At 69.0% G+C, this 91,816-nt stretch carries 89 protein-coding genes and 4 tRNA genes; 19 read left to right on the top strand and 74 right to left on the bottom strand.

Annotation, left to right across the window (positions count from 1 at the left end; translation table 11 throughout):
• The 5 genes from IE246_RS27875 to eno form a co-directional block, all read right to left on the bottom strand.
• Window positions 1-123 (bottom strand): biotin/lipoyl-containing protein (locus IE246_RS27875; protein ID WP_229836819.1); only part of this gene is annotated, 123 nt, incomplete at its 3' end.
• A 62-nt stretch (window positions 124-185) separates the two neighbouring features.
• Complete coding sequence (gene pdhA / locus IE246_RS08875) at window positions 186-1,250, bottom strand: pyruvate dehydrogenase (acetyl-transferring) E1 component subunit alpha (RefSeq protein ID WP_189988585.1); 1,065 nt, start codon at window positions 1,248-1,250, stop codon at window positions 186-188.
• A gap of 162 nt (window positions 1,251-1,412) precedes the next feature.
• A complete protein-coding gene (locus IE246_RS08880; protein ID WP_189988586.1) occupies window positions 1,413-1,766 on the bottom strand; it encodes an FtsB family cell division protein in 354 nt (117 codons plus the stop codon).
• A 120-nt stretch (window positions 1,767-1,886) separates the two neighbouring features.
• The gene (locus IE246_RS08885) at window positions 1,887-2,465 is read right to left on the bottom strand and encodes a hypothetical protein (protein WP_189988587.1); all 579 of its coding nucleotides are present in this window, start codon (window positions 2,463-2,465) and stop codon (window positions 1,887-1,889) included.
• Complete coding sequence (gene eno / locus IE246_RS08890) at window positions 2,462-3,748, bottom strand: phosphopyruvate hydratase (RefSeq protein WP_189988588.1); 1,287 nt, start codon at window positions 3,746-3,748, stop codon at window positions 2,462-2,464. The genes IE246_RS08885 and eno overlap by 4 nt, the downstream gene beginning before the upstream one ends.
• 118 nt (window positions 3,749-3,866) lie before the next feature.
• Here eno and IE246_RS08895 point away from each other — a divergent pair, with 118 nt between their 5' ends.
• Entirely contained in the window at window positions 3,867-4,340 is a 474-nt protein-coding gene (locus IE246_RS08895; RefSeq protein ID WP_229836736.1) for a cupin domain-containing protein, read from the top strand.
• Here the strand turns inward: IE246_RS08895 and IE246_RS08900 are convergent.
• From IE246_RS08900 to tpiA, 6 genes are all read right to left on the bottom strand, one after another.
• Complete coding sequence (locus IE246_RS08900) at window positions 4,331-4,807, bottom strand: MarR family winged helix-turn-helix transcriptional regulator (RefSeq protein WP_189988589.1); 477 nt, start codon at window positions 4,805-4,807, stop codon at window positions 4,331-4,333. The genes IE246_RS08895 and IE246_RS08900 overlap by 10 nt on opposite strands.
• 88 nt (window positions 4,808-4,895) lie before the next feature.
• Entirely contained in the window at window positions 4,896-6,290 is a 1,395-nt protein-coding gene (locus IE246_RS08905) for a tetratricopeptide repeat protein (RefSeq protein ID WP_189988590.1), read from the bottom strand.
• Between the two features lie 159 nt (window positions 6,291-6,449).
• Window positions 6,450-7,292, bottom strand: a complete 843-nt coding sequence (gene kdsA / locus IE246_RS08910; protein WP_189988591.1) for a 3-deoxy-8-phosphooctulonate synthase — start codon at window positions 7,290-7,292, stop codon at window positions 6,450-6,452.
• A gap of 4 nt (window positions 7,293-7,296) precedes the next feature.
• Window positions 7,297-8,931, bottom strand: a complete 1,635-nt coding sequence (pyrG, locus tag IE246_RS08915) for a CTP synthase (protein ID WP_189988592.1) — start codon at window positions 8,929-8,931, stop codon at window positions 7,297-7,299.
• Window positions 8,932-9,043: 112 nt separating this feature from the next.
• The gene (gene secG / locus IE246_RS08920; protein WP_189988593.1) at window positions 9,044-9,355 is read right to left on the bottom strand and encodes a preprotein translocase subunit SecG; all 312 of its coding nucleotides are present in this window, start codon (window positions 9,353-9,355) and stop codon (window positions 9,044-9,046) included.
• An 88-nt stretch (window positions 9,356-9,443) separates the two neighbouring features.
• Window positions 9,444-10,187: a triose-phosphate isomerase gene (tpiA, locus tag IE246_RS08925; RefSeq protein ID WP_189988594.1), complete on the bottom strand. Its 744-nt coding sequence runs from the start codon at window positions 10,185-10,187 to the stop codon at window positions 9,444-9,446.
• A gap of 204 nt (window positions 10,188-10,391) precedes the next feature.
• Between tpiA and IE246_RS08930 the strand changes: the two genes are divergently transcribed.
• Together IE246_RS08930 and trpE are read left to right on the top strand one after the other, a co-directional pair.
• On the top strand, window positions 10,392-12,272 hold the full coding sequence (locus IE246_RS08930; RefSeq protein WP_189988595.1) for a peptidyl-prolyl cis-trans isomerase: 1,881 nt from the start codon (window positions 10,392-10,394) through the stop codon (window positions 12,270-12,272).
• Window positions 12,269-13,786 carry an anthranilate synthase component I gene (trpE, locus tag IE246_RS08935; RefSeq protein WP_189988596.1) on the top strand — a complete coding sequence of 506 codons (1,518 nt, stop codon included), beginning with the start codon at window positions 12,269-12,271 and terminating at the stop codon, window positions 13,784-13,786. The genes IE246_RS08930 and trpE overlap by 4 nt, the downstream gene beginning before the upstream one ends.
• 21 nt (window positions 13,787-13,807) lie before the next feature.
• On the opposite strand, the gene IE246_RS08940 is transcribed toward trpE, so the two are convergent.
• On the bottom strand, window positions 13,808-14,206 hold the full coding sequence (locus IE246_RS08940; protein ID WP_189988597.1) for a VOC family protein: 399 nt from the start codon (window positions 14,204-14,206) through the stop codon (window positions 13,808-13,810).
• A 13-nt stretch (window positions 14,207-14,219) separates the two neighbouring features.
• Window positions 14,220-15,425: an MFS transporter gene (locus tag IE246_RS08945; protein WP_189988598.1), complete on the bottom strand. Its 1,206-nt coding sequence runs from the start codon at window positions 15,423-15,425 to the stop codon at window positions 14,220-14,222.
• Window positions 15,426-15,542: 117 nt separating this feature from the next.
• Between IE246_RS08945 and IE246_RS08950 the strand changes: the two genes are divergently transcribed.
• Together IE246_RS08950 and IE246_RS08955 are read left to right on the top strand one after the other, a co-directional pair.
• Entirely contained in the window at window positions 15,543-15,821 is a 279-nt protein-coding gene (locus IE246_RS08950) for a hypothetical protein (RefSeq protein WP_229836756.1), read from the top strand.
• An 82-nt stretch (window positions 15,822-15,903) separates the two neighbouring features.
• Complete coding sequence (locus tag IE246_RS08955; RefSeq protein ID WP_189988599.1) at window positions 15,904-16,401, top strand: hypothetical protein; 498 nt, start codon at window positions 15,904-15,906, stop codon at window positions 16,399-16,401.
• A gap of 31 nt (window positions 16,402-16,432) precedes the next feature.
• Here the strand turns inward: IE246_RS08955 and IE246_RS08960 are convergent, their stop codons facing one another.
• Complete coding sequence (locus IE246_RS08960; protein WP_189988600.1) at window positions 16,433-17,203, bottom strand: aldolase; 771 nt, start codon at window positions 17,201-17,203, stop codon at window positions 16,433-16,435.
• Window positions 17,204-17,285: 82 nt separating this feature from the next.
• A tRNA-Pro gene (locus tag IE246_RS08965) sits at window positions 17,286-17,362 on the bottom strand.
• An 87-nt stretch (window positions 17,363-17,449) separates the two neighbouring features.
• Here IE246_RS08965 and IE246_RS08970 point away from each other — a divergent pair.
• Window positions 17,450-18,061: a PAS domain-containing protein gene (locus IE246_RS08970; protein WP_189988601.1), complete on the top strand. Its 612-nt coding sequence runs from the start codon at window positions 17,450-17,452 to the stop codon at window positions 18,059-18,061.
• Window positions 18,062-18,085: 24 nt separating this feature from the next.
• Here the strand turns inward: IE246_RS08970 and IE246_RS08975 are convergent, their stop codons facing one another.
• The 6 genes from IE246_RS08975 to IE246_RS09000 all read right to left on the bottom strand — a co-directional run bounded on the left by IE246_RS08975 (window position 18,086) and on the right by IE246_RS09000 (window position 22,330).
• Complete coding sequence (locus IE246_RS08975; protein ID WP_189988602.1) at window positions 18,086-18,568, bottom strand: MerR family transcriptional regulator; 483 nt, start codon at window positions 18,566-18,568, stop codon at window positions 18,086-18,088.
• Between the two features lie 19 nt (window positions 18,569-18,587).
• Window positions 18,588-18,896, bottom strand: coding sequence for an integration host factor subunit alpha (locus IE246_RS08980; protein ID WP_189988603.1), 309 nt, complete (start codon window positions 18,894-18,896; stop codon window positions 18,588-18,590).
• A 66-nt stretch (window positions 18,897-18,962) separates the two neighbouring features.
• Entirely contained in the window at window positions 18,963-20,006 is a 1,044-nt protein-coding gene (locus IE246_RS08985) for a beta-ketoacyl-ACP synthase III (RefSeq protein WP_308434481.1), read from the bottom strand.
• Window positions 20,003-21,064, bottom strand: coding sequence for a phosphate acyltransferase PlsX (gene plsX / locus IE246_RS08990; protein ID WP_189988604.1), 1,062 nt, complete (start codon window positions 21,062-21,064; stop codon window positions 20,003-20,005). The genes IE246_RS08985 and plsX overlap by 4 nt, the downstream gene beginning before the upstream one ends.
• 193 nt (window positions 21,065-21,257) lie before the next feature.
• Complete coding sequence (locus IE246_RS08995) at window positions 21,258-21,797, bottom strand: YceD family protein (RefSeq protein ID WP_189988605.1); 540 nt, start codon at window positions 21,795-21,797, stop codon at window positions 21,258-21,260.
• The gene (locus tag IE246_RS09000) at window positions 21,794-22,330 is read right to left on the bottom strand and encodes a ubiquinol-cytochrome C chaperone family protein (protein ID WP_189988606.1); all 537 of its coding nucleotides are present in this window, start codon (window positions 22,328-22,330) and stop codon (window positions 21,794-21,796) included. Before IE246_RS09000 ends, IE246_RS08995 begins: the two co-directional genes overlap by 4 nt.
• 97 nt (window positions 22,331-22,427) lie before the next feature.
• On the opposite strand from IE246_RS09000, the gene IE246_RS09005 reads away from it, so the two are divergent.
• Window positions 22,428-22,841 (top strand): outer membrane protein assembly factor BamE, encoded by a 414-nt coding sequence (locus tag IE246_RS09005; protein WP_189988607.1) that lies wholly within the window; start codon window positions 22,428-22,430, stop codon window positions 22,839-22,841.
• Window positions 22,842-22,939: 98 nt separating this feature from the next.
• Here the strand turns inward: IE246_RS09005 and IE246_RS09010 are convergent, their stop codons facing one another.
• The 12 genes from IE246_RS09010 to rpiB form a co-directional block, all read right to left on the bottom strand.
• Entirely contained in the window at window positions 22,940-25,033 is a 2,094-nt protein-coding gene (locus IE246_RS09010; RefSeq protein WP_189988608.1) for a sodium-translocating pyrophosphatase, read from the bottom strand.
• A gap of 189 nt (window positions 25,034-25,222) precedes the next feature.
• A complete protein-coding gene (locus tag IE246_RS09015; RefSeq protein WP_189988609.1) occupies window positions 25,223-26,413 on the bottom strand; it encodes an MFS transporter in 1,191 nt (396 codons plus the stop codon).
• Between the two features lie 53 nt (window positions 26,414-26,466).
• Entirely contained in the window at window positions 26,467-26,943 is a 477-nt protein-coding gene (locus IE246_RS09020; RefSeq protein WP_189988610.1) for a flagellar basal body-associated FliL family protein, read from the bottom strand.
• Between the two features lie 24 nt (window positions 26,944-26,967).
• Complete coding sequence (thiL, locus tag IE246_RS09025; protein WP_189988611.1) at window positions 26,968-27,966, bottom strand: thiamine-phosphate kinase; 999 nt, start codon at window positions 27,964-27,966, stop codon at window positions 26,968-26,970.
• A gap of 12 nt (window positions 27,967-27,978) precedes the next feature.
• Window positions 27,979-28,470, bottom strand: coding sequence for a transcription antitermination factor NusB (nusB, locus tag IE246_RS09030; protein ID WP_229836758.1), 492 nt, complete (start codon window positions 28,468-28,470; stop codon window positions 27,979-27,981).
• Between the two features lie 38 nt (window positions 28,471-28,508).
• The gene (locus tag IE246_RS09035) at window positions 28,509-28,952 is read right to left on the bottom strand and encodes a 6,7-dimethyl-8-ribityllumazine synthase (RefSeq protein ID WP_189988613.1); all 444 of its coding nucleotides are present in this window, start codon (window positions 28,950-28,952) and stop codon (window positions 28,509-28,511) included.
• 13 nt (window positions 28,953-28,965) lie between these two features.
• The gene (gene ribB / locus IE246_RS09040) at window positions 28,966-30,111 is read right to left on the bottom strand and encodes a 3,4-dihydroxy-2-butanone-4-phosphate synthase (protein ID WP_189988614.1); all 1,146 of its coding nucleotides are present in this window, start codon (window positions 30,109-30,111) and stop codon (window positions 28,966-28,968) included.
• Window positions 30,112-30,119: 8 nt separating this feature from the next.
• Window positions 30,120-30,752 carry a riboflavin synthase gene (locus IE246_RS09045; RefSeq protein ID WP_189988615.1) on the bottom strand — a complete coding sequence of 211 codons (633 nt, stop codon included), beginning with the start codon at window positions 30,750-30,752 and terminating at the stop codon, window positions 30,120-30,122.
• A gap of 10 nt (window positions 30,753-30,762) precedes the next feature.
• The gene (ribD, locus tag IE246_RS09050; RefSeq protein WP_308434482.1) at window positions 30,763-31,872 is read right to left on the bottom strand and encodes a bifunctional diaminohydroxyphosphoribosylaminopyrimidine deaminase/5-amino-6-(5-phosphoribosylamino)uracil reductase RibD; all 1,110 of its coding nucleotides are present in this window, start codon (window positions 31,870-31,872) and stop codon (window positions 30,763-30,765) included.
• 31 nt (window positions 31,873-31,903) lie between these two features.
• Complete coding sequence (nrdR, locus tag IE246_RS09055; RefSeq protein ID WP_189988616.1) at window positions 31,904-32,374, bottom strand: transcriptional regulator NrdR; 471 nt, start codon at window positions 32,372-32,374, stop codon at window positions 31,904-31,906.
• 31 nt (window positions 32,375-32,405) lie between these two features.
• Window positions 32,406-33,698: a serine hydroxymethyltransferase gene (glyA, locus tag IE246_RS09060; RefSeq protein ID WP_189988617.1), complete on the bottom strand. Its 1,293-nt coding sequence runs from the start codon at window positions 33,696-33,698 to the stop codon at window positions 32,406-32,408.
• Window positions 33,699-33,744: 46 nt separating this feature from the next.
• The gene (gene rpiB / locus IE246_RS09065; RefSeq protein ID WP_189988618.1) at window positions 33,745-34,206 is read right to left on the bottom strand and encodes a ribose 5-phosphate isomerase B; all 462 of its coding nucleotides are present in this window, start codon (window positions 34,204-34,206) and stop codon (window positions 33,745-33,747) included.
• Window positions 34,207-34,489: 283 nt separating this feature from the next.
• Between rpiB and IE246_RS09070 the strand changes: the two genes are divergently transcribed.
• Window positions 34,490-34,939, top strand: coding sequence for a Ros/MucR family transcriptional regulator (locus tag IE246_RS09070; RefSeq protein ID WP_189988619.1), 450 nt, complete (start codon window positions 34,490-34,492; stop codon window positions 34,937-34,939).
• Window positions 34,940-34,998: 59 nt separating this feature from the next.
• Here the strand turns inward: IE246_RS09070 and IE246_RS09075 are convergent, their stop codons facing one another.
• Entirely contained in the window at window positions 34,999-35,202 is a 204-nt protein-coding gene (locus IE246_RS09075; protein WP_189988620.1) for a DUF6898 family protein, read from the bottom strand.
• 82 nt (window positions 35,203-35,284) lie between these two features.
• Here IE246_RS09075 and IE246_RS09080 point away from each other — a divergent pair, with 82 nt between their 5' ends.
• Window positions 35,285-36,517 (top strand): acyl-CoA dehydrogenase, encoded by a 1,233-nt coding sequence (locus tag IE246_RS09080; RefSeq protein WP_189988621.1) that lies wholly within the window; start codon window positions 35,285-35,287, stop codon window positions 36,515-36,517.
• 45 nt (window positions 36,518-36,562) lie between these two features.
• On the opposite strand, the gene IE246_RS09085 is transcribed toward IE246_RS09080, so the two are convergent.
• The 21 genes from IE246_RS09085 to IE246_RS09185 form a co-directional block, all read right to left on the bottom strand.
• Window positions 36,563-36,994: a hypothetical protein gene (locus IE246_RS09085; RefSeq protein WP_189988622.1), complete on the bottom strand. Its 432-nt coding sequence runs from the start codon at window positions 36,992-36,994 to the stop codon at window positions 36,563-36,565.
• A gap of 380 nt (window positions 36,995-37,374) precedes the next feature.
• Window positions 37,375-37,629: a DUF1467 family protein gene (locus tag IE246_RS09090; protein ID WP_189988623.1), complete on the bottom strand. Its 255-nt coding sequence runs from the start codon at window positions 37,627-37,629 to the stop codon at window positions 37,375-37,377.
• Window positions 37,630-37,638: 9 nt separating this feature from the next.
• Window positions 37,639-38,043 (bottom strand): methylmalonyl-CoA epimerase, encoded by a 405-nt coding sequence (gene mce, locus IE246_RS09095; protein ID WP_189988624.1) that lies wholly within the window; start codon window positions 38,041-38,043, stop codon window positions 37,639-37,641.
• 28 nt (window positions 38,044-38,071) lie between these two features.
• A complete protein-coding gene (locus IE246_RS09100) occupies window positions 38,072-39,739 on the bottom strand; it encodes a ribonuclease J (RefSeq protein ID WP_189988625.1) in 1,668 nt (555 codons plus the stop codon).
• A gap of 1 nt (window position 39,740) precedes the next feature.
• Complete coding sequence (locus IE246_RS09105) at window positions 39,741-40,547, bottom strand: type III pantothenate kinase (RefSeq protein ID WP_189988626.1); 807 nt, start codon at window positions 40,545-40,547, stop codon at window positions 39,741-39,743.
• Between the two features lie 10 nt (window positions 40,548-40,557).
• On the bottom strand, window positions 40,558-41,307 hold the full coding sequence (locus IE246_RS09110; protein WP_189988627.1) for a biotin--[acetyl-CoA-carboxylase] ligase: 750 nt from the start codon (window positions 41,305-41,307) through the stop codon (window positions 40,558-40,560).
• Between the two features lie 10 nt (window positions 41,308-41,317).
• On the bottom strand, window positions 41,318-42,769 hold the full coding sequence (gene nuoN / locus IE246_RS09115; RefSeq protein WP_189988628.1) for an NADH-quinone oxidoreductase subunit NuoN: 1,452 nt from the start codon (window positions 42,767-42,769) through the stop codon (window positions 41,318-41,320).
• Between the two features lie 21 nt (window positions 42,770-42,790).
• Complete coding sequence (locus IE246_RS09120; RefSeq protein WP_189988714.1) at window positions 42,791-44,302, bottom strand: NADH-quinone oxidoreductase subunit M; 1,512 nt, start codon at window positions 44,300-44,302, stop codon at window positions 42,791-42,793.
• Window positions 44,303-44,309: 7 nt separating this feature from the next.
• Entirely contained in the window at window positions 44,310-46,238 is a 1,929-nt protein-coding gene (gene nuoL, locus IE246_RS09125) for an NADH-quinone oxidoreductase subunit L (protein WP_189988629.1), read from the bottom strand.
• 3 nt (window positions 46,239-46,241) lie between these two features.
• Entirely contained in the window at window positions 46,242-46,550 is a 309-nt protein-coding gene (gene nuoK, locus IE246_RS09130; protein WP_189988630.1) for an NADH-quinone oxidoreductase subunit NuoK, read from the bottom strand.
• 1 nt (window position 46,551) lies between these two features.
• The gene (locus IE246_RS09135; RefSeq protein WP_189988631.1) at window positions 46,552-47,166 is read right to left on the bottom strand and encodes an NADH-quinone oxidoreductase subunit J; all 615 of its coding nucleotides are present in this window, start codon (window positions 47,164-47,166) and stop codon (window positions 46,552-46,554) included.
• 99 nt (window positions 47,167-47,265) lie between these two features.
• Window positions 47,266-47,754, bottom strand: coding sequence for an NADH-quinone oxidoreductase subunit NuoI (gene nuoI / locus IE246_RS09140; RefSeq protein ID WP_189988632.1), 489 nt, complete (start codon window positions 47,752-47,754; stop codon window positions 47,266-47,268).
• A 25-nt stretch (window positions 47,755-47,779) separates the two neighbouring features.
• Entirely contained in the window at window positions 47,780-48,784 is a 1,005-nt protein-coding gene (nuoH, locus tag IE246_RS09145) for an NADH-quinone oxidoreductase subunit NuoH (RefSeq protein WP_189988633.1), read from the bottom strand.
• 30 nt (window positions 48,785-48,814) lie between these two features.
• Entirely contained in the window at window positions 48,815-50,914 is a 2,100-nt protein-coding gene (nuoG, locus tag IE246_RS09150) for an NADH-quinone oxidoreductase subunit NuoG (RefSeq protein WP_189988634.1), read from the bottom strand.
• A 55-nt stretch (window positions 50,915-50,969) separates the two neighbouring features.
• Entirely contained in the window at window positions 50,970-52,274 is a 1,305-nt protein-coding gene (nuoF, locus tag IE246_RS09155) for an NADH-quinone oxidoreductase subunit NuoF (RefSeq protein WP_189988635.1), read from the bottom strand.
• Window positions 52,274-52,942 carry an NADH-quinone oxidoreductase subunit NuoE gene (nuoE, locus tag IE246_RS09160; protein ID WP_189988636.1) on the bottom strand — a complete coding sequence of 223 codons (669 nt, stop codon included), beginning with the start codon at window positions 52,940-52,942 and terminating at the stop codon, window positions 52,274-52,276. The genes nuoF and nuoE overlap by 1 nt, the downstream gene beginning before the upstream one ends.
• On the bottom strand, window positions 52,939-54,117 hold the full coding sequence (locus tag IE246_RS09165) for an NADH-quinone oxidoreductase subunit D (protein WP_189988637.1): 1,179 nt from the start codon (window positions 54,115-54,117) through the stop codon (window positions 52,939-52,941). The genes nuoE and IE246_RS09165 overlap by 4 nt, the downstream gene beginning before the upstream one ends.
• Window positions 54,117-54,761: an NADH-quinone oxidoreductase subunit C gene (locus tag IE246_RS09170; RefSeq protein WP_189988638.1), complete on the bottom strand. Its 645-nt coding sequence runs from the start codon at window positions 54,759-54,761 to the stop codon at window positions 54,117-54,119. The genes IE246_RS09165 and IE246_RS09170 overlap by 1 nt, the downstream gene beginning before the upstream one ends.
• 41 nt (window positions 54,762-54,802) lie before the next feature.
• Complete coding sequence (locus IE246_RS09175) at window positions 54,803-55,342, bottom strand: NuoB/complex I 20 kDa subunit family protein (RefSeq protein WP_189988639.1); 540 nt, start codon at window positions 55,340-55,342, stop codon at window positions 54,803-54,805.
• Entirely contained in the window at window positions 55,333-55,698 is a 366-nt protein-coding gene (locus tag IE246_RS09180) for an NADH-quinone oxidoreductase subunit A (protein ID WP_189988640.1), read from the bottom strand. The genes IE246_RS09175 and IE246_RS09180 overlap by 10 nt, the downstream gene beginning before the upstream one ends.
• A 207-nt stretch (window positions 55,699-55,905) precedes the next feature.
• Window positions 55,906-55,982: transfer RNA gene (locus IE246_RS09185), tRNA-Asp, on the bottom strand.
• A gap of 160 nt (window positions 55,983-56,142) precedes the next feature.
• Here IE246_RS09185 and IE246_RS09190 point away from each other — a divergent pair.
• Window positions 56,143-56,565, top strand: a complete 423-nt coding sequence (locus IE246_RS09190; protein ID WP_189988641.1) for a hypothetical protein — start codon at window positions 56,143-56,145, stop codon at window positions 56,563-56,565.
• 54 nt (window positions 56,566-56,619) lie between these two features.
• Here the strand turns inward: IE246_RS09190 and IE246_RS09195 are convergent.
• From IE246_RS09195 to IE246_RS09235, 9 genes are all read right to left on the bottom strand, one after another.
• Window positions 56,620-56,695: transfer RNA gene (locus IE246_RS09195), tRNA-Val, on the bottom strand.
• Between the two features lie 118 nt (window positions 56,696-56,813).
• On the bottom strand, window positions 56,814-57,086 hold the full coding sequence (locus IE246_RS09200) for an HU family DNA-binding protein (protein ID WP_189988642.1): 273 nt from the start codon (window positions 57,084-57,086) through the stop codon (window positions 56,814-56,816).
• A gap of 233 nt (window positions 57,087-57,319) precedes the next feature.
• Window positions 57,320-59,734, bottom strand: coding sequence for an endopeptidase La (gene lon, locus IE246_RS09205; RefSeq protein WP_189988643.1), 2,415 nt, complete (start codon window positions 59,732-59,734; stop codon window positions 57,320-57,322).
• A gap of 129 nt (window positions 59,735-59,863) precedes the next feature.
• The gene (gene clpX / locus IE246_RS09210; protein ID WP_189988644.1) at window positions 59,864-61,138 is read right to left on the bottom strand and encodes an ATP-dependent Clp protease ATP-binding subunit ClpX; all 1,275 of its coding nucleotides are present in this window, start codon (window positions 61,136-61,138) and stop codon (window positions 59,864-59,866) included.
• Window positions 61,139-61,283: 145 nt separating this feature from the next.
• On the bottom strand, window positions 61,284-61,901 hold the full coding sequence (gene clpP / locus IE246_RS09215; RefSeq protein ID WP_373297866.1) for an ATP-dependent Clp endopeptidase proteolytic subunit ClpP: 618 nt from the start codon (window positions 61,899-61,901) through the stop codon (window positions 61,284-61,286).
• 140 nt (window positions 61,902-62,041) lie between these two features.
• Window positions 62,042-63,550 (bottom strand): trigger factor, encoded by a 1,509-nt coding sequence (tig, locus tag IE246_RS09220; RefSeq protein WP_189988646.1) that lies wholly within the window; start codon window positions 63,548-63,550, stop codon window positions 62,042-62,044.
• Window positions 63,551-63,602: 52 nt separating this feature from the next.
• Window positions 63,603-63,687 (bottom strand) — tRNA-Leu (locus IE246_RS09225).
• A 93-nt stretch (window positions 63,688-63,780) separates the two neighbouring features.
• The gene (locus IE246_RS09230; protein ID WP_189988647.1) at window positions 63,781-65,220 is read right to left on the bottom strand and encodes a malonyl-CoA decarboxylase; all 1,440 of its coding nucleotides are present in this window, start codon (window positions 65,218-65,220) and stop codon (window positions 63,781-63,783) included.
• A 76-nt stretch (window positions 65,221-65,296) separates the two neighbouring features.
• A complete protein-coding gene (locus tag IE246_RS09235) occupies window positions 65,297-66,886 on the bottom strand; it encodes a peptide chain release factor 3 (protein ID WP_189988648.1) in 1,590 nt (529 codons plus the stop codon).
• 273 nt (window positions 66,887-67,159) lie between these two features.
• Between IE246_RS09235 and IE246_RS09240 the strand changes: the two genes are divergently transcribed.
• Window positions 67,160-68,446, top strand: coding sequence for a cytosine deaminase (locus tag IE246_RS09240; RefSeq protein WP_189988649.1), 1,287 nt, complete (start codon window positions 67,160-67,162; stop codon window positions 68,444-68,446).
• A 13-nt stretch (window positions 68,447-68,459) separates the two neighbouring features.
• On the opposite strand, the gene IE246_RS09245 is transcribed toward IE246_RS09240, so the two are convergent.
• A complete protein-coding gene (locus IE246_RS09245) occupies window positions 68,460-70,085 on the bottom strand; it encodes an acyl-CoA synthetase (protein WP_189988650.1) in 1,626 nt (541 codons plus the stop codon).
• A 117-nt stretch (window positions 70,086-70,202) separates the two neighbouring features.
• On the opposite strand from IE246_RS09245, the gene IE246_RS09250 reads away from it, so the two are divergent.
• Window positions 70,203-70,862 (top strand): DsbA family oxidoreductase, encoded by a 660-nt coding sequence (locus tag IE246_RS09250; protein ID WP_189988651.1) that lies wholly within the window; start codon window positions 70,203-70,205, stop codon window positions 70,860-70,862.
• 132 nt (window positions 70,863-70,994) lie between these two features.
• On the opposite strand, the gene mfd is transcribed toward IE246_RS09250, so the two are convergent.
• On the bottom strand, window positions 70,995-74,474 hold the full coding sequence (mfd, locus tag IE246_RS09255; RefSeq protein ID WP_189988652.1) for a transcription-repair coupling factor: 3,480 nt from the start codon (window positions 74,472-74,474) through the stop codon (window positions 70,995-70,997).
• A 19-nt stretch (window positions 74,475-74,493) separates the two neighbouring features.
• A complete protein-coding gene (locus IE246_RS09260) occupies window positions 74,494-74,757 on the bottom strand; it encodes an FAD assembly factor SdhE (RefSeq protein WP_189988653.1) in 264 nt (87 codons plus the stop codon).
• Window positions 74,758-74,860: 103 nt separating this feature from the next.
• Between IE246_RS09260 and recG the strand changes: the two genes are divergently transcribed.
• Window positions 74,861-76,942 (top strand): ATP-dependent DNA helicase RecG, encoded by a 2,082-nt coding sequence (gene recG / locus IE246_RS09265; RefSeq protein WP_189988654.1) that lies wholly within the window; start codon window positions 74,861-74,863, stop codon window positions 76,940-76,942.
• Between the two features lie 7 nt (window positions 76,943-76,949).
• Here the strand turns inward: recG and IE246_RS09270 are convergent, their stop codons facing one another.
• The 3 genes from IE246_RS09270 to IE246_RS09280 all read right to left on the bottom strand — a co-directional run bounded on the left by IE246_RS09270 (window position 76,950) and on the right by IE246_RS09280 (window position 80,026).
• Entirely contained in the window at window positions 76,950-78,275 is a 1,326-nt protein-coding gene (locus tag IE246_RS09270; protein WP_189988655.1) for a sensor histidine kinase, read from the bottom strand.
• A 194-nt stretch (window positions 78,276-78,469) separates the two neighbouring features.
• Window positions 78,470-79,138, bottom strand: a complete 669-nt coding sequence (locus tag IE246_RS09275; protein WP_189988656.1) for a DUF502 domain-containing protein — start codon at window positions 79,136-79,138, stop codon at window positions 78,470-78,472.
• A gap of 9 nt (window positions 79,139-79,147) precedes the next feature.
• Entirely contained in the window at window positions 79,148-80,026 is an 879-nt protein-coding gene (locus IE246_RS09280; RefSeq protein WP_189988657.1) for an alpha/beta fold hydrolase, read from the bottom strand.
• Between the two features lie 157 nt (window positions 80,027-80,183).
• Here IE246_RS09280 and IE246_RS09285 point away from each other — a divergent pair, with 157 nt between their 5' ends.
• On the top strand, window positions 80,184-82,184 hold the full coding sequence (locus tag IE246_RS09285; protein WP_189988658.1) for a carbamoyltransferase C-terminal domain-containing protein: 2,001 nt from the start codon (window positions 80,184-80,186) through the stop codon (window positions 82,182-82,184).
• Between the two features lie 37 nt (window positions 82,185-82,221).
• A complete protein-coding gene (locus IE246_RS09290; protein WP_229836760.1) occupies window positions 82,222-83,391 on the top strand; it encodes an aminotransferase class V-fold PLP-dependent enzyme in 1,170 nt (389 codons plus the stop codon).
• A gap of 32 nt (window positions 83,392-83,423) precedes the next feature.
• On the opposite strand, the gene IE246_RS09295 is transcribed toward IE246_RS09290, so the two are convergent.
• Together IE246_RS09295 and IE246_RS09300 are read right to left on the bottom strand one after the other, a co-directional pair.
• Window positions 83,424-83,657 carry a hypothetical protein gene (locus IE246_RS09295; RefSeq protein WP_189988659.1) on the bottom strand — a complete coding sequence of 78 codons (234 nt, stop codon included), beginning with the start codon at window positions 83,655-83,657 and terminating at the stop codon, window positions 83,424-83,426.
• A gap of 63 nt (window positions 83,658-83,720) precedes the next feature.
• Window positions 83,721-84,032: a hypothetical protein gene (locus tag IE246_RS09300; protein ID WP_189988660.1), complete on the bottom strand. Its 312-nt coding sequence runs from the start codon at window positions 84,030-84,032 to the stop codon at window positions 83,721-83,723.
• A gap of 326 nt (window positions 84,033-84,358) precedes the next feature.
• On the opposite strand from IE246_RS09300, the gene IE246_RS09305 reads away from it, so the two are divergent.
• From IE246_RS09305 to IE246_RS09320, 4 genes are all read left to right on the top strand, one after another.
• Entirely contained in the window at window positions 84,359-85,033 is a 675-nt protein-coding gene (locus IE246_RS09305; RefSeq protein ID WP_189988661.1) for a sulfotransferase family protein, read from the top strand.
• Between the two features lie 18 nt (window positions 85,034-85,051).
• The gene (gene asnB, locus IE246_RS09310) at window positions 85,052-86,890 is read left to right on the top strand and encodes an asparagine synthase (glutamine-hydrolyzing) (protein ID WP_189988662.1); all 1,839 of its coding nucleotides are present in this window, start codon (window positions 85,052-85,054) and stop codon (window positions 86,888-86,890) included.
• Between the two features lie 73 nt (window positions 86,891-86,963).
• Window positions 86,964-87,794 carry an ABC transporter permease gene (locus tag IE246_RS09315; RefSeq protein ID WP_189988663.1) on the top strand — a complete coding sequence of 277 codons (831 nt, stop codon included), beginning with the start codon at window positions 86,964-86,966 and terminating at the stop codon, window positions 87,792-87,794.
• On the top strand, window positions 87,784-89,136 hold the full coding sequence (locus tag IE246_RS09320; RefSeq protein WP_189988664.1) for an ABC transporter ATP-binding protein: 1,353 nt from the start codon (window positions 87,784-87,786) through the stop codon (window positions 89,134-89,136). Before IE246_RS09315 ends, IE246_RS09320 begins: the two co-directional genes overlap by 11 nt.
• A 15-nt stretch (window positions 89,137-89,151) precedes the next feature.
• Here the strand turns inward: IE246_RS09320 and IE246_RS09325 are convergent, their stop codons facing one another.
• Both IE246_RS09325 and IE246_RS09330 read right to left on the bottom strand, forming a co-directional pair.
• Complete coding sequence (locus IE246_RS09325; protein ID WP_189988665.1) at window positions 89,152-89,958, bottom strand: class I SAM-dependent methyltransferase; 807 nt, start codon at window positions 89,956-89,958, stop codon at window positions 89,152-89,154.
• An 11-nt stretch (window positions 89,959-89,969) separates the two neighbouring features.
• Window positions 89,970-91,679 (bottom strand): glycosyltransferase family 4 protein, encoded by a 1,710-nt coding sequence (locus IE246_RS09330; RefSeq protein WP_189988666.1) that lies wholly within the window; start codon window positions 91,677-91,679, stop codon window positions 89,970-89,972.
• Between the last annotated feature and the right edge of the window lie 137 nt (window positions 91,680-91,816).

Here is a 91,816-nt window from a genome sequence, read left to right on the forward strand (position 1 = left end):
GGTCTCGATCTCGGCGATCACGTCGCCGGCGCTGACCGTGTCGCCTTCCTTGACGTGCCACTTGGCGAGGTTGCCCTCGGTCATGGTCGGCGACAGGGCCGGCATCAGTACGGATGTGGGCATGCGCTTTCCCCTCGTGCGGGCGCCGCGGACCGCGGCCGCCCAAACCACAGGCAGCCTTGGCGTCAGGCTTCTACGAGTACGTCGGTCCAGAGCTCCGACACGTCGGGCTCCGGGCTCTGCTGCGCGAAGTCGGCGGCGTCGGTCACGAGGTCCTTCACCTCGCGGTCGATCTTCTTCAACGCCTCCTCGTCGACCTTGCGCTCCAGCAGGACGCGGCGCAGGGAGTCGATCGGGTCGTGCTCCTGCCGCATCTTGTTGACCTCCTCCTTGGTCCGGTACTTGGCCGGGTCGGACATGGAGTGGCCGCGGTAGCGGTAGGTCTTCATCTCCAGGATGAACGGCCCCTTGCCGGCGCGGCAGTGGGCCACCGCCTTGTCGCCGGCCGCCTTCACCTTCATCACGTCCATGCCGTCGACCTCCTCGCCCGGAATCCCGTAGGCGTGGCCGCGCTCGGCGAGCGACGGGCCGGCGGCGGCGCGGGTCACCGAGGTCCCCATGCCGTACTTGTTGTTCTCGATGATGAAGATGACCGGCAGCTTCCACAGCGCCGCCATGTTGAAGCTCTCGTACACCTGGCCCTGGTTGACCGCGCCGTCGCCCATATAGGTCAGCGACACCCGGTCGGTGTCACGGTACTTGTGGTTGAACGCTAGGCCGGTGCCGATCGGCACCTGGGCGCCGACGATGCCGTGGCCGCCGAAGAAGTCCTTCTCGCGGCTGAACATGTGCATCGAGCCGCCCTTGCCCTTGGAGTACCCGCCGATGCGGCCGGTCAGCTCGGCCATCACGCCGCGGGCCTCCATGCCGCAGGCCAGCATGTGGCCGTGGTCGCGGTACGAGGTGACCACCGTGTCGCCTTCGCCGATCGCCGCCTGCATGCCGACGACCACCGCCTCCTGCCCGATGTACAGGTGGCAGAACCCACCGATCAGGCCCATGCCGTAGAGCTGGCCGGCCTTCTCCTCGAACCGCCGGATCACCAGCATGTCCTTGTAGTAGCCGAGCAGCTCGTCGATCGACGGCTCGGACTGCCTGGATGCCTTGCTGGAGCGGGTCGAGCGCGACGGCGCGGCCTTGGCCGGGCCGGACCGGCTCGTCGTCGACTTGGCTGTCGCCGCACGTGCCATGAAATCCCCCTGCGCGTCCTCTGCGGGCGGCACGAACCTCTGGCGTCGCGCCGACCCTGACAGAATTAGGGGAAGACCCGCGCGATTGCAAGGGCGCTAAATGTTTGCGCTGCAACGCAAAAACGGCGATTAACTCAATTTTAGTTAATCATCTGAAATCGCTCAGCGAACAACCGCGAGCCCGGCCAGTCGGGTGGTCGGAACCACCGGCTGCCCCACGATCACGCCGTCGGCCGGCACATAGCCGAGCACCAGACGGGCGCGTTCCTCGAGCAGGTCGGCGTCGAGGCTGTCGGGACGCAGCTTTGCGACCCGCCGGTCGAGGGCGGCCTGCTCCGCGACCAGGCGATCGCGGACTTCGCGGGCCTCGGCGATCTCGCCGTCCAGCCGCTGCCAGGCCCGGATGCCCCGGTCGCCCTCCATGGCGTGATAGGCGAAATAGGCCACGAGGAGCGACCCGACCAGCGGCCCGACGACGTGACGGGCACGACGCTTGAGCTCGGAAACCAGGGCCATGATGTCCTCCTCGACGGCGACATCCGGATTGAATCACGCGTCACCGGCCCCGACAACGTGAACGAATCGGGAATATCGGCAAGAGAACCGCCAATGGACTCAAAGTGTTGCCGAAATGACTCAGGGCACCTGGGGGGTCTTGGAGTCAAGCGCACGCTGGCGCCAGGCGTTCAAGGCGAGCGCCACCGTCACGGCATTCCCCGGCAGATCCACCGGCTCGATGCCGATCGGCAGCGAACGCCCCTTGCCGGTCAGGAACCGGTTGAATGCCACCAGCGCGCCGCGATCGCCCGACAGATCGAAGACCACGTAGGTCTGCCGCATGCCGCGTCCCGGCAGCAGCGACGCCAGGGAGAAATCGGACACCTCGGACCAGCGGTAGTGGCGGGTCGAGAACAGGCCGTGCACGGAGAAGCCCTCGTCGAACAGCTCGACGCGCTGGCGGCCACCGATCGTCGTCAGTGCCGGGACGACCAGCGCCATCGCCAACCCGGCCACGGCGATCGGCCAGCCGATCTCGGGTCTCGACGGCTGACCGAACACCATGGACAGCCCCAGGGCCGCGAGGGTGGCGAACAGCCCGAACTGGACGAGCGCCCGCCAAGCCGGAAGCCGGAAGCTGCGGAGGCCCAACAGGATGCGTTCGTCGACCTGCGGGGTCTCCGGCCCGTTCTGCGGCCCGTTCTGCGGCGCGCTCACCCGGCGAGCGGGGCCAGCGAGGACCGGCCAGCGAAACGCGCGGCATCGCCGAGCTGCTCCTCGATCCGCAGCAGCTGGTTGAACTTGGCGGTCCGGTCGGCGCGCGACAGCGAGCCGGTCTTGATCTGCCCGGCGTTGGTGGCGACCGCCAGATCGGCGATGGTGGCGTCCTCGGTCTCGCCCGAGCGGTGCGACATCACCGTGCCGAACCGGGCGCGCTGGGCCATCGACACGGTCTCCAGGGTCTCCGACAGGGTGCCGATCTGGTTGACCTTGACCAGGATGGCGTTGCCGGCGGTCTCGGCGATGCCGCGCTTCAGGCGCTTGGCGTTGGTGACGAACAGGTCGTCGCCGACGATCTGCACCTTGGAGCCGAGCTCGGCGGTGATCGCCTTGAAGCCGTCCCAGTCGTCCTCGCTCAGAGCGTCCTCGATCGAGACGATCGGGTAGCGGGCGGCGAGGTCGGCGTACAGCTTGATCATGCCGTCGGAGTCCATGGTCTTGCCCTCGCCCGCCAGCACATACTTGCCGTCCTTGAAGAACTCGGTGGAGGCCGGATCGAGGGCGATCATGACGTCGTCGCCCGGCTTGTAGCCGGCCGCCTCGATCGCCTTCATGATCACCGCCAGGGCCTCGTCGGCGCTCTTCAGGTCGGGCGCGAAGCCGCCCTCGTCGCCGACATTGGTGTTGTGGCCGCCGGCGACCAGCTGCTTCTTCAGCGCGTGGAAGATCTCGGAGCCGGCGCGCAGCGCTTCCCGGAAGCTCGGGAAGTTCACCGGCATGATCATGAACTCCTGGAAGTCGATCGGGTTGTCGGCATGCGCGCCGCCGTTGATGATGTTCATCATCGGGGTCGGCAGGACGTGGGCGTAGGCGCCGCCGATGTAGCGCCACAGCGGCAGCTCCATGTCGGCGGCCTGCGCCTTGGCGACCGCCAGCGACACGCCGAGCAGCGCGTTGGCGCCCAGCCGCGCCTTGTTCTCGGTGCCGTCGAGCTCGATCATCGCCCGGTCGATCAGCAGCTGCTCGGCGGCATCGCGGCCGGACAGCGCGTCGAAGATCTCGCCGTTGACCGCGTCGACCGCCTGCAGGACGCCCTTGCCGCCGTAGCGCTTGGGATCGCCGTCGCGCTTCTCGACCGCCTCGTAGGCGCCGGTCGAGGCGCCCGACGGCACCGCGGCGCGGCCGACGACGCCGGTCTCCAGGGTGACGTCGACCTCCACCGTCGGGTTGCCGCGACTGTCGAGGATCTCGCGGGCGGTGATGTCGATGATCGCACTCATGGGAAGGGCTCCTGGAGACCGGACGAATGGTGCGGGAGGAATAGCGCCCGGCCGCTGGGCGTTCAATCGCTTTGCCGTCTAGACTGCGCTGTCAGCATCCGAATTCGAGGAGAGCACCATGCCGAAGCCCCCGGCCTTCGATCCGATGACCGTCCCGACACGCATGGGGAGCACCTATCCGGCCGAGTTCGCCGCTTCCACGGCCAGCCGGACGAAGCGCCGCCTCGGCGACCACGGCGGCCTCAAGAATTTCGGCGTGAACCACGTCACGCTGCCGCCCGGCAGCACCTCGGCGCTGCGCCACTGGCACACGCTGCAGGACGAGTTCGTGATGGTGCTGACCGGCGAACTGACCCTGCTGACCGACGCCGGCGAGCAGGTCCTGGGGCCGGGCATGTGCGCAGCCTTCCCGGCGGGGAAGCCCGACGGCCACGCGCTGATCAACCGGACCGCCGACACGGCGACCTATCTGGAGGTCGGCGACCGCACCGACCCGGACGAGGTCGACTACCCCGACATCGACATGCAGGTGAAGTGGATCGACGGGGTCGAGCGGTTCGTGCGCCGGTCCGACGGGACGTTCTACGACTGAGAACCCTCGCCGGCGCGCTTCAGCGGCACCCGCGAATGCTCGTTGTTCAGTTCGACGAGGTCGGCCAACAGGCGCATCAGCGTCACCCGATCGGCTTCGGCGAGCGGTTCCAGGATCCGCTCCTGGGCGCGCCGGACATGCGGCTCGGCCCGGCGCAGCAGTTCGGCGCCGGCCACCGCCAGGTAAAGCAGCTTGACCCGGCGGTCGTCGGGGCTCGGGCGCCGCTCGATCCAGCCTTTCTCCTCCAGCCGCTCGATCACCCCGCCGAGCGTGGAGCGGTCGTTGGCGATCACCTCGGACAGCCGCGTAGCGTCGATGCCCGGCAGGTCGCGGATCGCGACCAGGGCGGCGTATTGCAGGGGCGTGAGGTCGAGGGGCCGGCACTCCTCCACGAAGATCGCCACGGCGATCTGCTGGGCCCGCCGGATCAGGTGCCCGGGCTTGCCGTAGACGTCGCTGAGGATCATCGGCTCCGCCGCCCGACGTGAATTGACAGCACACTGACCATAGGCAGGCTGCACATCGAGCTCAAGGCGGGCCCGCAAGGCGGGAACATCAGACCGCCGTCAGCAGCGCCTCGGCCCGCTTGTCGGCGGAGGCGGCGGCCTCGTCCCGGCCCTCGGCCCGCAGAGCCGCCGCGTATTGCCGCCAGCTCCACGCGCTCGCCGGCTTCGACGCCGTGCGCTCGGCCAGCAGCGCCCTCGCGAGATGCGGTCGCGCCTTGACCGCCGCCGACACCAGCATCTCCTCGAACAGGTCGCGCTGGGCGTGGCTGCCGCCCATGCACCAGATGTCGTAGCGGATCGGCAGCAGGGCATCGACAGCGGTCCCGGCGTCGCCGCGGGCGAGCGCCGTCATCGCCGCGACGGTGCCGACGCCGACCCGCGCCGACACCCGGCCCTGGGTGGCCGCCGAGTTGGCGAAGCTCTCCAGCTGCGCCGCCATCCGGGCCGCGGCCTCGGCCTCGCCGCCCTTCAGCAGCGCCATCAGGTAGTGCAGCGACACGAAGATCAGCTCGTGGTCGTCGACGTGGCGCAGCGACACCTCGGTCAGGTCCCGCCAGCGGCCGCCGACGTCGACCCCGTACATCTCCAGTCGCCACAGCATCGAGGCGGCGTTGCAGACGTCCAGGTACATGTCGCTCGCGATGTCCGAGGCGACGTGGTCGTCGTAGAGCTTCAGGACCTCGTCGAATTCATGTCTTTCAAGGTGATACAGGCCGCGGTGCCAGTAGAGGTGGAAGCGGAAGTTGTTGGTGGTCGACCACGCGGGCTCCAGGCCCCTCACCCATTCGATGCCCTCGGCGTGCCGGCCCTGCATCTCCATGACGTGGGCGACAGCGTGCACCGACCAGGCGTCCTTCGGGTTGCGCTCGACCGCCATGCGGCCGTAGCGCTCGCCCGCGGCGTAGTCGCCGGCCTCCTCCAGCGCGAAGCCGTACATGCCGTGGACGAAGCCGATGTCGGGATCGGCGTCGCTCCAGTCCGGCAGCACGCGGGCGACGCTGTCCCGCATCTTGCGGCCTTCGCCGGCATAGAAGTGGTTGAAATGGGCCAGGCGGAGCGCGAACGCGTCCTTCGGGTGGTCGATCAGGATCCGTTCCCAGAGCTCGGTCGTCCGGTCCAGGTCGTCGGCGCACCAGGCCCGCAGCGCCTCCAGGTGCAGCCGTTCGCGGTCGGTCGTCGCGACCGCGGCGAACCGCGCGTCGGCGTCCGCCAGGGCCTTGGCGGCGCGGGCCGACATGGCCGCACTGCCGAACAGCTTGAACAGATAGCCCTTGGCGACGTGCGCCAGCGGCATTTCCGGATCGTCGGTCAGGATCGCCTTGAGACGGTCGCCGATGTCGCGCCCGAAGCCGAGATAGGCGCCGACCAGGTCGTCGAACCGGGCGGCGGATTCCGGCTTGTCGGCGGTGTAGGCGAGACCGTAGCGGCCCTCGACTCGCGGCATGGCGGCACCTCCTCCTCGATACGACGCGGCGGGGTCCCGGCTCTCCGCTTCGCTGCGGCCGGGATGAGGGGGAAGATTACGTCCCTTCAGTCCTCATCCCGGCCGGAGCGGCAATGCCGCTCAGAGCCGGGACCCAACCGCCGCTTCAGCCGCGCCGGACTAGACCGCGACCGGGTTGGCCTTGGCGATCCTGTCGAAGGCGACGAAGGTGTCCAGGAGCGCCGGCAGGTCGGCCATCCGCACCATGTTCGGCCCGTCGGACGGGGCGGTGTCCGGGTCCGGGTGGCATTCCATGAACACGGCGGCCACGCCGACCGCCAGGGCGGCGCGCGCCAGCACCGGCACGTATTCGCGCTGGCCGCCGCTCGAGGAGCCCTGCCCGCCGGGCTGCTGCACCGAGTGGGTGGCGTCGAACACCACCGGCCATCCGGTCCTGGCCATCTCCGGCAGGCTGCGCATGTCGGAGACCAGGGTGTTGTAGCCGAAGCTGGCACCGCGCTCGGTCAGCATGATGCGGTCGTTGCCGGTCGACGCCACCTTGGCGGCGACGTTCTTCATGTCCCACGGCGCCAGGAACTGGCCCTTCTTGACGTTCACGACCCTGCCGGTCTCGCCGGCCGCCAGCAGCAGGTCGGTCTGCCGGCACAGGAAGGCCGGGATCTGCAGCACGTCGACGTACTCGGCGGCGACCGCGCATTGCGGCGGCTCGTGCACGTCGGTCAGCACCGGGCAGCCGAACCGCTCGCGCACCTCGGCCAGGGTCTTCAGCCCGGCCTCGATGCCGACCCCGCGGCCGGCCGACACGCTGGTCCGGTTCGCCTTGTCGTAGGACGACTTGTAGATCAGCGGTACCCCGGCCTTGCCGCAGATCGCCACCAGGGCGTCGGCGACCTCGATCGCGTGCTCGCGGCTCTCGATCGCACAGGGACCGGCGATCAGCACGAACGGCCGGTCGTTGGCGATATCGATCGAGCCGACGCGGACGGTGCGGGGGTCGGTCATGGCGTCACACCAGCCGCGATTGCTCGACGGCCGCCTCGATGAAGCTGGTGAACAGCGGGTGCGGATCGAACGGCTTCGACTTCAGCTCCGGGTGGAACTGCACGCCGACGAACCAGGGATGGCTCGGCAGCTCGACGATCTCCGGCAGCACGCCGTCCGGCGACATGCCGCTGAACACCAGCCCGGCGCCCTGCAGCGCGTCGCGGTAGTTGATGTTGACCTCGTAGCGGTGGCGGTGGCGCTCGAAGATCCGCTCCTCGCCGTAGATCTGCCGGACCCGGGTGCCCGCTTCGAGGTGACACTCGTAGGCGCCGAGCCGCATGGTGCCGCCGAGGTCGCCTTCGGCGCTACGGGTCTCGCGCATGTTGCCGCGGCTCCACTCGGTCAGCAGGCCGACCACCGGTTCGGCGCAGGGACCGAACTCGGTCGACCCGGCGCCCTTGATCTCCGCCATGTTGCGCGCGACCTCGATGCAGGCCATCTGCATGCCGAAGCAGATCCCGAAATACGGGATCTTGTGCTCGCGGGCGAAGGTCACCGCGGCGATCTTGCCCTCCGAACCGCGCTCGCCGAAGCCGCCCGGCACCAGGATGCCGTGGACGTCCTCCAGGCGCATCAGCGCTTCGGTCTCGGTCTCGAAGATCTCGGAATCGATCCAGTCGAGCTCGACCTTCACGTTGTTGGCGATGCCGCCGTGGGTCAGCGATTCGGCCAGCGACTTGTAGCTGTCGAGCAGGCTGGTGTACTTGCCGACGACCGCGATCCGGACACTGCCCTCCGGGTTGTCGACCCGCTCCATGATGCCGGTCCAGCGCGACAGGTCGGGCTCGGCCTCGCTGGCGAGCATGCCGAAATGGCGCAGTACCTCGGTATCCAGGCCCTCGCGGTGGTAGCTGAGCGGCACCTGGTAGATCGAGTGCACGTCCAGCGCCGCGATCACCGCCTCGGGGCGGATGTTGCAGAACAGGCCGATCTTGCGGCGCTGCTCGACCGGGATGTCGCGGTCGGACCGGCACAGCAGGATGTCGGGCTGGATGCCGACGCTCTGCAGCTCCTTGACCGAGTGCTGGGTCGGCTTGGTCTTCAGCTCGCCGGCCGCCGGGATGTACGGCAGCAGCGTCAGGTGCATGAACAGCGACCGCTCGCGCCCGAGCTCGTTGCCGAGCTGGCGGATCGCCTCCAGGAACGGCAGGCCCTCGATGTCGCCGACCGTGCCGCCGATCTCGCACAGCACGAAGTCCTCGTCCTCGAGGTCGCCGCGCGCGAACTCCTTGATGGCGTCGGTGACGTGCGGAATCACCTGGATGGTGGCGCCGAGATAGTCGCCCCGCCGCTCCCGGGTGATCACGTCCATGTAGATCTGGCCGGTGGTCACGCTGTCGCTGCGCCGGCACGCCACGCCGGTGAAGCGCTCGTAGTGGCCGAGGTCGAGGTCGGTCTCGGCCCCGTCGTCGGTCACGTATACCTCGCCGTGCTGGTACGGACTCATCGTGCCCGGGTCGACGTTGAGGTACGGATCGAGCTTGCGCAGGCGGACCTTGTAGCCGCGCGCCTGCAACAGCGCTCCGAGCGCCGCCGAGGCGAGACCCTTGCCGAGGGAGGAGACCACGCCGCCGGTGATGAAGATGAACCGCGTCATGGACCCTCCTTATACCCGAACGGGCGCGATCAAGGCACGCTTTGTCATACTGCTTCCCGTTCCGGCGGACGATAGCCCGCCGGGTTTCGTAAATTTCAAGAAGATCAACGAGTTACTGAGAGACCGGCGCGGCCGGTTCGGTCTTCGCCGGAGCCTGCTCGGCCGGCGTCGGCTGATCGACGATCGACTTCGTCCCGGTGTTGCCGGCGAGAATCGCGAGCACGATGCTGGTCACGAAGAAGCAACCGGCCAGGATCGCGGTCGTCCGGGTCAGCAGGTTGGCGGCCCCGCGGGCCGACATGAAGGATCCCATGCCGCCGCCGCCGCCGATTCCGAGACCGCCGCCCTCGCTGCGCTGCAGGAGGACGACGATGACCAGGGCCGCCGCGATCATCAGGTGGATGGTGAGAACGATCGCCGTCATGTCGATCCTTGTGGTGCTCGCGTCCGTTTGGGGACGGCGCGGTTTGTAACGCCTGGAGGCCGTCTTGGCCAGAGGCCAGGTCTCGGTCTCACACCGCCCGGGCGATCGCCAGGAAATCCGCGGCCTTCAGGCTCGCCCCGCCGACCAGCGCACCGTCGACGTTGGCGACCGCCAGCAGCTCCGATGCGTTCGACGGCTTGACCGACCCGCCATAGAGGATGCGGATGCCGGCGGCGTCGGCCGATTTCCTGGCCAGGGCCGCGCGGATATGCGCATGCACCGCCGCGACGTCGTCCACGGTCGGCGTGCGCCCGGTGCCGATCGCCCACACCGGCTCGTACGCCACCACCAGGGTGGTGCCGTCGAGGCCGTCGGGAATCGATCCGGCCACCTGCCGTCCGACGACGTCCAGGGTCTCGCCGGCGTCGCGCTGGGCCTCGGTCTCGCCGACGCACACGATCGGCACCAGCCCCACAGACCGGGCCGCCTCGGCCTTGGCCCGCACGACGGCGTCGGTCTCGCCATGGTCGGCGCGGCGTTCGGAGTGGCCGACGATGACGTAGGTGCACCCGACATCCGTCAGCATCGGCGCAGCCACGTCCCCGGTGTGAGCGCCATTGGCGGCGGCATGGCAGTCCTGGGCGCCGAGGCCGACCGGGCTGCCGGCGATCGCATCGGCGACCGGGATCAGGTACGGTGCCGGCGGGCAGACCGCCATCTCGAAGGCCGCGGCGGCGGCCACCGCGCCGGCCAGCTCGCGCGCCAGCCCGGCAGCGGTCTCCCGGTCCAGGTTCATCTTCCAGTTGCCGGCGATCAGCGGCCGCAGGGCCATGGGGTCTCTCCTCGAAAGCGGGCTGGAGGGGTCATACACGGAGCGCGGCCGGAAGCCAACAAGTCAGCCCCGAGAACCGCGGAATCCTTTGAATGACAGGGGATTCGGCGGTTGCCGCGGCGGGACCCTCTCCCTATGATGCCGCGCCCCGGCGACCGCGTGCGGCGCCGACCGAAATTCATTGGCACAAGGCCGGACTGCGCGATGCTTCAGATCATTCGCTCCAAGGTCACGTCGATCTTCGTCAAGATTCTGTTCGTGCTGCTGATCGTCAGCTTCGCGATCTGGGGGATCGGCGACGTGTTCTTCGGCAGCCCGGCCGGCAAGGTCGCCGTCAAGATCGGCGACGAGGTCCAGTACACGACCCAGGACGTGGCGACCAAGTTCGAGACCGAGCGCCGGCGCCTCGGCGTGCCCCTGACCGCCGAGCAGGCCATCCAGCTCGGCATGCTCGACCAGGTGATCCAAGGCATGGTCACCGAAGGGATCATGATCGCGGCGACCCGTTCGCTCGATCTCTCGGTCAGCACGGACCGGGTCGTGGAGTTCGTCCGTTCGCGCTTCGTCGACCGCAGCGGCAACTTCGACCGGGCGCGCTATCAGACCTTCCTGGCGAACAACGGCTGGTCGGAGGCCGAGTTCGTGCAGCGCCTGCACGAGGACTTCACCCGCCGGCAGCTGATCGACGCCCTGGCCGCCGTCGGCCCGGCGCCGAAGCCGGTGGTCGACCGCGTGTTCGCCTATCGCGAGGAGCAGCGCGTCGCCCAGGTGGTGGCGATCCCGGCGGCCGCGGTCCCGGAGCCCGAGGATCCGGCGGCCGACCGGCTGCAGTCGTTCTACGACGCCAACACCAGCCGCTACGAGAAGCCGGAATACCGGTCGGTCTCGTGGGCGCAGATCGACCCGGCGGCGCTGGCCAAGGACATCGACGTCCCGGAGGACGAGATCCGGAGCGCCTACGACGAACGCGCGGGGCAGTTCGCCACGCCCGAGCGCCGCGACGTCCAGCAGATCCTGTTCGAGACCGAGGACGCCGCCAAGGCGGCGCTGACCCGCATCGACGGTGGCGAGGACTTCGTCGCGGTGGCCAAGGACACGACCGGGGTCGACGAGGCCGGCCTGGACCTCGGCCGGCTGACCCGCGACGCTCTCCCGGACGGCACCGCCGACACCGTCTTCGCCCTGCAGCAGGACGCCGTCAGCGAGCCGGTGCAGAGCCCGTTCGGCTGGCACCTGTTCCGGGTCCTGGCGATCCAGCCGGGGCGAACGACGCCCTATGAGGAGGCCAAGGGCAAGCTGCGCGACGAGCTCGCCCACGACCGTGCGCTCGACCGGGTCTACGAGACCGCCAACCGGCTCGAGGACGCCCTGGCAGGCGGCGCCACCCTGGAGGAGGCCGCCAAGTCGCTCGGGCTCACCGTCCGCTCCATCGAAGGGCTGGCGCGCTCCGGCGACCTGAAAGCCGGCGGCAGGGCCGAGACGCAGCCCGGCGGCCAGTTCCTGGAGCTCGCCTTCGACACCCCGCAGGGGCAGCAGAGCGGGCTCGGCGAAGGCGACAGCGGCGCGTTCTTCGTGCTGCGGGTCGACGCCGTCGAGGCGCCGCGTACCCCGCCGCTCGACGAGATCCGCGACCAGGTCGTGGCCGACTGGAAGACCGACCGCCGCCTGGAGCTGGCGGAGCAGCAGGCCGACGCCCTGGCCGAAAAGGTCAAGGCCGGTGGCGACCTCAAGGAACTGGCCGCGGCCGAGCAGATGCCGACCGCCGAGGTGCCGGCGATGACGCGGTCCGGGCGGGACGTCCCGGAGAGCTATCCCGCAACGCTGCCGGCCACCCTGTTCGCGATCAAGGAGCCGGGCGGCGTTGCGGTGACGTCGGACGACACCCAGGCGGTGGTGGTCCGCCTGCAGCGCATCATCCCGGCCGATCCGTCGGCCAAGCCGGAGATCCGCGACAGCATCGCCAGCCAGATCGGCCAGGGCGTCGAGTCCGATGTCATCGAGCTGCTGCTGGCCGATCTGCGGGAGCGCTTCGGCGTCGAGGTCGACCAGGCCAGCGTGGCCCGGCTCTTCGAGTCCGGACAATGAGGACCCTGCCCGACTACGCCCGCTTCGTCGAGCTGTACGAGGCCGGCCGGCCGCAGGTCGTCTGGACCACCCTGGTGGCCGACCTGGAGACCCCGGTCTCGGCCATGCTCAAGCTGGCCGACGGCCGCGCCAACGCGTTCCTGCTGGAGTCGGTCGAGGGCGGATCGGTGCGCGGCCGGTACTCGGTCATCGGCATGAAGCCCGACCTGATCTGGCGGTTCTACAAGCATAAGGCGGAGATCAACCGGGACGCCCGGATCGACCCGGGCCGCTTCGAGCCGGTATCGGAGGAGCCCCTCGCCTCGCTGCGGGGGCTGATCGCCGAAAGCCGGATCGAGCTGCCCGACGGGCTGCCGCCGATGGCGGCGGGGCTGTTCGGCTACATGGGCTACGACGCGATTCGGCTGTTCGAGCGGATCCCGGACGCCAACCCCGATGCCCTGAACATCTGGGACGGCATGTTCGTCCGGCCGACGGTGGTGTGCATTTTCGACCGGCTCGAGGACATCGTCACCCTGGTGACGCCCGTGCGCCCGCGCGACGGCGTCTCGGCCGCCGCGGCCTGGGGCGACGCGCGGGTCCGCCTCGCCGACCTGGTCGCCGACTTCGAGCGCTCGCTGCCGTACCGGCGCGAGGGCGGCTCGGCGGTCGAGCCGCTGATGGAGCCGGTGTCGAACACCGGGCGCGAGGCCTATCACGCGATGGTCCGCAAGGCGGTCGAATACATCAACGCCGGCGACGCCTTCCAGGTGGTGCCGTCGCACCGGCTGGCGGTGCCGTTCCGTCTGCCGCCGTTCGCCCTCTACCGCTCGCTGCGGCGCCTGAATCCGTCGCCGTTCCTGTTCTTCTTCGACTTCGGCGGCTACGCGATCGTCGGCTCCAGCCCGGAGATCCTGGTGCGCCTGCGCGACGGGATCGTCACCATCCGGCCGCTGGCCGGAACCCGCAAGCGCGGCGCCACCCCCGAGGAGGACCGGGCGCTGGCGACCGAGTTGCTGGCCGATCCGAAGGAGCGGGCCGAGCACCTGATGCTGCTCGACCTCGGCCGCAACGACGTCGGCCGGGTCAGCCAGATCGGCACGGTCTCGGTGAAGGAGCAGTTCGTGGTCGAGCGCTACAGCCACGTCATGCACATCGCCAGTCATGTCGAAGGGCGCCTCGCGGAGGGCTACGACGCGGTCGACGCGCTGTTCGCCGGCTTCCCGGCCGGCACCGTTTCAGGCGCCCCGAAGGTGCGGGCGATGGAGATCATCGACGAGCTCGAAGTGTCGCGCCGCGGCGTCTATGCCGGTGCGGTCGGCTATTTCGGCGCCGACGGCAGCATGGACACCTGCATCGCGCTGCGCACAGCGCTGGTGAAGGACGAGACCATGTACATCCAGGCCGGCGGCGGCGTGGTCGCCGACAGCGACCCCGAGGCCGAGTGGCAGGAGACCCTGAACAAGGCAAGGGCCCTGGTCCGCGCCGCCGAGGAGGCGATCCGCTTCGCCTCCTCCGACGGTCACAGCCAGTAGGGCCCGGTCAGTAGAACGCGGTCAGTAGAGCCGGTTCGAGACCTCGACCAGGTTGCCGTCGGGGTCGCGGGCATAGACCGAGTCGATCGGCCCGAGCGCGCCGGTGCGCCGACCGGCCTCGATGATCGAGATCCCCAGGACATCCGCGCGTGCCCGGACGTCGGCGACCGGCGTCGAGGTCAGGAAGCAGAGGTCGCCGGAACCGGGAGTGGCGACCGCGGCGTTCGGCTGGATCTCGTTGCCGGCGACATGCAGGTTGATCTTCTGCGGCCCGAACGCGAGCGCCGTGCGGCCGGCACCGAAGGTCACGACCTCCATGCCGAGCCAGTCGCGGTAGAACGCGATGGTCGCGTCGATATCGCGGACCGTGAGCACCAGATGGTCGAGGGAATCGATCGCGACCGGAGGAGTGTCGGCCATGCGCGGTCTCCCCCTACTCGGCCGGCTGCGCCGCCGGAGGGCGCCGGACGCTCGGCAGCAGCAGGGCGGCGACGCCACCGAGCGCAGCGGCGCCCGCCAGGGTCGCCAGCAGCGGCCCGAACTCCTGGAAGGCGCGGTACATCTCGCCGACCAGCGGCACGCTGACTGCGGCGACGCCGAGCGAGATCAGGAACTTGACCCCGAACGCGGTGCCCCGCCAGGCCGGCGGCGTGTAGCGCGCGAACAGGCTGTTCTCGGCCGGCACCGCCACGGTGTTCATCAGCACCATGAGGGTCGCCACCGGAATCAGCACAGGGCCGGCCAGCGAGATCGCCAGCGCCAGCACCGGGATCTGCAGCAGCCAGGACAGGAAGTAGACCCGCCGGAGATCGTAACGGTCGGCCAGCCAGCCGCCGACCAGCTGGGCACTCGCGGAGATCAGGTACACCGTAGACACCAGGGCCCCCACCCCGGCCGCCGTGTCGACCAGCCCGTCGAGGCGCTGCTCGAACAGCTTCGGCATGGCGAAGGACGTGGTCTGGTAGATCAGCCCGGAGCAGGCGATCGTGACCAGCAGCACCAGCCCGCCGCGCATCATGTCGTTCCGCGACGATTCCGAAGGGGCGGCCCGGCTGGCCTCGCGGGGGTCTGAGACCCGGCCGCTGGCGACCAGCGCCAGCAACACCAGGCCGAACGCGACGCAGAGGCCGCCCGGGACGATGAACGCCCACTGCCAGCCGAAGGCGGTCGCCAGGGTGCCCGCGACCACCGCGCCGCCGGCGGTGCCGGCCGATCCGAAGATGCCGTTGATGCCGAGGGCCTTGCCGCGGCTGACCGGGTTGCGCGCCACCCAGGCGATGCCGACCGGATGGTAGATCGACGCGAACAGGCCGATCGCCGAAAGGCCGATGGCGATCTCGAGCGGTCCCGTCGCGAAGCCGGTGGCGATGGCCGCCGCCCCGGTGCCGACGAAGAACACCGCCATCATGCCCGGCACGCTCCAGCGGTCGCCGAGCCAGCCGGCCGGGACGGCCCCGACCCCGAACAGCACCTGGCCGACCAGCATCAGCCCGATCAGTTCCTCGAACGGCAGCCCCCAGGCGGACTCCAGCGACAGCACGACCGTCGGGTAGAGCAGCATCAGCAAATGCGAGAAGGTGTGCCCGACGCAGGAGAAGCCGAGCGCCAGTCGCGCCGAGGTCGCATTCGAGGATGTCATGGCAGCCTCCGGTGGGAACCCGGTTATCCCACGGTGCCGGGGCCGACGGCAAGCCGGAGACCGGCGCTCGGTGGACGGGTCGACGGCGCTTGCCTAAAGTGCCGGCGGGAGGACGGCATGGGCACGCAGACACGGCGATCGAAACGAACCGCCCCGGGCGGCGGTGCGGAGCCGCGTGCGACCGCAGCCCAGAAGGACTGGCTGCGGCGCGGACTCGACCAACCGGGCGGCAAGCTGCCGCTGTTCGACAGAGACGGCCAGCGCATGCATCCGCGGACCATCCGGTCCTGCATGGACCGCGGCTGGGCCGAGCCGTGGTTCGACAACCCTCTCAAGCCGGACTGGCTGGTCTGCAAGCTGACCGTCGCCGGCAGGAAGATCGCCTCGGGTTCCTGACGGCGCCGGGCACGAGCCTCCCTCGAACTGGACAGCGGGCGCCCCCCTGGCCATGATCTAGCGGGTATTGCGGGGGATGAGAATGACGCTCGAGGACTACCTGACCGTCATCGCGGCCAGCAAGCCGAGCGACTGGTGTTCGACGCTGCTGCCGACGTTCATGTACCGGATCGTTCCGATCCGGGCGGCCGGCGGCGGCACGGCCGATTTCGAACTGCAGGAGCACACCACGACCCTCACCTTCCTGCGCGACATCCGCTTCGGCATGGCGTGGGGGTTGATCGCCGACAAGAACTACAACGAGGACTGGGTCCAGAAGCTCCCGAACAAGCGGGCGCAGGCGGTCATCCTGGACTTCCTCTACAACGGCGCGCTGGTGTTCCGCGACCAGCTTGTCGCCGTCGACGGCTGGCGCTGCATCCTGCCGCAGCCGGTGAACGAGACCGGGCCGCCCTACAACGTTCCCGAACGCCGGGCCCGGATCGCCAAGCTGGTGCACCAGCTGGTCGGGCCGGAGACCAATTTCGACGCCTATTTCAAGCGTGTCGGCATGCAGCCGACGACCGTCAGCTGGCCCTGACGCTTCCCGGCCGCACTCGCTCGGGGCGGGATCAGTCCCGGTACTCCGGCTCCTCGCGGTCGAGGATGCGCTTCAGCGCCTCGAAGTGCCGGACCGCCTGGGCGCGCTCGGAATCGCTGCTCATCTGATCGGCCGTCATCCGGGCCACGTCCTGCGGAATCCGGCGCATCGGCCGCCCGGTCGACATGGCGATGACCTGGGCCTGGCAGGCCCGCTCCAGGTAGTACAGATCGTCGAAGGCGTGGGCGATGCTCTGTCCGGTGACCACGACGCCGTGGTTGGCGAGGAACGCCACCCGCTTGCCGGTGCCGAGCGCCGCGGCGATCCGCTGGCCTTCGGAATCGTCGAGCGCGAGGCCGTTGTAGAGGTCGTCGTAGGCGACCGCGTCGTAGAACTTCAGCGAGGTCTGCAGCGTCGGCTCGAGCCGGCCGTCCTCCAGCATCGTCAGGGCGGTGGCGTACGGCATGTGGGTGTGCAGCACGACCTTGGCGTTCGGAACCAGCCGGTGGATGTGATAGTGGATGAAGAAGGCGGTCGGCTCCGGCGGCTCCTTGCCGTCCAGTGCGTTGCCGTCGGCGTCGACCTCGACCAGGTCGCCCGCCCGGATCTCGGACCAGTGGTAGCCGTGCGGGTTGATCAGGAACCGGTCGTCCTCGCCCGGGATGACTGCCGAGAAGTGGTTGCAGATACCCTCGTGGAACCCCATCCGGGCGGACCAGCGCAGCGCGGCCGCGAGATCGATCCGGGTCTGGTGACGGACGTCCGAGTCGACGGGCGATACGGGAACGCTGGCGAGAGCCACTGACAGCCTCCTTGGTGTCGGGTGCCGGCGCCGGCTTGCCGATCCGCCGGAAGCCGCCGCTCGAACGGCGGCGGGAGAGAAATGGTCGGAGCGGCGGGATTCGAACCCACGACCCCCACACCCCCAGTGTGGTGCGCTACCAGACTGCGCTACGCTCCGACGCGGCGGACTATAGGCGATCGGTCTCCGCCGGACAACGCCGAGACCGCCTCTTTTCACAATCGCCGCGACGCGATATCCGGTCCCATGTCCGACGACACCCCGCTGCCCGAGCAGGCCGAACCGACCGACCCGCGGCGCGCCCGCGGCGAGCCGGAGGGCCTGTTGCTGGTCGAGCCCTGCCCCGAGGATCACCCGAGCGTCGGCCCCGCCCGCTTTCTGCTCGAACGCTGGCGGGCGGCGCGCGCCGGTGATCCCGGCCGCCTGCCGTCACGCGAGGCGTTCTCGCCGGAGTCGCTCGGACGCCTGCTGGGACGCGTGTCGCTGCTGGAGCCGCTCGCCGGCGGACGGGATTTCCGATTCCGCGTCCACGCCGGGATCGCCGCGGACGTCGGCGGGATCGACCTGGCCGGCAAGCGGGTCGGCGAGATGCCGTATCCGGACTACCGCCGCGCGATCATCCGGGCGTTCGCAACGGCCATCGAGACCGAAGCGCCGCAGATCCAGCGCCTGCGCCTCAACTGGTTCGGCACCGTCTACGACTACACCGACGTGGTGCTGCCGCTGCTCGACGAGGCCCGCGAGACCCCGGCGGTCCTGTCGATCATGCTGCACTACGACGTCGACCGGCCGGCCTACGTGTCGCGCTACCGTCCGGCCTCGGTCGACCCGGCTCGGGACACCCTGGACGACGAATGATCTCGTGCCGACCGCCGGCGCCGCTCAGCGAGTCGGCAGCACCTCGGAGAGCATCTTGCGCAGCGCCTTCAACTCGTCGAGCGCCCGGCGGACCTCGCCCTCGGCATCGCCGACACCGTTGCCGTTGCCGTTGCCGTTGTCGACGACCGCCGGCGCCGCGCCGTGGCCGCCCTTGACCGGAGTCGCCGACTGGGCCGCCCGGGCGGTTTCCCCGGCGGTCGGCATTCTGACGGCGCCGTCGCGCAGCAGCTTCTGCACGCCCTTGATCGTGTAGCCTTCGCGGTACAGCAGCTCGCGGATGCGCTGCAGCAGCGCGACGTCCTCGGGCCGGTAGTAGCGCCGGCCGCCGCCGCGCTTCAGCGGCCTGACCTGATTGAACTTGGTTTCCCAGAACCGCAGGACGTGCGGCGGCACCTCGAGGTCGTCCGCCACCTCGCTGATGGTCCGGAACGCCGCGGCGGACTTGCCGTTGCGGCGCTGCCCCGTCGAGGTTTGCCCGTCGGTCATCGGCCCCCTCCCGCCTCGCCTACGCGTCGTCGGAGAGTGTCGCGTTGATCTTGTTCTTCAGCACGTGGGACGGCCGGAACACCAGCACCTTGCGGGGCAGGATCGGAACCTCGTCGCCGGTCTTCGGGTTGCGCCCGACGCGCCGCCCCTTCTGGCGTACCGAGAAGCTTCCGAACGAGGAGATCTTCACCATCTCCCCCCGGGCGAGTGCCGCGATCATCTCGTCGAGCACGGACTCGACCAACTCCGCCGATTCGTTGCGGGACAGGCCAACCTCTTCATAAACCGATTCGCTCAACTGAGCGCGGGTAACGGTGTGTCCGGCCATGTGCACCCCCATTTGAGAGTGCAAAGGTACAGCGAACCAAATCGACGGTCAATTAACTCGGCGATTTCAGGCGATTGGCACGACTTCCTCGCGTGCCGTCTCGACGCTGCCCGATTTTGCCATCACCGGCGCCCCGTAGCGCACGAGCCCTGCGCCCCAGGCCAGGCCGCCGCCGATCGCTTCCATCAGGACCAGATCGCCTGGCTTGATCCGGCCGTCGCGGACCGCCTCGTCGAAGGCCAGCGGCACCGAAGCGGCCGAGGTGTTGGCGTGCCGCTCGATCGAGCAGACCACCTTGCTCATCGGCAGGCCGAGCCGGTGCGCCATGCTCTCGATGATCCGCCGGTTGGCCTGGTGCGGCACCAGCCAGTCGACCGCGCCGGCCGCGAAGCCGTTGGCGGCGAGCGCCTCGTCGATCACCGCGGCCAGCTTCGAGACCGCGTGACGATAGACCTCCTTGCCGTTCATCCGGACGTGCCCGACCGTCTGGGTCGACGACGGCCCGCCGTCCACGTAGAGGATGTCGCGGGCGTTACCGTCGGTGTGCAGATGCGTCGACAGCACGCCCCACGACCTGGCATCGGGACCGTCGAGATCGGCCGCCCGCAGGACCACGGCGCCGGCGCCGTCGCCGAACAGCACACAGGTCGAACGGTCCTCCCAGTCGAGAATCCGCGAGAACGTCTCGGCGCCGATCACCAGGGCGGTCCGTGCCTGGCCGAGCTTCAGGAAGTTGTCGGCGACCGCCAGCGCGTAGACGAACCCGGCACACACCGCCTGGACGTCGAACGCGAACGCCTGGCTGGCGCCCAGGTTCGACTGCACCTTCGTCGCGGTCGCCGGGAAGGTGTCGTCGGGGGTCGTGGTGGCCAACACGATGACGTCCACGTCCTCCGGGGTCAGGCCGGCATGCTCGAGCGCACGTTCGGCGGCCCTGGTGGCGAGGTCGCTGGTGACCTCGCCGTCGGCGGCGATATGGCGCTGGCCGATGCCGGTACGCTGCCGGATCCATTCGTCGGAGGTGTCGACGCGCGCCGCCAGCTCCTGGTTGGTCAGTATCCGTGCCGGCAGGTAGCTGCCGGAACCGATCAGAAGCGTGCGTATCGTCATGCCGTCGCCACTACCTTCCGTTCGTCGTTCGTCTTGTCGAAGCCGACCGCCGCCAGCTCGCGCTTGACCGTTTCCAGGAACCCGTGCCGCGCCATGTCGGCGGCGACGCCGATCGCGTTGGCGAACCCGAGCGCGTCGGTTCCGCCATGGCTCTTCACGGCGATGCCGTTGAGGCCGAGGAAGACCGCTCCGTTGTAGCGCCGCGGGTCCATCCGCTGCCGCAGCTGTCCGACCGCGCTGCGGGCCAGCAGGTAGCCGATCTTCGACACCAGCGAGCTGCGGAACGCGTCGCGCAGGAACTGGCCGATCAGGCGGGCCGTTCCCTCCGCGGTCTTGAGCGCGATGTTGCCCGAGAAGCCGTCGGTGACGATCACGTCGACCGTTCCCGACGGGATGTCGTCGCCCTCCACGAAGCCGTGGAAATCGAACGGCATGTCGGTGATCCCGCGGAGCGCCGTGGCCGCCTCCCGAATCGCCTCGTGACCCTTCTGCTCCTCGCTGCCGACGTTCAGCAGCCCGACCACCGGCCGCTCCAGGCCGAGCACGGAGCGCGCGAAGATCTGCCCCATGATCGCGAACTGAACCAGGTTGGTCGCATCGCAGTCGATATTGGCGCCGAGGTCGAGCATCGCGCTCTCGCCGCGCAGGGTCGGGAAGAATCCGGCGATCGCCGGCCGGTCGATGCCCGGCACGGTGCGGAAGACGAACTTAGCCATCGCCATCAGCGCGCCGGTGTTGCCGGCCGATACCACGCAGTCCGCCCGCTTCTCGCCGACCAGGTCGATGGCGATCCGCATGCTCGAGCCGCGACCGGTCCGCAGCGCCGCCGACGGCTTCTCCGCCGCCCCCACCGCCTTGTCGGTGTGAAGAATCTCCGGGTTGCTCTTCTTCAACCGGCGGGTCTTGGCCACCAGCGGCCGGATCCGGGCCTCGTCGCCGACCAGAATGAAGGCGAGGTCCGGGTCGCGCTCGAGCGCGGCGTCGGCGCCTCGAATCACCATCTCCGGCGCACGGTCGCCGCCCATGGCGTCTACAGCGATCGTCAGACTGCGCGACACCGCCAGATCTCCGTTGCAACCCGATCAGTGTACCGCAATTCCCCTCCCCCGCGCCGAGACGGCGCGCCGGTCGACGGAGTTGTGCTGAGGCCGACGCCGAATCGCCGGAAAGAGTCTAGCCGTCCCGGCGCCTGACGTCGACGCACGGTTCCCCCCGCTTCATACGGCATATCCGGATGGGGCGACAAGGATGTTACCCTTTCTTGACCGGACCGCCCTTGAGGGCGGCGAGCCCGGCGAACGGCGATGCGCCCGCCCGCTCCGCGGACTCGACCGTCGCCTCCGCCAGATTCGCCCCCGGCGTCCGCGGATACGGATCGAGCGACAGCCCGAGGGTCTGGGCGACGATTTCCCCGACGTCCAGCACCATGTCGGCCAACGGCTCCGGCGTGTCGGCCATCGGATCGAGAATCACCTCGTCGTCGCCCACGCCGCCCGAGTCGTCGAACAGCTCCAGAACCTCGGCCTCGACCCTCGCCGCAACCGGATCGGTGGTGACGACGCAGGTCTGCACGACGTCGGCCGCGATCGTGCCGGACACCTCGATCCAGCCGGTCTCGGGGCGGCGCCGAAGCGTCAGTTCGGCCCGCAGGCTCGGCAACTCGACTAGGTCGAAGCGCTCGGCCAGCGCACCCCGGACAGCCCGGTCGGGTTCCAGGACCACGGTGACCGGCGCGGCTCCCAGACGGTCGGTGCGCACAGGATGGGAGAACTCGGATCGGATGGCGGTCATGCGGTGCTCCCGGGATCGGGAAAGCCGATGCTGCCGTTGGCGATCTCGGCGGTCGGCTGGGCCGCCAGGGCGGCCACCGTGACGCGGACGTGGCGGGCGAGCCGCTCCGCGCCCGCCCCGGCTTCATGGCTGCCGAACACGTTGCGCGCCAGCGCCGCCGCCAGCGCCGACTCGGCCGGACCGGTCAGTGCCGCCTCGTAAGATGCCGTGCGACCGTAGTACGCCCGGATCATGTCCTTGACCCGCTTGCCGACGCTCATGTCGCCGACCCCGATCGCCCGCAGGGTCCGGTCCATGTCGAAGAACAGCGCGTCGAACACTTCCTGCGCGCGGTCCGCAGCACCGCCCTCGGCCAGCCGCCGGACCACGAGGTGGACGTGCAGAACCAGCATGTCGAAGCGTTCCTCGAAGCCGTCGACGACGCCGTACTCGGTGTAGAAGACCGGGTGCCGGGCCTGCCGCACCACGGCCTCGTAGACCGCCTCGGCGGGCCGCTGCTGACGACGCCCCTTGAAAAGCCGCTCGAAAACCATTTCTCTCCCGTGCAATCGGGGCGCCCTGTTTGAGCGCTGACCCGTTCCCTATCACGACGACGGCTCGATGCCCCTCATGCGATCCCGATACGCCCTCGTGGCCCTCGTCACCCTCGGGCTGGCCGCCTGCTCGCCGCAGGTCGCCACCCATGGAAACCTGGTCGATCCCGACGCGCTGGCCAAGATCGAGCCCGGCCGCAGCGACCAGGCCGCCGTTCTCAGCCTGCTCGGCTCGCCGTCGACTCGCGGCAACTTCAACGAGCCGACCTGGTACTACATCGGCCAGAAGACCGAGCGCCAGGCGTTCTACCGGCCCGAGACGATCGAGCGGAAGGTCGTCTACATCGACTTCGAGCCGGACGGCCGGGTCAAGTCGATCGGATCGCTCGACCTGGAAGACGGCTCGAAGATCGCCTTCGTGACCCGCGAAACGCCGACCGCCGGACAGCGCATCACCCTCATCAAGCAGCTGATCGGCAACATCGGCCGGTTCAACACCGAAGACCAGTAGCCGGCAGCCGGATTCTTCGCGGCCGCCCGCCTCGAAACGGCAGAGGCCCCGGGGATATCGTCCCCGGGGCCTCCGTCGTCAAGTCGTGCGACGATCGATCAGTGCGCGAGCGCGGCCAGCAGCAGCAGCGCCACGATGTTGATGATCTTGATCATCGGGTTCACGGCCGGCCCGGCGGTGTCCTTGTAGGGGTCACCCACCGTGTCGCCGGTCACCGCGGCCTTGTGCGCCTCGGAGCCCTTGCCGCCGTGATGGCCGTCCTCGATGTACTTCTTGGCATTGTCCCACGCGCCGCCGCCGGCGGTCATGGAGATCGCCACGAAGATGCCGGTGACGATGGTGCCGAGCAGCATCGCGCCGACGGTCGTGAACGCCGCCGACTGGCCGGCGACCGCCAGGATCACGAAGTACACGACCGGCGGGGCCAGGACCGGCAGCAGCGACGGAGCGATCATCTCCTTGATCGCCGCCTTGGTCAGCATGTCGACGCACCGGGCGTAGTCGGGCTTGTCGGTCCCCTTCATGATGCCCGGCTTCTCGCGGAACTGCCGGCGAACCTCCTCGACGACCGCACCGCCGGCCCGGCCGACGGCCTGCATGCCGAGCGAACCGAACAGGTACGGCAGCATGCCGCCGATGAACAGGCCGATCACCACGAACGGATCCTGGAGGCGGAACGTGACGTCCAGATCCGGGAAGTAGTGCTTCAAGTCCTCGGTGTAGGCCGCGAACAGCACCAGGGCGGCGAGACCGGCGGAACCGATCGCATAGCCCTTGGTGACCGCCTTGGTGGTGTTGCCGACCGCGTCGAGCGCGTCGGTGATCTTGCGGACCTCGTCCGGCAGCTCCGCCATCTCGGCAATGCCGCCCGCGTTGTCGGTCACCGGACCGTAGGCGTCGAGCGCCACCACCATGCCGGCCAGGGCCAGCATCGTGGTCGCCGCGACGCCGATGCCGAACACGCCGGCCGACAGGTATGCGACGATGATGCCGCCGGCAATGATCAGCGCCGGCAGGGCACAGGCCTCCATCGACACCGCGAGGCCCTGGATCACGTTGGTGCCGTGACCGGTCTCGGACGACTTGGCGACAGAACGGACCGGGCGGAACTCGGTCGAGGTGTAGTACTCGGTCACCCAGACGATCAGGCCGGTGACGACCAGGCCGACCAGGGCGCAGTAGAACAGCAGACGCCCGGAAATGACGCGATCGCCCATCTGGATGGCGTCGCTCATGCCGAACATCGAGAAGGTCACGACCGCGATCAGAATCGCCGACAGCACCGCGCTGACGATGAAGCCCTTGTACAGCGCCGCCATGATCTTCTTGCTCGGGCCGAGCTTCACGAAGAACGTGCCGACCACCGACGCCAGGATGCAGACGCCGCCGATCACCAGCGGATAGGCCATCAGGTCGGCTGCGGTCTGGCCGGTGAAGAAGATCGCCGCCAGCAGCATGGTCGCGACCACCGTCACCGCGTAGGTCTCGAACAGGTCGGCAGCCATGCCGGCGCAGTCGCCGACGTTGTCGCCCACGTTGTCCGCGATCACGCCCGGGTTGCGGGGGTCGTCCTCGGGAATGCCCGCCTCGACCTTGCCGACGAGGTCGGCGCCGACGTCGGCGCCCTTGGTGAAGATGCCGCCGCCGAGACGCGCGAAGATCGAGATCAGCGAGGCCCCGAAACTGAGGGCGACCAGCGCCTCCAGGATCTTCCGCAGGCCGGCCGGGTCGGCCGCGTCGTACAGGCCCGAGAGCACCACGTAGTAGCCGGCGACGCCCAGCAGGCCGAGGCCGACCACCAGCATGCCGGTGACCGCGCCCGACTTGAACGCGACGTCGAGTGCCTGGACCATGCCCTGGGTGGCGGCCTGGGTGGTCCGCACGTTGGCCCGCACCGACACGTTCATGCCGATGTAGCCGGCGACGCCGGACAGCACCGCACCGATCACGAAGCCGACCGCGACGGCCATGCCGAGGGTGACCGCAAGGATCACCGCGACCACCACGCCGACGATGCCGATCGTGGTGTACTGGCGGTTAAGATAGGCGGTAGCGCCTTCCTGGATGGCGCCGGCGATCTGCTGCATGCGCTCGCTCCCGGCGGACGCCGCCAGGATCGACCGGCTGGCCCACCAGCCGTAGGCCAGTGCCGCTAGTCCGCAGACTATGACGAACAACATCAATCCGTTCATGGATGGAAACCCTTCCTCCCTGTCCGAGCCCGGTCCGCCGGCGCGATTTGGCCCGCGGTGGGGCAATTTGGCTCATCAGCGAATGCGGCACACCACGCGGCGCCGCCCCATCCGGCCGCGAGGCGCGCGGAACATACCAAAAACCGCTGTTCCTGCAAACGCGCGCCCACCCGGTGCCGGCCGGCGGGATCAGGCGGTCACCGGAACCTGTCGGGCGCGGTACCACAGCAGGGCGCCGGTGACGATCGCGACCAGCGGAACCAGGCCGAGATTGAGCGCCTGCCAGCCGATCGCATGGTTCAGCGCTCCCGACGAGAACGCCGCGATCGTCGAACTGGTGAACACCAGGAAATCTCCGAGTCCCTGCACCTTCGCACGCTCCTCCGACCGGTAGGCCTGGGTCAGCAGGGTGGTGCCGCCGATGAACAGGAAATTCCAGCCGACCCCGAGCAGGACGAGAGCCGAGAAGAACTGCAGCAGCTCGATACCGGACACGTTGATGGCAATGCAGGCGAGGTATGCCATCGCGCCGGCCAGCATGATCCGGATCACGCCGAAGCGCTGGATCAGCGAACCGGTGAAGAACGAAGGCAGGAACATGCCCACTGCGTGCCACTGGATGACGAAGGCCGCGTCCTCGAACTCGAAGCCGCACGCGACCATGGCCAGCGGGGTCGCCGACATCAGGAAGGTCATGCTGCCGTAGCCGACCATCGCGCCCAGGATCGCCACCAGGAAGACCGGTTGCCGGACGATCTCGGAGAGCGGCCGGCCGCTGTGCGCCCGCTCCGCCGCAGTCGGGGTCGGGATCTGGACAAAAAACAGAAAGATCAGTGAGATGGACTGCACAATTGCGATAACGATGAAACTTCCGGCGAACGGAATCGGCGCCATCAGATCGTGCGACCACTTGGCGAGCTCGGGACCGCTCAGGGCCGCCACCACGCCGCCGGCCAGCACCAGCGAGATCGCGCGCGGCCGGAACGCCTCGCTGGCGGTGTCGGCGGCGGCGTAGCGGTACAGCACCGCGAAGCCCTGGAACGCGCCGATCAGCATCGACCCCAGGCAGAACGTCACGAAATTGCCGTTGAGGATGGACAGTGCGGCCGTGGTGGCTCCGGCCACCCCGATCATCACCCCGGTCGCGAAACCGAGACGCCGGCCGACCCGTCGCATGTACAGCGAGGCCGGCATGGTCGTCATCATGGTCGCCATGAACTGCAACGAAAGCGGCAGCGTCGCCCAGGCCGGATCCGGCGAGAGCTCGTGACCGGTGAGCGCCGTCACCGTCATGTTCATGGTCATGCCGGTCATCGCCAGTGCCTGGCAGATGGCCAGAAGAATGACGTTCCGAACTGCCGGATCACGAACCGACGGCATGGGAAAGGCTCCCGGGCAGGATGGCGTTCCGGATCCGACGCCTCGGGAAGGCGTCAACTGAGCGGGCGCTCGAACAGGTCCGAGAACAGGAGGTTCACCACATACCCCTTCCCGATCGTTTCGTCGATCTTGGCGAGCAACCGTTCCTTCAGGAACTGCCGGTCCTGGATTCCAGGGGCCACGTCGAGCGCCGCGAGGGCATGGGTATAGGTGATGAACATGTCGATCAGGCGCGGCAGCTGCCGGTTGACGTAGGCCTGCTTCTCGCCCGGCTCGACCTCGAGGAGGACGTGCATGACGAGGAACCGGTCGACGGTGCCGTTCTCGAAGATCGGGATGGTGATCGGTTCGATGTCGATCAGCGTGGTGACCGACGGCTTGGCGGCGGCCTCCATCTCCTCCTGCGACACCTCTATGCCGAGCAGGGTCCGGACCGGGACCGGCACCATCGAGGGCGCGAACGTCACCGCCGCGAAGCCGCCGCCGCCGATCAGCGCCAGGAGGGCCACGATGATGATGACGATCTTCATCCGACCCCGACGTGGTTCCAGAGCTCAGAAATGGTTCCAGCCTCCACGCTCGAGTCCCTGCAGCGGCCGTCCATCCTCGGCCATGACCCGAACGCCCCGGCCGTCCTCGACCCGCCCGATCCGCGTGACCTGGACGCCAGCCGCGGCCGCCGCCTCGCTCACCCGGTCGCGACTCGCCGGCGGGGCGGCAAACAACAGCTCGTAATCGTCGCCACCGGTCAGCACGCCGGACAGCGCATCGTGCCGCAGGGGGTCCGAACTGTCGATGCAGCGTCGCACCGCCGGCGACAGCGGCACGGCGGCCGCCTCGATCCGCAACGCGACGCCCGAGCGTTCCGCGATATGGCCGGCGTCCTGGACCAACCCGTCGGACACGTCGAGCCCGGCCGTGGCCAGGCCGACCAGCGCCGGACCGAGAGCGACCCGCGGTTCGGGCAGTCGATAGCGGTCGGCCAGGATCTCGGCATCCGCGGCCGACACCCGCAGCGTGCCCTGCAGGACCCCGAGCCCCAGCGCGGCATCGCCGATGGTGCCGCTGACCCAGAGGTCGTCGCCGACCGACGCGCCCGAGCGCCGCAGTTCGCCGCCGCGGGCGACGCTGCCGAAAGCCGTTATCGAAAGGGTGACCGGCCCGGGCGTCGAGACGCTGTCGCCCCCCAGCAGGTGAATGCCGTACCGGTCCTGGTCGGCGCGCAGGCCACGCGCGAAGCCCTCGAGCCAGGATTCGGGATCCGGCAGGCCCTTGGGGAGCGCCAGGGCGAGCGTGTAGCCGTACGGCACCGCCCCCATTGCCGCCAGGTCGGAGAGGTTCACCCGCAGCGCCTTGCGGGCCACCAGGTCCGGCGGGTCGTCGGGCAGGAAATGCACGCCGGCCACGAGCGCGTCGACGGTCACCACCCACGCCGACCCGTCCGCCGCCTCCGGCAGGAGCGCTGCATCGTCGGTCAGCCCGAAGGCCCCGCCGGCCCCCTGGCTCAGCGGTGCGAAGAACCGGTCTATGCGCTCGAACTCACCCAGTCCCATCGCCCCTCGGCGTCATGACGACGCGCCGCCCCGTCCGGGTCCGGCGATCTCGTCCTCCCGGACCACCCGGGCGATCTTGTCGAGCACCCCGTTCACCAGAGCCGGCTCGCGGCCGGCGAAGAACGCGTGGGCGAGATCGACGTACTCGCTGATCGCGACCCGCGCCGGCACCTCGGCGACCGCCAGGAGCTCGTAGGCGCCGAGGCGCAGTATCGCCCGCAGCACGATCTCCAGGCGTTCCAGGTGCCCTTCCGGCTGCAGGCAGTCCGCCAGCATCCGGTCGAGGGTCGGCACCTCGCCGGCGACTCCGAGAACCAGCCGTTCGAAGAACCGCGGGTCCGCGGGGGCCATGTCGCCGCCCTCGATCAGGCCGGCGAACCGGGAGGCGACGAACTCCGGCACCACCTCGTGGCCGCTCTTGCCGGCCACCTCCATCTCGTAGAGCGCCTGGGCGGCCGCCAGTCGAGCGGTGGTGCGCGGCGCGGAGCGGGCGCGCTTCGGCACGGATCGCGGCTTCGGACCGGATTTCGAGGAACCGTCGGTCATGCGAGCCCGAACCGCTGCTTGATGGCGATCATGGCGAGGCAGGCTTCGGCCGCGTCGCGCCCCTTGTTCTTCTTGATGACCGACGCCCGCGCCCAGGCCTGGTCGCCGTTCTCGACCGTCAGGATGCCGTAGCCGATCGCCAGGCCGTCGCGCACCGCCAGATCCTGGAGACCGCGCGCGCTCTCGCCGCAGACGTAGTCGTAGTGGGTGGTCTCGCCGCGGATCACGCAGCCCAGCGCGACATAGCCGTCGTAGTCCGGCGCGCCGTGGCCGCCGGCGCGGTGGGCGAACGAGATCGCCGCCGGAATCTCGAATGCGCCGGGCACCGAAACGCGGTCGTACTCGACCCCCGCCGCCTCCAGATGCGCGGTCGCACCCGCCACGAGTTCGTCGGCGAGGTCCTTGTAGAACCGGGCCTCGACGATCAGGACCTTGGTCATTTTCGTTATCCCTTCAGTCGAGACGGGGCAGCGGCCGATGGTCGACGACCGTCAGCCCGTAACCCTCGAGCCCGATGATGGTGCGCTTGGTGTTGGTCAGCAGGACCATCTGGTGGATGCCGAGATCCAGCAGGATCTGGGCGCCGACCCCGTAGTCGCGCAGCTCGTGCTCGGGGGCGCGGCCCTCGGCTTGGGCCCGCAGCTTGGCCTTGATCTGGTCGGACAGCGCGGTCGCCGTCGGCTCGCGGATCAGCACGACCACGCCGCGCCCGGCCTCGCCGATCGCCTGCATGGCCGCCTGCAGCTCGCCGCCGCCGCGCTGGCTGGAGCGGTTGCCGAGAACGTCGTCGAGCACGCTGAGCGCGTGCATGCGGACCAGCACCGGGTCGGGCGTGGTGATGTCGCCCTTCACCAGCACCACGTGCTCGGCATAGGTGATCTTGTTGGTATAGACGATCATCCGCCAGTCGCCGCCGAACCGGCTGTCCAGCCCGGTCTCGACCGCCCGCTGCACGATGCTCTCGGTGCGCCGGCGGTGGGCGATCAGGTCGGCGATGGTGGCGATCTTGAAGCCGTGGTACTGCGCGAAGGTCACCAGGTCGGGCAGCCGGGCCATGGTGCCGTCGTCGTTCATGATCTCGCAGATCACGCCCGACGGATTCAGGCCGGCCATCCGCGCGATGTCGACCACCGCCTCGGTGTGCCCGGCGCGGACCAGGGTGCCGCCGTCGCGCGCCAGCAGCGGGAACACGTGGCCCGGGGTGACGATGTCCTCGCGGCTCTTCTCCGGGTCGATCGCCACCTGGATGGTGTGGGCGCGGTCGTGCGCCGAAATCCCGGTCGTCACGCCCTCGCGGGCCTCGATCGACACCGTGAACGCGGTCTCGTGCCGGGTCTCGTTCTTCGACGACATCAGCGGCAGGCCGAGCCGCTGGATGCGGTCGCGGGTCATCGACAGGCAGATCAGGCCGCGCGCGTGCTTGGCCATGAAGTTGATGACCTCGGGGGTCACCATCTGGGCCGGGATGCAGAGGTCGCCCTCGTTCTCCCGGTTTTCGTCGTCGACCAGGATGAACATCCGGCCGGACCGCGCCTCCTCAACGACCTCCTCGATCGAAGAAAGCGCGCCCTTGTAGACATCGGCGAGAGTGTCGGCCATGTGCGTGATCACCTGCCGCCGGCGGCGGCGCTGGTCGAGAGAAGCCGCGCAACGTAGCGTGCGAGCGGGTCCACTTCCATATTCAAAACGTCGCCGGGCCGGCGGTTTCGGAACGTCGTATGTGCCCAGGTGTGGGGGATCAGGTTGATCCAGAACCGCCGGTCCTGGACGCCGTTGACGGTCAGCGACACCCCGTCGAGCGCGACCGACCCCTTCTCCGCGACCAGTCCCTCCAGCCCTTCCGGCGCGAGCACCTGGATGCGATGGCTGTCGCCGACCGGCTCGATGGTCTCCAGCACCGCCAGCCCGTCGACATGGCCGGTGACCACGTGGCCGCCCATCTCGTCGCCCATCCGCAACGAGCGCTCGAGGTTGATCTCGGTGCCGACCGTCCAGGTGCCGAGCGAGGTCCGCGACAGGCTTTCGCCAGAGACGTCGACCGCGAACCAGCCGCCGCCATTCCCTGCGCGGCCGTCGCCGGCGCCCTTCTCGACCACGGTCATGCAGGCGCCGCCGCAGCAGATCGACGCACCGATCGCCACCTCGTCCATCGGATAGGCGGTCGCGATCTCGATTCGGGTGTCGCCTCGGCGCTCGATCGAGCGGACGCGGCCGACGTCGGTGACGATGCCTGTGAACATGCGCCGGAACTTAGGGCCGACGCCGGTAGGTTTCCAGCACATCCTCCCCGAGAACCGTGCAACCCTGCCTTTCGAAGCGCGGAGCGTCGGCCGGGGTGGCGGCTCGCAACGGATCCACGGCGGCCAGACCGTCGCCGCCGAGTAGCATCGGGGCCCGGTACCAGGCGATCTCGTCGACCAGCCCGGCCGCGACCACCGACCGGGCGACGCCGGCCCCGCCCTCCACCAGCAGGCGCCCGATCCCGCGGCCGGCCAGCGCCACCAGGGCCGCCGCGATCGCCGGGCGTCCGGTCCCGTCCGGCTCGGCGGCGATCACCTCGACCCCACGGGCGACGAGCGCCGCCGCCCGCCCGCCGTCATGATCCGTACAGGTGACCACCCAGGTCGGCGCGGCGCGTGCCGTGCGGACCAGGCTGGAATCCGGCGACAGCCGCAGCGAACTGTCGAGAACCACCCGCACCGGCGACCGTCCGGCCAGGCCGGGCGCCCGGCAGGTCAGCGCCGGGTCGTCGGCGAGCGCGGTTCCGATGCCGACGAGAATGGCATCCTGGCGCGCCCGCATCGCGTGGGCGTGGGCCCGGGCGGCAGCGCCGGTGATCCAGCGGCTGGCTCCCGAGGCCGTGGCGATCCGGCCGTCCAGCGAGGTCGCGAGCTTGAGGGTGACGTGAGGCCTGCCGGCGGCCACGCGCGCCAGGAACCCCTCGGCCGCACGGGCAGCCGCCTGCTCGCCGACCCCGACCGTCACGGCGATGCCGGCCCGGCGCAGGATCTCGAAGCCGCCGCCGTCGACCCGCGGGTCGGGATCCCCGACCGCCGCCACCACGCGCGCGACTCCGGCCGCGACAAGGGCCTCGGCGCAGGGCGGGGTGCGGCCGTGATGGGCGCAGGGCTCGAGGGTGACGTAGGCGGTCGCGCCGCGCTCGGCGGCACCGGCCTGGGCCAGCGCCACCGCCTCGGCGTGGGGCCGGCCGCCGGCTGCGGTGCGGCCGCGGCCGACCACCCGGCCGCCACGCACCAGCACGCAGCCGACCGGCGGGTTCTCGGCGGTGTCGCCGACCGCGGCCCGGGCCAGCCGCAGCGCCAGTTCCATCCACCGTCGGTCGTCGGCCGCGTCGGTCACGGCGCGGGCCCTCCGTCGTTCAGGGCGGCTGTCAGTCGCGGTCCAGGTCGCCGCCGGTCTGGATGTTCTCGACGAAGTTCTCGAAGTCCTTCGCCTCGCGGAAGTTCTTGTAGACCGACGCGAACCGGACGTAGGCGACCTGGTCGACGTTGGCGAGCGCGTCCATCACCATCTCGCCGATCACGTCGGACGGGATCTCGCTCTCGCCCATGCTCTCCAGCCGGCGCACGATGCCGGTGGTCAGGCGCTCGATCCGCTCGGGGTCGATCGGCCGCTTGCGCAGCGCGATCTGGATCGAGCGGGCCAGCTTGTCGCGGTCGAACGGCACGCGCTTGCCGGTCTTCTTGAGCACGGTCAGCTCCCGCAGCTGGACGCGCTCGAAGGTGGTGAAGCGGGCGCCGCAGGCCGGGCAGAACCGGCGCCGGCGGATCGCCGTGTTGTCCTCGGTCGGACGCGAGTCCTTCACCTGGGTATCGTCGTTCCCGCAGAACGGACAGCGCATGCCTGTCGCCTCCCCCTCGCCTGAGTGCCGGTCAACCGAGATCCGGATAGATCGGGAACCGGCGGCACAGCTCCTCGACCCGCCCGCGGACCGCCTGCTCGACCTGGGCGTCGCCCTCCGGGTTGCGGGCCAGCGCGTCCATCACGTCGCCGATCAGCGCGCCGACCTGCCGGAACTCGGCGACGCCGAAGCCGCGGGTCGTGCCGGCCGGAGTGCCCAGGCGGATGCCCGAGGTGACGGCCGGCTTCTCCGGGTCGAACGGCACGCCGTTCTTGTTGCAGGTGATGCCGGCGCGCTCGAGCGCGATCTCGGTATCGCGGCCCTTCAGGCCCTTCGGGCGCAGATCGACCAGCATCAGATGACTGTCGGTGCCGCCGGACACGATCGCCAGCCCGCGCTCCTCCAGGGTGGCGGCAAGCGCCTTGGCGTTGTCGACGACGGCCCGTGCGTAGGCCCGGAACTCCGGCTTCAGGGCCTCGCCGAACGCCACCGCCTTGGCGGCGATCACGTGCATCAGCGGACCGCCCTGCAGCCCCGGGAACACCGCCGAGTTGATCTTCTTGCCGAGGTCGGCATCGGTCGACAGCACCATGCCGCCGCGCGGGCCGCGCAGGGTCTTGTGGGTGGTCGTCGTCACCACATGGGCGTGCGGCAGCGGGCTCGGATAGACCCCGCCGGCGACAAGGCCGGCGAAGTGCGCCATGTCGACCATCAGATAGGCCTCGACGGAATCGGCGATCGCGCGGAACCGCGCGAAGTCGATGATCCGCGAATACGCCGACCCGCCGGCGATGATGATCTGCGGGCGATGCTCGTTGGCCAGCGCCTCGACCTGGTCGTAGTCGATGCAGCCGTCGGACTGGTTGACGCCGTAGCCGATCGCCTTGAACCACTTGCCCGACTGGTTCGGCGCGGCGCCGTGGGTCAGGTGGCCGCCGGCGTCGAGCGACATGCCGAGGATGGTGTCGCCGGGCCGCAGCAGCGCCATGAACACCGCCTGGTTGGCCTGGGCGCCGGAATGCGGCTGCACGTTCGCGAACGCACAATCGAACAGCCTGGTGGCTCTTTCGATCGCAAGGCGCTCGGCGACGTCGACATACTCGCAGCCGCCGTAGTACCGGCGGCCGGGATAGCCCTCGGCATACTTGTTGGTCAGAACCGAGCCCTGCGCCTCAAGCACCGCCCGCGAGACGATGTTCTCGGAGGCGATCAGCTCGATCTGGGTCTGCTGGCGGCGCAGCTCGCCGGTCAGAGCCTCGAGCAGTTCGGGATCGGCGGCGCTCAGCCGCTCCCCGAAGAAGGCCGAGGCATCGGTATGGGGCATGGCAGCGGTCGTCATTGGCGAAGGGCCTCGTTCGGTCGGAGTCGGATCAGGCGACGCTCGGCTTGTCCGGCGGCGTCCCCAGCTTTGTGACACGCCGGACGTGCCGGTCGCCGGCGAACGGCGTGTTCAGAAACATGCGCAGGGCTTCTTTCGCAACCTCGATGCCGATCAGCCGCTCGCCGAACGCGATCACGTTGGCGTCGTTGTGCTCGCGGCACAGCCTGGCGCTGGTCACGTCGTGGCACAGCGCCGCCCTGACCCACGAATACCGGTTGGCGGCCATGCTGATGCCGATCCCCGAGCCGCATACGAGAACGCCCCGCGCGGCCTTCCCGTCGGCGAGCGCGGCCGCCATGCGGTACCCGTAGTCCGGATAGTCGACCGACGCCGTCGATTCGGTACCGAGGTCGAGGACGGCGAAGCCCAATGCCGTCAGCTCTTCGGTCAAGGCCGTCTTCAACGCGAGCCCGGCGTGGTCGGATGCCAGTGCGATGACCTCCTGGGTCATGGGCGCGGAGCTCCTGCTGATCGAACGAGCCCCCATATACGCCAAATCATCGCCCGCTGGCCACAACTCGTGGCGTTCGCCCGGCCCGCCGGGGAACGCTGCCGCCGGCCCGCCACGATCCGGCAGCGAGAAGTCGAGCGGGTCCCGTGCACTGGAGGTCGTTCTCGGCTTCAAGAGTTGATGGCATGTAAACTTCTATAAAATCCTCAGAGGTCGCGTTGACTCGCCGCTGCCCGTGTGCCACCTAACCGTCAATCTCCCTTAACCGCAACTGGTTGCCTTCATGACTGAAGAATCGAACAAGGACGACAACGGCGGAAAGTCTCTGATCGAGATGACGACCACCGTGGTCGCCGCGTATCTGAGCAACAATTCCGTCGCGTCCAGCCAGATCTCCGAAGTGATCCACACGGTTCACGACGCCCTCCAGGGCCTCGCGGCGGGCGGTCACGAGCCGGAGCCCGAGCCGCTCAAGCCGGCCGTCCCGATCAAGAAGTCGGTGACGCCGGACTACATCGTGTGCCTGGAGGACGGCAAGCAGCTGAAGATGCTGAAGCGCCACCTGCGCACGACCTACGACCTGACCCCGGAAGAGTACCGCGCGAAATGGGGGCTGCCGGCCGACTACCCGATGGTGGCGCCGAACTATGCCCAGCAGCGCTCGGAGTTCGCGAAGAAGATCGGCCTGGGCCGCCAGTCGACCCGCCGCAGCGGCCGCCGCAAGGCCGGCTGAAAGCTGGCCGGGCCGGTCGTTTCCGGCCCGGCTCCCGCACTGCCGGGCGGGCGGTCGCTTCAAGGGCGTCCGCCCGTCTTTCGTTTCTCCATCACATACTGCAGCTTGCGCAGCGCGGCCCGCCGCAGCGCCGTTTCGCCGCTTGCCGGATCGCCGACGATCGAGGCCTCGATCCCGGTTGCCGGGTCGATCGCGCTGACCTTCACATACGCCCCGACACTGATGAACTCGAAGATGACGCCGTCGTCGCGACCGGTGGCCATCGCCCTGCCTTCCCGCACAATTGGACCCGGCGGTCCGTCGGCGTATATATGGCCTGAAAACTGTCGCTTCGAGGAGCTTTCGATGACCACCCCCGTGGCCGCGGCGGCCGGCGCCCCCGCCTCCAAGACTTCCAGCCGACCCGACTTCGCCTGGGACGATCCCCTGCTCCTGGACGATCAGCTGAGCGAGGACGAGCGAATGGTGCGCGACGCCGCGCGCGACTACTGCCAGGAGCAGCTCCTGCCGCGGGTCCGCGAGGCGTTCCGCAACGAGGTGTTCCATCGCGAGATCATGAACGAGATGGGCGCCCTCGGCTTCCTCGGCTCGACGATCGGCGAGGAGTACGGTGGCGCCGGCGTCAACCACGTCTGCTACGGCCTGATCGCCCGCGAGGTCGAGCGCGTCGACTCCGGCTACCGCTCGGCGATGAGCGTGCAGTCGAGCCTGGTCATGCACCCGATCCACGCCTACGGCTCCGAGGAGCAGCGCCGCAAGTACCTGCCCAAGCTGGCGAGCGGCGAGTGGGTCGGCTGCTTCGGGCTGACCGAGCCGGACCACGGCTCCGACCCGGGCGGCATGAAGACCCGGGCCGTGAAGGTCGACGGTGGCTACACGCTGAACGGCGCCAAGATGTGGATCACCAACTCGCCGATCGCCGACGTGTTCGTGGTCTGGGCCAAGACCGAGGACGGCGTGATCCGCGGCTTCGTGCTCGAGAAGGGCATGAAGGGCCTGTCGGCCCCGAAGATCGAGGGCAAGTTCAGCCTGCGCGCCTCGATCACCGGCGAGATCGTGATGGACGGCGTGTTCGTGCCGGACGAGAACCTGCTGCCGAACGTCAAGGGCCTGTCCGGGCCGTTCGGCTGCCTCAACAAGGCCCGCTACGGCATCTCCTGGGGCGCGCTCGGCGCCGCCGAGGCGTGCTGGCACGCGGCCCGGCAGTACACCCTGGACCGCAAGCAGTTCGGCCGGCCGCTGGCCGCCAACCAGCTGATCCAGAAGAAGCTGGCGGACATGCAGACCGAGATCACCATCGGCCTGCAGGCCTGCCTGCGGCTAGGCCGGCTGATCGACGAGGGTCGCGGCGCGCCGGAGGCGATCTCGCTGTGCAAGCGCAACTCCTGCGGCAAGGCACTCGACATCGCCCGCACCGCCCGCGACATGCACGGCGGCAACGGCGTGTCCGACGAGTACAACGTGATCCGTCACGTCATGAACCTCGAGGCGGTCAACACCTACGAGGGCACCCACGACGTTCATGCGCTCATCCTCGGGCGCGCCCAGACCGGGTTGCAGGCCTTCACCGGCGCCTGACGAGAGCCGGACCAGCGTTCGGGATGGGGCGTCCTTCGGGGCGCCCTATTTCGTTCTGACGCTGGAGCAGGCGGACGCGAGCGCGTCCTGCTCGGCATCGGTCAGCGACTGGCCGTTGTAGGTCAGCTTGCCGGCGCCGATGTCGTACTTGATGGTGCCGATCGAAGCCTCGCCGCTCGGCGCGAGCAGCGAGTCCGCCGGAACCCCGTATTGCTGCAACACGTCGATCGTCAGGTTGATGGTGATCTCGTTCGGGGCCGTGATCCGCGCCTGGCCGGGCAGGTCCGCCGGGGTCACCGGGTTTCCCCTGGCGTCGACTCCCGGCTTGTAGGCGACATCGGCACTCGCCCGATGCTGAACCAGGCGCCGGCAATCCTCGGGGGCGATCTTGATCTCGCTGGTCGCCCCGGTCTGCGCGAGCGCGACGCTGGCAATTAGCGCCGACGAGGACACCAATACAGAGAGAGCTCGGCGCATTCCTGCCTCCACACGCAGAATTTGAGTTACAATGATACCCAAGCTGGGCATCCATTTGACCAAAAATTGTTCGCGGGGCGAAAAAGTGGTCGACTGCCTTCGATCCTTATCGTATGGTCCGAGCGAAATAAAAAAAGACCGCACCGGCAACGCCGGCACGGCCCGAGTTTAGGGAGGAAACGCCATCAGGCGTTCGTGATCGGTCACCCGATCAACACAAAAGAACGTAGGCATACAGTTTGGAGGTGGCAAGAGCAAAACCGCTTTTGCCGCTTTCTTTTTTGGCAGATCCCCTGATTCTGTTTACTTTTTAGACCGATGCCGCGGATCGGGCAGTCGATTGCCTGTTTCTCGATCAATGCCCCCGGCGCCAAGGAAGGCTACCAGCTCCGGACCGCCTCCCTGAACGAATAGAAGTCGCCTTCGACCACATAGTAGACCCCACCCCAGAGGAGCGCCGCGATGACCGCCGCGGCCAGGGCCTTGCGTCCGAGATAGGGCCGCCTGGGTGCGCTCGTCGCGTGGCCCTTGCCGATCTCGTCCTCGTCGGGAACCTGGACACCGATCGGCAGGGCCATGAAGAACACCAGCCACCACAACAGGATGTAGACGACGACGGCGGAGGCGATGTCCATGGCGTCCCCTCAGGCCTGTTCCAGTTCGACCAACGTGCCGCAGAAATCCTTCGGGTGAAGGAACAGCACCGGCTTGCCGTGGGCGCCGATCTTGGGGTTGCCGTCGCCGAGGACCCGGGCACCGGCCGACTCCAGCCGGTCGCGCGCGGCGCGGATATCGTCGACCTCGTAGCAGACGTGGTGGATGCCGCCGGTCGGCGACTTCGCCAGGAACCCCGCGATCGGCGAGTCGTCGCCGAGCGGGTGCAGCAACTCGATCTTGGTGTTCGGCAGTTCGACGAACACCACCGTGACGCCATGCTCCGGCAGGTCCTCGGCCGCGGACACCGTCGCCCCCAGCGTATCGCGGTAGGTCGCCGTTGCCGCCGCCAGGTCGGGAACCGCGATGGCCACGTGATTGAGCCGACCGATCATCGCCCTCTCCTCCTCCTCCCGGGTGTCGTCAGATCCGCACCACGTGCACGTCGGTCACCGGGCGCTTGCCATGATCGGACCGCACCAGCCGGCGGACCATGCGGCGGGCCGCCTCACGCACCGCCTCGTCGTCGCGCCGGTCGGCCGGCGACATCTTGCCCAGCGTGTCGCGCAGCGCATCGACCGCGTCGTCCTCAAGATCCTCCTCGTCGTCGCCCGTGGCCACGCCGTGGAAGGTCACCACCGGATCGGCCCGCAGCTTGCCGGCCTTGTCCAGCACCAGGGTCACCGAGGCCGCGCCGTTGTACAGCATGTGCCGGCGCGCCTGGATCTGGTCGCTCGCCAGCGGCACCAGCCGACCGCCGTCGATCGTCAGGCTGCCGGACTCGACGTGGTCGACCACCGCCGCCGCGCCGGCGCGCAGCCGGATCATGCTGCCGTTCGACGGCACCACGGCTTCCGGAACCTGGCAGGCCCGGGCCAGCCGCGCATGCTCGCGCAGATGGCGGGCATCGCCGTGCACCGGGACCGCGATGCGCGGCCGCACCAGCTGGTACATCCGGGCGAGGTCGTCGCGGGCCGGATGCCCGGAGACGTGAACCCCCGGATGGTCCTCGGTCGTGAAGATCTCGACGCCGCGCGAAGCCAGCTTGTTCTGGACCCGGGCGATCGCCCGCTCGTTGCCCGGAATCTGCCGGGACGAGTAGATGCAGACGTCGCCGTCGCCAAGCGTGATGTGCGGATGCGTGCCGTCGGCGATCCGGGACAGCGCCGCCCGCGGCTCGCCCTGGCTGCCGGTGCAGATCAGCACGATCTTGTTCTCCGGAAAGAACCCGGCATCGGCCTCCGACACGAAGCTCGGACAGTCCGCGAGGTAGCCGTTCTCCTTGGCGGCGTCGTGCATGCGCCACAGCGAACGGCCGATCAGCGCCGCCTGCCGGTCGTTGGCGGCGGCCGCCTGCGCGATGCTCTCGAGGCGCGCGACGTTCGAGGCGAAGCAGGTCACCGCGATGCGGCCGTCGTACTGGTCGAAGATCTCGGTCAGCGCCATCCGGACCTCGGCCTCGGACCCGGTGCTGCCGGGCTCGAACACGTTGGTCGAGTCGCCGACCAATGCCAGCACGCCCTCGTCGCCGACCGCCCGCAAGGCGTCGAAGTCGGTGGCCTCGCCGACGAACGGCGTCGGGTCGAACTTCCAGTCGCCGGTGTGGACGACCGTGCCGGCGCCGCAGCGCAGGACGATGGCGTTCGGCTCCGGGATCGAGTGGGTCTGGCGGACCATCTCGACCTCGAACGGGCCGACCACGAAGTTGGCGCCGAGCGGCACCTCGCGCAGGTCGACCTCGCCCAGCAGCCCGGCGTCGTCCAGCTTGCGGCGCAGCAGCGAGGCGGTGAACGGCGTGCACCAGATCGGGCAGCGCAGCCGCGGCCACAGGTGCGGCACCGCCCCGATGTGATCCTCGTGTCCGTGGGTCAGCAGCAGCCCGGCCAGCCGGTCGCGGTGCCGGGCGATCGGCTCGATGTCCGGCAGGATCACGTCCAGCCCGGGCATGCTGTCGTCGGCGAAGGTGATGCCGAGGTCGATCATCAGCCACTGTCCGGCATAGCCGTACAGGTTGACGTTCATCCCGATCTCGTCGGAGCCGCCGAGGGGCAGGAAGTAGAGGTCGTCGTCGCGCTCGTCGATCGCCAGCATGTCAGCTCGAATTGCTCCTGTGGATCATACGCAGGCCGGCCAGCGTCAGATCGTCGTCGACGATCTCCAGCGCCGACGTCCACTCCGCGAACAGAGCCGACAGCCCGCCGGTACCGATCACCCGCATCGGGCGGCCGTATTCCGCCCGGATCCGGGCGACCAGCCCTTCGATCATCGCGACATACCCCCAGAAGATCCCGGAGTACATGGCCGCACGGGTATTCTTGCCTATCACCCGGACCGGCTGGTTGTCGCCGGGCCGCTGTTCCGGGGCCCGGATCGCGATCTTCGGCAACTGGGCGGCCGCCATGTACAGGGCGTCGAGCGACAGGTTGATGCCCGGCGCGATGATGCCGCCGGCGTAGCCGCCATCCTCGTCGACCACGTCGAAGGTCGTCGCGGTTCCGAAATCGACGATGATCAGCGGGCCGCCGTACAGCCGGTGCGCCGCCACGGCGTTGACCACGCGGTCGGCCCCGACCTCCTCCGGCCGGTCGATGCGCACCGGGATGCCCAGGTTGACGCCCGCCTCGCCGATCACCATCGGGTCGATCCCGAAATGCTTGCGGCACAGGGTCCGCAGGCTGAACAGCGTGGCCGGCACCACGGTCGCGATGATCACCGACCGGATGCCCTTGGTATCGAGGCCGTCCAGCGCCATCAGCTGGGTTAGCCACACCGCGTACTCGTCGGCGGTGCGGGTCGCCACCGTGGAAGTCCGCCACGAGCCGAGCGGCGCCTCCTCCTCGTCGCCGCGGTAGACCGCGAACACGGTGTTGGTGTTTCCGCAGTCGATGACAAGCAGCATCACCGCCTCCTCACTCCACGATCTCGCCGGACGCGATCCGGCGGATCGAACCGTCTGCCAGTGCCAGCGCGAGAGTCCCGTCGCCCTCCATGCCGGCGAAGCGCCCTTCCAGGCGCTCGTTCCCCTGATAGATGGTGAGCGGCGCGCCGATCGCAGGGCCGCGCGCCAGCCAGGCCGAGCGGATCCCGGCCAGCCCGTCCCGGCACCACTGGCGATATCGGGCTTCGAGGGCCGCGACAAGCGCCTCGAACACGGCGTCGGCCCCGGCACCCTCGACCCGGGAGGTTCGCCGGTCCGGCAGCTCCGGACGGCTCGCCACGTTGACGCCGATGCCGATCAGCACCGCCGACAGCGCGCCGCCCTCGGCGATCGCCTCGAGCAGCACGCCGGCCACCTTGCCGCCGTTCAGGAGCACGTCGTTCGGCCACTTCAGGGCGACGTCGCCGCCGAATTGCGCCACCGCGTCGGCCAGCGCGACCGCCGCCACGATCGACAGCTCGGCGGCGCGCGCGGTCGGCACGTCCGGACGCAGGATCGCCGTCATGTAGACGTTTCCGGGGGGCGAGGACCACGGCCGCCCCATCCGTCCGCGGCCGCCGGTCTGCTCGGCCGCCCGTACCACGGTCCGGCCGGCGGCACCGTCCTCGGCGAGCCGGCGCGCCGCCTCCATCGTGCTCGCGACCGCCCCGAGCTCGACGACCCGCCAGCCGTCCACACCGCCGGCCGAGCCCTCGACCGCCGTGGCGCGCCGCGCCGTCATGCTCGCGGCCTCACGCGCCGAGCAAGCTCACGGCGGCCTGCCGGGCCTGCTCGTAGACCGGCGAAAGGAACAGGAGGAACAGCACGGTCACCACCGCGGAGCCGAACACCACCGCCCGCAAGTCGCCGGCGACGGCGCCGTCGAGCGGCTGGGTCGCGTCGTCGAAGTACATGATCTTGACGATGCGCAGGTAGTAGAACGCCCCCACCACGCTGGCCAGCACACCGATCACCGCGAGCCCGAACAGGCCGGCGTTGACCGCCGCCATGAACACGTACCACTTGCCGAAGAACCCGGCGAGCGGCGGGATGCCGGCCATCGAGAACATGAACACCATCAGCGCGAACGCCAGCATCGGATGGGTCTTCGACAACCCGGACAGGTCGGACAGGCTCTCGACCAGCCGGCCGTCGCGCCGCATCGCCAGGATGATCGCGAAGGTGCCGACGTTCATGAAGATGTAGGTGGCGAGGTAGATCATCACGCCGGTCACGCCGGCCTCATTGCCGGCCGCCACGCCGACCAGGGCGTAGCCCATGTGGCCGATCGAGCTGTAGGCCATCAGCCGCTTGATGTTGGTCTGCACCATGGCGGCGAAGGCGCCGAGCGCCATCGAGGCGATCGAGACGAACACCAGGATCTGCTGCCAGGACGACAGCAGGTCGCCGAACGGCCCGGCGGTGACCCGGACGAACAGCGCCAGGGCCGCCACCTTCGGCGCGACCGCGAACAGCGCGGTCACCGGCGTCGGCGCGCCCTCGTAGACGTCCGGCGTCCACATGTGGAACGGCACCGCCGAGATCTTGAACGCCAGCCCCGAGATCAGGAACACCAGCCCGACCACCAGGCCGACCGACGGCCCGTCGGCCTTCTGGAACACCTCGGCGAGCCCGGTGAAGCTGGTGGTGCCGGCGAAGCCGTACACCAGCGAGCAGCCGTACAGCAGCATGCCGGAGCTGAGCGCGCCCAGGACGAAGTACTTCAGGCCGGCCTCGGTCGAACGCAGGGTGTCGCGCCGGATCGACGCGATGACGTAGAGCGCCAGGCTCTGCATCTCCAGCCCCATGTAGAGCGCGATCAGGTCGTTGGCCGAGACCATCATCATCATGCCGAGCGTCGAGAAAACGATCAGCACGGGGTACTCGAAGCGTCCGCCCCGCTCACGGTCGAAGTAGCCGAACGACAGGATCAGCGCGAACGCCGAGCCGAGCAGGATCAGCACCTTGGCGAAGCGGGCGAAGGCGTCGGTGATGAACAGGCCGAAGAACGCCTCCTGGGTGCCGGACTTGGCCACCACCAGGATGCCCGCCACCAGCAGGGCCAGCACCGCCAGCCAGCCGGGCGCGCGCATGCCGCCGGAGCCGCGGAACACGCCGAACATCAGCAGCAGGGCGCCGACGATCGCGAGAAAGATCTCGGCCGTGGCCGGTGCCATGACGGGAAGGCTGGTCACCGCGTTCATCAGAGGCTTCTCCCGGCGCCGTCAGCGGGCGGCCACGGCGGTCCCGGCATGACCGAGAGCCACCTTGTAGTTTGTGATCAGGTTGTCGACCGAGACCGACATCATGTCGATGAAGGTGGACGGATAGATCCCCATCCAGAACACCAGCACGATCAGCGGCGCGAACACCGCGATCTCGCGCGGGCTCAGGTCCAGCAGCGCCTTCAGGCTGTCCTTGTCGAGCACCCCGAAGATCACCCGGCGGTACAGGTACAGCATGTAGGCCGCCCCCAGGATCAGGCCGGTCGCGGTCAGGGCCGCCAGCCAAGTGCTGACCTGGAAGGCGCCGGCCAGGATCAGCAGCTCGCCGACGAAGCCGCTGGTGCTCGGCAGGCCGACCGAGGCCATCATGAACACCATGAACACCAGCGCGTAGCGCGGCATGTTGTTGGCCAGCCCGCCATAGGCGGCGATCTCGCGGGTGTGCATGCGGTCGTAGACCACGCCGACGCACAGGAACAGCGCGCCCGAAACGATGCCGTGCGACAGCATCTGGAAGATCGAGCCCTCGACGCCCTGGGTGGTCATCGTGAACATGCCGATGGTCACGAAGCCCATATGCGCCACCGACGAGTAGGCGATGAGCTTCTTCATGTCCTCCTGCACCAGCGCCACCAGCGAGGTGTAGATCACCGCCACCACGCTCAGCGTGTAGACCAGCGGCGCGAAAGCGTCGGACGCCTCCGGGAACATCGGGATCGAGAACCGCAGGAACCCGTAGCCGCCCATCTTCAGGAGCACGCCGGCCAGGATGACGGAACCGGCGGTCGGCGCCTCGACGTGGGCGTCCGGCAACCAGGTGTGCACCGGCCACATCGGCACCTTGACCGCGAACGACGCGAAGAACGCCAGCCACAGCCAGGTCTGCGCCTCGGCGGCGAACCTGAAGGCCATCAGGGTCGGGATGTCGGTGGTGCCGGCCTGCCAGTACATCGCCAGGATGGCGATCAGCATCAGCACCGAGCCCAGCAGGGTGTACAGGAAGAACTTGAACGCCGCGTACACCCGGCGCTTGCCGCCCCAGACGCCGATGATCAGGAACATCGGGATCAGGACGCCTTCGAAGAAGACGTAGAACACCAGGATGTCCAGGGCGCAGAACATGCCGACCATCAGGGTCTCGAGGACCAGGAAGGCGATCATGTACTCCTTGACCCGGTTCTGGATGGCTTCCCAGCTGGCCAGGATGCAGATCGGCGTCAGCAGGGTCGACAGCAGCACGAACCACATGGAGATGCCGTCGACGCCGACGTGGTAGGCGATCGACGAGCCGGGAATCCACTCGTAGCGCTCGACGAACTGGAAGTCGGCCGTGGTCGGGTCGAACCGGTACCAGATCAGCAGCGACAGCAGGAACACGGCGCCGGACGTCAGCAAGGCCTGCCAACGGCAGTTGCTGGCCACCTGGGCCTCGTCGCCGCGGGTGGCCAGGATCATCAGGACCCCGACCAGCGGCAGGAAGATGACGAGGGTCAGAAGCGGTGCATCGCCCATCATGACATCAGGCTCCGAAGGCCAGGTACCAGCTCACCAGGGCGACCACCCCGATCAGCATCGCGAAGGCGTAGTGGTAGACGTAGCCGGTCTGCAGCCGGCCGGCCCGGGCCGCGACCGCGCGGGCGACCGCCGACACGCCGTCCGGGCCGAAACCGTCGATGATCGCGCGGTCGCCGCCCTGCCAGAACGCCAGGCCGGCCTGCCAGGAGCGCTTGACGAACAGCCAGTCGTACAGCTCATCGAAGTACCACTTGTTCAGCAGGAACAGGTAGACCGGGCGGAACGCGGTCGCGAGCCGGGCCGGCAGCTCGGTGCGGAACATGTACAGCAGGTAGGCGAGGCCGATGCCGATCAGGCCGACCACCAGCGGCGCCAGCTTGACCCACATCGGCACATGGTGGGCCGCCTCGATCGAGTTGTTCTCTGCGAGGATCTTGATCGACGCACCCCAGAACTCCGCCATGCCGTGGCCGACGAAGGTCTCGTAGGCGACGAAGCCGCTGAGCACCGCGCCGACCGCCAGGACGCCGAGCGGGATGGTCATGACCAGTGGTGACTCGTGCACGTGGTGCAGCACCTCGTGCGACATCCGCGGCTTGCCGTGGAAGGTCATGATGATCAGGCGCCAGCTGTAGAATGCGGTCATCGCGGCGGCGGCGATGCCCATCCAGAACGCGAACTGCCCGACCCCGCTGTGGGCGCCGTAGGCCGCCTCCAGGATCATGTCCTTGGAGTAGTAGCCGGCGAACAGCGGGATGCCGGCCAGCGCCAGGCTGCCGATCCACATCATCGCGTAGGTGAACGGGATCTTGCGCCAGATGCCGCCCATGTTGCGCATGTCCTGCTCGTCCGACAGGGCATGGATCACCGAGCCGGCCGACAGGAACAGCAGCGCCTTGAAGAAGGCGTGGGTCATCAGGTGGAAGATCGCGGCCGGATAGGCCGAGACGCCGAGCGCGAAGAACATGTAGCCGAGCTGGCTGCAGGTCGAGTACGCGATCACCCGCTTGATGTCGTTCTGGCACATGCCGACGGTGGCCGCGAAGAACGCCGTCGCGGCGCCGACGATCGTCACCACCTCGAGGGCGACCGGCGCGTACTCGAACAGCGGCGACATCCGGGCGACCAGGAACACGCCGGCGGTCACCATGGTGGCCGCATGGATCAGCGCCGACACCGGGGTCGGGCCCTCCATGGCGTCCGGCAGCCAGGTGTGCAGGCCGAGCTGGGCGGACTTACCCATGGCGCCGATGAACAGCAGGATCGCCACGACGGTCAGGGCGTCGCCCTGCATGCCGAGGAACTCGAACGGCATGCCCGCCTTGTCCGGGGCCGCCGCGAAGATCGCGTCGAAGCCGACCGAGTCGAACAGCACGAAGCAGCCGAAGATGCCGAGCGCGAACCCGAAGTCGCCGACCCGGTTGACGATGAACGCCTTGATCGCCGCCGCGTTGGCCGACGGCTTGTGATACCAGAAGCCGATCAGCAGGTAGGAGGCGACGCCGACGCCCTCCCAGCCGAAGAACAGCTGGACCAGGTTGTCGGAGGTCACCAGCATCAGCATGGCGAAGGTGAAGATCGACAGATAGGCCATGAACCGCGGGATCGACGGGTCGTGGCTCATGTAGCCGACCGAGTACACGTGGACCATGGACGACACCACGGTCACCACCAGCACCATCACCGCGGTCAGGGTGTCCCAGCGCAGCGCCCAGTGCGCCTCGAAACTGCCGGAGACCACCCAGGTCAGCACCTCGACCGTGAAGGTCTTGCCGCCCAGGGCCACTTCCCAGAACGCGACGATGCCCAGCACCGCCGAGACCAGCATGGCGCCGCAGGTCACGATCTGGGCGCCCCGGTCGCCGATGACCCGGCCGCCGAACCCGGCGATGATGGCGCCGACCAGCGGCAGGAAGACGATCGCGGAGTACATCCCTCAGCCCTTCATCAGGTTGATGTCCTCGACCGCGATCGAACCGCGGTTGCGGAAGTAGACGACCAGGATCGCCAGGCCGATCGCCGCCTCGGCCGCCGCGACGGTCAGCACGAACAGAGCGAACACCTGGCCGACCAGGTCGCCGAGGAAGGTGGAGAACGCCACGAGGTTGATGTTGACCGCGAGCAGCATGAGCTCGACCGACATCAGGATGATGATGACGTTCTTGCGGTTCAGGAAGATGCCGAAGATCCCGAGCGTGAACAGGATCGCCGCCACGGTCAGGTAGTGGCCGAGACCGATCTCCATGTCAGACCCCTCCCCCTCGGGTCACCTTGACGACTTCCACGACCTCCTCCGGACGCCGGGCGTTCTGCGCCTCGATCGACTGCCGGCGCACGCCCTCGCGCGACCGCAGGGTCAGCACGATGGCGCCGATCATGGCGATCAGCAGGATCAGGCCGGCGGCCTGGAACAGGTAGACGTAGCGGGTGTAGAGCAGCCCGCCGAGCGCATGGGTGTTGGTGGTCTCGGCGACCGGCGGAACCGGCGCGGTCAGCGCGTCGGGCACGCCCGGCGCCACCGTCCACGCCCCGGTCACCAGCACCAGCTCGGCCAGCAGCACCAGGCCGATCGCCGCCCCCACCGGCAGGTACCGGATGAAGCCCTGGCGCAGCTCGACGAAGTTGATGTCGAGCATCATCACCACGAACAGGAACAGCACCGCGACCGCGCCGACGTAGACGACGACCAGGATCATCGCCAGGAACTCGGCGCCCATCAGCACGAACAGGCCGGCCGCGTTGAAGAACGCCAGGATCAGGAACAGGACCGAATGCACCGGGTTGCGCGAGGTGATCACCATCGCGCCCGACGCCACCGCGACCGCGGCGAACAGGTAGAAGACCAGGGCCTGAACGACCATCCCGCTTCCTTCCCCGGGTAGAACCCGGTTTGTCTCGGCTCCGGATCAAGCTTGTCCGTCAGCCGGTTATCCTACGTTCTTCATATCCGACGCGAAGCGTCAGCGATACGGCGCATCCGCCGTCAGGTTCTGCGCGATCTCGACCTCCCAGCGGTCGCCGTTCGCGAGCAGCTTTTCCTTGTTGTAGAACAGCTCCTCGCGGGTCTCGGTCGCGAACTCGAAGTTCGGCCCCTCGACGATGGCGTCGACCGGGCAGGCCTCCTGGCAGAACCCGCAGTAGATGCACTTGGTCATGTCGATGTCGTAGCGGGTCGTTCGCCGCGACCCGTCGGCGCGCGGCTCCGCCTCGATGGTGATCGCCTGGGCCGGGCAGATCGCCTCGCACAGCTTGCAGGCGATGCAGCGCTCCTCGCCGTTCGGGTAGCGGCGCAACGCGTGCTCGCCGCGGAACCGCGGGCTGAGCGGGCCCTTCTCGTACGGGTAGTTGATCGTCACCTTCGGCTTGAAGAAGTACTTCAAGGTCAGCCCGAGGCCGGACAGCAGCTCGGCCAGCAGAAGGCTCTTGGGTCGGAATCCCACGGAAGCCATGGTCGTTACCTCGCTCCTCGGCCGCTCACGGCACCCAGTCGAACGCCACCAGCACGCCGGCGGTCACCACCACCCACAGCAGCGACAGCGGCAGGAACACCTTCCAGCCGAGCCGCATGAGCTGGTCGTAGCGGTAGCGCGGGAAGGTCGCCCGGACCCACAGGAAGAAGAACAGGACGAAGGCGATCTTCAGGGCGAACCAGATCGGGCCGGGAATCCAGTTGAACGGCGCGATGTCGAACGGCGGCAGCCAGCCGCCCAGGAACAGGACGGCGGTCATGCCGCTCATCAGGATCATGTTCGCGTACTCGCCGAGGAAGAACAGCGCGAAGCTCATCGACGAGTACTCGACGAAGTACCCCGCCACCAGCTCCGACTCGCCTTCCGGCAGGTCGAACGGCGACCGGTTGGTCTCGGCCAGGGCCGAGACGAAGAAGATGACGAACATCGGCAGCAGCGGGATCGCGAACCACACGGTGCGCTGCGCTTCGACGATGTCGCTGAGGTTCAGCGAGCCGACGCACAGCAGCACGGTGATGATCACGAAGCCGATCGAGACCTCGTACGACACCATCTGCGCGGCCGAGCGCAGGGCGCCCAGGAAGGCGTACTTCGAGTTCGAGGCCCAGCCGGCCATGATCACGCCGTACACGCCGAGCGACGAGATCGCGAACAGGTACAGCACGCCGACGTTGATGTCGGCCAGCACCATGCCGGCGTCGAACGGGATCACCGCCCAGGCGATCAGACTGAGGATGAAGGTCAGCATCGGGGCGGCCAGGAAGACGATCTTGTTGGCCCCCGACGGCAGGATCGTCTCCTTCGCCAGCAGCTTCACGCCGTCGGCGAACGGCTGCAACAGCCCGAACGGGCCGACAACGTTCGGCCCCTTGCGCAGCTGCATGGCCGCGATGACCTTGCGCTCGAAATAGGTGAGATACGCCACCGCCACCAGCAGCGGCACCACGATCGCCAGGATCTGCGCCACGATGATCGCGGTCGGTACGACGTATGTGTCGAGGAAGGTCATGCTCGTCTCGCCCCGCCGGTCTCTGCCGGATCAGCCGTGTGTGCCGGTAGCGGCCGGCTGGCGGCGGAGGACGAACACCTCCGTGCACTCGGCCATGGTCTTTGACGCCCGGCTGATCGGGTCGGTCATGTAGAAGTTCCCGATCGGCGACGCGAACGGTGCGTCGTCGAAGGCTCCCGCCTTGCCGAACTCGCCCCAGGCCGCCGGCTCGATGGTGTCGATCGCGGCGAAGGTATCGTGGTCGCCGCGCAGCGCCTGCCGCAGGGCCGCCAGGTCGTCGAACGGCAGCTTGTGGCCGACCGCCTCGGATAGCGCCCGCAGGATCTTCCAGTCCTCGCGCGCCTCGCCCAGCGGGAATCCGGCGGCGAAGCCCTCCTGGACCCGGCCCTCGGTATTGACGTACAGGCCGTCCTTCTCGGTGTAGGCGGCGCCCGGCAGGACCACGTCGGCGCGGTGCGCGCCGTTGTCGCCGTGATGCCCCTGGTAGACCACGAAGGCGTCGCCCAGCGCGGTGGTGTCGATCTCGTCGGCGCCCAGCAGGTAGACCAGCTTGATCTTGCCGGCCTTGGCGCCGTCCAGGATGCCGGCGACGTCGGCGCCGCCCTTGCCCGGCACGAAGCCCATGTCGAGCCCGGCCACGCGGGCGGCCGCGGTGTGCAGCACGTTGAAGCCGTTCCAGCCCGGCACGGTCTCGCCGTCCTCGTCCCGGGTCGCCGGCTGGATCATGCCGCAGTTCTCGGCGATGGCCCGGGCGGCGGCCAGAACGGCGGCGCCGTCCTTGCGGGCGAGCGCGCCCATGCCGACCACGATCATCGGCTTCCTGGCGGCCTTCAGCACCTCGGCGAACTTGTGCGAGCCGTCGGCGACTTCGGCCAGGGTCTGGGTGCCGGCGCCGAGATGCTCGTAGTCGTAGGTCAGGTCGAGCTGCTGGCCGATCACCCCGATCGGGAAATTGCCGCGCAGCCAGCGCTTGCGGATTCGGGCGTTGACCAGCGCCGCCTCCCAGCGCGGGTTGGTGCCGACCAGCAGCAGGGCGTCGGCGTCCTCGATCCCGGCGATCGTGGTATTGAACAGCCAGCCGCTGCGCGGCCCCTCGCCGATCGCGGCACCGTCCTGGCGGCAGTCGATGTTCGGCGAGCCGAGCGCCGTCATCAGACGCTTCAGCGCGTACATCGCCTCGGCGTCCATGGTGTCGCCGGCGATCGCCGCCATCTCGGCCCCCTTCAGGCCGTTCATGCGCTCGGCCACGGCGGCGAACGCCTCCGGCCAGCTCGCCGGCTGCAGCTTGCCGTCCTTGCGGACGTACGGCCGGTCCAGGCGCTGGCGCTTCAGCCCGTCGCAGGCGTAGCGGGTCTTGTCGGAGATCCACTCCTCGTTGATGTCCTCGTGCAGCCGCGGCAGCACGCGCAGGACCTCGCGGCCGCGGGCGTCGACCCGGATGTTGCTGCCGACCGCGTCCATCACGTCGACCGACTCGGTCTTCTTCAGCTCCCACGGGCGCGACACGAAGGCGTAGGGCTTCGAGGTCAGCGCGCCGACCGGGCACAGGTCGATGACGTTGGCCGACAGCTCGGAGTCGATCGCTTTCTCGAGATAGGTGGTGATCTCGGCGTTCTCGCCGCGGTTCAGCATCCCCATGTCGGTGACGCCGGCGATCTCGGTCGAGAACCGGACGCAGCGCGTGCAGTGGATGCAGCGGGTCATGATGGTCTTGACCAGCGGCCCCATGTTCTTGTCGGTGACGGCGCGCTTGTTCTCGGTGTAGCGGCTGGAGTGCCAGCCATAGGCCATGGCCTGGTCCTGCAGGTCGCACTCGCCGCCCTGATCGCAGATCGGGCAGTCGAGCGGATGGTTGATCAGCAGGAACTCCATCGTGCCCTTCTGGGCCTTCCGGGCGACCTCCGACTTGGTGTGGATCACCATGCCGTCGCCGGCCGGGAACGCGCAGGACGCGATCGGCTTCGGCGCCTTCTCCATCTCGACCAGGCACATCCGGCAGTTGCCGGCGACCGAGAGGCGGTCGTGGTAGCAGAAACGCGGCACTTCGGCGCCGGCGGCCTCGCAGGCCTGCAGCACCGTCGATCCCGCGGGCACCTCCACCTCGATCCCGTCGACCGTCAGTTTCGGCATGCTGTCCTCTCTTCGTCCCCGTCCAATGCGCCGCCGGCCGGTCCGCTCGTGACCGTCACTCGGCCGCCTGCGCCGTCGGCATCACCGGCTTGCCGGCCTTGCGGGCGTTGATCCGTCGCTCCATCTCCGGCCGGAAGTGCCGGATCAGGCCCTGCACCGGCCAGGCCGCGGCATCGCCGAGCGCGCAGATGGTGTGGCCCTCGATCTGCCGGGTCACCTCCTCCAGCACGTCGATCTCGTCGATGTCGGCCTCGCCGCGCACCATGCGCTCCATCACCCGCCACATCCAGCCGGCGCCCTCGCGGCACGGCGTGCACTGGCCGCAGCTCTCGTGCTTGTAGAAGTAGCTGAGTCGGGCGATCGCCTTCACGATGTCGGTCGACTTGTTCATGACGATGACCGCCGCGGTGCCGAGGCCCGACCGCACCTCGCGCAGCGAGTCGAAGTCCATCAGCACGTCGTCGCAGATCGTCTTCGGCAGCACCGGAACCGACGAGCCGCCCGGAATCACCGCCAGCAGGTTGTCCCAGCCGCCGATCACGCCGCCGGCGTGCTTGTCGATCAGCTCGCGCAGCGGAATGCCGAGTTCCTCCTCCACGTTGCACGGGTTGTTCACGTGGCCGGAGATGCAGAACAGCTTGGTCCCGGAGTTCTTCGGGCGTCCGAGGCCGGCGAACCACTCGGCGCCGCGCCGCAGGATGGTCGGCACCACCGCCACCGACTCGACGTTGTTCACCGTGGTCGGACAGCCGTACAGGCCGACGCCGGCCGGGAACGGCGGCTTCAGGCGCGGCTGGCCCTTCTTGCCCTCGAGCGACTCGATCAGCGCGGTCTCTTCGCCGCAGATGTAGGCCCCGGCGCCGCGGTGCACGTAGACGTCGAAGTCGTAGCCGGTTCCGCAGGCGTTCTTGCCGATCAGGCCGGCGTCATAGGCCTCGTCGACCGCCTTCTGGAGGGCCATCGCCTCGTTGTAGAACTCGCCGCGCACGTAGATGTACGCCGCCTTGGCCCGCATCGCATAGCCGCCGATCAGGCAGCCCTCGACCAGCTTGTGCGGCTCGTGACGCAGGATGTCGCGGTCCTTGCAGGTGCCCGGCTCCGACTCGTCGGCGTTCACCACCAGGTAGTGCGGCTTGTCCTTCACCTCCTTCGGCATGAAGGACCACTTCAGCCCGGTCGGGAAGCCGGCGCCGCCACGGCCGCGCAGCCCCGAGGCCTTGACCGCCTCGACGATGTCCTCGGGCGACTTGCTCAGCAGTTCCTTGGTGTTCGACCAGTCGCCGCGCTTGCGAGCCCCGGCCAGCCCGGCGTCGAACCAGCCGTAGACGTTGGTGAAGATGCGATCCTCGTCCTTCAGCATCAGTCGTCTCCACCCCCGGCGGCCTTCTGGCCGGCGAACCACGACGGCACCCCCTCGGCGTCCTTGAGCGACGTCAGCGAGGTCGGGCCGGCGATCGACTGGGACGTCTGCCGCCCCTTCATCGAGCCGACCGGCGGCTGCTCGCCGCGCTTCAGGGACTCCAGAAGCTCGGCCGTGGTCTCGTAGTCCATGTCCTCGTAGAAATCGTCGTTCACCTGCAGGATCGGCGCGTTCACGCAGCCGCCCAGGCACTCCACCTCGAGCAGCGAGAACTGGCCGTCCGCGGTGGCGCCGTGGTTGCCGATGCCGAGCTTGTCCTTGATGCAGCGCATCACGTCGTCGGAGCCGCGCAGCCAGCACGGCGTCGTCGTGCAGGCCTGCAGGAACCACTTCCCGACCGGGGCCAGGTTGAACATCGTGTAGAAGGTCGCGACCTCCAGCACCCGGATCCTGGCCATGCCGAGTCGCTCGGCGATCGCGTCGATGGCGGCGAGCGGGATCCAGTTGTCGTGCTGGCGCTGGGCCAGGTCGAGCAGCGGCAGGACCGCGCTGGCCTTCCGGTTCTCCGGGTACTTGGCCAGGATCGTCTCGATCCGGGCCTCGCTCTCCGCGGTCCAGGCAAAACTCTTCGGCTGGTCCTTGTCCTCGGCGATGTGCTTGCCGCTCATCGGTCGATCTCCCCGAAGACGATGTCCAGCGAACCGATGATCGCCACCGTGTCGGCGAGCATGTGGCCCTTGGTCAGGAAGTCCATGGCCGCCAGGAACGCGAATCCCGGCGCCCGGATCTTGCAGCGGTACGGCTTGTTGGTGCCGTCCGACACCAGGAACACCGCGAACTCGCCCTTCGGCGCCTCGACCGCGGCGTAGGTCTCGCCGGCCGGCACGTGGTAGCCCTCGGTGTACAGCTTGAAGTGATGGATCAGCGCTTCCATCGAGCGCTTCATCTCGCCGCGCTTCGGCGAGGTGATCTTGCGGTCGGTGCTCTTGACCGGCCCGTCGGGCATGCGCTCGAGGCACTGGTAGATGATCCGCAGCGACTGCCGCATCTCCTCGACCCGGACCAGGTAACGGGCGTAGCAGTCGCCGGTCTTGCCGATCGGGACGTCGAACTCCATCTCGCCATAGGCGTCGTAGGGCTGCGCGGTGCGAAGGTCCCACGGCACGCCGGAGCCGCGCAGCACCGGGCCTGAGAACCCGTGGTCCAGGGCCTCCTCGCGGCTGACCACGCCGATGTCGACGGTGCGCTGCTTGAAGATCCGGTTCTCGGTCAGCAGCCCTTCCATGTCGTCGATGAAGGTCGGGAACTGGTCGGCCCAGGCCTTGATGTCCTCCAGCAGGCCGGCCGGCAGGTCCTGATGGACGCCACCGGGCCGGAAGTACGCGGCGTGCAGCCGCGCGCCCGAGACCCGCTCGTAGAAGCCCATCAGCTTCTCGCGCTCCTCGAAGCCCCACAGCAGCGGGGTCATCGCCCCGACGTCGAGTGCGAAGGTCGTCAGGTTCAGCAGGTGGTTCAGGATCCGCCCGATCTCGGCGTACAGCACCCGGATGTACTGCCCGCGCTTCGGCACCTCGATGCCGAGCAGCCGCTCGACGGCGAGCGCATAGGCGTGCTCCTGGTTCATCGGCGCGACGTAGTCGAGCCGGTCGAAATACGGCACCGCCTGCAGATAGGTCTTGTACTCGATCAGCTTCTCGGTGCCGCGATGCAGCAGTCCGATATGCGGGTCGGCCCGCTCGACCACCTCGCCGTCCATCTCGAGCACCAGCCGGAGCACCCCGTGGGCCGCAGGGTGCTGCGGCCCGAAGTTCATGGTGAGCGGCTTGATCTGCGTCTCGGCCATCAGCCCTGCCCCTCCGGCGCCTGCTCCGCCTTCTCGTCGCCCGGCAGCACCGCCTGGGCACCCTCCCAGGGGCTCAGGAAGTCGAAGTTCCGGAACTCCTGGGTCAGCTTGACCGGCTCGTAGACCACCCGCTTCTGAGCGTCGTCATAGCGAACCTCGACGTAGCCGGTCAGCGGGAAGTCCTTGCGCAACGGGTGTCCCTCGAACCCGTAGTCGGTCAGCAGGCGCCGCAGGTCCGGGTGATCCGAGAAGTAGATCCCGTACATGTCCCAGGTCTCGCGCTCCAGCCAGCCGGCCGAGCTGAACACCGCGGTCGCCGACGGCACCGGCGTGTTCTCGTCGGTCGGCACCTTCAGCCGGATCCGCAGGTTCTGGCGGATCGAAAGCAGGTTGTAGACCACCTCGAAGCGCTCCTCGCGCTGCGGATAGTCGACGCCGGTCAGGTCCATCAGGGCCTTGAACTGGCACTGGCTGTCGTCGCGCAGGAACGTCAGGACCTTGAGCACCAGGGACGGGCGACAACGCAGCGACAGCTCGCCGCGCGCCAGGGCGACGTCGAACACGTCCTGTCCCAGCTGGCTTTCGATGTAGGCCGCCAGGTCCTTCAACGCGTTGACGGTCTCGGAAGGCATGGCCGTCGCCATGGGTCGCGGGCCTCCGTTTCAGTACCCCGCCGGATCGCGCCTCAGCGCGCGATCGTGGCAGTTCGCTTGATCTTCCGCTGCAGCTGAAGCACGCCGTACAGCAGCGCCTCGGCCGTCGGTGGGCACCCCGGCACGTAGATGTCGACCGGGACGATCCGGTCGCAGCCGCGAACCACCGAGTACGAATAGTGATAGTAGCCACCGCCGTTGGCGCACGATCCCATCGAGATCACCCAGCGCGGCTCGGCCATCTGGTCGTACACCTTGCGCAGGGCCGGCGCCATCTTGTTGGTGAGCGTGCCGGCGACGATCATCACGTCGGACTGTCGCGGGCTCGGGCGGAACACCAGCCCGAAGCGGTCGAGGTCGTAGCGGCTGGCGGCGGTGTGCATCATCTCGACCGCACAGCAGGCCAGCCCGAAGGTCATCGGCCACAGCGAGCCGCACCGCGCCCAGTTGAACAGCTTGTCGGCCTGGGCGATCACGAACCCCTTCTCGCGGATCTCGTCGCCGACGGCGCTGAGGATCGCGTCCTGGTCGGCGCCCGGCGGGGTCGGGCGCCCGGCGTTCATCACTCCCATTCCAGGGCTCCCTTCTTCCACTCGTAGACGAAGCCGATCGTCAGCACCCCGAGGAACACCACCATCGACCAGAACCCGAACAGGCCGATGTCGCCGAGCGAGATCGCCCACGGGAACAGGAAGGCCACCTCGAGGTCGAAGATGATGAACAGGATCGCGACCAGGTAGAACCGGACGTCGAACTGCCGGCGGGAATCGTCGAACGCCTCGAAGCCACATTCATAGGCCGACAGCTTCTCCGAGTCGGGCCGCTGGGTACCGACCACCAGCGACGCCACCACCATCGCCGCCGACAGGCCGATGGCGATCGCCAGGAAGATCAGGATCGGCAGATACTCCGTCAGCAACTCGTTCATCGGCGCTCTCCCCGGCGCTCAGGATTCACGGGCGTCACCGGGATCCTGCCCCGGCGTTCGCGGCGGCACTATAGTGCGCCGCACACCGGGAGAACAAGGCAAAGCCACAGCCTCGTCACACCATCGACGTCGGCCGTCGACGCGGACGCGCAACCCCGCTGCGACTGGTCGTCGCGCGGGTTACGGAACTTGATTTCATTGAGAAAGTGGCGGGAGTGACGGGACTCGAACCCGCGGCCTCTGGCGTGACAGGCCAGCGCTCTAACCGACTGAGCTACACCCCCTTCAGGACGTTCCCGGCGAGGCCGCCGGGGTGCGTCGAGGCGCGTGGTGTACTCGCTCCCCAGGGGCCTGTCAAGCGCACCTTCTTCGCCATGTGCATTCTCTTGGCTACACTCCCCGATGGACGGGCGGACCGCCCGAAAAGCCTGGAGGAATAGCGCCTTGGAGCAGATGACCGCGCACGATTACGAGCGCCTTCTCAAGCTGGTGGCGCTTCTCGGGAGCGACCGCGACGGCGAGATCCTGAACGCCGTGGCCGCCGCCAGCCGAATCCTCAACAGCTATGGCCTCGATTGGAGCGACATCGTGCTGCCGCGCAAGCTGCTGCCGGTCCGCGCCAGCGCGGCGGACGATCTCGCGGATACGGGGGACGAGGACGGCACGTCCGGCCCACCGCCCCTCGACCGGGCGACGCCGGCGGTGATGTTCCGGCTGCTGATGGCCAGCACCAACGTCTCGGCCGATGCCAAGCGCGACATCCGCCGCCATGCCGAAGCGATACGCGAGGGACGCGTCACACCGGCGATTCGGGGGGAGCTGCAGACGATGTACACCTACGCGGTGCTGCGGGGCCGGCCGATCTGACCGTGGCCCAACGCCCCGGGGAAACCGTGGGCGCTCAACCTTCGGCGGGACGAATGGTGGGCGGTGACGGGTTCGAACCGCCGACCTAGCGGGTGTAAACCGCTCGCTCTACCAGCTGAGCTAACCGCCCGTGCCGTCGACGCGGCCAACGCCTGCGCGGCGACGCGTCTGATTCCATATTCCAGGCCTCAAAAGCAAGACGCCGGCACTCGCGGAGTGCCGGCGTCCCTGCAATCTGACGTGGGGACTCAGTTCACGGAGTCCTTAAGCCCCTTGCCCGGCTTGAACTTCGGCTGCTTGGAGGCCGGGATGCTGATCTTCTCGCCGGTGCGCGGGTTCCGCCCTTCGCTCGCGGCGCGCGACGCCACGGAGAACGTACCAAACCCGACGAGGCGAACCTCTCCCCCCTTCTTCAGCTGACCGGTGATCACATCGAACACCGCATCAACAGCTTTACCGGAATCTGCCTTGGAAAGACCGGTCGAATCGGCGACCGCGGCAACGAGCTCGTTCTTGTTCACGTTAGCCCCCCAATGTGGCGAGAGAATATCTGCGCGCATCGCTCGAACGACGCAACGGGGAGGACTTTAAATCGGCGGTTCGGCGGCAGTCAATCGCTCACACCATGGTTTCGCGAGGTTTTCCGCCGTTTTGAGCTTGATTCGGACGCCGATTCTGCCGCTCGGGGATAAAAAGCGACGGCCGCTCCACCGGGGTGGAGCGGCCGCACACGAAAATCGCCCGGGCAACTCGCCTAGTGGGTGATCACACCCTCGACCACCTCGCCCTTAGGGCTGGGAGTCAGCGATTCGAGGTCCTTCGCCTTCTCCTCCAGCGCCGCCGGATCGATCGGCACCGGCTGATTCGTCAGGGCGTGACCGATGACCTCGTCCACCGTGGAGACCGGGACGATCTTCAGCCCCTTCTTCACGTTGTCCGGGATCTCCGCCAGGTCCTTCTCGTTGTCCTTGGGGATCAGGACCAGCTTCAGGCCGCCCCGCAGGGCCGCCAGCAGCTTCTCCTTCAAGCCGCCGATCGGCAGGACGCGGCCGCGCAGGGTGACCTCGCCGGTCATCGCGACGTCGCGCCGCACCGGGATGCCGGTCAGCACCGACACGATCGACGTGACCATGGCCACGCCGGCCGACGGGCCATCCTTCGGGGTCGCGCCTTCCGGCACGTGGACGTGGATGTCGCGCTGCTCGAACAGCTTGGGATCGATCCCGAAGGTGTAGCAGCGGGACTTCACGAACGATTCGGCCGCCTGCACCGACTCCTTCATCACGTCACCGAGCTTGCCGGTGGTGATGACCTTGCCCTTGCCCGGGACCGTGACCGATTCGATCGACAGCAGCTCGCCGCCGACCTCGGTCCAGGCCAGACCGGTGGTGACGCCCACCAGGTCGGTCTCCTCGGCCTCGCCGTACCGGAACTTGCGAACGCCGGCGAAGGTGTCGAGGTTCTTGCGGGTGACCGCCACCTTCTTCTTGCCGGTGCTCAGGATCTCCTTCACCGCCTTGCGGGTCAGGTTCGCCAGCTCGCGTTCGAGGTTCCGGACGCCGGCCTCGCGGGTGTAGTAGCGGATCAGGTCGCGCAGGGCGTCCTCGGAGATCGACCACTCGCCCGGCTTCAGGCCGTGCTCCTTCACCTGCTTGGGAATCAGGTGGCGCTGGGCGATCTCGACCTTCTCGTCCTCGGTGTAGCCCGACAGCCGGATGATCTCCATGCGGTCCAGCAGCGGCTGCGGCATCCGCAGCGTGTTCGCGGTGGTCACGAACATCACGTCCGACAGGTCGTAGTCGACCTCCAGGTAATGGTCCTGGAACGTGTTGTTCTGCTCCGGATCCAGAACCTCCAGAAGGGCCGACGACGGGTCGCCGCGGTAGTCCTGGCCGAGCTTGTCGATCTCGTCGAGCAGGAACAGCGGGTTCGAGGTCTTGGCCTTCTTCATGCCCTGGATGATCTTGCCCGGCAGCGCGCCGATGTAGGTCCGGCGATGGCCGCGGATCTCGGCCTCGTCGCGCACGCCGCCGAGCGACATCCGCACGAAGTTGCGGCCGGTCGCCTTGGCGATCGACTTGCCGAGCGAGGTCTTGCCCACCCCCGGCGGGCCGACGAGGCACAGGATCGGCCCCTTCAGCTTGCCGATGCGGGTCTGTACCGCCAGATACTCGACGATCCGCTCCTTGACCTTCTCCAGGCCGTAGTGGTCGGCGTTCAGGACCTGCTCGGCGTGGTTCAGGTCCTTCTTGACCTTGGACCGCTTCTTCCAGGGGATCTGCAGCATCCAGTCGAGGTAGTTGCGGACCACCGTCGCCTCGGCCGACATCGGGCTCATGTTGCGCAGCTTCTTGAGCTCCTGCTGCGCCTTGTCCCGCGCCTCCTTGGACAGCTTGGTCTTGGCGATCTGGTCCTCGAGCTCCTGCAGGTCGTCGCGGCCGTCCTCGCCCTCGCCGAGCTCCTTCTGGATCGCCTTCATCTGCTCGTTGAGATAGTACTCCCGCTGGGTCTTCTCCATCTGGCGCTTGACCCGGTTGCGGATCCGCTTCTCGACCTGCAGGACGCCGATCTCGCCTTCCATGAAGCCGTAGACCCGCTCGAGCCGGGCCACCACGCCGGCGGTCTCCAGCAGGTCCTGCTTGTCGGCGATCTTCAGGGCCAGGTGCGAGGCGATGGTGTCGGCCAGCTTGGCCGGTTCCTCGATCTGGTTGACCGAAACCAGCACCTCCGGCGGGATCTTCTTGTTCAGCTTGATGTACTGCTCGAACTGCGCGATCACCGCCCGCGACAGCGCCTCGACCTCCTGGCGCTCGCCGGCATCCTCCTCGATCTCCTCGGCCTCGGCCTCGAAGAACGCGTCGGTCGCGGTGTAGCGCTTGATGCGGGCACGGCGGCCACCCTCGACCAGCACCTTGACGGTGCCGTCGGGCAGCTTCAGCAGCTGCAGGACGGTGCCGATCGTGCCGACCTCGAAGATGTCCTCGGCGGCCGGGTCGTCGTCGCCGGCGTTCTTCTGGGTGACGAGCAGGATCTGCTTGTCATCCTTCATCACGTCTTCGAGGGCCCGCACCGATTTGTCGCGCCCCACGAACAGCGGGACGATCATGTGCGGGAAGACGACGATGTCCCGCAACGGCAGAACCGGAAAGACTTCGGTACCAAGGGTCACGTGTTTTGGCCTCAACTAAGCGCCTCCCCCGCGATCTGGTCGGTCTCGCGTCACGCAGGGCGGGGGATGGGACCCTGCGCACGACCTGTTAGGTGGCGCCCGTCCCTCTGCCAATCAAGGCCGAAACGTTCAAGCGCCGGTACTGACGTCCTCGCGACGCTCGGCGTGGACCATGATGGGTTTGGCGCCCTGGCTCACGACGTCCCCGTTGATGATGATCTCGTCGACGCCTTCCAGCGACGGCAGGTCGTACATCGGGTCGAGCAGGATGCTTTCCATGATGGAGCGCAGGCCGCGGGCCCCGGTCTTCCGGTCGATCGCCTTGCGCGCGATCGCCCGCAGCGCGTCGTCGCGGAACTCCAGCCTGACGTCCTCCATCTCGAACAGCCGCTGGTACTGCTTGACCAGGGCGTTCTTCGGCTTGGTGAGGATGTCGACCAAGGCCTCCTCCTCCAGATCCTCGAGCGTCGCCAGCACCGGCAGACGCCCGACGAACTCCGGGATGAGGCCGAACTTCAGGAGATCCTCCGGTTCGACCTCCCGCAGGATCTCGCCGGTGCGGCGGTCGTCCGGGGCCCGGACGTCGGCGCCGAAGCCGATCGAGGATCCCTTCGACCGGTTCGAGATGATCTTCTCGAGCCCGGCGAAGGCGCCGCCGCAGATGAACAGGATGTTGGTGGTGTCGACCTGCAGGAACTCCTGCTGCGGATGCTTGCGGCCGCCCTGCGGCGGCACGCTGGCGACCGTGCCCTCCATGATCTTCAGCAGCGCCTGCTGCACGCCCTCGCCCGACACGTCGCGGGTGATCGACGGGTTGTCCGACTTGCGGCTGATCTTGTCGACCTCGTCGATGTAGACGATGCCGCGCTGCGCCCGCTCGACGTTGTAGTCGGCCGCCTGCAGCAGCTTGAGGATGATGTTCTCGACATCCTCGCCGACGTAGCCGGCCTCGGTCAGGGTCGTCGCGTCGGCCATGGTGAACGGCACGTCGATGATGCGCGCCAGGGTCTGCGCCAGCAGGGTCTTGCCGCAGCCGGTCGGGCCGATCAGCAGAATGTTCGACTTGGCGAGTTCGACGTCGTTGTTCTTCTGCCCATGCGCCAGCCGCTTGTAGTGGTTGTGCACCGCCACCGACAGAATGCGCTTCGCCTTGCCCTGGCCGATCACGTAGTCGTCGAGCACCTGGCAGATGTCGCCAGGCGTCGGAACGCCGTCGCGCGACTTCACGAGGGTGGTCTTGTGCTCCTCACGGATGATGTCCATGCAGAGTTCGACACACTCGTCGCAGATGAAGACCGTCGGCCCCGCGATGAGCTTGCGGACCTCGTGCTGGCTCTTCCCGCAGAACGAGCAGTAGAGGGTGTTCTTGGAATCGCCCCCGCCGCCGCTACCGGACTTGCTCATGGTTTCTCGGTCCTGGTCGTCTGGTCCACCGGATTTATGTTAGCCGCCCGGTTTCCGGGGCGACAATGCGAAAAAGACCACGGACCTCGGTAAAATTTCCTTAACCGAGGGCACGATGTGGCTTCGTCGCGCCTGCAACGCGCGGTCACGCGCCGGTCTTGTCGGTCTCGACGGGCGTCGGCCGCTTCTCGATGACCTCGTCGATCAGGCCGAACCCCTTGGCCTCCTCGGCGGTCATGAAGTTGTCGCGGTCCATGCCCTTCTCGATCTCGTCCATCGAGCGACCGGTGTGCTTGACGTAGATCTGGTTGAGCCGCTCGCGGGTGCGGATGATCTCGCGGGCGTGGATCTCGATGTCGGTCGCCTGGCCCTGGAAGCCGCCGGACGGCTGATGGATCATCACCTTCGCGTTCGGCAGGCAGAACCGCTTGCCGGGAGCGCCGGCCGCCAGCAGCAGCGAGCCCATCGAGGCGGCATGGCCGATGCAGACCGTCGAGACCTCCGGGCGGATGTACTCCATGGTGTCGTACATCGCGAGGCCGGAGGTCACGATGCCGCCCGGCGAGTTGATGTACATGGCGATGTCCTTGGTCGGGTTCTCCGCCTCCAGGAACAGCAACTGGGCGCACACCACGCTCGCGACCGCGTCGTTGATCGGCCCCATCACGAAGATGATCCGCTCCTTCAGCAGCCGCGAGTAGATGTCGTAGGCCCGCTCCCCGCGGTTGGTCTGCTCGACCACCATCGGCACGAGGGAGTTCATGGTGATTTCGTGCGGGCTGGACATCGATGCCGTACCTTCGTCCTGGTGTCGTGGCCCGGGTCCGGGCCAGTTCGAAGCAGTCAGCGCAATATGGGGTGCGTCGGGCCGGATCGCCAGCCCGACGTGACCGCGGCCGGAGATCACTCGGCCGAGGTCTCCTGAGCGTCGTCGGTCTTCGCCTTCGCCTTGGTCTTCTTCGCCTTCGGCTTGGCCTTCGGCTTCGCCTCCTCGGCCTTCTGCTCCTCGGCCGCCTCGTCGGCGTCGTCCTCGGCGAACAACTGCTCCGGCGTCACCTGCTTCTCGGTGACGGTCGCCATCTCGAGAATGAAGTCGACGACCTTGTCCTCGAACAGCGGCGCCCGCACCTGGGCCAGCGCCTCCGGGTTCTTCTGGTAGTACTCGAAGACGAACCGCTCCTGGCCGGGGAACCGCGCCGCCTGCGATCGGATGGCGTTGGTCACCTCCTCGTCGGTGACCTGGATGTTGTTCATCCGGCCGACCTCGGAGAGCAGGAGCCCGAGGCGCACCCGGCGCTCGGCGATCTGCCGGTACTCGGCGCGATCCTCCTCGGAAATCTTCTCGTCCTCCGACGGATGGCCGGAATGGTCGTGATGATCGTGGTCGTGGTCGTGGTCATGATCGTGATCATGGTCGTGGTCATGATCGTGCCCGGTCTCGCCCCCGGAGTGCGCGACCACCTGGTGGACGATCCCGCGATACTCCTCCTCGACCATGCCCGGCGGGACCCCGAAGCTGTGTCGCTCGGCCAGCGCGTCGAGCAGCGACCGCTTGGTCTTGGCGCGCGCCGCCTCGGCGAATTCGCCCTGCATCTGTTCGCGCACCGCGTCGCGCAGCGCCTGCAGGTCGTCGAGCCCGAAGCGCTTGGCGAACTCGTCGTCGATGGCGACCGGCTTCGGAGCCCGCAGCTCCTTCACGGTCACGCCGAACACCGCCTCCTTACCGGCCAGGTGCGAGGCCTGGTAGTCGTCCGGGAAGCTGACGGTCACATCGCGGCTGTCGCCGGCCTTGGCGCCGACGAGCTGGCCCTCGAAACCCGGGATGAAGGTGTTGGAGCCGAGCTCGAGGTGGTGGTCCTGGGCCGCGCCGCCGTCGAACGCGACGCCGTCGATCTTGCCCTCGAAGTCGATGACCACGACGTCGCCCTCGGCCGCGCCGCGGTCCTCGGTCACCGGCTCGCTGTCCTTCTGCTGGCCGGCCATGCGCTCGAGCGCCTCGTCGACCGCCTTGTCGTCGACGGACGCGACGGTCCGCTCGACCGTCAGCGTGCTGAAGTCGATCGGCTCGATCTCCGGCATCAGCTCGACCGAAACCTTGTACTCGAGGTCCTTGCCCTTGTCGTAGGCGGTGATCTCGACGCGCGGCTGCACGGCCGGCCGGAGACCGCGCTCGTTCAGCGCCATCTCGGTATTGCTGTTGACCGCCTTCTCGAGGATCTCGCCCAGCAGGGAATCGCCGTAGCGCGCCTTCAGCAGCGACGGCGGAACCTTGCCCGGGCGGAAGCCCGGCAGGCTCATCTGCGGCGCCAGTTCGGCCAGCCGCCCGTCGAGTTCGGCTTCGATCTCCGAAGCCGGGACGACGATCTCGAATTCGCGCTTCAGTCCCTCGTTGAGGGTCTCGTTGACTTGCATGGAACACACCCGGTCGATCAAGGGCCCGCGGTCGCGGTCCGACCGGCACGAGTGGTGCGGGTGGAGGGACTTGAACCCCCATGGCTTGCGCCACTGGAACCTAAATCCAGCGTGTCTACCAGTTCCACCACACCCGCGCCGAGCGTTGCGCGCCCTACGTCAGGAGGCGCACTGCTATATGACCTCGCCCCCCGCGTCAACCGCGGGGACCCGAGCCGGCTCGCGGCCGTTCAGGAACGTGCGAGCGCCCGCATCGCCGACGACGCGGTGACCCGACCCCCGTCGGAGTAGGCCTCGTGGTTGTCGTCGATCTCGCTCAGCTTGTAGAGATAGTTGATCATCATGCCGCGGGACTGCCGCAGCCCGTTCGGGGACGGATCCCCGAGCCAGTTCAGCCGTTCCATCCGGGCGCCGTTCGACAGGTGGAAATGGGCGACCGGATCGCGCGCCGTGCCGTTGCCGCGCTTTGCGGTCATCAGGTAGCGCGCCGCCAGCCGCATCATCGGCGCCTTGACCGCGTCGGCCAGCGCCGGGTCGGTCCACCACTGCTCGACCGCCAACGCCCGCTCGACCAGGTCGGTGTCGCTGGTGCCGTCGTCCTCCAGCCCCAGTGCCTGCAGCACGCCGCGCCGCTCCGACGCCGTCAGCTTCGGCCCTTCGCCGACCTTGATCGCCTCCGCGTACCAACTGCCGAATCCGGGAATCGGGGACAGGGTCGCGAAGGTCTTCAGATTCGGGAACTCGTGCTCCAGCACGTCGACGACGCGCTTGATCAGGAAGTTGCCGAAGCTGATGCCGGCCAGCCCGCGCTGGGCGTTCGAGATCGAGTAGAAGATCGCGGTGTTCGCCGCCTTCGGATCGGTCGACGGCGCGCTCTCGTCGAGCAGCGCCTGCACGCCGTCGGACATGCCGTCGACCAGCGCGACCTCGACGAAGATCAGCGGCTCCTGCGGCATGTTCGGGTGGAAGTAGGCGAAGCAGCGGCGGTCGGAATCGAGGCGGTTCTTCAGGTCCTCCCACGAGCGGATCTTGTGCACCGCCTCGTAGGCGATCAGCTTCTCCAGCAGCGCCGCCGGCGCCTCCCAGGTGATGCGCCGCAGTTCCAGCAGCCCGACGTCGAACCAGGCCGCCAGAAGTTCCCGCAGGTCGGCGTCGAGGTCCGCCAGCTCCGGCGACTTCCTGGCCATCGGCAGCAGTTCCGCCCGCAGGTCGACCAGGAACTTCACCCCTTCCGGCAGTGCAGTGAACCGGGTGAGCAGCCGCCGCCAGTGCGGCACCAGCGCTTCGCGCAGCCGGCGCTCGGCCCGCCGGCGGTCCTCCTCGCTCTCGGCATCCTGCAGCACCGCGACCGCCGCCGACACCTCCTCGCGGTCGGGGCCGAACTGCTCGGCCAGCAGGGCCAGGAACCGATGTCGCCCGGTCGCGTTCAGGGCCAGATACGAACGCCCGAGCTCGGCTGCGCGGGCCCGCGCCGAGACTTCCCCGCCCTTGGCCTCCAGGCAGTCCAGCATCTGCTGGCGGATCTTGGCCAGATCGTCGCCGGGCAGATCCGGCCGCGGCGCGCCCGAAAGATAGTAGCGGGTGGAATCCGAGAACTCGGTCCAGGCCGATCTGAGGTTCCGAAGCGTGCGGTCGAGCAGGCTTTCGGCGGTCGCAGTCTCGTTCGTCATGGCCGAACTTTGCCGCGCGGCGATGCCGGCGGCAATCGACGATTCAATGACAGGACGATGGCAGCCGCCGGGCGGCTCAGTTGACCTGTTCCTTGGTCGCCAGGAACCGCAGCTTGGGCCAGGTGTCGGTGGTGTGCTTGAGATGCCAGCCGTTGCGCGCCAGGAACACCGGGTCGCCGTCGTGGTCCTCCGCCAGATCGCCCTGGTGGGCGTCGGTGAAGCGCTTCAGCTCGGCCGGGTCGTCGGCGGCGATCCAGCGCGCTGTATGCAGCCCGGCGGTCTCGAAGGTGACCGGCACGTCGTATTCGGTGCGGATCCGGTCGGCCAGAACCTCGAACTGCAGGGCGCCGACGACGCCGACGATCCACTGGCTGCCGAGGCGGGTCTTGAACGCCTTGGCAGCCCCCTCCTCCGCCAGCTGCTCGACCGCCCGCGACAGGTGCTTCATCTTCATCGGGTCGGTCGGCCGCACCCGCTGCAGCAGTTCCGGCGCGAAGCTCGGAATGCCGGTGACGTGCAGCTCCTCGCCCTCGGTCAGGGTGTCGCCGATCCGCAGGTTGCCGTGGTTAGGGATGCCGATGATGTCGCCCGGCCAGGCCTCTTCCGCGGTCTCGCGGTCGCGGGCCAGGAACAGCACCGGGTTGTGCATGGTCAGCACCTTGCCGCTGCGGATGTGCTTCAGCTTCATGCCGCGCCTGAAGTGGCCGGAGCTGAGCCGCACGAAGGCGATGCGGTCGCGGTGCTTGGGGTCCATGTTCGCCTGGATCTTGAAGACGAACGCCGAGACCTTGTCCTCGGCCGGGTCGATCGCCCGCTCGACCGCCGGCTGCGGCCGCGGCGGCGGCGAGAACTCCGCCACCCCCTCCAGCAGTTCGCGCACCCCGAAATTGTTCAGGGCGCTGCCGAAGAACACCGGCGTCATGGTGCCGTGGCGGAACGCCTCGAGGTCGAACTCCGGGCACAGGCCGCGCACCATCTCGACCTGCTCGCGCAGCTCCCGGACCTGGTCGGCCGGCAGCAGCTCGTCGAGCTTGGGGTCGTCTAGGCCGCTGCACTGGATGCCTTCGGCCGGCCGGTCGTGCGATCCGCGCTCGACCAGGATGAGCTGGTCGCGCAGCAGGTCGTAGCAGCCCTTGAACCGCGAGCCCATGCCGATCGGCCAACTCGCCGGCGAGACGTCGAGCGCCAGGGTCTGCTCGACCTCGTCCAGCAGCTCGAACGGGTCGCGGCTCTCGCGGTCCAGCTTGTTGACGAAGGTGACGATCGGCACGTCGCGCAGCCGGCAGACCTCGAACAGCTTGCGGGTCTGCTCCTCGATGCCCTTGGCGGCGTCGATCACCATCACCGCCGAGTCGACCGCGGTCAGGGTCCGGTAGGTGTCCTCCGAGAAATCCTCGTGGCCGGGGGTGTCCAACAGATTGAAGGTCCGTCCGGCGTAGTCGTAGGTCATCACCGACGAGGCGACCGAGATGCCGCGCTCCTGCTCGACCTTCATCCAGTCCGAGCGCGCACGCCGGGCCTGGCCGCGCGCCTTGACGGCACCGGCGAGCTGGATGGCACCGCCGAACAGCAGCAGCTTCTCGGTCAGCGTGGTCTTGCCGGCGTCCGGGTGCGAGATGATCGCGAAAGTCCGGCGCCGGGCGACCTCCTCGGCGAGCGAGCTCATGACGAGTGTGTCCCTGGTCTGAAGGCCCGGCTAGATAACGACGCCGGGGCCGGACATCAAGAGCGGCCGCTCTGCCGGACGCCGCCACCGGCACTCCGCCACGGGTCGGCCGAGGGCGACCCGCCTGCGGTTCGGCCGCCCGGATGGCGGCAACCGGTCCCGAATATGTTGTCGTTTTGTCGTTGATCTCGCCGGCCGGTCCGGCCACCGTCCCGGCCAACCGCTCCCGATCCTGCGCCGCTGGCACGAAAGCGCGGCGCGCCGCGAGGAATGATGATTCCGACGTCTGGCCGCTACGTCCTGGCCCGGGCCGCCGTGCCCTCCGTCCTGCTCGACTCGCCGCTCGCGCCGGGCCCCGACGGCCTGACCCTGTGCGACATCCTCGTCGAAGGTGGCCAGGTCGCCGACGTCGCCCCGCCCGGCACAGGCACGGGCGACATTCCTCTGGTCGACCGCCGGAGCCGGCAGGTCTGGCCGGGGCTGGTCGACCTGCACGTCCATCTCGACAAGGGTCACATCCTGCCACGCGCGCCGAACCCGACCGCCGATTTCGACGGCGCGCTCGCCGCCGTCCCCGGCGACCGCGGCACCCGCTGGACGGCCGAAGACATCCGCCGGCGCATGGAGTTCGCCCTGAAGTGCGCCTACGCCCACGGCACGGTCGCCGTCCGCACGCACCTCGACACCTCCCAAGACGATCCGGAGCGCTCGTGGCGGGCGCTGGCGCCGGTACGCGAGGCCTGGGCCGGGCGGATCGCAATCCAGCCGGTGTCGCTGCTGTCGATTGCCGGCTACGCCGACCTGGACTACGCCCGGCGGATCGCCGCCCTGGTCGTCGATCACGGCGGCGTCCTGGGCGCGGTGACCTATCCGGTGCCCGAGGCCGACGCCCTGCTCGACCGGGTGTTCACCTTGGCCGCCGACCACGGCCTGGCCGTCGACATGCACGTCGACGAGACCCTCGACCCCGCGATCCACGAAGTCGACCGGGTGCTGGACGCCATCGAGCGCACCGGGTTCGACGGGCCGGTCACGCTCGGTCACCTGTGCAGCCTGTCGGCGCGCGCCGACGCCGAGGCGGCCGCCAGCATGGCCCGGATGGCGGACCTGGGCGTGGCCGCGGTCTCGCTGCCGCTCTGCAACCTCTACCTTCAGGATCGCGCTCCCGGCCGCAGCCCGCGCCTGCGCGGCCTCGCTCCGCTGCTGGAAATGGCCGGCCACGGGATCGCGGTGTCGGTCGCCAGCGACAACACCCGCGACCCGTTCCACGCCTACGGCGATCTCGACCTGATGGAAGTGTTCCGCGCCGCCGTCCGGCTCGGCCATCTGGACCTTCCGGTGGCGCCCTGGCCGGCCGCAGTCGCGCGCACCCCGGCCACCGTCATGGGCATCGCGGCCGGCCGGATCGCGGTCGGCGCACCGGCCGACCTGATCCTGTTCAGCGCGCGGCGCTACGACGAGCTGATCGCGCGGCCGCAGGGCGACCGCATCGTCATCCGCGACGGCCGGGCGATCGACGCGGCGCCGCCGGACTTCGCCGAACTCGACGAGGACGCCTGACTACAACGCCCCACTACAACGCCCCCGCCCGCTCGCGCAGCACGAACTTCTGGATCTTGCCGGTCGAGGTCTTCGGCAGCTCGCAGAACACGATGGTCCGCGGCGCCTTGAAGTGCGCCAGGTTCTCGCGGCAGTAGGCGATCACCTCCTCGGCGGTCAGTTCGGCGCCGGGCTTGACGGTGACGAAGGCGCACGGCGTCTCGCCCCACTTGTCGTCCGGGCGGGCCACCACCGCGGCCTCCATGATCTTCGGATGCCGGAACAGCACGTCCTCGACCTCCAGGGACGAGATGTTCTCGCCGCCGGAGATGATGATGTCCTTGGAGCGGTCCTTGACCTCGATGTAGCCGTCGCCGTGCATCACCGCCAGGTCGCCGGTATGGAACCAGCCCTCGGCCAGCGCCTCGGCGGTCGCCTTCGGGTTCTTCAGGTACCCCTTCATTACCGTGTTGCCGCGCAGCCAGAGCTCGCCGATGGTCTCGCCGTCGTCGGGAACGTCGCGGCCGGTCTCGGTGTCGACCACACGCATGCCCTCGATGGTCGGGTACCACACGCCCTGGCGCGCCATCTTGCGGGCCTTGGCGTCGAGGTCGAGGGCGTCCCATTCCGGCGGCCAGGCGCAGATCGTCGACGGCCCGTAGGTCTCGGTCAGGCCGTATAAATGGGTCACCTTGAAGCCCATGCGCTCCATGCCGGCGATCACCGCGCTCGGCGGCGCCGCCCCGCCGGTGCCGATGGCGACCGTGTGGTCGAACCGCCGCTTCACCGCGTCCGGGGCGTGGATCAGCATGGTCAGCACGATCGGCGCGCCGCACATGTGAGTGACCCGATGCTCGGCGATCGCCGGGAAGATCAGCGCCGGATCGACCCGGCGCAGGCAGACATGGGTGCCGCACACCGCGGTCACCGCCCAGGTGTAGGTCCAGCCGTTGCAGTGGAACATCGGCAGGGTCCAGAGATACCGGGTGCTGTCGTCCAGGCCGAAGGCGATGGCGTTGCCCATGGCGTTCAGGAACCCGCCGCGGTGGTGGAACACCACTCCCTTCGGATTGCCGGTGGTGCCGCTGGTGTAGTTCAGCGCCAGTGCCTTCCACTCGTCCCCGGGGCGCGTCCAGGCATACGCGGGATCGCCGGTCGCCAGCAGCTCCTCGTACTCCATCTCGCCGAGCGGCTCGCCCGATTCGGCCAGCAGATCGTCGATCCAGACGACGGGCGGCCTGGTCGCGCTGGCCGCGACCGCCTCCGCCATCACGCCGGTGAACTCGCGGTCGACCAGCACCAGCTTCGACTCCCCGTGGTCCAGGATGAAGCCGATCGCCTGGGCGTCGAGCCGGATGTTGATGGCGTTCAGCACCGCCCCCGCCATCGGCACCCCGTAATGCGCCTCCAGCATTGCCGGGGTATTGGGCGCCAGGATCGAGACGGTGTCGCCGACACCGATACCGCGGGCCGCCAGAGCCGACGCCAGCCGCCGGCAACGGGCGTACATCTCGCCGTAGGTCCAGCCGGCCTCGCCGTGCACCACCGCCACCTTGTCGGGATAGGTGCTCGCCGCCCGGTCCAGGAAATCCAGCGGCGTCAGCGGCGCGTGATTGGCCGGTCCGGCAGGCAGGTCGCGGTCGTAGATCGAGGCGCTCATCGGGGCTCTGAATGAATGTCGGGGCCAGGGTGGCGGCGCCTAGGGTTTCCCGCCCTCGCAGGATCGTCAAGTCGAGCGGGTTGAGTGAAGACGCCGGATGGCGTTACGGTCGTCGCAATGCGCATCGATATCTTCTCCGACGTGATCTGCCCGTGGTGCTTCATCGGCAAGCGCCGGCTGGAGCGCGCGCTGCGCGAACGGCCGCAGGGCGACGTGGAGATCTGCTGGCGGGCCTTCCAGCTCAACCCCGACATGCCGGTCCAGGGGATGCCGCGGAAACTTTACCTGGAAGCGAAGTTCGGCGGCTCGGAGCGGGCCGGCCAGATCTACGAGACGATCCGGCAGAACGGCGAGCGCGAGGGCATCGACTTCCGTTTCGACCTGATCGCCCAGACCCCGAACACCGTGCGGGCCCACCGGCTGATCCGGTTCGCCACCGCGCTGGGCCAGGGCGACGCGCTGGTCGAGCGGCTGTTCACCGCCTACTTCACCGAGGGCGTCGATCTCGGTGACCTGGACCGGCTCGCCGACCTCGCGGAAGAGGTCGGGCTGTCGCGCGGCGAGGCCGCCGCCTTCCTCGAAGGCAACGAGGGACTGGCCGACGTGCTGGCGGAGACCCGGTTCGCCTACGAGAGCGGGATCAACGGCGTGCCCTGCTTCATCTTCGACCGGCACTACGCCCTGGCCGGCGCCCAGGAGCCGGAGGCGTTCTATCCGCTGTTCGAGCTGGTGCGCAGCGAGGCCGCCAACCGCCCGCCGGCCGCGAACCTGGCCTGACTTCTCCGTCCTGATATCCGTGGTCGTCTGGGTCCCGGCTCTCCGGGGCCTTGCCCCTCCGGCCGGGATGAGGGCGTTGGTTGCCTTCTAAGTCCTCATCCCGGCCGTAAAGCCCGGACCCACAGGGCAGCGCTAAGCCGCGATCGCCACCAGTTCCTGCATCAGCCGGGTGAGCCCGACGACGCGCTGCTCCGGCTTGTCCCAGGGCCGGCGGTAGACCATCCGGTGATCCGGGCGGAGCTGGACGGTTCCCGCCTGCTTCTGCATGAAGGCGACCAGCCCGGCCGGGTTCTTGAAGTCGTTGTTGCGGAACGCCAGGGTCGCACCCTTCGGGCCGGCATCGACCTTCTCGACGCCGGCGGCCCGGCACAGCCGCTTGATGGCGACGATCTTCAGCAGGTTCTCGACCTCGGCCGGCAGCTTGCCGAAGCGGTCGACCAGTTCGGCCGCGAAGGCGTCGATCTCGCCCTCGTCCGACAGGGTGGCGATGCGCCGGTACAGGCTCATCCGAACCGACAGGTCCGGCACGTAGGCCTCCGGGATCATCACCGGCATGCCGATGGCGATCTGCGGCGTCCAGCCGCTCTCCTCGACCTCCAGCCCCTCGCCCGACTTGGCCGCCTCGACCGCCTCGCGCAGCAGTTCCTGGTACAGCTCGATGCCGACTTCCTTGACGTGCCCCGACTGCTCCTCGCCCAGCAGGTTGCCGGCCCCGCGGATGTCCATGTCGTGGCTGGCCAGCGAGAACCCGGCACCCAGGTTGTCGAGGGTCTGCATGACCTCCAGCCGGCGCTTGGCGACCGGGGTCAGCACCTTGCTCGGGTGGGTGGTCAGGTAGCCGTAGGCCCGGGTCTTCGACCGTCCGACCCGCCCGCGCAGCTGATAGAGCTGGGCCAGGCCGAACATGTCGGCCCGGTGGATGACGATGGTGTTGGCGCTCGGGATGTCCAGACCGGACTCGACGATGTTGGTCGACAGCAGGATGTCGTAGCCGCCGTCGGTGAACGCGGTCATCACGTCCTCGAGCTCGGTCGCCCCCATGCGGCCGTGCGCGACACCGATCTTCGCCTCCGGCACCAGCTTGGTCAGGCGGTCGTGCACCCGGCTCAAATCCTCGACCCGCGGGCACACGTAGAACGTCTTGCCGCCGCGGTAGCGCTCGCGAAGGATCGCCTCGCGGATGATCACCCCGTCATAGGGCATGACGAAGGTGCGGACCGCCAGCCGGTCGACCGGCGGGGTGGCGATCAGGCTCAGCTCGCGCACGCCCGACAGCGCCATCTGCAAGGTCCGCGGGATCGGCGTCGCGGTCATGGTCAGCACGTGGACGTCCTTGCGGAGGTCCTTGAGCCGCTCTTTCTGGGCGACCCCGAAATGCTGCTCCTCGTCGACGATCAGCAGGCCGAGGTTGTTGAAGTTGATCTGCTTCGACAGCACCGCGTGGGTCCCGACCACCAGGTTCACGTCGCCGGCGGCGATGCCCTTGCGGATCTCGGCGGCTTCCTTGTTCGAGACCAGCCGCGACAGCTGCTCGATCCGGATCGGCAGCCCCTGGAACCGCTCCTTGAACCCGCGGAAGTGCTGGCGGCACAACAGGGTCGTCGGCACCACCACCGCCACCTGGTAGCCCTGCATCGCCACCACCAGCGCGGCCCGCAGCGCCACCTCGGTCTTGCCGAAGCCGACATCGCCGCACACCAGCCGGTCCATCGGCCGGCCCGACGCCAGGTCGCCCAGCACCTCGTCGATCGCCTTCAGCTGGTCGTCGGTCTCGGTGTACGGGAAGCGGGCGCAGAACTCGTCGTAGACGCCCGCCGGCGGATACAGCGCCTCGGTGCGGCGCAGCTCGCGCTCCGCGGCGATCGCGATCAGGCCCTCGGCCATGTCGCGCAGCCGCTTCTTGACCCGGGCCTTGCGGGCCTGCCAGGCGGCCCCGCCGAGCTTGTCGAGCTGGGCGTTGCTGTCCTCGGAGCCGTAGCGCGACAGAATCTCGATGTTCTCGACCGGCACGAACAGCTTGTCGCCGCCGGCATAGACCAGCCGCAGGCAGTCGTGCGGGGCGCCGCCGATCTCCAGGGTGTCCAGGCCGAGGTACTGGCCGATGCCGTGCTCGGCATGCACGACGTAGTCGCCGGCCTCGAGCGCCCCGACCTCCTGCAGGAACTCCTCGCCGCGCCGGCGCCGGCGGCTGGACGGCCGGGCCATGCGCTCGCCGACCAGGTCGGGCTCGGCGATCACCGTGAGGTTGTCGTGCCGCCAGCCGCGTTCCAGCGGCAATACGGCGGCCGCCACGGTGGAGCGCGGCAGCGCCTCGGTCGCGGCCATGCTGTCGACCGGCTCGATCGGTTCGACGCCGTGGTCGCGCAGCAGGCTGGCCAGCCGGTCGCGCGAGCCCTCGCTGTAGCCGGCGACGACCACCCGACGGCCGGCGGTCACCTCGGCGGCGATCGCGTCGCGCGCCGCATCGTACACCGCCGAACCGCCGCGGGTGCGGGCCTCGGCGAAATCGACCCCGCCGGCGGCCCCCAGGTCGATGACCGCGGCGCCCGGCGGGGCGGCGAACGGCGTCAGCGCGCCGACCGGCCGGTCGGCCAGCAGCGCCGTCCATTCGTCCGGGCCGAGATACAGCGCGTCGGCCGGCAACGGCCGGTAGATGCCGCCGGACTCGGCCCCGCCGGCCCGCAGCATCTGGCGGCGGGCGTCGTAGTACTCGGCGATCTGCTCGAACCGGGCGGTCGCCACCTCGTCGACCTGGTGGTCGAGGGTGACGGCCACCTCGCCGACGTAGTCGAGCAGGGTCGCCATGCCGTCGTGGAACAGCGGCAGCCAGTGCTCCATGCCACCGTGCCGGTGCCCGGCCGACACTGCCTCGTACACCGGATCCGAGGCCACCTCGGCGCCGAACAGCGCCCGGTAGCCGGTCCGGAAGCGATGGATCGACTGGTCGTCCAGCAGCGTCTCGCCGACCGGCCGGAACACCACCCTGTCGAGCTTGCCCGAGGTCCGCTGGGTCATCGCGTCGAACGGCCGCGCGGCCTCCAGCTCGTCGCCGAAGAAGTCGAGGCGGACCGGCTCGTCCATGCCGGTCGGAAAGACGTCGACGATACCGCCGCGCACCGCGTACTCGCCGGGCTCGCGCACCGTGTCGGTCCGGCCGTAGCCGCTGCGGGTGAACACCGCCAGCAGGTCGTCGAGCGGCATCTCCTGGCCGACCTTCAGGGTCAGCGAGGCGCCCTCGAAGTAGCGCCGCGGCGGCACCCGCTGCAGCACCGCGTTGACGGTGGTGAGCACCACCAGCGGCCCGTCCCCGGCCTCCATCGCCGACAGCTCGGCCAGGGTCTCGACGCGCCGGCTGAGGATCTCGCCGTTCGGCGACACCCGGTCGTACGGCAGGCAGTCCCAGGCCGGGAAGCTCAGGACAGCGAGTGCCGGGTCGACGAAGCCGATGGTCCGGGCCAGCGCCGCCAGCCGCGCGTCGTCGCGCGCGACGTGCAGCACCCGCCCGCGGTCCCGGGCGAGCCGCACCAGGGCGACGGCGTCGAGCCCTTCCGGGGCCGACGCGATGGTGACCCGGCCGACGGCGGCGGGAAACGACGACAGATCCATGGTCATCCGGTACGACAGAGACGGTTCAACCGGTCAGATCGAAAGCCTGGATCATCCGCAGCACCGGGGTGTCGTACTCGGCCGGCGGCGTTTCCTGGGCGGTGATCCACTTGTAGAGCCGCGGGTCGGCGATTTCGAGGAGCTTCTCGTAGTCGTCGAGCTGCTGGTCGTCGAGCTCCGCCAGGTGGCGCTCGGCGAACGCACCGAGGAACACGTCGGTCTCCTTGGTGCCGGTGTAGGCGCTGCGGTAGTAGAGGCGCTTGCGCCGGGCGTCGAGCACCGCGGCCATCCCCCGTCTCCTCTCTCTCGGTCGATCGGGCTTAGGGTATAAAGCCTTGGCCGGCCGGCGGCCAGTGCCGGCATCCCGCAACCGAACCCGGATCCGATCGACCGTGCGCCCGGAGCTCCTCTTCCCGCTGTTCGCCGAAGTCGGCCGGATCAAGGGCGTCGGCCCGCGCTACGCCAAGCTGATCGAGAAGGCCGCCGGCCCGCAGCTGGTCGACCTGCTGTGGCACCTGCCGTCGGGCGTGGTCGACCGCCGGCCGGCGCCGCCGATTCCCGAGGCCCCCGAAGGGCGGATCGCCACCCTCACCCTCACCGTGCTGCGCCACCAGCCGAGCCCGAACCGGCGCGGGCCGTACCGGGTGGTGTGCACCGACGGCCACGGCGACATCGACCTGGTCTACTTCCACGCCAAGGGCGACTGGCTGGAGAAGCTGCTGCCGGTCGGCGAGCGGCGGGTGGTCAGCGGCCGGGTCGAACGCTTCCAGGGACGCGCCCAGATGGCGCATCCCGACCACGTCGTCCCGGAGGCCGAGGCCGACCAGATCCGCATCGTCGAGCCGACCTACCCGACCACCGAGGGCCTGCCGGTGCGCATCCTTGGCAAGGCGGTCGGCGGCGCGCTGGAGCGCCTGCCGACTTTGCCGGAGTGGATCAGCCCGTCGCTGGTCGCGCAGCGCGGCTGGCCGCGCTGGGACGAAGCCATTCGCAGGGTCCACGCGCCAGGGGATGCGGCCGACCTGGAGCCGTCGACGCCGGCGCGCGCGCGCCTGGCCTATGACGAGATCCTGTCGAACCAGCTGGCGCTGGCGCTGGTCCGGGCCCGCATGAAACGCCAGAAGGGCCGGTCGATCCGGGGCGACGGCCGGCTGCGCGACGCCGTGATCGCTGCCCTGCCGTTCGCCCTGACCGGCGCGCAGCGCTCGGCCCTGGCGGAGATCGAGGGCGACATGGCCTCGGAGTCTCGCATGCTGAGGCTGCTGCAGGGCGACGTCGGCAGCGGCAAGACCCTGGTCGCCCTGATCGCCATGTTGAACGCGGTCGAGTGCGGCGCCCAGGCCGCCCTGATGGCGCCGACCGAGATCCTCGCGCGCCAGCACTTCGCGACCATCGAGCCGCTGGCCCGCAAGGCCGGAATCCGGGTCGAGATCCTGACCGGCCGCGACAAGGGCAAGGCACGGGCCGCCGTCGTCGGGCGGATCGCCGAGGGAACCGCCTCGATCGTGGTCGGTACCCACGCCCTGTTCCAGGAGGGCGTCGAGTTCCGCGACCTGGCGCTGGCGGTGATCGACGAGCAGCACCGCTTCGGCGTCCACCAGCGCATGAGCCTGGGCGGTAAGGGCCAGGCGGTCGACACCCTGGTCATGACCGCCACGCCGATCCCCCGCACCCTGCTGATGACGGCCTACGGCGACCTCGACGTGTCGCGGCTGACCGAGAAGCCGCCGGGCCGCCGGCCGATCGACACCAGGACCGTGCCCCTGGACCGGCTCGGCGAGGTGGTCGACGGGGTCGCGCGCAAACTCGACCAGGGCGCCAAGGTCTACTGGGTCTGCCCGCTGGTCGAGGAATCCGAGAAGCTCGACGTCGCCGCCGCCGAGGAACGGGCCTCGACCCTGCGCCGCCGGTTCGGCGACCGGGTCGGCGTGGTGCACGGCCGCATGAAGGGCCCCGAGAAGGACGCGGTGATGGACGCGTTCAAGAACGGCTCGGTCGACCTGCTGGTCGCCACCACGGTCATCGAGGTCGGCGTCGACGTCCCGGACGCGACGGTCATGGTCATCGAGCATGCCGAGCGCTTCGGCCTGGCCCAGTTGCACCAGCTGCGCGGCCGGATCGGCCGGGGCGACAAGGACTCGACCTGCCTGCTGCTGTACGGCGCGCCGCTGACGGAAACCGGACGCGCCCGGCTGGCGGTGATGCGCGAGAGCGAGGACGGCTTCCGGATCGCCGAGGAGGACCTGAAGCTGCGCGGCGCCGGCGAGGTTCTCGGCACCCGCCAGAGCGGCCTGCCGACGTTCAAGCTGGCGGACCCGGCGGCCCATGCCGGGTTGTTTCCGGTAGCCCGCGACGACGCCCGCCTGCTGCTCGGCCAGGACCCGGAGCTCGACGGTCCCCGCGGCCAGGCCGCCCGCGTCCTGCTGTACCTGTTCGAGCGCGACGCCGCCGTCCGCTACCTGCGCGGCGCCTGACGCCGGGCTATTGCCGCTCGACGACCCGGGCCGCCGGCAGGACGACGCGCACGGCGGTTCCGTCCCCCGGGTTGCTGTCGATCTCGAGCCGCCCCCCGTGCAGTTCGGCCAGCCGCTTGGAAAGCGGCAGCCCCAGCCCGGCCCCGCCGGAGTCCCCGGCCATCGCCTGCCCGACCTGGACGAACGGCTCGAGCGCGCGCGGGATATCCTCCGCCGCCAAGCCGATGCCGGTGTCGCGCACTTCGATTTCGACGCCGCCGCCGTCGCGCAGCCGGGTGGCCACGGTCACACGCCCCCCCGACGGTGTGAACCGGACCGCGTTGGCCAGCAGGTTGATCAGGATCTGCCGCAGCTTGGTGGCGTCCGCCAGCACGGCGACCGCGCCGCCGTCCGCGTTCGCGGACAGCGTCACGCCCTTGCTGCGGGCCGCTCCCTCCATCATCCCGACGCAGTTCCCGACCAGCCCCGCCAGCTCGACGCGCGTCTCGTCGAGTTCCAGGATGCCGGCGTCGTGCCGCGCGATGTCCAGGATGCCCTGGATCAGCTCGTAGAGATGTCTGCCGCTGGAGCCGATGGCGTGCGCGTACTCCCGGTAACGCGGGCTCCCCAACGGCCCCCACAGCTCGATCTCGAGCGACTGCGCGAAGCCGATGATGGCGTTCAGCGGGGTCCGCAGCTCGTGGCCCAGGTTCGCGAAGCTCTCCTGCTTGAGCTTCTCGGCCGCGTCGGCACGGTCGCGCGCGGCCTTCAGGTCCGCCACCAGCGCCTCGTTCTGAAGGCGCAGCCGGATCCCGTTGACGATGGCGCGTTCGGCGCTCCGGCCCCACAGCAGCACCACGAGAAGGTACACGAGCCCCATGCCGGCGACCGCCACGTGGTCCCGGTCGCCGACGGCCATGAAGCCGACGATGGGGCCGAGCGCCGCCGGAATCACGTAGGCGCGGAACACCGCCGCGCTGGCAGTCATCGAGAACATCGCGCCGGCAATCATCCCGCCGACGGAAATGGCGACGACGCCTTCGACCTGGATCGGCAGGTCGACGGCCGCCACCGCCGCCCCGGTTGCCGCCCACAGGAGCCCGACGACGGTCACGCCGAACAGCATCCGGCGTTCCCAGAGAACCGCGCCGCAGCCGGCGTGCCCGGAGCGGGCGAAGGCCCGCCACAGGGCAAGGCGCACACCGGTCGCCAGGGCCATCGCGGCCAGCCATGCAACCAGCCAGGCGCCGGGAACGGCCTCCCACGCGACGGCGACCAGCAACGTCGCGACGACGAGATTGGCCAGCGCCGGGAACGGCGACTGATAGAGCAGTCGGACCGTCTCCGCCCGCACCGCCCCGTCATGCACCGATCCAGGATCGGTACCCGCGATCGGCGCTCTCGCCCCATCCGGGGATCGACCCGGTCGACGGTTCGAATGCATGGCCCCCACACGTCAGACGCCCGATGCCGCCCGGCCCGAAGCCAGACGGCAGGCATTGATAGCGCGGGATGGTTAACGCTCTATTGATCCAGGTGGCCCGACCGTCAGGCCGCCGGCCGCGTCGAGGGAATTCGGGGCTGTTCCTGCTGCGAGGTCGGGCGACGGTCGGGTGGCGTGACGATGCCGCCGGACACCACCATCTTGATTCCCTCCTCGACCGTCATGCTCAGCACGAACACGTCCGACCGCGGCACGAACAGCAGAAAGCCCGACGTCGGGTTCGGCGTGGTCGGCAGGAACACGTTCACCACGTCGTCCTCGGTCAGGTGCTGAACCTCGCCGACGGTGTCGCCGGTGATGAAGCCGAGCGCCCAGATACCCTGCCGCGGGTACTCCACCAGCACGACCTGACGGAACGCCTTCGACTGCTGGGCCAGCACGGTCTCAAGGATCTGCTTCAGCGCGCTGTGGATGTTGCGGACCACGGGCATGCGCTGCATCAGGCGGTCGAACAGCCTGACCACCCAGCGCCCGACCAGGCCGGCGGTCAGGGCGCCGATCAGGGTGAGGAAGACCACCGCCACGATCAAGCCGAGCCCGGGGACGCCGAACGGAAGATAGGTCTCGGGGTTGTACCGGGACGGGATCAGCGGCGTGACCGTCCCATCGATGAAGTCGATGATCAGCCACGTCAGGTACAGGGTGATCCCGATCGGCGCGGTGACCAGAATTCCGGCGAAGAAGTAGGCGCGCAGGCGTGCGAAGAGCGTCATGGCGTTCGCTTACCCTTCCAAAAACGGCAGAAGTGCGGCCAGGGTCTCGTCCGGCGCCTCCTCGGCCAGGAAATGGCCGCCGGGAATGGCGGTCCCCTGGACCGGCCGGGTCGTATAGGCCTGCCAGACCGCCGCGACGTCGTAGGTCCGGCCGACGACTCCGTCCGCGCCCCACAAGGCCAGAACCGGGATATCCAGCGGCCGGTCGCGATCGGCCCGGTCGTGCTCGAGGTCAATGCCGGCGCTCGCCCGGTAGTCCTCGCAGACCGCATGGATCGTCTCGGGCCGGGCGAAGTGCCGCAGGTACTCGGCCACGACGTCGGCCGGAAACGCGCCGGCCGCGGCCGCCCGCCCCAGCTTGGCACGCAGGTAGAACGCCGGATCGGCCCCGATCATCCGCTCCGGGTAGTCGTAGGGTTGGATCAGGAAGAACCAGTGATAGTAGGCGCGGGCGAACGCCATGTCGGTCCGCTCGTACATGTCGAGCGTCGGACAGATGTCCAGCACCGCGAGCCGGGTGACCCGGTCCCGGTGGTCGCGGGCCAGGCGGTGCGCGACCCTGCCGCCCCGGTCGTGCCCGGCGACCATGAAGCGCCGGTGGCCCAGGGCGGTCATGACCTCGGCCATGTCGCGCGCCATGGCGCGCTTGGAATAGGGTGCGTGGTCGCCGTCCGACGGCGGCTTGCCCGAAGCGCCGTAACCGCGAAGGTCGGCAGCGACGACGGTGAACCGCTCGGCCAGCCGGTGCGCCAGGTGACGCCACATCAGGTGCGTCTCCGGATGGCCGTGCAGCAGCAGCAGCGGAGGCCCGCTCCCTCCGGCACGCACGTGGATCACCGTACCGGACGTGGTGACGTCACGGCGGTCGAAGCCATCGAACCAGGCCAAGCAGGCGCTCCTCCGGAGGTCGGAACGTCAGGGTAGCAGAGCCAGCCGCGGTTCCGCAGCATTCGTCTCTTCTACCCTGCGTCGATTGACTTCGAGCACCCGGCCACCGTATTCACGGCCGATCCTCCCGTTCCCGCAGGTTCGAGGTCGAGCTCCGATGATTGTCCTCGGACTTTCAGTCGCACACGATGCCGGCGTCACTGCCATCGCCGACGGCGTGACCCTCGGGGTGCATCTGCGGGAACGGTTCGCGCGCCGCAAGCGCTGCGCCCTGATGACCGCCGAGACGATCGAGGCCGCGCTGGTGCGGTTCGGCCTCGACTGGAACGACGTCGATGCCGTCGCGGTCGCCTCGACCCAGTCCTGGCCGTTCATCTTCGTCGATCCCGACGCTTTCTCGTTCGCGCTGGCCGACCCGACCCACGACACCCTCGGCTTCACGCCGCGCGAGCAGCGTGCCCAGGCCCGGGCCCAGGAGTGGTACCGCCAGCGGCAGTCGGCGGCGGCCCGGCGCGCCGGCCGGATCGCCGGTATCCGCTGGAACGAGTATCTGGACGACGACCTGGGCACCATCGACCCAGACCGCGGCGTCCTGGCGAATTTCGAATGGTCCTACACCCCGCCCTGGTGGACGCGTCGGTTCGCGCGGACCGACGTGACGGAGTGGGCTCGCAAGGTCGACGAGTTGCGGGAAGTCCGCTTCGGCTATCAGCCGATCGAGGTCGGGCTGCGCGGCGTGAAGAAGCCGGGCGTGATCGTTCCCCATCACCTGGCCCACGCCGCCCTCGCGTACTACCAGTCCGACGCCGAGTCCGCTGCCGTCTACACGATCGACAATGGCGATGCCTGGTCGCCCGAGCCGGGCTATGTCGGCGGCCTGTTCGCGCTGGGCCAGGGCAACCGGATCATCCCGATCGGCCCGAACTACGCCTATCACGGCCACCTCTACCAGCGCACCGCCGAGATCTTCCACCTCGGTCACGGCGGCGGTGCCGGCAAGCTGATGGGGCTGGCTCCGTTCGGCGAGCCGCGGTTCAACAAGCCGGACTTCGTCGGCAACGCCTACGAGATCTTCGGCGACGACTACGCCGCCGGCCACAAGCCCGACCGGTTCACCGTCCTGGACAAGTTCGAGGCGCACACCCGCGCCGTCGTTGCGTCCGGGTATCCCGATCCCGACGCGATGCTGGCCAGTCACGAGCCCGGTGCATACGGGTCCCAGCACCTGCGGCGCCTGGAGGTCGACGTGGCGGCGTCGGCCCAGGCGCTGTTCGAAGCCTGCACCCTGAACGACGTGAATACCCTGTCGACGGCACTGCAGGAGGCCGGGCAGCGGGTCGGTACCCTGGCCCTCGGCGGCGGCGGCGCGCTGAACTGCCCGACCAACAGCCGCGTCCACGCCGATGGCCCCTACGGGCGCGTTTTCGTGCCGCCGGCCTGCGACGATTCCGGCCTGAGCCAGGGGGCCGCCCTGGCCCTGCTGCACGACGTCATGGACCAGCCCCGGACACCGTTTCATTCCGACTCGGCCGGGCTCGCCTACCAGGGGTCGCAGTACTCGCAGGAGGCGATCGCGGACGCGGTTTCCGCCTGCGGCTCGGCGGTCCGGGCCCGGAGCCTGCCGGACCCTGCCGCGGAAGCGGCGAACGACCTGGCGTCGGGCCGCGTCATCGGGTGGTTCGAGGGCCGCAGCGAGATCGGGCCGCGGGCCCTCGGGCACCGCTCGATCCTGGCGGATCCGCGACCGGAGACGCAGTGGCGGCGCGTCAACGACCTGAAGTCCCGCGAGCACTGGCGGCCGTTCGCCCCCGCGGTGCTCCGCGAGCATGCCGCCGAATGGTTCGAGGGGGCTCCGACGCCCTCCCCGTTCATGCTGTTCACCGCCCAGGTCCGGTCGCGTGCGGTCCCGGCGATCACCCATGTCGACGGTTCGTCGCGGATCCAGACCGTCGATGCCAGCTGCGGCGTGTTTCATGGCGTGCTCGATCACTTCCACCGCCGGACCGGCATACCGCTGGTCATGAACACGTCGTTCAACGGCCCGGCCGAGCCGATCGTCGAATCGCCGTCAGATGCCCTCCGGTTCCTGCAGGAGTCGCAGTTGGACGCGGTCTATCTCGACGGGCTGCGGGTTACCCGCGGGGATGCTGCCGACTAGTCTGGCGTCGGCCGCGAAATCGCGCCACCATCCGGCCATGAGCGACGTTCCCGCCTTCGGAGCGCCCGCCCGCCGGCTGTTCCAGCTCGAGGACGGCGCCATCTACCTCAACCACGGCTCCTACGGGGCCACGCCGAAGGCGGTCACCCTCGCGCAGCGCCGCTGGCAGGACCGCCTCGAGGCGGAACCGAGTCGGTTCATGGAGCGCGAGTTCCGGCCCGGCCTGCGGGTCGCCGCCGAGCGGCTGTCCGCGCATCTCGGGGTTTCCGGCCGCTCGATCGCCATGGTCGAGAACGCCACCCAGGCGGTGAACGCGATCCTGCGCTCGTTCGGCTTTGCGCCCGGCGACGAGATCCTGATCACCGACCAAACCTACAACGCCGTCAAGAACACGGTCCGCTGGGTGGCGTCGCGCAGCGGCGCGAAGGTCGTCGAGGTCGCCCTGCCGTTCCCGGCGTTCTCGGAGGACAGCCTGGTCCAGGCGTTCGCCGCCGGCCTGAGTGCAAAGACCCGGGTAGCCGTGATCGACCACGTCACCTCGCCGACCGCCCTGGTGCTCCCGGTGGCGCGGATGGTGGCAGCCGCCAGGCAGGCCGGCGCGAAGACCCTGGTGGACGGCGCGCACGCCCCCGGCATGCTGCCGGTCGACCTGCCGACGATCGGGGCCGACTGGTACACCGGGAACTGTCACAAGTGGCTGTTCGCGCCGAAGGGCTGCGCCTTCCTGTGGGCGGCGGACGCGGTGCGCGACGACCTGCACCCCACCGTGATCAGTCACGGGTACGGCCAGGGGTTCGTCGCCGAATTCGACTGGGTCGGCACGCGCGACGCCTCGCCGCAGCTGGCCCTGCCCGATGCCCTCGCCTTCATGGAACGCTTCGGCGTCGACCGGATCCGCACGCACAACCACGAGATGGCGGTCGAGGCCGGGCGCCGTCTGGCCGAGGCCTGGGACACCGAAGTCGGCGCCCCGCCGGCCCTGACCGGCTCGATGATCACGGTCAGGCTCCCGGACGGCCTGGGCGCGACCCAGCCCGAGGCCCTCGAACTGCGCCGCCGGCTGCTCGACGAACGCCGGATCCAGGTTCCGATCAACGCTCTAGCAGGCGGTCTCTGGGCCAGGGTGTCGGCACAGATCTACACGCAGCGCCCGGAGATCGACGCGCTCGCCGAGGCCGTCCTCGTCGAACGCCGGAACGCCGCCTGAACCCGGCCCCGCCCTGCGCGGGGCGGCGCGCTTCAGTTCAGCTTGTGCCGGAACTTCCGCTCGAGCTGCTGGAGGATCTCCACCCGCCGGGCGCCACCATTCGCCAGCGCGAGCTTGAACAGCCGCGACGCCTCGTTCTCGGGCTCCGCCGGCGGGGTCTGGCCGATCTGCAGGAATGCCGCCTTCTGGGCACGTGCCAGCACCTCAGGGCTGATCCGCTTCCGCAGCGCCCGCAGCAATCGCAGTGCCTTCTCTCGCTCGGTCATGGGGCAAGTATGGCGGAAACCCGGCCCCGGAACAACTCGCTGCCCGTGGCCCGGACGGCCCACTCAGAAGAACTTGGTCACGAACGCGGCGGCCAGCGCTCCGCTGGCGATCTTGGTCACGACCCCTTCGGCCCGGCCCTTGTAGATGTCTTCCCCGTCGCGGGCATCGATCTCGAACCGGAACCGCTGACCGGTGATGATCAGGTCCTTGTCATAGGGATCGATGATGAAGCCCTTCTTGTTCAGCTCGCGGACGTTGAAGACGAACCTGTCGATCTTGACCGTGCCCTTCGACTCCGGCGCCGACGAGCGCCCGGGCAGACGCACCGGACGTCGGGTCGGCTTCTTGTTCGCGATCTTCAGGAAATCGAACATTCGAGTGGCCGCCGCGTCAGAGCCATGCTTCGGTGAAAACCATAAGCCTTTGGGCCCATAAACACAATTGTCCAGCAAGATCAAGAAGACTTACAGTTAATTTTGTTCAATTTCACAAAGCCGCCCGGCGCCGGACGGCGCCATCGCGCTCGCCCGGCCGGCTCCCGGTTGTCCCGGCCAGACGACTGCGCTACCAACTGCCACCCGCGAACCGCCGTTGCCGGTCGCCCCACAGGAGTAGCTTTGCGCGTGCCCTGCTTCAGTGCCCGTCATCGCCCCGGACCGCGCTCCGCAACGGGCCGCCGCTCCCGCGGCCGGCGGACGCGATGATCGTCTCGGTCCACATTCCGAAGACCGCCGGCACCAGCCTGCGGATCGGGCTGGAACGGGCGCTCGGCACGCGGCTGCTGCTCGACTACGACGACCGCCCGCTCGCCCAGGGGCCGGAGCACGACGCCCGCCGGTCCCGCAGCGCCGCAGAGGTGCGCGCAGACCCGGACCGGCTGGTTCGTGACTACGACGCGGTGCATGGCCACTTCATCGCCTCGAAGTACCTGCCTCTCGGCGAGCGGGCGCGCTTTGCCGTGTTCCTGCGCGAGCCGGTGGCCCGTACGCTGTCGCAGTACCGGCACTGGCGCCGGGCGCCGAACGCCCCGAACCCGATCGCGGCCGGGATCCGTGCCGGGGCGGTCGGACCGGGCGATCTCGCCGAACTGCCGGAACACCGGCAGATCTACGCCGCCTTCCTCGGCGGCATCGACCTCGAGCGATTCGCCTTCGTCGGCCTCGCCGAACAGTACGACACCAGCCTCGCGCTGTTCCGGGCGATCTTCGGAATCGATCTGCCGGTGCTGCGGGAGAACGTCGGATCGTCCGGCGCCGAGGACGACGGTCTCTCGACCGGGGAACTGGCACGCGTGAAAGCCGCGCAGACGGACAACGCGCTGATGTACGATCGCGGCCGCCGCCGCTTCGAGACGCTCTGCACGGCGTTTCTGTAACCACGAGGATCGACAGTTTTGTGCGGGATTTGCGGGATCATTGGCGGGCGTAGCGACGAGGCGGCGATCGACCGGATGGTCGCCGCCATGCGGCATCGCGGTCCGGACGATCGCGGCACCTATCGGCGTGGCCGGATCGCCCTCGGCATGACCCGGCTGGCGATCCAGGACCTGAGCCCGGGCGGCCACCAGCCCATGGCCAGCCCAGACGGCGACGTCTGGATGGTCTACAACGGCGAGATGTACAACGCGCCCGAGGAGCGCCGGCACCTCGAGGAGCTCGGCTACAGCTTCCGGTCGACCTCCGACACCGAAGTCATCCTGACCCTCTACCGGCACTACGGCCCGGCCTGCCTGCCGCGCATCCGCGGGATCTTCGCGCTCGCCTTCGTCGACCTGCGCGACGATCCCGACGATCCGACGGTGTTCCTGGCCCGCGACCCTATGGGCGTGAAGCCGCTGCTGTTCGGCCGCGGCACCGACGGAAGCTACGTGTTCGCATCGGAGATGAAGGCGATGCTGGCGAGCGAGGTGATCCCGCGGGTCGTGGAGCCCCGGGCGCTGCGCTGCCTGCTGGAGCACGGCTCGGTGTATCAGCCCGACAGCCTGATCCGCGGCGTGTCGATGGTCAGGCCGGCCCACAGCGTGACGATCCGCGGCAGCGACGTCCGCGTCGACCGCTACTGGCACCTGGGCGTCGACCGTCGGTCGGAAATGCGGACCGCCGACTACGGCGACCAGGTCGCGGCCATGGCGGAGACCCTGCGCGAGACCGTGCACGCCCAGCTCATCGGCGACGTCCCGATCGGCGCCCTGCTGTCGGGCGGGGTCGACAGCGCCACCCTGACCGCCCTGATGGCGGCCGAGGTCGGGAAGAACGTCCGAACCTTCTCGGTCGGCTTCGGCAAGGACCTGGCGGCGTTCGACGAAACCGACATCGCCGGCCGGTTCGCCGAGCATCTCGGCACGAAGCACACCCGCCTCGAGATCGACCACGAGATGGTACGCAACGAGATCGACCGCATCGCCGACGCCATCGACCAGCCGTCGATCGACGGCGTGAACACCTACTTCGTCTCCAAGGCGGCCGGCGAGCACGTCAAGGTCGCGATCTCCGGGACCGGCGGCGACGACCTGTTCATGGGCTATCCGTGGCACGCCCAGATGCTCCGCTACGGGTCGGGCGGCGATTTCCTCGCCGCCTATGCCGAGTCGGCCGGGCGGTTCCACGAGACCTTCTCTTCCAGCGACGTCAACCAGCTGATCGCGCCGTCGCTGCTCGCCGCCAGCGGCCGCAACCACCGCGACGACTATGCGGCGCTCGACGAGCTCGGTCAGTCGGAGACCGTCGACCGTATCACCGCGCTGACCCTGCGCGGCTATACCAACAACCAGCTCCTGCGCGACATCGACGCGATGTCGATGGCGCATTCCCTGGAGGTCCGGGTTCCCTACCTGGACACCCACGTGATCGACCTGGCGCTGTCGCTGCCGATCGACGCCAAGCTGGCGCGTGGCATCCCGGCGGCGCCGATGCGCGACAGCTACCGGACGAGCGGCATCAAGCGGGTCCTGATCGACGTGGCGGCCCCGCTGCTGCCGCCGGGCTTCGACGAGGTGCCGAAACGCGGCTTCGGCATTCCGTTCGGACGCTGGCTCAACGGCCCGTTGCGCGGCTTCGTCCAGGCGGTCCTGACCCCCGAGCGGACGGCACGGACCGGCATGCTGAACCCGCAGGCGATGGCTCGCCTGCAGCGCATCCTGGCCGACGGGAAGGCGATATCCGGATGGCGGTTGTGGCTCATGACCATCAGCCAGCTGTGGGCCGAGCGCATCGGCATCGAGCCGGCGCGATGAACGCCTTCCCGAAGACCGGCCCGATGGCCGGTCGGCCGGCCGCCGGCCCGGCTCCCGTCCGGAACCCGGCGCCATGATCCCCCGGCCCAGCTTCCTGGCGACGCCGGCCGGGATCGTCCGCTCGATGCTCGTGAACCGCACGATCCTGCGGCAACTGATCCGGCGCGACATCCACTCGCGCTACCGGAAGTCGGCGCTCGGGATGCTGTGGGCGCTGCTGACCCCGCTGCTGACCTTCGCCGTGTACGCCTACGTGTTCAGCGCCATCCTCGAGATCCGGTTCCCGTCGCGCGTCCCGAACGTCGAGCACAACTACGGGATCGTGCTGTTCTCCGGACTCATGCTGCACTTCTTCATAACCGAGGTGCTCACCCGCTCGCCGACGCTGATCCTGGAGAACGTCAACTTCGTGAAGAAGGTGGTGTTCCCGCTCGAGACCCTGTCGGTGGTGGCGGTCGGTTCGGCGGTCGTGACGCTCGGCTTCAACCTGCTCGTGCTGCTGCTGGCGCTGCTGGTCTTCGAGGCCCGCATCCCCGCGACCGCCCTGCTGGTCCCGGTAGTGTGGCTGCCGTTCGTCGGGATCGTGCTGGGGATGTCGTGGTTCCTGTCGTCGATCGGGGTCTACCTGCGCGACGTCGGCCACCTGATCGGCATCGTTTCGACGATCATGCTGTTCGGCAGCCCGATCCTGTTTCCGGTCGAGACCCTGCCGCCGACCCTGCAGACCCTGATCTGGCTGAACCCGCTTTCGCTGCCGGTCGAGGCGACCCGCGACCTGGTGCTGTGGGGCGTGCTGCCGTCGCTGCGCGGCTTCGCAATCTACTGCGCGGTCGCGGGTGCGGTGGTGTGGCTCGGCGCCTACTGGTTCCAGTGTACCAAGCGGGGCTTCGCCGATGTCCTCTGAGGTCGCCGTGCAGGCCGACGGCCCGGCCATCGTGGTCGACGACCTGACCAAGGTCTTCCCGATCTTCAAGCGTCCGACCGACCGGCTGCTGCAGATGCTGTCGATGGGCCGCAAGCGCTACTACCAGACCTTCGTCGCGCTGAACCGGGTCAGCATGACGATCGGCCGTGGCGAGACGGTCGGGATCGTCGGCCGCAACGGGTCCGGCAAGTCGACCCTGCTGCAGATCATCGCCGGCCTGCTGCAGCCGACCGGCGGCCAGGTGTCGGTCAGCGGCCGCGCCGCCGCCCTGCTGGAGCTCGGCGCCGGCTTCAACCCGGAGTTCAGCGGCCGCGAGAACATCTACCTCAACGCCTCGATCCTGGGCCTCAGCCAGGCGGAGATCGACGCGCGCTACGACGACATCGTGGCGTTCTCGGGGCTCGGCGAGTTCATCGACCGGCCGGTCGTGACCTATTCCAGCGGCATGTATGTGCGGCTGGCGTTCTCGATCGCCGCCAGCGTCGACCCCGACATCCTGATCGTCGACGAGGCCTTGGCGGTCGGCGACGAGGGCTTCCAGCGCAAGTGCCTGGCCCGCATCGAGGCGCTCAAGGAGCGCGGCACCACGATCCTGTTCGTCAGCCACGCCATGGGCATGATCACCCAGCTGTGCGACCGGGCCGTGCTGATGGACCGCGGCGAGGTGCTGGTGGCCGGCGAGCCGAAGCTGGTCGCCTCGAACTACTACCGGCTCACCCACGCGCCGGCCGACGACCGCGAGCGGGTCCGCGCCGAGATCCTGACCGCGGCCGCCGCCGAGCAGGACGATCAGCCGGAGATCCGGTCCGGCCTCGACGAGAACCTGCAGAGCCAGAGCCGGGTCGAGTACGAGAGCCTGGGCGCCCGCATCGTCGATCCGCGGATCGAGACCGTGAACGGGCAGCGGGTGAACCAGCTGTCGCGCGGCCGGATGTACCGGGTCCGCTACGGGGTGGCGGTCGAGCAAGACTGCCGGCAGGTGCGGTTCGCGACCCTGTTCAAGACCAAGACCGGCGTCGAGCTGGCCGGCCGGGCGACCCATCGGCTGCACGACAGCATGCTCGATCTCGAAGCCGGCGAGCGGCTGGAGCTCACTTTCGACTTCCCGTGCAGCTTCCTGCCCGGAACCTACTTCATCAATGTCGGGATCAACGGCCTGGTCGACGGCGAGCGCAAGTCGCTGCACCGGATCCTGGACGCGGTGATGTTCCAGGTGCTGCCGGACGCCGACACCAGCATGGTCGGCCTCCTCGACATCGGGATCATCCCGTCGGTCGACCACCACCCGGCGACGGCCCAGCGTCCGCCCGCCGGGGAGTGAGGCGTTCGGCGCCGGTCAGGACCGGATCGCCGACATCATCAGCCACGGCGTCGGGCCGCGGCGCCATTCCCAGAACGCCAGCAGCTGGTCCAGGTGCTCCAGGTCGCGCAGCTCCGGGAACGCCCGGATGTCGCGGCTGCCGGCCTCGATCACCGCGAGCCGGTGGCTGTCCCTGAACCGCGCCATGAAGCGCTGGTAGGTCGGGATGTCCGGCAGGTTGTGAAGCTCGACCAGCATGTCCAGCCGGGCGAGGTTCGGCGCCCTCGACGGGTCGATCAGGTCGACCTCCGCCCCCTCGATGTCACAGAACACGAAGCTGGTCTCGGGATCGAGCGCCTGGAAGTCGGCATGCGCGAACTCGCCGCCGACCACGACCCGGTCGCCGACCCCGTGGTGTTCCGCCAGCTCCCGGGTCATCCGGCGCGCGTTGTCGTCGATGTCGTAGGCCCTGATCGTCGCCTGCGGCAGCCGCAGCGCCAGCCCGACCGCGTAGTAGCCCTCCGCCGACCCGATGTTCACCACGGTCCGGTAGCCGCGGGCGGCGACGTGCTCGATGACCGGGTGGAGCTCGCTCTCGTAGGTCCCGAGCACCTTCGGCGCCAGGCAGCCCTCGGCCGACTGCCGCGGCACCGCGAGGCCGGCGAACGGGCCGCTGCGCACCTTGTCGCCGCCGCGCGCGAACAGGGTGTTCGCCACCAGGGTCGAACGGTACCGGGCCAGCAGCCGCAGGGTACGGTACAGCTGGTCGCCGACGTCGCTCTCCTGCTCGCCCAGGATCTCCAGGGCCCGACGCCGGATGCTGTGCTGGTAGTCGGTGGCCATCGCCGCCCCCCTTACGAATCCGGCCGGTCGAGTTCCATGATCGGCGGCAGGTCCCAGTCCAGCAGCCCGACCTTGCACATCCAGGCCAGGTGGCGGGCCAGGACGTCGCCCGGCACGCCGGGCAAGGCGGCCGCGATCTCGTCGCCCCGCAGGCCGCCGCGCTCGGCGACCATCGCGCGGATCCGGTCGGTCGCCTGCGGCGTCAACCGCCACACCGCCGTGACGTTGTTCAGCGCCGCGCGATGGTGGCGCTCGGCGTCGCCGGGCACGGTCCGGGACGGCGCCCGGAACACCGTGGCCGCGCCGAGCACGCCGCTGGCGAACCCGGCGAACGCCCCGAACGGGTCGCTGCGGACCGGGTTGCTGCGCGCCGCGCCGGCGGTCTCGTGGCCGTCGGCCGACCGGCGGATCGCGGCCAGCTCGTCGAACAGAGCCGCATACTGCGCCACCACCACCGGCCAGTCGAAGGTCGCGCGGGCATGCTCGCGGGCCGCCTCCCCCATCCGCCGGGCGAGATCCTCGTTCCCGGCCAGCGCGCACAGCGCGTCGGCGGTCGCCTGGACGCTGACCGCCACATGGGCGGCCACCTGGGCGACGTAGTGCTGATAGGAATCCATGCCCAGCGCATGCCGGTTGGCGATCAGGCCGCCGGTCCCGTCCGGTGCGATCAGGGTCGGGATCCGGAACCCGGTGACTCCGTGGCGCACGGTGTAGCGGTAGCCGTCCCAGTCGCTCACCACCACCGGCAGGCCGGCCGCCATGGCCTCGATCGGGGTGATCCCGAAGGTCTCCTGGATGTTGTCGACCAGCGAGACGAACACGTCGGACGCCGCCCAGATCCGGTCGAGCACCGCCGGGTCGTTGCCGTTCAGGAACCGGACCGTGACGCTCGGCGCATACAGCGCCGCCGCCTCGGCCCAGATCCGGCGGTCGCGCTCGGGGTCCGGGAACCAGCCGGCCATCAGGAACTCGACCTTGCGGCCGGTGCGCCGCGCGGTTTCCTCGGCGGCTGCGAACATCGCCTGCGGGTAGGCCTTCTCGTAGAACGACAGCCGGCCGAGCCACAGCAGGACGAAGGCGTCGCCGGCGACCCCGAAGGCAGCCCGCGCCTCGGCCCGGCGACCGCGATCCGCCCGGTCCGCCAGCGCCGGCGCGTCGACTCCGAGCGGGATCACCGGCAGCCGGGGCAGCGGCCGGCGATGGCGGCTCCCGGGCTCGACCAGCCGCGAGGCCAGATAGTCGCTGGTCTCCTCCAGCAGGGCCCGCAGGTGCCGCTCGACCGTCGGCGAGGTGCAGACGATGGCGTCCCAGGGCTCGACCGGGCTGGTCACCACCTCGGCGGTGTAGGCACGCATGGCCTGCGGCCCGAGCGAGTGCAGCAGGCCGACCAGGCTGTAGGCCCGGTCGTCGGCCTCGCGACGCAGCCAGCCGAGGTCCGCCAGCTTCGACTGACCGCGGAACAGGGTGCCGCGCGCGGCGATCTCGCCGTGGTTGAAGACCGAAGTGGTACGCACCGGCTTCGGCACCGGGGCGTCGCCGAACAGGTTGCCCGCCAGCGCCGCGTCGTCGGCCCGGTTGTGCACCAGGAACAATTGATCGTCCCACGGACCGTGCTCGATCAGCGCCCGGAACATCCCGCGGTTGGCAATGTCCTTGCCGAACGGGTTGGTCCGCTGCTGCATCGGGTTGTCGCCGATGTAGATCGCGCAGCCGCCTGCCATGGGTCGTCCTTCGCGGGTGACGGGCCGAAACCGGGGCCGGGCCGCCCGTATACGACCTGGAAGGCCGCGCGTGAAGGGCGGTATGGCGCCCCGTGGGCACCCGGCCGGCGGCAGGTGCTGCCGCCGGCCGGCCGCCT

It is taken from the genome of Thalassobaculum fulvum, assembly GCF_014652915.1.
In the GTDB taxonomy this organism is placed as follows: domain Bacteria; phylum Pseudomonadota; class Alphaproteobacteria; order Thalassobaculales; family Thalassobaculaceae; genus Thalassobaculum_A; species Thalassobaculum_A fulvum.

Excerpts from the sequence above, each read along its gene's own strand:
- IE246_RS09240 (WP_189988649.1), top strand. The coding sequence starts at position 67,160 with ATGATTCCGACGTCTGGCCGCTACGTCCTGGCCCGGGCCGCCGTGCCC.
- IE246_RS09290 (WP_229836760.1), top strand. The coding sequence starts at position 82,222 with ATGAGCGACGTTCCCGCCTTCGGAGCGCCCGCCCGCCGGCTGTTCCAG.
- IE246_RS09275 (WP_189988656.1), bottom strand. The coding sequence starts at position 79,138 with ATGACGCTCTTCGCACGCCTGCGCGCCTACTTCTTCGCCGGAATTCTG.
- nuoI (WP_189988632.1), bottom strand. The coding sequence starts at position 47,754 with ATGGCTTCCGTGGGATTCCGACCCAAGAGCCTTCTGCTGGCCGAGCTG.
- IE246_RS09075 (WP_189988620.1), bottom strand. The coding sequence starts at position 35,202 with ATGGCCACCGGTCGCGACGACGGCGTCATCTTCGAGTTCATCAGTGTC.
- kdsA (WP_189988591.1), bottom strand. The coding sequence starts at position 7,292 with ATGACCGACCCCCGCACCGTCCGCGTCGGCTCGATCGATATCGCCAAC.
- IE246_RS09285 (WP_189988658.1), top strand. The coding sequence starts at position 80,184 with ATGATTGTCCTCGGACTTTCAGTCGCACACGATGCCGGCGTCACTGCC.
- IE246_RS09010 (WP_189988608.1), bottom strand. The coding sequence starts at position 25,033 with ATGAACGGATTGATGTTGTTCGTCATAGTCTGCGGACTAGCGGCACTG.
- clpP (WP_373297866.1), bottom strand. The coding sequence starts at position 61,901 with ATGAACTCCCTCGTGCCGATGGTGGTCGAGCAGACCAACCGCGGGGAG.
- IE246_RS08895 (WP_229836736.1), top strand. The coding sequence starts at position 3,867 with ATGCCGAAGCCCCCGGCCTTCGATCCGATGACCGTCCCGACACGCATG.
- IE246_RS08940 (WP_189988597.1), bottom strand. The coding sequence starts at position 14,206 with ATGGCCGACACTCCTCCGGTCGCGATCGATTCCCTCGACCATCTGGTG.
- IE246_RS09135 (WP_189988631.1), bottom strand. The coding sequence starts at position 47,166 with ATGGTCGTTCAGGCCCTGGTCTTCTACCTGTTCGCCGCGGTCGCGGTG.
- IE246_RS08980 (WP_189988603.1), bottom strand. The coding sequence starts at position 18,896 with ATGGCCGGACACACCGTTACCCGCGCTCAGTTGAGCGAATCGGTTTAT.
- IE246_RS09105 (WP_189988626.1), bottom strand. The coding sequence starts at position 40,547 with ATGCTGCTTGTCATCGACTGCGGAAACACCAACACCGTGTTCGCGGTC.
- IE246_RS09120 (WP_189988714.1), bottom strand. The coding sequence starts at position 44,302 with ATGGGCGATGCACCGCTTCTGACCCTCGTCATCTTCCTGCCGCTGGTC.
- IE246_RS08955 (WP_189988599.1), top strand. The coding sequence starts at position 15,904 with ATGACGCTCGAGGACTACCTGACCGTCATCGCGGCCAGCAAGCCGAGC.
- IE246_RS09090 (WP_189988623.1), bottom strand. The coding sequence starts at position 37,629 with ATGGACATCGCCTCCGCCGTCGTCGTCTACATCCTGTTGTGGTGGCTG.
- pdhA (WP_189988585.1), bottom strand. The coding sequence starts at position 1,250 with ATGGCACGTGCGGCGACAGCCAAGTCGACGACGAGCCGGTCCGGCCCG.
- IE246_RS09230 (WP_189988647.1), bottom strand. The coding sequence starts at position 65,220 with ATGACGAACGAGACTGCGACCGCCGAAAGCCTGCTCGACCGCACGCTT.
- nuoF (WP_189988635.1), bottom strand. The coding sequence starts at position 52,274 with ATGCTGAAGGACGAGGATCGCATCTTCACCAACGTCTACGGCTGGTTC.
- glyA (WP_189988617.1), bottom strand. The coding sequence starts at position 33,698 with ATGCCCCATACCGATGCCTCGGCCTTCTTCGGGGAGCGGCTGAGCGCC.
- nuoK (WP_189988630.1), bottom strand. The coding sequence starts at position 46,550 with ATGGAGATCGGTCTCGGCCACTACCTGACCGTGGCGGCGATCCTGTTC.
- trpE (WP_189988596.1), top strand. The coding sequence starts at position 12,269 with ATGAGGACCCTGCCCGACTACGCCCGCTTCGTCGAGCTGTACGAGGCC.
- pyrG (WP_189988592.1), bottom strand. The coding sequence starts at position 8,931 with ATGACGCGGTTCATCTTCATCACCGGCGGCGTGGTCTCCTCCCTCGGC.
- IE246_RS09000 (WP_189988606.1), bottom strand. The coding sequence starts at position 22,330 with ATGGTTTTCGAGCGGCTTTTCAAGGGGCGTCGTCAGCAGCGGCCCGCC.
- nuoN (WP_189988628.1), bottom strand. The coding sequence starts at position 42,769 with ATGAACGCGGTGACCAGCCTTCCCGTCATGGCACCGGCCACGGCCGAG.
- IE246_RS09020 (WP_189988610.1), bottom strand. The coding sequence starts at position 26,943 with ATGAAGATCGTCATCATCATCGTGGCCCTCCTGGCGCTGATCGGCGGC.
- IE246_RS08995 (WP_189988605.1), bottom strand. The coding sequence starts at position 21,797 with ATGACCGCCATCCGATCCGAGTTCTCCCATCCTGTGCGCACCGACCGT.
- nrdR (WP_189988616.1), bottom strand. The coding sequence starts at position 32,374 with ATGCGCTGTCCGTTCTGCGGGAACGACGATACCCAGGTGAAGGACTCG.
- nuoH (WP_189988633.1), bottom strand. The coding sequence starts at position 48,784 with ATGACCTTCCTCGACACATACGTCGTACCGACCGCGATCATCGTGGCG.
- IE246_RS09165 (WP_189988637.1), bottom strand. The coding sequence starts at position 54,117 with ATGGCCGAGACGCAGATCAAGCCGCTCACCATGAACTTCGGGCCGCAG.
- IE246_RS09305 (WP_189988661.1), top strand. The coding sequence starts at position 84,359 with ATGATCGTCTCGGTCCACATTCCGAAGACCGCCGGCACCAGCCTGCGG.
- IE246_RS09295 (WP_189988659.1), bottom strand. The coding sequence starts at position 83,657 with ATGACCGAGCGAGAGAAGGCACTGCGATTGCTGCGGGCGCTGCGGAAG.
- IE246_RS09235 (WP_189988648.1), bottom strand. The coding sequence starts at position 66,886 with ATGAGCTCGCTCGCCGAGGAGGTCGCCCGGCGCCGGACTTTCGCGATC.
- ribB (WP_189988614.1), bottom strand. The coding sequence starts at position 30,111 with ATGGCCGACACTCTCGCCGATGTCTACAAGGGCGCGCTTTCTTCGATC.
- IE246_RS09245 (WP_189988650.1), bottom strand. The coding sequence starts at position 70,085 with ATGAGCGCCTCGATCTACGACCGCGACCTGCCTGCCGGACCGGCCAAT.
- thiL (WP_189988611.1), bottom strand. The coding sequence starts at position 27,966 with ATGGGACTGGGTGAGTTCGAGCGCATAGACCGGTTCTTCGCACCGCTG.
- rpiB (WP_189988618.1), bottom strand. The coding sequence starts at position 34,206 with ATGACCCAGGAGGTCATCGCACTGGCATCCGACCACGCCGGGCTCGCG.
- IE246_RS09110 (WP_189988627.1), bottom strand. The coding sequence starts at position 41,307 with ATGACGGCGCGGCGCGCCACGGCGGTCGAGGGCTCGGCCGGCGGTGTG.
- tig (WP_189988646.1), bottom strand. The coding sequence starts at position 63,550 with ATGCAAGTCAACGAGACCCTCAACGAGGGACTGAAGCGCGAATTCGAG.
- IE246_RS08930 (WP_189988595.1), top strand. The coding sequence starts at position 10,392 with ATGCTTCAGATCATTCGCTCCAAGGTCACGTCGATCTTCGTCAAGATT.
- IE246_RS09045 (WP_189988615.1), bottom strand. The coding sequence starts at position 30,752 with ATGTTCACAGGCATCGTCACCGACGTCGGCCGCGTCCGCTCGATCGAG.
- IE246_RS08880 (WP_189988586.1), bottom strand. The coding sequence starts at position 1,766 with ATGGCCCTGGTTTCCGAGCTCAAGCGTCGTGCCCGTCACGTCGTCGGG.
- IE246_RS09070 (WP_189988619.1), top strand. The coding sequence starts at position 34,490 with ATGACTGAAGAATCGAACAAGGACGACAACGGCGGAAAGTCTCTGATC.
- IE246_RS08985 (WP_308434481.1), bottom strand. The coding sequence starts at position 20,006 with ATGACGATACGCACGCTTCTGATCGGTTCCGGCAGCTACCTGCCGGCA.
- IE246_RS09320 (WP_189988664.1), top strand. The coding sequence starts at position 87,784 with ATGTCCTCTGAGGTCGCCGTGCAGGCCGACGGCCCGGCCATCGTGGTC.
- secG (WP_189988593.1), bottom strand. The coding sequence starts at position 9,355 with ATGACGGCGATCGTTCTCACCATCCACCTGATGATCGCGGCGGCCCTG.
- IE246_RS08905 (WP_189988590.1), bottom strand. The coding sequence starts at position 6,290 with ATGCCGCGAGTCGAGGGCCGCTACGGTCTCGCCTACACCGCCGACAAG.
- IE246_RS08970 (WP_189988601.1), top strand. The coding sequence starts at position 17,450 with ATGTCCGACGACACCCCGCTGCCCGAGCAGGCCGAACCGACCGACCCG.
- IE246_RS08975 (WP_189988602.1), bottom strand. The coding sequence starts at position 18,568 with ATGACCGACGGGCAAACCTCGACGGGGCAGCGCCGCAACGGCAAGTCC.
- IE246_RS08900 (WP_189988589.1), bottom strand. The coding sequence starts at position 4,807 with ATGATCCTCAGCGACGTCTACGGCAAGCCCGGGCACCTGATCCGGCGG.
- IE246_RS09100 (WP_189988625.1), bottom strand. The coding sequence starts at position 39,739 with ATGCTGGCGATCGACGAGCGCGACGACGACCTCTACTTCCTGCCCCTC.
- IE246_RS09175 (WP_189988639.1), bottom strand. The coding sequence starts at position 55,342 with ATGGGAGTGATGAACGCCGGGCGCCCGACCCCGCCGGGCGCCGACCAG.
- IE246_RS09315 (WP_189988663.1), top strand. The coding sequence starts at position 86,964 with ATGATCCCCCGGCCCAGCTTCCTGGCGACGCCGGCCGGGATCGTCCGC.
- IE246_RS09085 (WP_189988622.1), bottom strand. The coding sequence starts at position 36,994 with ATGCGCCGAGCTCTCTCTGTATTGGTGTCCTCGTCGGCGCTAATTGCC.
- IE246_RS09015 (WP_189988609.1), bottom strand. The coding sequence starts at position 26,413 with ATGCCGTCGGTTCGTGATCCGGCAGTTCGGAACGTCATTCTTCTGGCC.
- nuoE (WP_189988636.1), bottom strand. The coding sequence starts at position 52,942 with ATGAGCGGCAAGCACATCGCCGAGGACAAGGACCAGCCGAAGAGTTTT.
- clpX (WP_189988644.1), bottom strand. The coding sequence starts at position 61,138 with ATGAGCAAGTCCGGTAGCGGCGGCGGGGGCGATTCCAAGAACACCCTC.
- IE246_RS09250 (WP_189988651.1), top strand. The coding sequence starts at position 70,203 with ATGCGCATCGATATCTTCTCCGACGTGATCTGCCCGTGGTGCTTCATC.
- IE246_RS09330 (WP_189988666.1), bottom strand. The coding sequence starts at position 91,679 with ATGGCAGGCGGCTGCGCGATCTACATCGGCGACAACCCGATGCAGCAG.
- nuoL (WP_189988629.1), bottom strand. The coding sequence starts at position 46,238 with ATGTACTCCGCGATCGTCTTCCTGCCGCTGGTCGGCGCCATCATCGCC.
- IE246_RS09080 (WP_189988621.1), top strand. The coding sequence starts at position 35,285 with ATGACCACCCCCGTGGCCGCGGCGGCCGGCGCCCCCGCCTCCAAGACT.
- IE246_RS09170 (WP_189988638.1), bottom strand. The coding sequence starts at position 54,761 with ATGGCGACGGCCATGCCTTCCGAGACCGTCAACGCGTTGAAGGACCTG.
- nuoG (WP_189988634.1), bottom strand. The coding sequence starts at position 50,914 with ATGCCGAAACTGACGGTCGACGGGATCGAGGTGGAGGTGCCCGCGGGA.
- mfd (WP_189988652.1), bottom strand. The coding sequence starts at position 74,474 with ATGACCATGGATCTGTCGTCGTTTCCCGCCGCCGTCGGCCGGGTCACC.
- IE246_RS09035 (WP_189988613.1), bottom strand. The coding sequence starts at position 28,952 with ATGACCAAGGTCCTGATCGTCGAGGCCCGGTTCTACAAGGACCTCGCC.
- IE246_RS08945 (WP_189988598.1), bottom strand. The coding sequence starts at position 15,425 with ATGACATCCTCGAATGCGACCTCGGCGCGACTGGCGCTCGGCTTCTCC.
- IE246_RS09300 (WP_189988660.1), bottom strand. The coding sequence starts at position 84,032 with ATGTTCGATTTCCTGAAGATCGCGAACAAGAAGCCGACCCGACGTCCG.
- IE246_RS08950 (WP_229836756.1), top strand. The coding sequence starts at position 15,543 with ATGGGCACGCAGACACGGCGATCGAAACGAACCGCCCCGGGCGGCGGT.
- IE246_RS09260 (WP_189988653.1), bottom strand. The coding sequence starts at position 74,757 with ATGGCCGCGGTGCTCGACGCCCGGCGCAAGCGCCTCTACTACCGCAGC.
- eno (WP_189988588.1), bottom strand. The coding sequence starts at position 3,748 with ATGAGTGCGATCATCGACATCACCGCCCGCGAGATCCTCGACAGTCGC.
- IE246_RS09325 (WP_189988665.1), bottom strand. The coding sequence starts at position 89,958 with ATGGCCACCGACTACCAGCACAGCATCCGGCGTCGGGCCCTGGAGATC.
- IE246_RS09180 (WP_189988640.1), bottom strand. The coding sequence starts at position 55,698 with ATGAACGAGTTGCTGACGGAGTATCTGCCGATCCTGATCTTCCTGGCG.
- tpiA (WP_189988594.1), bottom strand. The coding sequence starts at position 10,187 with ATGGCCCTGCGGCCGCTGATCGCCGGCAACTGGAAGATGAACCTGGAC.
- mce (WP_189988624.1), bottom strand. The coding sequence starts at position 38,043 with ATGATCGGTCGGCTCAATCACGTGGCCATCGCGGTTCCCGACCTGGCG.